102 protein-coding genes, 2 pseudogenes and 1 riboswitch (2 of these 105 only partly in view) are annotated in these 114,276 nt (G+C 63.8%); of the genes and pseudogenes, 63 read left to right on the top strand and 41 right to left on the bottom strand.

Features of this window, described 5'->3' with window-relative positions:
* From F6X62_RS11980 to F6X62_RS12000, 5 genes and pseudogenes are all read left to right on the top strand, one after another.
* Positions 1-1,088, top strand: partial view of an NTP/NDP exchange transporter gene (locus F6X62_RS11980; RefSeq protein ID WP_153773616.1) — the 3' portion only. The gene continues 190 nt to the left of window position 1, outside the view; 1,088 of the gene's 1,278 nt are visible here — the last part of the coding sequence; its start codon lies beyond the left edge, outside the window; the stop codon is at positions 1,086-1,088.
* A gap of 198 nt (positions 1,089-1,286) precedes the next feature.
* Positions 1,287-1,409 (top strand): annotated as a pseudogene (locus tag F6X62_RS11985) (general stress protein); the annotation flags it as partial.
* A 175-nt stretch (positions 1,410-1,584) separates the two neighbouring features.
* The gene (locus F6X62_RS11990) at positions 1,585-2,727 is read left to right on the top strand and encodes a MexC family multidrug efflux RND transporter periplasmic adaptor subunit (protein WP_153773618.1); all 1,143 of its coding nucleotides are present in this window, start codon (positions 1,585-1,587) and stop codon (positions 2,725-2,727) included.
* 15 nt (positions 2,728-2,742) lie between these two features.
* Positions 2,743-5,880, top strand: a complete 3,138-nt coding sequence (locus F6X62_RS11995; RefSeq protein WP_153773619.1) for an efflux RND transporter permease subunit — start codon at positions 2,743-2,745, stop codon at positions 5,878-5,880.
* Entirely contained in the window at positions 5,880-7,286 is a 1,407-nt protein-coding gene (locus F6X62_RS12000; protein ID WP_371926300.1) for an efflux transporter outer membrane subunit, read from the top strand. The genes F6X62_RS11995 and F6X62_RS12000 overlap by 1 nt, the downstream gene beginning before the upstream one ends.
* Before the next feature lie 74 nt (positions 7,287-7,360).
* On the opposite strand, the gene F6X62_RS12005 is transcribed toward F6X62_RS12000, so the two are convergent.
* The 5 genes from F6X62_RS12005 to F6X62_RS12025 all read right to left on the bottom strand — a co-directional run bounded on the left by F6X62_RS12005 (position 7,361) and on the right by F6X62_RS12025 (position 14,518).
* A complete protein-coding gene (locus F6X62_RS12005) occupies positions 7,361-7,918 on the bottom strand; it encodes a TetR/AcrR family transcriptional regulator (RefSeq protein WP_153773621.1) in 558 nt (185 codons plus the stop codon).
* A 129-nt stretch (positions 7,919-8,047) separates the two neighbouring features.
* Positions 8,048-10,048 (bottom strand): U32 family peptidase, encoded by a 2,001-nt coding sequence (locus F6X62_RS12010; protein WP_153773622.1) that lies wholly within the window; start codon positions 10,046-10,048, stop codon positions 8,048-8,050.
* 143 nt (positions 10,049-10,191) lie between these two features.
* Complete coding sequence (locus F6X62_RS12015; protein WP_153773623.1) at positions 10,192-11,622, bottom strand: hypothetical protein; 1,431 nt, start codon at positions 11,620-11,622, stop codon at positions 10,192-10,194.
* A complete protein-coding gene (locus F6X62_RS12020; protein WP_153773624.1) occupies positions 11,609-13,507 on the bottom strand; it encodes a Hint domain-containing protein in 1,899 nt (632 codons plus the stop codon). The genes F6X62_RS12015 and F6X62_RS12020 overlap by 14 nt, the downstream gene beginning before the upstream one ends.
* Before the next feature lie 123 nt (positions 13,508-13,630).
* Entirely contained in the window at positions 13,631-14,518 is an 888-nt protein-coding gene (locus F6X62_RS12025) for a LysR family transcriptional regulator (RefSeq protein ID WP_153773625.1), read from the bottom strand.
* 100 nt (positions 14,519-14,618) lie between these two features.
* Here F6X62_RS12025 and F6X62_RS12030 point away from each other — a divergent pair, with 100 nt between their 5' ends.
* The 3 genes from F6X62_RS12030 to F6X62_RS12040 are packed head-to-tail and all read left to right on the top strand — an operon-like array spanning position 14,619 to position 17,571.
* On the top strand, positions 14,619-15,911 hold the full coding sequence (locus F6X62_RS12030; protein ID WP_153773626.1) for a CitMHS family transporter: 1,293 nt from the start codon (positions 14,619-14,621) through the stop codon (positions 15,909-15,911).
* A gap of 2 nt (positions 15,912-15,913) precedes the next feature.
* Positions 15,914-17,260: an acyclic terpene utilization AtuA family protein gene (locus F6X62_RS12035; protein ID WP_153773627.1), complete on the top strand. Its 1,347-nt coding sequence runs from the start codon at positions 15,914-15,916 to the stop codon at positions 17,258-17,260.
* Positions 17,257-17,571 carry a hypothetical protein gene (locus F6X62_RS12040; RefSeq protein WP_054891400.1) on the top strand — a complete coding sequence of 105 codons (315 nt, stop codon included), beginning with the start codon at positions 17,257-17,259 and terminating at the stop codon, positions 17,569-17,571. Before F6X62_RS12035 ends, F6X62_RS12040 begins: the two co-directional genes overlap by 4 nt.
* Positions 17,572-17,579: 8 nt before the next feature.
* Here the strand turns inward: F6X62_RS12040 and F6X62_RS12045 are convergent, their stop codons facing one another.
* Positions 17,580-17,960, bottom strand: coding sequence for a RidA family protein (locus F6X62_RS12045; protein WP_153773628.1), 381 nt, complete (start codon positions 17,958-17,960; stop codon positions 17,580-17,582).
* 128 nt (positions 17,961-18,088) lie between these two features.
* Here F6X62_RS12045 and F6X62_RS12050 point away from each other — a divergent pair, with 128 nt between their 5' ends.
* Complete coding sequence (locus F6X62_RS12050; RefSeq protein WP_112898240.1) at positions 18,089-18,781, top strand: class I SAM-dependent methyltransferase; 693 nt, start codon at positions 18,089-18,091, stop codon at positions 18,779-18,781.
* Positions 18,782-18,784: 3 nt separating this feature from the next.
* Here F6X62_RS12050 and F6X62_RS12055 read toward each other — a convergent pair whose 3' ends face one another.
* Positions 18,785-19,048, bottom strand: a complete 264-nt coding sequence (locus F6X62_RS12055; protein ID WP_153773629.1) for a DUF2790 domain-containing protein — start codon at positions 19,046-19,048, stop codon at positions 18,785-18,787.
* A 116-nt stretch (positions 19,049-19,164) separates the two neighbouring features.
* Here F6X62_RS12055 and F6X62_RS12060 point away from each other — a divergent pair, with 116 nt between their 5' ends.
* Positions 19,165-20,097, top strand: coding sequence for a LysR family transcriptional regulator (locus tag F6X62_RS12060; protein WP_054891404.1), 933 nt, complete (start codon positions 19,165-19,167; stop codon positions 20,095-20,097).
* Positions 20,098-20,100: 3 nt separating this feature from the next.
* On the opposite strand, the gene F6X62_RS12065 is transcribed toward F6X62_RS12060, so the two are convergent.
* The 9 genes from F6X62_RS12065 to F6X62_RS12105 all read right to left on the bottom strand — a co-directional run bounded on the left by F6X62_RS12065 (position 20,101) and on the right by F6X62_RS12105 (position 29,064).
* Positions 20,101-20,400 (bottom strand): hypothetical protein, encoded by a 300-nt coding sequence (locus F6X62_RS12065; protein WP_054891405.1) that lies wholly within the window; start codon positions 20,398-20,400, stop codon positions 20,101-20,103.
* 115 nt (positions 20,401-20,515) lie between these two features.
* Positions 20,516-21,820, bottom strand: coding sequence for an MFS transporter (locus F6X62_RS12070; protein WP_153773630.1), 1,305 nt, complete (start codon positions 21,818-21,820; stop codon positions 20,516-20,518).
* Positions 21,821-22,142: 322 nt separating this feature from the next.
* Complete coding sequence (locus F6X62_RS12075; RefSeq protein ID WP_153773631.1) at positions 22,143-22,370, bottom strand: hypothetical protein; 228 nt, start codon at positions 22,368-22,370, stop codon at positions 22,143-22,145.
* A gap of 187 nt (positions 22,371-22,557) precedes the next feature.
* A complete protein-coding gene (locus tag F6X62_RS12080) occupies positions 22,558-23,889 on the bottom strand; it encodes an MFS transporter (protein ID WP_063544884.1) in 1,332 nt (443 codons plus the stop codon).
* Between the two features lie 87 nt (positions 23,890-23,976).
* A complete protein-coding gene (locus F6X62_RS12085; protein WP_063544885.1) occupies positions 23,977-24,915 on the bottom strand; it encodes a hydroxymethylglutaryl-CoA lyase in 939 nt (312 codons plus the stop codon).
* On the bottom strand, positions 24,912-26,105 hold the full coding sequence (locus F6X62_RS12090; RefSeq protein WP_153773632.1) for a CaiB/BaiF CoA-transferase family protein: 1,194 nt from the start codon (positions 26,103-26,105) through the stop codon (positions 24,912-24,914). Before F6X62_RS12090 ends, F6X62_RS12085 begins: the two co-directional genes overlap by 4 nt.
* A gap of 117 nt (positions 26,106-26,222) precedes the next feature.
* The gene (locus F6X62_RS12095; protein WP_153773633.1) at positions 26,223-27,140 is read right to left on the bottom strand and encodes a LysR family transcriptional regulator; all 918 of its coding nucleotides are present in this window, start codon (positions 27,138-27,140) and stop codon (positions 26,223-26,225) included.
* A 12-nt stretch (positions 27,141-27,152) separates the two neighbouring features.
* Positions 27,153-27,935 (bottom strand): hypothetical protein, encoded by a 783-nt coding sequence (locus F6X62_RS12100; protein ID WP_153773634.1) that lies wholly within the window; start codon positions 27,933-27,935, stop codon positions 27,153-27,155.
* Positions 27,936-28,032: 97 nt separating this feature from the next.
* Positions 28,033-29,064, bottom strand: coding sequence for an NAD(P)-dependent alcohol dehydrogenase (locus F6X62_RS12105; protein ID WP_153773635.1), 1,032 nt, complete (start codon positions 29,062-29,064; stop codon positions 28,033-28,035).
* Positions 29,065-29,376: 312 nt separating this feature from the next.
* Between F6X62_RS12105 and F6X62_RS12110 the strand changes: the two genes are divergently transcribed.
* The 5 genes from F6X62_RS12110 (at position 29,377) to F6X62_RS12130 (ending at position 34,657) form a co-directional block, all read left to right on the top strand.
* The gene (locus F6X62_RS12110) at positions 29,377-30,558 is read left to right on the top strand and encodes a M20 aminoacylase family protein (protein ID WP_153773636.1); all 1,182 of its coding nucleotides are present in this window, start codon (positions 29,377-29,379) and stop codon (positions 30,556-30,558) included.
* A 76-nt stretch (positions 30,559-30,634) separates the two neighbouring features.
* Positions 30,635-31,945, top strand: a complete 1,311-nt coding sequence (locus F6X62_RS12115) for a citrate-proton symporter (RefSeq protein ID WP_153773637.1) — start codon at positions 30,635-30,637, stop codon at positions 31,943-31,945.
* Positions 31,942-33,399, top strand: a complete 1,458-nt coding sequence (locus tag F6X62_RS12120) for an amidase (RefSeq protein WP_153773638.1) — start codon at positions 31,942-31,944, stop codon at positions 33,397-33,399. The genes F6X62_RS12115 and F6X62_RS12120 overlap by 4 nt, the downstream gene beginning before the upstream one ends.
* Positions 33,400-33,463: 64 nt before the next feature.
* Complete coding sequence (locus tag F6X62_RS12125) at positions 33,464-34,234, top strand: IclR family transcriptional regulator (RefSeq protein ID WP_063544892.1); 771 nt, start codon at positions 33,464-33,466, stop codon at positions 34,232-34,234.
* A gap of 105 nt (positions 34,235-34,339) precedes the next feature.
* A complete protein-coding gene (locus F6X62_RS12130) occupies positions 34,340-34,657 on the top strand; it encodes a putative quinol monooxygenase (protein ID WP_054891418.1) in 318 nt (105 codons plus the stop codon).
* Positions 34,658-34,826: 169 nt separating this feature from the next.
* On the opposite strand, the gene F6X62_RS12135 is transcribed toward F6X62_RS12130, so the two are convergent.
* From F6X62_RS12135 to F6X62_RS12150, 4 genes are read right to left on the bottom strand one after another with little or no spacing between them, the layout of a single operon-like run.
* A complete protein-coding gene (locus F6X62_RS12135; protein ID WP_054891419.1) occupies positions 34,827-35,675 on the bottom strand; it encodes a DUF1989 domain-containing protein in 849 nt (282 codons plus the stop codon).
* A gap of 16 nt (positions 35,676-35,691) precedes the next feature.
* Positions 35,692-36,369, bottom strand: a complete 678-nt coding sequence (locus F6X62_RS12140) for a GntR family transcriptional regulator (RefSeq protein WP_153773639.1) — start codon at positions 36,367-36,369, stop codon at positions 35,692-35,694.
* Entirely contained in the window at positions 36,366-37,871 is a 1,506-nt protein-coding gene (locus F6X62_RS25510; protein ID WP_153773640.1) for an amino acid ABC transporter permease/ATP-binding protein, read from the bottom strand. The genes F6X62_RS12140 and F6X62_RS25510 overlap by 4 nt, the downstream gene beginning before the upstream one ends.
* Positions 37,872-37,886: 15 nt before the next feature.
* Entirely contained in the window at positions 37,887-38,717 is an 831-nt protein-coding gene (locus F6X62_RS12150) for a transporter substrate-binding domain-containing protein (RefSeq protein ID WP_153773641.1), read from the bottom strand.
* Positions 38,718-39,075: 358 nt separating this feature from the next.
* Here F6X62_RS12150 and F6X62_RS12155 point away from each other — a divergent pair, with 358 nt between their 5' ends.
* From F6X62_RS12155 to F6X62_RS12170, 4 genes are all read left to right on the top strand, one after another.
* Positions 39,076-41,133: a carbon starvation CstA family protein gene (locus F6X62_RS12155; protein WP_065862908.1), complete on the top strand. Its 2,058-nt coding sequence runs from the start codon at positions 39,076-39,078 to the stop codon at positions 41,131-41,133.
* Positions 41,134-41,144: 11 nt separating this feature from the next.
* Positions 41,145-41,348, top strand: coding sequence for a YbdD/YjiX family protein (locus F6X62_RS12160; protein WP_153773642.1), 204 nt, complete (start codon positions 41,145-41,147; stop codon positions 41,346-41,348).
* A 106-nt stretch (positions 41,349-41,454) separates the two neighbouring features.
* Complete coding sequence (locus tag F6X62_RS12165) at positions 41,455-42,810, top strand: cache domain-containing protein (protein ID WP_063544900.1); 1,356 nt, start codon at positions 41,455-41,457, stop codon at positions 42,808-42,810.
* Positions 42,807-43,439, top strand: a complete 633-nt coding sequence (locus tag F6X62_RS12170; RefSeq protein WP_153773643.1) for a response regulator transcription factor — start codon at positions 42,807-42,809, stop codon at positions 43,437-43,439. Before F6X62_RS12165 ends, F6X62_RS12170 begins: the two co-directional genes overlap by 4 nt.
* A gap of 184 nt (positions 43,440-43,623) precedes the next feature.
* Here the strand turns inward: F6X62_RS12170 and cprA are convergent, their stop codons facing one another.
* The 5 genes from cprA to efeU all read right to left on the bottom strand — a co-directional run bounded on the left by cprA (position 43,624) and on the right by efeU (position 49,446).
* Positions 43,624-44,772: a cationic peptide resistance protein CprA gene (cprA, locus tag F6X62_RS12175; protein WP_153773644.1), complete on the bottom strand. Its 1,149-nt coding sequence runs from the start codon at positions 44,770-44,772 to the stop codon at positions 43,624-43,626.
* Positions 44,773-45,233: 461 nt separating this feature from the next.
* The gene (gene efeO / locus F6X62_RS12180) at positions 45,234-46,046 is read right to left on the bottom strand and encodes an iron uptake system protein EfeO (RefSeq protein ID WP_054893471.1); all 813 of its coding nucleotides are present in this window, start codon (positions 46,044-46,046) and stop codon (positions 45,234-45,236) included.
* A 30-nt stretch (positions 46,047-46,076) separates the two neighbouring features.
* A complete protein-coding gene (efeB, locus tag F6X62_RS12185; protein WP_153773645.1) occupies positions 46,077-47,375 on the bottom strand; it encodes an iron uptake transporter deferrochelatase/peroxidase subunit in 1,299 nt (432 codons plus the stop codon).
* Between the two features lie 17 nt (positions 47,376-47,392).
* Complete coding sequence (gene efeO / locus F6X62_RS12190; protein ID WP_153773646.1) at positions 47,393-48,601, bottom strand: iron uptake system protein EfeO; 1,209 nt, start codon at positions 48,599-48,601, stop codon at positions 47,393-47,395.
* Positions 48,602-48,603: 2 nt separating this feature from the next.
* Entirely contained in the window at positions 48,604-49,446 is an 843-nt protein-coding gene (gene efeU, locus F6X62_RS12195) for an iron uptake transporter permease EfeU (protein ID WP_063544906.1), read from the bottom strand.
* Between the two features lie 243 nt (positions 49,447-49,689).
* Here efeU and F6X62_RS12200 point away from each other — a divergent pair, with 243 nt between their 5' ends.
* The 3 genes from F6X62_RS12200 to F6X62_RS12210 all read left to right on the top strand — a co-directional run bounded on the left by F6X62_RS12200 (position 49,690) and on the right by F6X62_RS12210 (position 51,494).
* Positions 49,690-50,289: a TetR/AcrR family transcriptional regulator gene (locus F6X62_RS12200; RefSeq protein WP_153773647.1), complete on the top strand. Its 600-nt coding sequence runs from the start codon at positions 49,690-49,692 to the stop codon at positions 50,287-50,289.
* 3 nt (positions 50,290-50,292) lie between these two features.
* A complete protein-coding gene (locus F6X62_RS12205) occupies positions 50,293-50,883 on the top strand; it encodes an HD family hydrolase (protein WP_153773648.1) in 591 nt (196 codons plus the stop codon).
* 107 nt (positions 50,884-50,990) lie between these two features.
* Complete coding sequence (locus F6X62_RS12210) at positions 50,991-51,494, top strand: hypothetical protein (RefSeq protein WP_153773649.1); 504 nt, start codon at positions 50,991-50,993, stop codon at positions 51,492-51,494.
* Between the two features lie 48 nt (positions 51,495-51,542).
* On the opposite strand, the gene F6X62_RS12215 is transcribed toward F6X62_RS12210, so the two are convergent.
* The gene (locus tag F6X62_RS12215; RefSeq protein ID WP_153773650.1) at positions 51,543-52,913 is read right to left on the bottom strand and encodes a gluconate:H+ symporter; all 1,371 of its coding nucleotides are present in this window, start codon (positions 52,911-52,913) and stop codon (positions 51,543-51,545) included.
* A 206-nt stretch (positions 52,914-53,119) separates the two neighbouring features.
* Here F6X62_RS12215 and F6X62_RS12220 point away from each other — a divergent pair, with 206 nt between their 5' ends.
* Positions 53,120-53,626: a peroxiredoxin gene (locus tag F6X62_RS12220; protein WP_125929905.1), complete on the top strand. Its 507-nt coding sequence runs from the start codon at positions 53,120-53,122 to the stop codon at positions 53,624-53,626.
* A 13-nt stretch (positions 53,627-53,639) separates the two neighbouring features.
* Here F6X62_RS12220 and F6X62_RS12225 read toward each other — a convergent pair whose 3' ends face one another.
* Complete coding sequence (locus F6X62_RS12225; RefSeq protein WP_153773651.1) at positions 53,640-54,053, bottom strand: helix-turn-helix domain-containing protein; 414 nt, start codon at positions 54,051-54,053, stop codon at positions 53,640-53,642.
* Between the two features lie 67 nt (positions 54,054-54,120).
* Between F6X62_RS12225 and F6X62_RS12230 the strand changes: the two genes are divergently transcribed.
* The gene (locus tag F6X62_RS12230; protein ID WP_256674031.1) at positions 54,121-55,404 is read left to right on the top strand and encodes an MFS transporter; all 1,284 of its coding nucleotides are present in this window, start codon (positions 54,121-54,123) and stop codon (positions 55,402-55,404) included.
* Here the strand turns inward: F6X62_RS12230 and F6X62_RS12235 are convergent, their stop codons facing one another.
* Positions 55,405-56,304 (bottom strand): SDR family oxidoreductase, encoded by a 900-nt coding sequence (locus tag F6X62_RS12235; protein WP_153773652.1) that lies wholly within the window; start codon positions 56,302-56,304, stop codon positions 55,405-55,407.
* Between the two features lie 312 nt (positions 56,305-56,616).
* On the opposite strand from F6X62_RS12235, the gene F6X62_RS12240 reads away from it, so the two are divergent.
* On the top strand, positions 56,617-57,627 hold the full coding sequence (locus tag F6X62_RS12240; RefSeq protein ID WP_178117546.1) for an alginate lyase family protein: 1,011 nt from the start codon (positions 56,617-56,619) through the stop codon (positions 57,625-57,627).
* Positions 57,628-57,707: 80 nt separating this feature from the next.
* Here F6X62_RS12240 and F6X62_RS12245 read toward each other — a convergent pair whose 3' ends face one another.
* From F6X62_RS12245 to F6X62_RS12260, 4 genes are all read right to left on the bottom strand, one after another.
* Positions 57,708-59,906, bottom strand: coding sequence for a xanthine dehydrogenase family protein molybdopterin-binding subunit (locus tag F6X62_RS12245; protein WP_153773653.1), 2,199 nt, complete (start codon positions 59,904-59,906; stop codon positions 57,708-57,710).
* Positions 59,903-60,904 carry a xanthine dehydrogenase family protein subunit M gene (locus tag F6X62_RS12250; protein WP_153773654.1) on the bottom strand — a complete coding sequence of 334 codons (1,002 nt, stop codon included), beginning with the start codon at positions 60,902-60,904 and terminating at the stop codon, positions 59,903-59,905. The genes F6X62_RS12245 and F6X62_RS12250 overlap by 4 nt, the downstream gene beginning before the upstream one ends.
* The gene (locus F6X62_RS12255; RefSeq protein ID WP_153773655.1) at positions 60,901-61,428 is read right to left on the bottom strand and encodes a (2Fe-2S)-binding protein; all 528 of its coding nucleotides are present in this window, start codon (positions 61,426-61,428) and stop codon (positions 60,901-60,903) included. Before F6X62_RS12255 ends, F6X62_RS12250 begins: the two co-directional genes overlap by 4 nt.
* A 425-nt stretch (positions 61,429-61,853) precedes the next feature.
* Entirely contained in the window at positions 61,854-62,771 is a 918-nt protein-coding gene (locus F6X62_RS12260) for a LysR substrate-binding domain-containing protein (protein ID WP_112898264.1), read from the bottom strand.
* A gap of 173 nt (positions 62,772-62,944) precedes the next feature.
* Between F6X62_RS12260 and F6X62_RS12265 the strand changes: the two genes are divergently transcribed.
* From F6X62_RS12265 to F6X62_RS12285, 5 genes are all read left to right on the top strand, one after another.
* A complete protein-coding gene (locus tag F6X62_RS12265) occupies positions 62,945-63,694 on the top strand; it encodes an SDR family NAD(P)-dependent oxidoreductase (RefSeq protein ID WP_153773656.1) in 750 nt (249 codons plus the stop codon).
* A 99-nt stretch (positions 63,695-63,793) separates the two neighbouring features.
* On the top strand, positions 63,794-65,092 hold the full coding sequence (locus F6X62_RS12270) for an MFS transporter (RefSeq protein WP_153773657.1): 1,299 nt from the start codon (positions 63,794-63,796) through the stop codon (positions 65,090-65,092).
* A 17-nt stretch (positions 65,093-65,109) separates the two neighbouring features.
* A complete protein-coding gene (locus F6X62_RS12275) occupies positions 65,110-65,955 on the top strand; it encodes a transketolase (RefSeq protein WP_063544917.1) in 846 nt (281 codons plus the stop codon).
* Positions 65,955-66,974 carry a transketolase family protein gene (locus tag F6X62_RS12280; RefSeq protein ID WP_153773658.1) on the top strand — a complete coding sequence of 340 codons (1,020 nt, stop codon included), beginning with the start codon at positions 65,955-65,957 and terminating at the stop codon, positions 66,972-66,974. The genes F6X62_RS12275 and F6X62_RS12280 overlap by 1 nt, the downstream gene beginning before the upstream one ends.
* A gap of 370 nt (positions 66,975-67,344) precedes the next feature.
* Positions 67,345-67,959 carry a trans-aconitate 2-methyltransferase gene (locus F6X62_RS12285; RefSeq protein ID WP_153773659.1) on the top strand — a complete coding sequence of 205 codons (615 nt, stop codon included), beginning with the start codon at positions 67,345-67,347 and terminating at the stop codon, positions 67,957-67,959.
* A gap of 135 nt (positions 67,960-68,094) precedes the next feature.
* Here F6X62_RS12285 and F6X62_RS12290 read toward each other — a convergent pair whose 3' ends face one another.
* Complete coding sequence (locus F6X62_RS12290) at positions 68,095-69,006, bottom strand: LysR family transcriptional regulator (protein ID WP_153773660.1); 912 nt, start codon at positions 69,004-69,006, stop codon at positions 68,095-68,097.
* A gap of 119 nt (positions 69,007-69,125) precedes the next feature.
* Between F6X62_RS12290 and F6X62_RS12295 the strand changes: the two genes are divergently transcribed.
* Complete coding sequence (locus tag F6X62_RS12295; protein WP_153773661.1) at positions 69,126-69,980, top strand: NmrA family NAD(P)-binding protein; 855 nt, start codon at positions 69,126-69,128, stop codon at positions 69,978-69,980.
* A 113-nt stretch (positions 69,981-70,093) separates the two neighbouring features.
* Here the strand turns inward: F6X62_RS12295 and paaX are convergent, their stop codons facing one another.
* Entirely contained in the window at positions 70,094-71,017 is a 924-nt protein-coding gene (gene paaX, locus F6X62_RS12300; RefSeq protein WP_178117547.1) for a phenylacetic acid degradation operon negative regulatory protein PaaX, read from the bottom strand.
* Between the two features lie 77 nt (positions 71,018-71,094).
* A complete protein-coding gene (gene paaY, locus F6X62_RS12305; RefSeq protein WP_063544942.1) occupies positions 71,095-71,694 on the bottom strand; it encodes a phenylacetic acid degradation protein PaaY in 600 nt (199 codons plus the stop codon).
* Between the two features lie 304 nt (positions 71,695-71,998).
* On the opposite strand from paaY, the gene paaF reads away from it, so the two are divergent.
* The 18 genes and pseudogenes from paaF (at position 71,999) to F6X62_RS12395 (ending at position 90,777) form a co-directional block, all read left to right on the top strand.
* Entirely contained in the window at positions 71,999-72,772 is a 774-nt protein-coding gene (gene paaF / locus F6X62_RS12310) for a 2,3-dehydroadipyl-CoA hydratase PaaF (protein WP_153773663.1), read from the top strand.
* Between the two features lie 37 nt (positions 72,773-72,809).
* Positions 72,810-73,601 (top strand): 2-(1,2-epoxy-1,2-dihydrophenyl)acetyl-CoA isomerase PaaG, encoded by a 792-nt coding sequence (gene paaG / locus F6X62_RS12315; RefSeq protein ID WP_153773664.1) that lies wholly within the window; start codon positions 72,810-72,812, stop codon positions 73,599-73,601.
* A gap of 1 nt (position 73,602) precedes the next feature.
* A complete protein-coding gene (gene paaH, locus F6X62_RS12320) occupies positions 73,603-75,120 on the top strand; it encodes a 3-hydroxyacyl-CoA dehydrogenase PaaH (RefSeq protein WP_153773665.1) in 1,518 nt (505 codons plus the stop codon).
* Entirely contained in the window at positions 75,113-75,568 is a 456-nt protein-coding gene (gene paaI, locus F6X62_RS12325; RefSeq protein WP_063544946.1) for a hydroxyphenylacetyl-CoA thioesterase PaaI, read from the top strand. The genes paaH and paaI overlap by 8 nt, the downstream gene beginning before the upstream one ends.
* Positions 75,561-76,781 carry a 3-oxoadipyl-CoA thiolase gene (gene pcaF, locus F6X62_RS12330; RefSeq protein ID WP_153773666.1) on the top strand — a complete coding sequence of 407 codons (1,221 nt, stop codon included), beginning with the start codon at positions 75,561-75,563 and terminating at the stop codon, positions 76,779-76,781. The genes paaI and pcaF overlap by 8 nt, the downstream gene beginning before the upstream one ends.
* Before the next feature lie 111 nt (positions 76,782-76,892).
* The gene (gene paaK, locus F6X62_RS12335; protein ID WP_112898306.1) at positions 76,893-78,212 is read left to right on the top strand and encodes a phenylacetate--CoA ligase PaaK; all 1,320 of its coding nucleotides are present in this window, start codon (positions 76,893-76,895) and stop codon (positions 78,210-78,212) included.
* A gap of 224 nt (positions 78,213-78,436) precedes the next feature.
* Entirely contained in the window at positions 78,437-79,426 is a 990-nt protein-coding gene (paaA, locus tag F6X62_RS12340; protein WP_153773667.1) for a 1,2-phenylacetyl-CoA epoxidase subunit PaaA, read from the top strand.
* A 26-nt stretch (positions 79,427-79,452) separates the two neighbouring features.
* Entirely contained in the window at positions 79,453-79,734 is a 282-nt protein-coding gene (gene paaB, locus F6X62_RS12345) for a 1,2-phenylacetyl-CoA epoxidase subunit PaaB (RefSeq protein ID WP_153773668.1), read from the top strand.
* A gap of 8 nt (positions 79,735-79,742) precedes the next feature.
* A complete protein-coding gene (paaC, locus tag F6X62_RS12350; RefSeq protein WP_153773669.1) occupies positions 79,743-80,501 on the top strand; it encodes a 1,2-phenylacetyl-CoA epoxidase subunit PaaC in 759 nt (252 codons plus the stop codon).
* Positions 80,488-81,021, top strand: coding sequence for a 1,2-phenylacetyl-CoA epoxidase subunit PaaD (paaD, locus tag F6X62_RS12355; RefSeq protein WP_054893411.1), 534 nt, complete (start codon positions 80,488-80,490; stop codon positions 81,019-81,021). Before paaC ends, paaD begins: the two co-directional genes overlap by 14 nt.
* Positions 81,022-81,036: 15 nt before the next feature.
* The gene (gene paaE, locus F6X62_RS12360; protein WP_153773670.1) at positions 81,037-82,113 is read left to right on the top strand and encodes a 1,2-phenylacetyl-CoA epoxidase subunit PaaE; all 1,077 of its coding nucleotides are present in this window, start codon (positions 81,037-81,039) and stop codon (positions 82,111-82,113) included.
* A 289-nt stretch (positions 82,114-82,402) separates the two neighbouring features.
* Positions 82,403-82,711, top strand: a complete 309-nt coding sequence (locus tag F6X62_RS12365; protein WP_063544952.1) for a DUF485 domain-containing protein — start codon at positions 82,403-82,405, stop codon at positions 82,709-82,711.
* Positions 82,702-84,270: pseudogene (locus F6X62_RS12370) on the top strand (cation acetate symporter); the annotation flags it as partial. The gene F6X62_RS12365 and the pseudogene F6X62_RS12370, both read left to right, overlap by 10 nt.
* A gap of 33 nt (positions 84,271-84,303) precedes the next feature.
* Positions 84,304-85,536 (top strand): OprD family porin, encoded by a 1,233-nt coding sequence (locus tag F6X62_RS12375; RefSeq protein ID WP_153773672.1) that lies wholly within the window; start codon positions 84,304-84,306, stop codon positions 85,534-85,536.
* Positions 85,537-85,560: 24 nt separating this feature from the next.
* Positions 85,561-87,612, top strand: a complete 2,052-nt coding sequence (gene paaZ / locus F6X62_RS12380) for a phenylacetic acid degradation bifunctional protein PaaZ (RefSeq protein WP_153773673.1) — start codon at positions 85,561-85,563, stop codon at positions 87,610-87,612.
* An 83-nt stretch (positions 87,613-87,695) separates the two neighbouring features.
* Positions 87,696-87,902: riboswitch (cobalamin riboswitch) on the top strand.
* 111 nt (positions 87,903-88,013) lie between these two features.
* On the top strand, positions 88,014-88,790 hold the full coding sequence (locus tag F6X62_RS12385) for an ABC transporter ATP-binding protein (RefSeq protein WP_153773674.1): 777 nt from the start codon (positions 88,014-88,016) through the stop codon (positions 88,788-88,790).
* Positions 88,787-89,755 carry an ABC transporter substrate-binding protein gene (locus F6X62_RS12390; protein WP_153773675.1) on the top strand — a complete coding sequence of 323 codons (969 nt, stop codon included), beginning with the start codon at positions 88,787-88,789 and terminating at the stop codon, positions 89,753-89,755. The genes F6X62_RS12385 and F6X62_RS12390 overlap by 4 nt, the downstream gene beginning before the upstream one ends.
* A complete protein-coding gene (locus F6X62_RS12395) occupies positions 89,755-90,777 on the top strand; it encodes an iron ABC transporter permease (protein WP_153773676.1) in 1,023 nt (340 codons plus the stop codon). The genes F6X62_RS12390 and F6X62_RS12395 overlap by 1 nt, the downstream gene beginning before the upstream one ends.
* A gap of 133 nt (positions 90,778-90,910) precedes the next feature.
* Here the strand turns inward: F6X62_RS12395 and F6X62_RS12400 are convergent, their stop codons facing one another.
* Complete coding sequence (locus F6X62_RS12400) at positions 90,911-91,432, bottom strand: acyloxyacyl hydrolase (RefSeq protein ID WP_054890639.1); 522 nt, start codon at positions 91,430-91,432, stop codon at positions 90,911-90,913.
* A 230-nt stretch (positions 91,433-91,662) separates the two neighbouring features.
* The gene (locus F6X62_RS12405) at positions 91,663-92,526 is read right to left on the bottom strand and encodes a LysR family transcriptional regulator (RefSeq protein WP_153773677.1); all 864 of its coding nucleotides are present in this window, start codon (positions 92,524-92,526) and stop codon (positions 91,663-91,665) included.
* A 118-nt stretch (positions 92,527-92,644) separates the two neighbouring features.
* On the opposite strand from F6X62_RS12405, the gene F6X62_RS12410 reads away from it, so the two are divergent.
* The 11 genes from F6X62_RS12410 to F6X62_RS12460 all read left to right on the top strand — a co-directional run bounded on the left by F6X62_RS12410 (position 92,645) and on the right by F6X62_RS12460 (position 105,722).
* Positions 92,645-94,030 carry an aldehyde dehydrogenase family protein gene (locus tag F6X62_RS12410; RefSeq protein WP_153773678.1) on the top strand — a complete coding sequence of 462 codons (1,386 nt, stop codon included), beginning with the start codon at positions 92,645-92,647 and terminating at the stop codon, positions 94,028-94,030.
* Between the two features lie 233 nt (positions 94,031-94,263).
* Positions 94,264-95,334 carry an enoyl-CoA hydratase/isomerase family protein gene (locus tag F6X62_RS12415; RefSeq protein ID WP_153773679.1) on the top strand — a complete coding sequence of 357 codons (1,071 nt, stop codon included), beginning with the start codon at positions 94,264-94,266 and terminating at the stop codon, positions 95,332-95,334.
* 17 nt (positions 95,335-95,351) lie between these two features.
* Entirely contained in the window at positions 95,352-96,503 is a 1,152-nt protein-coding gene (locus F6X62_RS12420) for an acyl-CoA dehydrogenase family protein (protein WP_125929948.1), read from the top strand.
* A 564-nt stretch (positions 96,504-97,067) separates the two neighbouring features.
* Positions 97,068-98,129, top strand: a complete 1,062-nt coding sequence (locus F6X62_RS12425; RefSeq protein ID WP_153773680.1) for a 3-deoxy-7-phosphoheptulonate synthase — start codon at positions 97,068-97,070, stop codon at positions 98,127-98,129.
* Positions 98,130-98,208: 79 nt separating this feature from the next.
* Positions 98,209-98,490, top strand: coding sequence for a peptidylprolyl isomerase (locus F6X62_RS12430; RefSeq protein ID WP_054890645.1), 282 nt, complete (start codon positions 98,209-98,211; stop codon positions 98,488-98,490).
* A gap of 46 nt (positions 98,491-98,536) precedes the next feature.
* The gene (locus tag F6X62_RS12435) at positions 98,537-100,453 is read left to right on the top strand and encodes an extracellular solute-binding protein (protein WP_153773681.1); all 1,917 of its coding nucleotides are present in this window, start codon (positions 98,537-98,539) and stop codon (positions 100,451-100,453) included.
* A complete protein-coding gene (locus tag F6X62_RS12440) occupies positions 100,450-101,508 on the top strand; it encodes a microcin C ABC transporter permease YejB (protein ID WP_054890646.1) in 1,059 nt (352 codons plus the stop codon). Before F6X62_RS12435 ends, F6X62_RS12440 begins: the two co-directional genes overlap by 4 nt.
* The gene (locus F6X62_RS12445; protein WP_153773682.1) at positions 101,508-102,524 is read left to right on the top strand and encodes an ABC transporter permease; all 1,017 of its coding nucleotides are present in this window, start codon (positions 101,508-101,510) and stop codon (positions 102,522-102,524) included. The genes F6X62_RS12440 and F6X62_RS12445 overlap by 1 nt, the downstream gene beginning before the upstream one ends.
* A gap of 66 nt (positions 102,525-102,590) precedes the next feature.
* Complete coding sequence (hbdH, locus tag F6X62_RS12450; protein WP_153773683.1) at positions 102,591-103,361, top strand: 3-hydroxybutyrate dehydrogenase; 771 nt, start codon at positions 102,591-102,593, stop codon at positions 103,359-103,361.
* Positions 103,362-103,453: 92 nt separating this feature from the next.
* Entirely contained in the window at positions 103,454-105,412 is a 1,959-nt protein-coding gene (locus F6X62_RS12455) for an acetoacetate--CoA ligase (protein ID WP_153773684.1), read from the top strand.
* A 34-nt stretch (positions 105,413-105,446) separates the two neighbouring features.
* A complete protein-coding gene (locus F6X62_RS12460) occupies positions 105,447-105,722 on the top strand; it encodes a peptidylprolyl isomerase (RefSeq protein WP_054890650.1) in 276 nt (91 codons plus the stop codon).
* Between the two features lie 3 nt (positions 105,723-105,725).
* Here the strand turns inward: F6X62_RS12460 and hisN are convergent, their stop codons facing one another.
* Positions 105,726-106,517: a histidinol-phosphatase gene (gene hisN, locus F6X62_RS12465; RefSeq protein WP_153773685.1), complete on the bottom strand. Its 792-nt coding sequence runs from the start codon at positions 106,515-106,517 to the stop codon at positions 105,726-105,728.
* Positions 106,518-106,723: 206 nt separating this feature from the next.
* Between hisN and F6X62_RS12470 the strand changes: the two genes are divergently transcribed.
* The 3 genes from F6X62_RS12470 to F6X62_RS12480 all read left to right on the top strand — a co-directional run bounded on the left by F6X62_RS12470 (position 106,724) and on the right by F6X62_RS12480 (position 110,230).
* The gene (locus F6X62_RS12470) at positions 106,724-107,380 is read left to right on the top strand and encodes a LuxR family transcriptional regulator (RefSeq protein ID WP_153773686.1); all 657 of its coding nucleotides are present in this window, start codon (positions 106,724-106,726) and stop codon (positions 107,378-107,380) included.
* 131 nt (positions 107,381-107,511) lie between these two features.
* On the top strand, positions 107,512-108,843 hold the full coding sequence (locus F6X62_RS12475) for a hypothetical protein (protein WP_153773687.1): 1,332 nt from the start codon (positions 107,512-107,514) through the stop codon (positions 108,841-108,843).
* A gap of 88 nt (positions 108,844-108,931) precedes the next feature.
* Positions 108,932-110,230: a hypothetical protein gene (locus F6X62_RS12480; RefSeq protein WP_153773688.1), complete on the top strand. Its 1,299-nt coding sequence runs from the start codon at positions 108,932-108,934 to the stop codon at positions 110,228-110,230.
* 56 nt (positions 110,231-110,286) lie between these two features.
* On the opposite strand, the gene F6X62_RS12485 is transcribed toward F6X62_RS12480, so the two are convergent.
* The 3 genes from F6X62_RS12485 to F6X62_RS12495 form a co-directional block, all read right to left on the bottom strand.
* Positions 110,287-112,293: a MacB family efflux pump subunit gene (locus tag F6X62_RS12485; RefSeq protein WP_153773689.1), complete on the bottom strand. Its 2,007-nt coding sequence runs from the start codon at positions 112,291-112,293 to the stop codon at positions 110,287-110,289.
* Between the two features lie 2 nt (positions 112,294-112,295).
* Positions 112,296-113,453 (bottom strand): macrolide transporter subunit MacA, encoded by a 1,158-nt coding sequence (gene macA, locus F6X62_RS12490; RefSeq protein ID WP_063544969.1) that lies wholly within the window; start codon positions 113,451-113,453, stop codon positions 112,296-112,298.
* 148 nt (positions 113,454-113,601) lie between these two features.
* Positions 113,602-114,276, bottom strand: the final stretch of a protein-coding gene (locus tag F6X62_RS12495; RefSeq protein ID WP_153773690.1) for a non-ribosomal peptide synthetase. The gene runs 10,728 nt beyond the window's last position; only the last 675 of its 11,403 coding nucleotides appear in the window; its start codon lies off the right edge, out of view; it ends in the stop codon at positions 113,602-113,604.

Here is a 114,276-nt window from a genome sequence, read left to right on the forward strand (position 1 = left end):
TTGCCACCCTGGCCTGCCTGCCGCTATTCGGATGGCTTGCTTCACGGGTGAAGAGGCGACGCATCCTGCCGTGGACCTACGCCTTCTTCACCAGCAACCTGCTGTTGTTTGCTGTGCTCTTTGCCCGCGACCCAGACGACCTCTGGAATGCACGGGCTTTTTATATCTGGCTGTCGGTTTTCAACCTGCTGGCCATCTCCCTGGCCTGGAGCGTACTGGCAGACCTGTTTTCCAGCGAGCAGGGCAAGCGCCTGTTCGGCCTGCTCGCGGCGGGTGCAAGCCTTGGCGGCCTGAGCGGGCCGATTCTTGGCACGCTGCTGGTTTCTCCCCTCGGGCACGCTGGTTTGTTGGTGCTGGCGGGCGTCTGCCTGCTTGGCAGCACAGGCGCTGCGCTGTACCTGCAACACTGGCGTGAGCTGAATCCGCTGCCGACCAGCACCGCGCATCCGGCCTCGCGGCCGCTGGGCGGCAATCCGTTTTCCGGCGCCACCGCCGTGCTGCGGTCGCCTTACCTGTTGGGTATCGCGTTGTTCGTCGTACTGCTGGCCAGCGTCAGCACGTTCCTGTATTTCGAGCAGGCCCGTATCGTCAGCGAGACGTTCAGCGACCGGACACGCCAGACACAGGTCTTCGGCCTGATCGATACGGTCGTGCAAACCCTGGCGATACTCACCCAGGTCTTTCTCACCGGACGCCTGGCCCGGCGCCTGGGTGTCGGCGTGCTACTGGTCGGCGTGCCCCTGGTGATGGCGGTCGGTTTCCTATGGCTGGCGCTGGCGCCGGTATTTGCAGTGTTCGTCTTCGTGATGGTCATGCGTCGTGCGGGTGAGTACGCCCTGGTTCGCCCGGGGCGGGAGATGCTCTTTACCGTGTTGCCCGCCGAAGAGAAATACAAAGCCAAGAACTTCATCGACACCGTGGTCTACCGGGGTGGCGATGCCTTGAGCGGTTGGGTCAAGCGTGGCCTGGACCTGCTTGGCGAGCATCCGCAGCTGGCGATGTCGATCGGCGCCATCCTTGCGCTTGGCTGGGGGATTACAGGCGCCTGGTTGGGCCGTCGCCAGCGCAGCCTCGAAAACGCCCCCTGAGCGCAATGCACCTCGCGCCAAATACACCGCCCTGCACCTTTAGCGCCGCCGGTCTGGCGGCTCGGTAATAAACCGAATCCCCTGTTGCCGCTGAGCTCCGAACTTATGTACGGCAAACGCCCGTACATATCCCACAGCCACAAGAGGTGCAAGACCATGGCCAATAACCAGAACAAGACTGGCAGTCAGGGTGGTACCAAAAATCCTGGCAACTTCGCCAACGACCGGGAAAAAGCGTCTGAAGCCGGTCGCAAAGGTGGCCAGCAGTCCGGTGGCAACAAGCAGACCGACGACATGGGCCGCAAGGGCGGCCGTTCGTAAGTGATGCTGCGCGGTGCCGGGGTAACTCGGCACCGCAACAGAGGTAGACCAGGCGGCGGCCTGAAACCACCCAGCTTACAATCTTTAACACAAATATCAAATGAGACTAAATTGACTCATTAATGGTCGGTTAGTACCATTCGAGCCGTTTTTATCAAAGGCTCGGTGAGCAGAAATGAGCAATTTGCGTGCAACAGCATTGGCCAGCTGCCTGGCAGCCACCTTGGTACTGGCGGGCTGTGGGGGGGCTGAAGAACCTCAGGCCGGCGCCCAGAGCGCCTTACCCGTACAAACCCTGACCGTCGCCAGCGAGGCGCTGACCTTGAGTTCCACGTTGCCCGGCCGGGTGGAGCCGATGCGTGTCGCTGAAGTGCGCGCCCGGGTGGCCGGTATCGTCCTGCACAAGCGCTTCGAAGAAGGCGCCGACGTCAAAGCCGGCGATGTGCTTTTCCAGATCGACCCGGCGCCCTTCAAGGCTTCGCTGTCGCGTGCCGAGGGTGACCTGGCACGTGCCCAGGCGGTGCGTCAGGAAGCGCAGGCACGGGTCAAGCGCTACGCACCGCTGGTGAAGATCGAAGCGGTCAGCCAGCAGGACTTCGACACCGCCAGCGCCGACCTGCGTAGCGCGGAAGCGGCGATTCGTTCGGCCCAGGCCGATGTAGAAACGGCACGTCTCAACCTCGGCTACGCCACGGTCAAGGCGCCGATCTCCGGTCGTATCGGCCGCGCCCTGGTGACCGAAGGTGCGCTGGTCGGGCAGGGCGACGCGACACTGATGGCGCGTGTCCAGCAGCTCGATCCGATCTATGTCGACTTCACCCAGTCCGCCGCCGATGCCCTGCGTTTGCGCCAGGCCCTGAAGGACGGCGCACTGGCCAGCGGCAGCGATCAGCACCTCACGGCACGGGTCGAAGGCACCGATTACGAGCGCTCCGGGCAACTGGTCTTCACCGATGTCTCGGTCGATCGCGGCACCGGCCAGGTCACCCTGCGCGGACGCTTCGACAACGCTGACGGCATCCTGCTGCCAGGCATGTACGTGCGCGTACACACCCCACAAGGCACCGACAACCGCGCCATTCTCGTGCCGCAACGTGCGGTGCAGCGCGGCGCTGATGGCCAGGCACGGGTGATGTTGGTGGGTGCAGACGGCATGGCCGAGGCCCGGGGCGTGCAGACCGGCACCATGCATGGTTCGCGCTGGCTGATAACCGAGGGTTTGCAGCCGGGTGATCAGGTCATCGTCGGCAGCCCGGCGGGTCTGGCGCCAGGCATGCCGGTGGCAGTGTCGGCAACCCAGCAAGCCGCGGCGCGATAAGGCGAGGAAAGCACGATGTCCACGTTCTTCATCAATCGTCCGAACTTCGCCTGGGTCGTGGCGCTGTTCATCTCACTGGCCGGCCTGCTGGTGATTCCGTCATTGCCGGTTGCGCAATACCCCAGCGTCGCACCGCCGCAGATCACCATTACCGCCACCTATCCCGGGGCTTCGGCCAAGGTGCTGGTGGAGTCGGTCACCAGTGTCATCGAAGAGTCGCTCAACGGCGCCAAGAACCTGCTGTACTTCGAGTCGACCAACAACTCCAACGGCATCGCCGAGATCGTCGTCACCTTCGAGCCGGGCACCGAACCTGAGCTGGCCCAGGTCGACGTGCAGAACCGCCTGAAGAAAGCCGAGGCGCGGCTGCCGCAGGCGGTGACCACCCAAGGTGTCGAAGTCGAACAGACCAGCGCTGGCTTCCTGCTGATCTACGCCCTGAGCTACACCGACGCGGCCAGCCATGGCGACACCACCCAACTGGGCGATTATGCCGCGCGCAACATCAACAACGAGCTGCGACGCATCCCGGGGGTGGGCAAATTGCAGTTCTTCTCCTCGGAAGCGGCCATGCGCGTGTGGATCGATCCGCAGAAGCTGGTTGGCTACGGGCTGTCGATCGACGATGTCGGCAATGCCATCCGCGGTCAGAACGTGCAGGTGCCGGCCGGTGCCTTCGGCAGTGCGCCGGGTAGCAGCCAGCAAGAGCTGACCGCGACCCTGGCGGTGCATGGCACCCTGGACGATCCGCAGGCCTTCGGCCGTGTAGTGCTGCGCGCCAATCCCGATGGCTCGATGGTGCGCCTGGCCGATGTCGCACGGCTGGAGGTCGGCAGCGAAAGCTACAACTTCTCCTCGCGCCTCGATGGCAAGCCGGCGGTGGCCGGGGCGGTGCAATTGGCCCCCGGGGCCAACGCCCTGCAGACCGCGGCACGAGTCAAGGCGCGCCTGGCCGAGCTGTCCGAGTTCTTCCCCGAAGGTGTCGAATACTCTGTGCCCTACGACACCTCGCGTTTCGTCGACGTGGCCATCGAGAAAGTCATCCATACCCTGATCGAGGCGATGGTACTGGTGTTCCTGGTGATGTTCCTGTTCCTGCAGAACATCCGCTACACCTTGATCCCGTCGATCGTCGTGCCGGTTTGCCTGCTCGGCACCTTGCTCGTGATGAAGCTGCTCGGTTTCTCGGTGAACATGATGACCATGTTCGGCATGGTCCTGGCCATCGGCATCCTGGTCGACGATGCCATCGTCGTGGTGGAGAACGTCGAGCGGATCATGGCCGAGGAGGGCCTTGGGCCCAGGGAGGCGACGGTCAAGGCCATGGGTCAGGTGTCCGGCGCGATCATCGGTATCACGCTGGTACTGTCAGCGGTGTTTCTGCCGCTGGCGTTCATGTCCGGCTCGGTGGGGGTGATCTACCAGCAGTTCTCGCTGTCGCTGGCCGTGTCGATCCTGTTCTCGGGTTTCCTGGCGCTGACGTTCACCCCGGCGCTGTGCGCCACGCTGCTCAAGCCGGTGCCCCAGGGGCATCATGAGAAACGCGGTTTCTTTGGCGCATTCAACCGCGGCTTTGCCCGCCTGACCGCACGCTACTCTTCACTCAACAGCGCCTTCGTGGCGCGCGCCGGCCGCTTCATGCTGGTGTATGCGGGGATTCTTGTGGTGCTGGGGTACTTCTACCTGCGCCTGCCCGAATCGTTCGTGCCCGTGGAAGACCAGGGCTACGCCATTGTCGATGTGCAACTGCCGCCAGGCGCCAGCCGGGTGCGCACCGATGCCACGGGCCAGGCGCTGGAGCAGTTCCTGATGTCACGCGAGGCCATTGCTTCGGCGTTTCTGGTCAGCGGCTTCAGCTTCTCGGGCATGGGCGAGAACGCGGCGCTGGCATTCCCGACGTTCAAGGACTGGTCCGAGCGCAGCTCGCAACAGTCGGTGGATGCCGAAACCCAGGTCATCAACGCGCAGTTCGCGGCGCACGGTGACGGCAGCATCATGGCAGTGAACCCGCCACCGATCGATGGCCTGGGCAACTCTGGCGGGTTCGCCCTGCGGCTGCTCGACCGCGGCAACCTGGGGCGCGAAGCGTTGCTGGCCGCGCGTGACAAGATCTTGCAACAGGCCAACGGCAACCCGGCGATCCTCTACGCGATGATGGAAGGCCTGGCCGAGGCGCCGCAATTGCGGGTCGATATCGACCGTGAGAAGGCCCGCGCCCTGGGCGTGACCTTCGAGAGCATCAACAGCACCCTGTCGGCGGCGTTCGGTTCGCAGGTGATCAACGACTTTACCAACGCCGGACGTCAGCAGCGCGTGGTGGTCCAGGCCGAGCAAGGCGAGCGGATGACCCCGGAAGCGGTGCTGCGCCTGTATGCGCCGAACAACGAAGGGCAGCAGGTGCCGTTCAGCGCCTTCGTCACCACGCGCTGGGAAGAAGGCCCGGTGCAGATCGTGCGCTACAACGGCTACCCCTCGATCCGTATTGCAGGGGACGCGGCCCCAGGCTACAGCACCGGTCAAGCGATGGCCGAGATGGAGCATCTGGTCAGCGACCTGCCACCCGGCATCGGGTATGCCTGGACCGGGCTCTCGTATCAGGAAAAAGTCTCCAGCGGCCAGGCCAGCAGCCTGTTCGCGCTGGCCATCCTGGTGGTGTTCCTGCTGCTGGTGGCGTTGTACGAGAGCTGGTCGATCCCGCTGACCGTGATGCTGATCGTGCCGATCGGTGCCTTGGGCGCGGTATTGGCGGTGATGGTGGTCGGCCTGCCCAACGATGTCTACTTCAAGGTCGGCCTGATCACCATCATTGGCCTGGCAGCGAAGAACGCGATCCTGATCGTCGAGTTCGCCAAGGATCTGGTGGAGAAGGGCCACAGCCTGCGTGAAGCGGCCATCGAAGCTGCGCGCCTGCGTTTTCGACCGATCGTGATGACGTCGATGGCCTTCATCCTCGGCGTGGTACCGCTGGCTATCGCGTCCGGCGCCGGGGCTGCGAGTCAGCGGGCGATCGGCACCGGGGTGATCGGCGGCATGCTCAGCGCGACGTTGCTGGGGGTGGTGTTCGTGCCGATCTGTTTCGTCTGGGTGTTGTCGCTGCTCAAGCGCAGGGCCGGCAAGGCTGCTGCGCAACGTCCTGTCGAGGTGGTGGAGTGATGGTCATGGGTAAAGGAATCGCCCCCTTGGCGATGGCGTTGATGCTGGCAGGTTGTTCGATGGCGCCGCAGTACCAACGCCCCGAGGCGCCGATCCCGGCGCAATGGCACGACGGCGCGGCAGCTCAAGGGCAGAGCGTGGAGCAACTGGACTGGCAGGCGTTCGTGGTCGACCCGGGCCTGCGCCAGCTGATCAGCAGCGCTCTGGACAACAACCGCTCGCTGCGCCAGACCTTGCTCGATATCGAGCAGGCCCGTGCCCAGTACCGGATCCAGCGCGCCGATCGTGTACCGGGCTTGAATGCCGGCGCGTCGGGCAATCGCCAGCACCAACCAGCGAGCCTGGCGGCCGACGGACGCAGCGGTGTGGCCAGCACCTATCAGGTCGGCCTTGCCTTGCCCGAATACGAATTGGACCTGTTCGGTCGGGTCAAGAGCCTGAGCGATGCGGCACTGGAGCAGTACCTGGCCACGGAGGAGGCCGGTCGAGCCGCGCGCCTGGCGCTGATCGCCGAGGTCAGCCAGGCCTACCTCACCCTGGATGGCGCGCAGCGCCGCCTGGCCCTGACCCGCCAGACGCTGGCCAGCCGCGAGGACTCACTGGCTCTGGTCGGCCAACGTCGCGCTGCCGGTACTGCCACGGCACTGGACCATCAGGAAGCGCTGGGATTGGTCGAACAATCACGCGCGGAGCTTGAGAGCACCCAGCGCCAGCAGCGCCAGGCCTTCAATGCGCTGGTGCTGTTGGTCGGCAGTGCCGATGCGGCCAGGGACATACCGGTATCTGCCGGCCAAGCCCCTTGGGTGCTGCAGGACATCGCACCGGGTGCACCTTCGGCGCTGCTCGAACGGCGCCCTGACATTCTCGCTGCCGAGCACCGGCTGCGAGCCCGCAACGCCGATATCGGCGCGGCCCGCGCGGCGTTTTTCCCGAGGATCAGCCTCACCGGCAGCTTCGGTACCTCGAGCGCACAGATGTCGGGGCTGTTCGACGGTGGCTCGCGTAGCTGGAGCTTCATGCCACAACTGTCGTTGCCGCTGTTCGATGGCGGGCGCAACCGTGCCGGGCTGGATCTTGCGCAGGTACGCAAGGACTCGGCAGTGGCGGCCTACGAGGGCACAGTACAGACGGCATTTCGCGAAGTGGCCGATGCGCTTGCAGCCAGCGACACGCTGCGCCGAGAGGAAGCGGCGCGCAGCGCGCTGGTCGAGACCAGCCGGGCAACCCTGGAGCTGGCAAGGGCGCGTTATCAGGGCGGGATCGACAATCACCTGCGCTACCTGGATGCGCAGCGCAGCAGCTATGTGAACGAGTCGACGCTGATCGACGCCAGCACCCAGCGCCAGATTGCCCTGGTCGACCTGTTCCGTGCGCTGGGTGGGGGGTGGCCTGCGCCCAAGGGCTGAAGGGCTCCTTTGGTTGGACGATCCAACCGTTCGGCCCCTGGACCTTGTGTCCTGGGGCCTTTTTTTGCCAGTCCTCAGGCCTGGACCCTGGCCCCTTGCAGGAACAACTGCTCCAGTGCCTGCGCCGAATTGGCGCTGGCTGCACGGCCGCGCCGTTCGGCGTCGACCATGCCGAAGATCATGGTCAGGAACATCTCGGTGAATACCGCGGCGCTGATGTCGATGCGCAGCGTACCCATCTGCTGGGCGCGCAGGAAGAATGCATCCATGGCCTGGGTGTAGGTGTCCCAACGACGGTCATCGCCGTCGCCGAGCAAGGTGTCGGGGCGGTACTGGAACATCAGGAAGACCAGCATCTCGCGGTGCTTGAGATGCTCGGTGATCAGGTAGCGTATCGCCTGCAGCGGCTCGGCGTTGGCCAGGTCGGCTTCTTCGATGACCTGGTTCAGCACGCGCTCGCCGTGCTTCTCGAGCATGTCCACGAGATTGTCGCGGGTACCGCAGAAGCGGTGCAGGGTGGCCTTGCTGATGCCGGCGGTCTCGGCCAGCTCCTTGAGCGTGGCGCGCGGCTGGACGACGATGGCGTGGGCAAGTGCCTTGAGCAGGCGTTCGTCGTGGGGGGTGGGTTGCATCTGGGTTCCTCGCGTGGATCGCATGGAACCCATTGTGCAGAAAATACCGGGCTGTTCAATGTTTTCGAGATGAAAATGCCTCATGTGAGACTTTTCTGGCTCGAGCGATTGAAAAAGCCCGGGTCCAGGCTAGTGCGGCGCGCGCACGATGGTCTTGAGCAGGTCTTCCGGGCTGATGTGCCCAACCACCTGGCTCACCGCGCTGCCGGGGGTAGGCAGGTCGATGATGTGGCCTTTCATCCGACCGACCACGTGCATTTCGCACGGCTTGCAGTCGAATTTCAGGGTCAGCACTTCGTCGCCATGAATCAGCTGCATTGGCGCGACCTTGGTTCGTACACCGGTAACGCCCTTGGCCTGCTTGGGGCACAGGTTGAAGGAGAAGCGCAGGCAGTGCTTGGTGATCATCACCGGCACGTCGCCGTGTTCCTCATGAGCCTCGAACGCAGCATCGATCAACTTCACCCCATGGCGATGATAGAAGTCACGGGCTTTCTGGTTGTAGACGTTGGCCAGGAACGACAGGTGCGCTTCGGGATAGACCGGTGGCGGACTGGTCTCGGCCTTGCGGCTGCCGCGCGGGTGCGCCTTGACCCGCGCCTCGGTGAGCGCCTCGATAGCCTCACGGCGCAGGGCCTTGAGCTGAGAGTTGGGGATGAAATACGCCTGCGGGGCATCGAGCTCAATGGCCTCGGCGTGGTACTGGGTGGTACCCAGTTGGCCCAGCAGGTCGTGCAACTGATCCAGCGCCTGCTGCGGCTTGTTGGCTGCGCCGAACGGGCCGTCCAGGGCAACCTGCACGGTGATGCCTTCCTCGCTGGTGACGCTCAGCGCCAGGCGTTGCTCGGTCAGCACGGCCTGCCACTGAACCGCGACGCGACGCTCGGAGGAGGTGCGTTGCAGCGCCTGTTGCCAGTTATGGTCGAGGTTGCGTGACAGGGGGTGGTTCGGTCGCAGCTTGTGCAAGCCTTCGGGCATCTCGTTGGGCTCGACGCGATAACGGTAGCGTGTCTGGCCGTCTTCCTCGAACTCGCCACGCGGCTCGGCGATGTTGGCCCGGAAGCCCACCACTTCGCGCTTGACCAGCACGTTCAAACCGTCGCCGTTGGTCAGCGGCACCTCGGTCACCACCTCCAGGTCACGCTTGCCGACCTTTTCCACCACACCTACCGGCAAGCCGGTGAAGGTGGGCGAATCGAAGGCACCGATGTCGATCTTGCGGTCGCTGACGAAGTAGTCGGTGCTGCCGCGGTGGAAGGTCTTGTCTGGATCGGGTACGAAGAAGTGCTGGGTGCGACCGCTCGACGCGCGGGCCAGGTCCGGGCGATCTTCGAGAATCGCATCCAGCTCCTTGCGGTAGTGGGCGGTGATGTTCTTCACATAAGCCATGTCCTTGTAGCGCCCTTCGATCTTGAACGAGCGCACGCCAGCGTCGACCAGGTCGCGCAGGTTGGCGGTCTGGTTGTTGTCCTTCATCGACAGCAGGTGCTTTTCGAAAGCGACCACCCGGCCCTGGTCGTCCTTGAGGGTGTAGGGCAGGCGACAGGCCTGCGAGCAATCGCCGCGGTTGGCGCTGCGACCGGTCTGGGCGTGGGAGATGTTGCATTGGCCGGAGAAGGCCACGCACAAGGCGCCGTGGATGAAGAACTCGATGGCAGCATCGGTCTCGGCGGCGATGGCGCGGATCTGCTGCAGGTTCAGTTCACGCGCCAGCACCAGTTGGGAGAAACCGGCCTGGTCGAGAAACCGGGCCCGCTCGAGCGTACGGATGTCGGTCTGAGTGCTGGCATGCAGCTCGATCGGCGGGATGTCCAGCTCCATCACCCCCAGGTCCTGGACGATCAATGCATCGACACCGGCGTCGTACAGCTGGTGGATCAGCTTGCGTGCAGGCTCCAGCTCATTGTCATGGAGAATGGTATTGATCGTGGTGAAGACCCGCGCGTGATACCGCCGGGCGAACTCCACCAACTCGGCGATATCGCCGACCTCGTTGCACGCGTTGTGCCGCGCGCCGAAGCTTGGGCCGCCGATGTAGATGGCGTCGGCGCCATGCAGGATGGCCTCGCGGGCGATGGCCACATCGCGGGCAGGGCTGAGCAGTTCCAGGTGATTCTTTGGAAGGGACATGTCGTTATAGGTTCGGGCTGTCACGGTTTAGGGCGGCATTGTAGCGATGAATTGCCGCGCAGGCACCCGTGACGTTCCAGATGGGCGTACTTGCAGCGACGGGCCCGCTTCCCTCGAAGCAGGCCCGTCTGCGCCCACACCTTTCAGCGAGCCGGAGCAGTTTGCTCGGTTTGCCATTGCGTCCTGCTGGAGGCTTTCCCACAGATGGGCGTCAGCTGTACGCTCAGCAATTGATCCAGGTTCGCATCAAGCACTGGAATCATCATCCGGGCACTGCAGCCAGCGACCCGGTCCTGACTGATGACATTCCCTGCGCGAATAATCGATACCCATGTGCCTTCAGGCGACACCACCGACTCCGGAGGCGACCAAGTGACATCCACGACGCCCACTCTCGGCCGGAGCAGGGCAAGTCGTGGAGCCCCCGTGATCATCGGCACCCAATCGCCTTCTGTACCTATCCCAGACCCAGGATAAGCAATGACCTGACACACCCACTTCTTGTCGGTCCTGAGCGGCGCTTTCAACGACAAGCGCGCCTGGGTCCGAGGGGCATCGACGCTCGCAGAGGCGGCGACCGTGCCGGTCTCTGGCGAAAACACCTGCACGATGTAGTGAGTGAACTGCAGACTGTTCGACATGTTCCAGGCCACATCGACGCCCTCGTTGTCCAACACCACTGAAGTGATTTCGGGCCTGGCTGCCACAACGCGCAAAGGCGTGGTCCTGATGCCTGCACCTTTTGCGGTCAGGGCCGTGAGGGTGAAGGTGAGCTCATCGAATTCCGGCAGTGGCGACGACAGTGGAAAGTCGGCGAACTCGTATTCCATGGGCAGGCTCATTTCGTAATGCTTGCCGGTAAGCGTACTGTGCAGCTTCAGTTGGTATTGCACGATCTCTGTGGGATCCAGCGTAAACCATGCTACTGCTATGCGGTTTCCACCGCGATAAAGCGGGCTCTGCTCCAGATTCGGCGGGTTCATGGATGGCGGGAAATGAATCAGCTCCGATCGGGCGCGGGTACGCTCGCAAGCCACAGCCTCCACACCGACTGTCCAGCCTTGGTTATTGCCTAGCCCCCCGTCCAGTTGCGAATTGCTCACGACAGCACAGGCGCTGTCTGTTCCGCTGACTGGAATGACGAATGTCGTGCCGCTGACCGTTGATGACACGACGATCTCATAGCCCAGGAGAGCCTGGCTGGAGGGCTGCCAATCAATGTGCAGGGCCTCGCCATCGTATATCGCCGAGTGCAGGACCGGCTGGAGGGTTGCCAGGGGCAGTGGGGCACTGCTCCTTGATTCCCCCTGCTCCAGCAGCGCCATCAGGATGACGCGATATTCACGCATCGCGCTCAGGGGGCCGGCCAGCGGCAATATGCCGGCGGTGGCCGCGCCGTCTGGAATGAACTGATGTTTCAATGATGTCCAGCCACGTGCGTCCTGATGGCACAAGGTGATCACCCAACCCGCGGGCTTGACCCACTCGAGAGGGTTCCATGCCACGCTCAGGCAGTCTGCCTCGTAAACCGCCCGGACGATGGTGGGCCTGGGTGCATCGTTATCGCGCAGCATTGTCGACCTCCTGTGAAGCACCGCTTTTGTCAGAGGAACGCTGCGCCTTTTGTTTTTGCTGGTTATCGTAATCGGTCAAGAACGCAGGATGAACTTTTGCTCGCTGTTGCGCTGGGCTGAGAAGTGGCGCTCTGTTTTTGAGATCTGCCAGCATATTTTGCGTCGCGAGGTTACCCGACAAAATGCCGTTGGCATAATAACTGCCCTCGACGCCACCTTTGAACTGCAAGTTGTATACAGGAGTTGCGTGAGCCTCGACATAGTCGACGCGCGTCACCGTAACCGGAGAACCCTCAACGGCCAACTTGTCGCCTGGATGGATTTCCCGTGCCTGTACCTCTACATTTCTCACGGCACTCCCGACTTGAATCGCTCGCATGATGGGATGGGTGGGCGTGACATGGAGGGTCTGGCCGGTAGTGCGTATCTCAAGCATGAATTCATTTTCTGTACCCGTGGTTCTTTCACTGACGGTGCGCACGCCAGCAGGTGTCTTCACCTGGTCTCCCGAAACGATATCTTCAATCTTCTTGGTCTTGCCCGACGCCAGGGTGATCAATGTGCCCCCTGCGACACAACCTTCCATGATGCGGAGTTGAGGGATGATCTCCCTGCCGGGTTGTCCAGCGGATCTAGTATCGCTGGTAAATACAAACGTTACGTTTCGTGGCGAGGGGTCGTCTGGTGTTCCTGGGAGGATTACGTTGTTGGTCATCCAGAAGTTGACGATTGAGTCCTTGTTGTTGGTCAAGCAGGACGGATTACGTTTGAACGTTTCGGCAGCGTACTGGAAACTCATCTTTCCGTTACCGTCAGATGTCCAATCGTCCAAATTTTCCCCCGTTTTGGAGTACACCCGGCATCCCCCTCCGGCCAGACTTTGTAAATAGATCGTCGTAGCACCAGTGAGCGTGGATCCGGTCTTTTCCTCGGTGACGGCGTAGCCCGAGACGGGAATTACATAGTTGACAGGCTTGTTCTGGCTTGCCCAATAATCGCACTCTTCGCGGCTGAGGCGGTTCCAGCACATCAAGATGGGTTTATCTTTGTCAGCGAGTTTATTGCTGCAGGCTTCAGTCGATGCAGAAGCAGCGACACATTGACCATTGGCGCCTCTTTCGCAGGGCCTGGGCTCTGTCATACAAGCGTCAACGAGCCCCGTTGAACTGAGTGCCTTCATCATGAGAGGCTGTGGAAGTTCAGCGTCAGGGTCTTTGGGGACCACGTTGAAGATAGCGACAGCGCTAACGGGAACTGCCGACTCCACCGTGGCACTCATGCTAACGCGGAAGTCAGGAAGACTCGTCAGGTCAGTATCTGTCTGCGAGGCAACAAACTCCCCCGTGAAGTCGTTATACATAACGAGTGTGATAATGTTCGCGACGCTGCCGTTCACGAGTGAGGAAATAGCTTCAGACTGGTACGTGATCGCTGGACTATTGACCGTGGCGGTCGAGCGCGAAAGCTCCGAGATGAATTGAAGATCTTCCAAAGGGGCGTCGGCATTACTGGACGTCTCGGGGAAATCAACCGGTTTTACGACATTGGCCTTTGCGCCGGAAACCGCTAGCGCTTTCACCCGCTGCTCATGCGCAGCTTCCATGCGCCTGAACAGTTCGGGCGCATGTGCTTTTGTATTCCCTGCCTGGAGTTGTTGAGCCTTGTAGAACGCATAATGCTTGGGGTTGCCCCAGTCCAACTGATACAGGACGCCAGGGGTGAGATCCTTGGTCAATTCCTGCCCCAATGTTTCAACTGTCGCCAAGGCGTTCTCTTCGTTTACTTCATCAGGGGTAACCTCGGCTGCCCAGGCGGAGGAAAGTGCAGAAAACGATAAAAATAATGCGGCCAATAGACTACTTGAGGTCGGTGCTTTACTCGCCATGGTCGTTGCTCCCTCGGGTTAGATCCTTTAACAGCAACACACGACATCGCCGTTTCGGACAACATTGTTGAGATCTAACCTACTGAGGTTCCGCGCTCGTCGACAACTGGCAAAAATGATAGGTCACGCGTCTGTGCCAGACAGATCACCAAGGCAATCGATCAAGGCCGAAGCTGCTGGCGAAAGGCTGCATTCTGTGCGGGTGATGATGCCGATTTCACGCTCCAGACCTCGCGCTTCCAAGGGCCTGCGCAGCAACCTGTGTGTACCGTCGTCCGCCGACTCCGGCAGCAGCGTGACGCCCAACCCATTGCGCACCAGCGCCAATACCGTCGACATGTAGTTGGCTTCCATGGCCGCTTGCAACACCAGCCCGCGCGCGCGGAATACCTGTTCGATCTGCGCACGCACGCTGCTGTCGCGCCCGGTGAGGATCATCGGCAGGCCGTCCAGGGCTTGCAGACTGACGGGGCCGGTGGCCAGCGGGTGCCCGGCGGGCACAAACAGGCACAGGCGATCACTCAGTAACGGTGTGAAGTCCAACCCATGCCCGAACTGGCTGCGCACACCCACGCCGAAATCTACATCGCCTTCGCGCACGCGCTCGACGATGCGCTCGGCGACCAGGTCGCGCAGGCGCACTTCGACACCGGGATGCGACTGGCGGAACACTGCCAGCCGCTCGGCCAGCGCCCCGGCGCACAACGAGGGCAGGGCAGCCACGGTGACCACCCCGCGACGCACCGCCGCCAAGCCCTGGCTGGCGCTGACGATGTTGGAAAGATCGAGCAGCAGCTTCTCCATCGCCGGCAGCGCCTCGCGCCCTGCGCCCGTGAGGGTGACGTGCCGAGGGCTGCGTTCGAGCAGGGCGACGCCCAGCCAGGTCTCGAGTTGGCGGATCTGTACGGTCAGGGCCGAGGGCGACAGGTGCAGGTCGTCGGCGGCGCGGGCGAAGTTGCCGCGTTGGGCAACGGTGATGAAGGCACGAATATGCTGCAGGGCATTCTTCATTTTGTTTTTTCGAATGTGCGTGGCTTTAAATTGCAATTTACACGCTACCGGACCTCTCCTGATACTCGGCGCAACAACAAAAACAAGCCGGAGTAACCCCATGCTCGCCCTCTACGGCGTCATTACCATTCTGTCCCTGCTGATCGCGGTGATGAGCAAGCGCATCTCGCCCCTGGTCGCGCTGATCGCCTTTCCCGTCGTGGCTGCCTTGCTCGCGGGCTTCGGCCTGCAGACCAGCGGGTTCATTCTCACGGGTATCAAGAATGTCGCCCCGGTGGTCGGCATGTTCATCTTCGCCATCCTGTTCTTCGGGGTGATGACCGATGCCGGCATGCTCGACCCGATCATCGACCGCATCCTGCGCGCCGTCGGCACCCGCCCGACCCGTATCGTCTGCGGCACCGCGCTGCTGGCGTTGCTGGTGCACCTGGACGGCTCGGGTGCGGTGACGTTCCTCGTCACGGTGCCAGCGATGCTGCCGCTGTATACGCGCCTGGGCATCGACCGGCGGGTCCTGGCCTGCGTTGCGGCGATGGCGGCGGGGGTGAACTTCCTGCCCTGGACCGGCCCGGTGCTGCGCTCATCCGCCGCACTGCACGTGCCGGTGGCCGAGCTGTTCCAGCCGCTGATCCCGGTGCAAGTGGTGGGGCTGCTGTTCGTCTTCGGCTGTGCCTACTGGCTGGGCCGACGTGAAGAGAAGCGCCTGGGGCTCATGGCCGGCGCCGATGCCGGCGCGGCACCGCAGCGCATCTTGAGCGCCGATGAACAGGCCCTGCGCCGTACCCACATGTTCTGGCCGAACCTGCTGCTTACCGTGGTGGTGATGGCGGTGATGATCGCCGGCTGGGTCGACCCCGTGGTGATGTTCATGCTCGGCACTGTCGCGGCGCTTTGCCTGAACTACCCGCGTGTCGACCAGCAGCGCGAACGCATCGACGCGCACGCCAAGACTGCCCTGACCATGGCCAGCATCCTGCTTGCCGCGGGGGTGTTCACCGGGATCATGCAGGGCACAGGCATGCTCAAGGCCATGGCCGAGGTGGCGGTGCAACAGATTCCGCCGGGGCACGGGCGATTGATTCCTGCCCTGGTGGGCTTCGTGTCGATGCCGCTCAGCTTGCTGTTCGACCCGGACTCGTTCTACTTCGGGGTCATGCCGGTGATTGCCGAAGTCGGCCGCTCGCTGGGCGTGGACCCGGTGCAGGTGGCCCAGGCGTCGCTGCTCGGGGTCCATACCACCGGCTTCCCGGTCAGTCCGCTGACCCCGGCGACTTTCCTGCTGGTGGGGCTGTGCAAGCTTGACCTTGCCGATCACCAGCGTTTCACCCTGCCATTTCTGTTCGCCGCGTCGGTGCTGATGACCCTGACCGCGCTGGCACTTGGAGTCTTCTGAACATGAACACTTTGCGAATTGGCGCCGGTGCCGGTTATTCCGGCGATCGCCTGGAGCCTGCGGTGGAACTGGCCCGGGATGGGCAGCTGGACTACCTGGTCTTCGAGTGCCTGGCCGAACGCACCATTGCCCTGGCCCAGCAAGCCCGACTGGCTGACCCTCGTGCCGGCTTCGATCCGTTGCTGGCCGAGCGCATGCGGGCGGTGCTGCCCTACGTACGCCGCGGCGGGCAGCGACTGCGGATCATCACCAACATGGGCGCAGCCAACCCGCGTGGCGCCGCGCGACAAGTGTCGGTCATCGCGGCTGAACTCGGGGTGCAGGGGCTGAAGGTCGCGGCCGTGGAAGGTGACGATGTGCTCGACGTGCTGCGCCAGCACCCGGAATGGACGCTGGACAATGGCCTGACGGTGGCCGGGTTGGGTGAGCGGCTGGTCTCGGCCAACGCTTATCTGGGGATCGAAGGGATCGTCCAGGCGCTGGCTCTGGACGCTGATGTGGTGATTACCGGCCGTGTCGCCGATCCGTCGCTGTTCCTTGCCCCCCAAGTGCATCACTTTGGCTGGCCTGCCGACGATTGGCGCCGCCGTGGCCGAGGGACGCTGACCGGGCACCTGCTCGAATGCGCGGGGCAGGTCAGCGGCGGCTACTTTGCCGACCCCGGCATGAAGGATGTGGCCGACCTGGCACGGCTGGGGTTCCCCTTCGCCGATATCGACAGCGAAGGCCTGGCAACGCTCGGCAAGGTGGCCGGCAGTGGCGGTCGCATCGATGTCGCGACGTGCACCGAGCAACTGCTGTACGAGGTACACGATCCACGTCGGTATCTGACGCCGGATGTAACGGCCGACTTTTCGGGCGTGCACTTGCAGGCCTGCGGCAAGGATCAGGTGCGCGTCAGTGGTGGCGAAGGCACGGCTCGCCCGCAGCACCTCAAGGTTACCGTGGGCTATCGGGATGGCTGGATCGGCGAAGGGCAGATGTCCTACGGCGGCCCGAACGCCGTGGCGCGGGCGCGTTTGGCCGGGCGGATCGTCGAGGAACGCCTGGCATTGACGGGCGTCGCCGTCGAAGAACTGCGCTGCGAGCTGATGGGGGTTGATTCGCTGCACGCCAGCGACTTCGGCACGGGCGGCGAACCCTGGGAGGTACGCCTGCGGGTTGCGGCGCGTTGCCCGAGCCGGGAAGCGGCGCAGGCGGTCGCCAACGAGGTCGAGACCCTCTACACCAATGGCCCGGCTGGCGGTGGCGGGGCCACTCGCCAGGTCCGCGAAGTATTGGCCGTCGCCAGCCTCTACCTGCCGCGTGAACTCGCGCAACCTCAAGTCCACCTGGAGCAATGCCCATGACCCGCCGACTGCACGAACTTGCCCACACCCGTACCGGGGACAAGGGCGACACCTCGAACATCTCGCTGATCGCGTATCGGGACGAGGACTACCCGCTGCTTGAGCGGGAGCTGACAGCTGAACGGGTGGCAGCGTGGTTCGCCCATCTTCGCGATGAAAGCGCAGGGCCTGTACGTCGCTATGACTTGCCGCAACTCAAGGCCCTGAACTTCGTGCTGCCGGGGTTATTGCGCGGTGGCGTGACCCGCTCGTTGGCGCTGGATGCCCATGGCAAGTGCCTGGGGGCGGCGTTGTTGGCGATGGAGGTCTAGCTCTGCTATCAGCCCTTGGCCGCCATCGCCGTCACTTCGACCTTCATCCCTTCGAACGCCAGCGAGGCCACGCCCACCGCCGCCCGCACTGGCCATGGCTTGGCGAAGAAGCGCTGGTACACCTCGTTGAATGCCGCACGATCGGCCATGTCGGTCAGGTAGATGGTCAGGTGCAGCACGCGGTCCATCGAGCTGCCCGCACGCTCCAGCGCGTCCTTGAGTGCCTGCAGGGTGCATTCGCTCTGGGTGACGATATCGCCCAGCTCAAGCTCGCCATCGGCGCGCACCGGGACCTGGGTGGTGACCAGGATACCGTTGTATTCGGCGACATCGGAGGAGATGGACGCGGCGTCCGCATCGGGGATGAAGGTGATACCAGTCTGGGCCATGAACGACTCTGCCTTGCTTTGGAAGTGAAAGCGCAAGCCTACGCGAGCCGCGGCCCCGGTCGCAAATGCATTGAAATGACGCGCCCCGGCCTTCAGAATCGCGCCGATTCTCATGCAAGGGGTTGGCGTTGAACGAACAGACATTGTCGCAGCGGCTGGAACGCGTGGCGGCTCACATCCCGCCAGGGGCGCGCCTGGCCGATATCGGTTCCGACCACGGCTTTCTCCCGGTGGTCCTGGTATTGCGTGGCGCCATCGAGGCCGCAGTCGCGGGCGAGGCGGCGGCAGGGCCTTGCGAGTCAGCCCGGCGCAATGTGCGCCGCAACGGGCTGGACGCGCGCATCAGCGTGCGCCTGGCCAACGGTCTGGCCGCCATCGAAAGCGATGATCGCATCGACACCATCAGCCTCTCGGGCATGGGCGGGGAAACCATCGTCGAGATCCTCGAGGCAGGCAAGGCGAGGTTGCAGGATGGGCAGCGCCTGGTGCTGCAACCCAATGGCGGCGAACAACCGCTGCGCCAGTGGTTGATGGACAACGGCTATCGGATTGTCAGCGAAGAGGTGCTGCGAGAAAACCGCTTCGACTACGAGATCATCGTCGCCGAGCAGGCCGACTCGGTGCGCTACAGCCCGCAGGAGCTATTGTTCGGCCCCTTGCTCATGCGCGAGAAAAGCGCGGCGTTCGTCAACAAGTGGCAGCGCATGCGGCGCCAGCGTCAACAGGCATTGGCCAACTTCGAACGGGCCAGGGAAGTGCCTCAGGACAAGGCCCGGGCTTTTGCGATGCACATCGACTGGATCGACCAGTTGCTGGCTTGAGGCTCATTGCTGCGAGCAGTTGCCCATTTCGCGGTAGGCGATCTTGTGAGTCTGGCCCTGGTGGTCAACGTAGACCATGTGCGCCGTGCCGACCTGGCAATCGGCAGCGTTACTGGCCGGGGTGATCGACACCACCTTGGCGACATCCAGCGGCATACCGTATTCGTAAACCTGCCCCTCGGCAGACGGCGTGCGAGGCTGCTCGGCGAAGGCGGCAATGGGCAGGAGGGCGCTACACAGCGCAAGTACGGCGATCGAGCGTTTCATGATGAACTCCAGATGAGGTTTCCCTCATGATCCATTCATTGGTGTTTCACAATAAATGGGCTGGACCGTGATAGATTCCTGCCTTCAAGGTATGAATCACGCTGGAGCGTCACTTCATGGACATGCTGCACGCAATGCGCACTTTCGCCCGAGTCGTGGAGTGCGGCAGCTTCGCCGCAGCCGCCAATGCGCTGGACATTTCGGCGGCGCAGGTGTCGCGGATCGTCGCCGAACTGGAAAACCAGTTGCAGACTCGCCTGCTGCATCGCACCACCCGGCGGCTGCGCATGAGCGAGGCGGGGGAGCGCTTTCTCGAACGCTCGCGCCAGATCATGCTGTTGACCGAAGAGGCCTTCGACGAAGCACGCGGCGCCCACCTCACGCCCCGCGGACGCCTGCGCGTGCATTGCAGTCATGGTCTGGGTCTGCTGATGATGCCGTTGGTGGCACGCTACAACGCCTCGTGCCGTGAAGTGGTGATGGAGCTTACCCTGTCCCAGCGCAATCCCGACCTGCTCGCCGAAGGGCATGACGTGGTCATTGCCATCGGCCAGGGCCTGCCGGACTCGCAACTGATCGCCATCCCGCTGGGCAGCATCTACAGCGTGCTGTGTGCATCCCCCGACTACCTGGCCCGTCACGGCGTCCCCAAACGCCCCGAGGACCTGCACGAGCATGTCTGCCTGCGCACGGTCGATCCGCTGTTCGAGGAGGACTGGCCCTTCGGTGACGCGCCGGACAGCTGCGTGATTTCCCCCCAGGACACCTTTCTCACCAATGTGGCCGATGCGATGGTCAAGGCGACCGAGCTCGGCATGGGCATTGGCCTGTTGCCCTATTACTCGGCCAGCCAGGCACTGGAGGACGGGCGCCTTTGCCGACTGCTAGCCCCGCATCGGTTGCGGCAACGGGAGATCTATGCGATCTACCCGTCGCGGCACTATCTCGATGCCAAGGTGCGTACCTGGCTGGACTTTCTCAAGGAGCAGTTGCCGGTGCTGTTCCAGGCGCATGAGCGGCTGGTGGATGACCCACGCTGCTGGCGCTAGGGCTTACCGGCTGTCCTGATCCTCGGCACTGCCACCGGTTGCCCCTGCGCCGCTGCCGGTAGCCTCGCCAGTGCTGCTCGAGCCACCGGTGCTGCCGTCGGCCGCGTCGGCGTTGCTGCCGGTATCACTGCTGTCGTTACCCTTGCTGCCGCCAGGGCTGTTGACGCTGCTGCCGTCGCCGGCGGTCTCGCCCTGTGTGGCGGGGGCCTTGTGGTCGGAGTGATTGGTGTCGGTTGCGGCGAAGCTGGCACTGGAAGCCAGCCCCAGGGCGAGGAAGAAAAACAGCGGGCGCATGTGAGCCATGGTGAATCTCCTACGAGGATGATCGTCCTTCGTTCGGCTGCGCGCAGAGGGCAGGGTGCCCGTCGAGCGACGGGCGGTCGTGGGGATGCCCTGCAGCCCCACGTGCGCACTTGGATCAGGCAGGCTCGGAGCGCGCGAGCGCGGCGCTTTCACCCGTAACGGCATCGACGATCGGCGGATGATCCTGCGCGGCGTGGATCAGTTCCTCGGTCATGCGCAACTCGGCGCCGGTTGGCGAGAAGGTCGCGGTAGGCGCGAAGGGGGCCGGATGCTCGGGCGCCGGGCGCTTGCCACGCCGCCAGACGAAGAAGCTGACCATTGCCAGGTTGATCACGGCGAAGGCCCAGAACAGCCCGGCCTCGCCATAGGAGGTCATCACCGGCGAGATCGCCAGCGGGCTCATCGCCGAACCGAGCGAGTTGATCAGCAGCAGGCCCTGGATCATCGGCACCAGCGCATCCATCGGCGCGCGGTCGGCGGCATGGCTGACCGCCACCGGATACACCGCGAACACGCCACCGCCCAGCAGGAACAATACCGCTGGCAGCCACGCCGAGGTGGAGGGCAACAGCAGGATGACCAACGACAGCACGACGCACAGCGTACCCAGGGCGATCAACACATCCTGGCGATCCTTGCGGTCGGACCAGCGCCCGACCGGGTACTGCAGCAGCATCGCGCCCAGGATCACCCAGGCCATCATGCGCCCGACTTCACCGACATCCAGGCCAATACGCTGCAGGTACAGCGGCAGCAGCGCATATACCGCAGCAATCGCCACACCCGAACCAAAGCAGCCGACCAGGCCGCTCGGCGTCACGCCCAGCAATTGTCGCGGCTTGAGCGGCTCGACCTGCTCCAGCAACGGCGATACACGCGGCAGGATCACGATCGGCAGCACCGACAGTGCCGCCAGCATGCCCGCAACGGTGAACGGCGCACTGGCGCCCAGGCTCACCAGCTCGCCGAGCATCGCCTGGCCCAGCACGCCCGCGCCGTAGAGCGCGATCATGTACAGGGCCAGCAGGCGTCCACGAATCTTCGCGTCACCGGCCAGCAGCAGCCAGCTTTCGATCACCAGGAACACGCCGACCGTGGCCCAGCCGTTGAGCAGGCGCAGGGCGAACCAGCCCCAGGTGTCGACGAACAGACCCTGCAACAGAATGGTTGCAGCAATCAGCGAAGCGAAACTGCTGTAGGCACGGATGTGGCCAATGCGCAGGATCAGCCGGTCGTTGAAGATGGCGCCGAGGGTGAGCCCGATGAAGAAGCCCGACGAGACGATACCGATCATCGTTGCCGATTCGCCGGCTTCGCCGAGGCGCAGGGTGGTCAGGGAATACAACAGGCCATTGCCCAGGGCAATGATGAACAGCCCGAGCAGGGGTGCCAGCGCCATCGCCAGCAAACGCGGAGACATACGTACCTCAAGTGATCGATCAGCGAATGAACCTCTTCGACCACACGTGTCTGACCGGACCTCGAAGGAGTGGGGCTGCACGTAAGTGCCAGGGCGGGGATGCGACCAGGGCAAGACTCAACCGCAGACTCGGGGCACGAGATCGGGCGGGGTCGGTTGAGCCTGTTGCACATGCGCGATGTGGCTGAGGCACGGACGTTGTCATTGCTGCCGGTAGCCACCGTACGAGGCGACTGGGCGAAAAGGCGCGGCATTCTACGCCCGCGCCCCATCACTTGCCAAAGCCCTTGAGGTGCGACAGGAGGCCGCACCCTCTGCTGAATCAGGACGAAGGTTTGGCCGCTGTGTCCTGGCCGCTGTTGCTGTTGACCTGGGCGTCTTGTTGGGCGGCCTTGGCGGCTTCGCGCTTGGCCACCATGTCGTTGCTCTGCTGCTGTTGCAGGGCCCAGCGGGCATGGTGTTCCTGCAGGCGCTCGGCGCCGCCCTCGGCGAAGGCGGAGGTTACGGCGGTGGCGGCCAGCAGGGCCAGGGCATAGCGCAGGGATTTCATGGTTTGACTCTCCATCGTAGTTTGATTCTTCAAGGGCCTTGCAGGAGCGGCCGATGGAGAGAGGATGGAGGGCCAGGATTTTCTCAGGATTAACAACAATCAGATGTTCGACCGTTGGTCGCCTTGGTTTTGCGGTTTATTCGGTTGCCAGGCAAGCGATGGCCGCGGACCTGGTAACCGAATGGCCTCAGTGTTTCGGCAAGTCCCGCGTGCGCAGTTTTTCCGGCAAGGCGAACAACAACAGCACCGCTGTCACCAGGCTCGTGGCAGCGATCAGATACAGCGCAGGCGTGGTGCTGCCCGACAGATCGCGAATACGCCCCACCAGTACCGGGCTGACGATCCCGCCCAACTGCCCGAGTGTATTGATCAGCGCGATGCCACCGGCAGCCCCGGCGCCAGCGCCAGCCAGCAACTTCGGCGGCAGCGCCCAGAAGCTCGGAATGGCCGCCACCACACCGGCACCCAGCAGACCGAGGGAGACGATCAACAACGGCGTGTGGTCATCGAACAGTCCGGCGCACAGGAATCCCAGGGCACCGAGGCTGATCAACCCGGCGGTAAACCAGCGCCGCTCGCCGGTCGCATCCGACCACCGGCCACACACCACCATGGTGATTGCCCCGCAGACATAGGGCACAGCCGTCAGCAGGCCAATCATCGACGGGTTCTCCGTCCCTGCGCTGCGGATCAGCTGAGGTGCCCAGAAGTTCAGGCCGTAGGAGGCGATCTGAATCAGGAAGTAGATCAACCCGAGCATCAGGAAACCGGGGATGCGGATCGCCTGCAGCAACGAACCCTTTCCATGAGCGGCCTGCGCCGGCTCGATGCGTGAGCGCAGCAACTGTTTTTCCTTGTCGCTGAGCCAGCCGGCGTCCTCGATGCGGTCCTTGAGCTGGGTCAGCACCAGCAAGCCAAGCGCTACGCAGGGCAGGCCGCCCAGCAGAAACAGCCAGTGCCAGCCGCGCATCTGCATGACCCCGTCAAGATGACCGAGCACCAGGCCCGAGAACGGCGCGCCGAACAGCCCGGCGAAGGCCGAAGCGAGGAACAGCAGCGAGGTGATGCGGCCACGGAAATGCTGCGGGAACCACAGCGTCAGGTAGTACAGCACGCCGGGCGCGAAACCGGCTTCCATGGCGCCGATGATGAAGCGCAGGGCATAGAACTGCCATTCGCTGGTGACGAACACCATGGCGGCGGTGGCCAGGCCCCACGAAATCATGATCCGCGCGATCCAGCGGCGGGCACCGACCTTGTACAGCATCAGGTTGCTTGGCACCTCGAACAATACGTAGCCCACCACGAACAGGCTCGCCCCCAGGCCGTAGGCGGTGTCGCTGAAACCGAGGTCGGTCTGCAACTGGAACTTGGCGAAACTGATGTTGATGCGGTCGAAGAAGGCGAACAGATAACACACCATGATCAACGGCATGAGGCGCCAGGCGACCTTGCGGACCAGGGCTTTTTCGCTGTCGGCGCCATCGGTGGCACCCAGCGGCAGGGCGGAAAGGGTCATTGATGTTCTCCAGTCGGGCCGCCCTGTGGGCGGCCTTGTTGTTCTTGTTGTCTGGCGGGGCCACGGCCCCTTGGGTGTAGCGAAGAATCAGGCGGGCAAACCGGCCGGCAGTGGGTGCAGGTCGCAATTGCGTCCGGCTTTGACCAGTTGCCCCGGCACCTCGTGGCCGAGCAGCGCAGGCAGGCTGCGCGACATCTTCAGCAGGCCGTCGAGGTCGATGCTGGTAGGGATGCCCGTCTCGATGCACAGGTTGACCAGGTCCTCGCTGCAGATGTTGCCCGATGCTCCCGGCGCGAACGGGCAGCCGCCCAGCCCGCCGAGCGCGGCATCGAAGCGCCGCGCACCGGCTTCGTAGGCGGCCAGCACATTGCACAGGCCCAGCCCACGGGTGTTGTGAAAGTGCAACGTGAGCATCGATGCCGGCAGGCGCTCCAGGCTGCGCCGCACCAGGCGCGCGACCTGACGCGGATTGGCCATGCCAGTGGTATCGGCCAGGGTCACACCCTGCACACCCAGCTCCAGGTAGGCGTCGAGCAGGCGCAGCACCAGGTCTTCCTCGACGGCGCCTTCGAACGGGCAACCGAACGCAGTGGCGACACTGGCGTTGAGACTCACCGCCCGACCTTGCACGGCCTGGACGATATCGCCAAAGCCTGCCAGCGACTGTTCGCGGCGCATGCGCATGTTGGCCAGGTTGTGCGACTGGCTGGCCGACAGCACCAGGTTCAGCTCGTCGGCGCCGGCAGCCAGTGCGCGCTCGGCGCCTTTGAGGTTGGGGATCAGGGCGACGTAGATCACACCCGGCTGACGCTGGATGCCACGGAAGACTTCATCACCATCGCGCAGTGCCGGAATGGCCTTGGGCGAAACGAACGAGCCCGCTTCGATGCGGCTGAAACCCAGCTTCGACAAGCCATCGATCAGGCGGACCTTGTCTTCGGTCGGCACCCAGGTCGGTTCGATCTGCAGGCCGTCACGCGGGGCAACCTCCTGCACCACCAGCAGGTCTGCGTTGTTGTCGATCATTGCACCACCCCCTTGGCCCGCAGGCCGATGATCTCATCGGGGCCCAAGCCCAGCCCAGCCAACAGTGCATCGGTGTGTTCGCCCAGCGCCGGGCCCTGCCAATCGACGCGACCGGGCGTATCCGAAAGCTTCGGCACGATACCCGGCATGCGCAGCGGAGTGCCGTCGGGCAGTTGGCTGTCCAGCAGCATGTCGCGGGCCTGGTAGTGCGGGTCGTTGACGATGTCGGCAACCGAATAGATGCGCCCGGCCGGGACCTCGGCGGCTTCCAGCGTGGCCAGTACCTGGTCGATCGGGTGGCGGCGAGTCCAGGCCTCGATCGCGTCGTCGAGCTGTGCCGATTGCGCGGCGCGACCATCGTTATGGGCAAAGGCCTCGGCCTCGCCCAGGTCTGGTCGGCCGATGGCCTGCATCAGGCGGCGGAAGATCGGGTCGCTGTTGCCGGCGATCACCACGAACGCGCCGTCGGCGGTGCGGTAGGTGTTCGACGGCGCGATGCCGGGCAGGGCGCCACCGCTGCGTTCGCGGACATGCCCCAGCAGGTCGTACTCCGGCACCAGGCTTTCCATCAGGTTGAACACGCTTTCCACCAGCGATACATCGACCACCTGACCGACACCGCCGTTGGCACGCACATTGAACAGCGAGAGCAGGGCACCCATCACCGCGTGCAACGAGGCCAGCGAGTCACCCAGGCTGACGCCTGCCCGCGCCGGTGCCGAACCCTGTTCGCCGGTGGTGTAGCGAATACCGCCCATGGCCTCGCCGATCGCACCGAAGCCTGGCCGGTCGCGATACGGGCCGCTCTGACCATAGCCGGAGATCCGCACCAGGGTCAGGCGTGGATTGAGCGCATGCAGTACGTCCCAGCCCAGGCCGAGCTTTTCCAGCGCGCCGGGGCGCAGGTTCTCGATCAGCACGTCGGTGTCGGCCAGCAGGCGCTTGACGATGGCAAGGCCTTCAGCGGCCTTCAGGTCGAGGGCCAGCGACTTCTTGTTGCGTGACTGCAGGTACCACCACAGCGAGGTGCCGTCGTGCAGCTTTCGCCACTTGCGAAGCGGGTCGCCCTGGCCCAGGGCCTCGATCTTGATGACTTCGGCGCCGAACTCACCGAGCAGGCGAGCGGCGAAGGGGGCGGCGATCAGCGTGCCTATTTCCAGGACCCTGATGCCTTGTAGCGGGGCAGGCATGGTGCGTACCTCTTTGTTCTTGGACTTTGAGGTAGAGGCTACGACTGGCGCCGGGAACGCACCAATCCTGTGTCGGCAACAACCGTTCGCCAAATGCGAAGGGTAGGGGCACACGCCTCAGTTGCCAGGCTCAGCCGCGCGCAAATGCTCGAACAGCAAGCGGCTCACCGGCGACAGCGACTCAAGGTCCCGCGCCACCAGCAGCAACTCACGCTCGGCCCAGTCGTCGCTCAGCGCCACCGCACGCAACCCCAGCGCACCGCCAAACAGCTCGAAGGCCTTGCGTGGCAGGATCCCCACGCCCATGTCAGCCTGCACCATGCGGCACACTGCATCGAAACTGGGGACATGAATACGCAGGCGCAAAACCCGCCCGGCGCGCCGAGCGGCCTCGTGGGTACGCATGTTGATGGAGCTCGCCGAGTGCAGGCCGACAAAGTCGTTGTCCAGGGTTTCGGCGAAGTCCACCTGCGCCTGGTCTGCCAATGGATGCCCTTCACGCACCACCAGCACCAACTGGTCGCGTCTGTAGCGCACCTTGAGCAGGTCGCGGGTGTCGCTGTCGCTGGAGCAGATACCCAGGTCTGCAACGCCATCGAGCAACCCCTGGATCACGCCATTGCTGGGGCGTTCCTCAAGGTCCACCTTGATCCGTTCGTGTTCTGCGGCGAACAGCGCCAGGTCCTCGGGCAGAAACTGGATGATCGCCGACAGGTTGGCAAGCATGCGCACGTAGCCGCGCACCCCCTGCAAGTGCTCGCCCAGTTCCAGGCCGATCTTCTCGAGGTTGAACAGCATGCGCCGGGCGTGGTGCAGCAGGGTTTCCCCGGCCGGGGTCAGGCTCATGCCACGGGCCTGGCGGGCGAACAGCGGCGAGCCGAGCGCTGCCTCCAGCTCGTTGAGGCGCTTGCTTGCCGCCGACAATGCGATCGCCTCGCGCGCGGCGGCACGGGTCAGGCTACCTTCCTCGTGGATGGCGACGAACAACTGCAAGGTCACCAGGTCAAGACGACGGATGAGGTTGTTCAATTGCATGGTCAGGCGCCCTTACTTGCCCGCTGAAGCCGTGCGCGAGCGCAGCAGCGTCGCCAGCCCCGCGGTCAGCACCACCGCCAGCCCCACGGCGAGCAGGAAGGTCAGGGCGATACCCAGGTGCGGCAGCAGCGCGCCAAGGCTCAGGTAGAAGGCAATCACCCCGACGGCGCCGATGGCGTTGCCACGGATCATCCCGGCCATGGAGAAGCGCCCGCCCTGTACATGGGAGAACACCACCAGCGGCCAGGCGATCACCGGAATCGGCGCGAGCATGCCGCTGACGGCAGGCCCCAGCCAGCTCGCCGCGCCTGTGGTGAGCATCAGCAGGCCGGTGGCGGCGACCATGCGCATGGGGATTTCCCACCAGCGCGCCTTGATCTGCGCAAGCTGCGCCGGGCGCGGCTCGCGGGCCGTGGCCCAGACCAGCAGCACCACCAGGCACAAGGCGACAACGATCGATACCGGCAGATTGCCCCAATGGGTCAGTACATAGGCCGCCACGCCGTACAGCGCGAGCGACACCAATGCCGTGAGCGCCACGCCAAGCCTGCGGCTGGCGAACAGGTAGCAGGCATAGCTGGCCTGGACCGCCGCCAGCCCGCCGAGTGCGCCCGGTATGGCGTTCAGGGAGAAGGCGGAGCCTTGTTCCAGGCACAGGAAGATCATGACCAGCGCCGAGGTGATCGGCATGCCGGAGAGCAAGCCGCCGAGCAATCCTCCCCAGCGCCGCGAGGCGAGGGAGACGGCCCACATAAGAAGGGGAGTGACAACGAGCTTGAGGTAGAAGAGCGTCATGACGGCAGGCGGTCCGGTTGTTCTTGTCTGGCCGCAGGGCTGAGCCTGCGGCCGCGACATTGTCGATCATCCTCTGCGCCAATGACACTGCTTTGTTTCAGCGACTGGCGTCGAGCACTACCCGGTAGCGCGCCTTGCCGCTGCGCAGGTGGTCGATCGCCGCGTTGACCTGGCTCATCGCAAACTGCTCGACCTGGGGAACGATCTGGTGGCGGGCGCAGAACTCGAGCATTTTCGCCATCGCCGCCGGGGAACCGACCGGCGAGGCGGACAGGCTTTTCTGCTGGAGCATGAGGTTGAACACATGCACCGGGATCGCCCCGGGCACCACACCGACGAAGTTCACCCGACCGCGGGTACCGAGGGTGCCGATCATGGCGGTCCAGTCCAGGTCGGCATTGGCCGTCACCAGGAGAAAGTCGAGGGTGCCGGCGATACCCTTGAGCGCCCGGCTGTCGGTGGAGGCCACCACCTTGTGCGCGCCCAGGCGCCTCGCTTCATCCTGCTTGTTCAAGGATGAGGTGAACGCGGTCACTTCGCAGCCCCAGGCATTGAGAAACTTCAGCGCCAGGTGCCCCAGCCCGCCGATGCCGACCACCCCGACGCGATCGGTGGGTTTGACACCGAATGACAGCAGCGGGTTGAACACCGTCGAACCGGCACAGAACAAGGGGCCGACAAGGGCAGGGTCGAGGCCGTCCGGCAGTGGGATGGCCCAGGCCCAGTGCGCTCGCAGGCGGTCGGCGAAACCGCCGTTGCTGCCGATGATCGTCGGCCGGGCCGAACCACACAGGTTGTGCGAGCCTTCCATGCACGGCGCGCAGTGCATGCAACTGCCTTTGTACCAACCGATCCCGACCCGCTGTCCAACTTGCAGCCCCTTCACTCGATCACCAACCTGTTCGATGCGCCCGACTACCTCGTGGCCAGGAATGAACGGGTACTGGGTCAGCCCCCATTCGTTGTCGATCATCGATTGGTCGGAGTGGCAGACGCCGCAGTACTCGACCACGACCTGCACCTCGTCAGCGGCCAACGGGCCCGGGTCATAGCTGTGCCGCTGCAGCGGCGCTCCCGGCGCGGTGGCGGCCCAGCCGCTGAATGACGGGGTTTGGGTGGGATTGCTCATGGGACACCTCCAGGGGCTTGGCGAGTGTTTTCGAAGCCTGGAAAGTGTAGTGCAGGGGCAGAGAAGCTACAGCGGCCCACTTCAATCCTGAAATCACTATCGCCATTTACAAAAATATATAGCGAGTAGTGATGGAGGGACGACCCCGCTTCAAGCCCGGCCTGCACGCCGGGTTCCACACAGCGGAACCACATTCGATTGTCGCCGCCGCGCGGTCAGGTTTATCTGGCAGCACCTGCGGCCTGCCTCTCGTGCCGCAATCCCCGAGCGAATAACAAAAGCGGGACTGCAACCCGCGCGAGGAGATGCCCGATGACCACATCCAAACACCCGCACATCCTGGCCTGGCTCGCTGACGTTGCCGGCGAGCTTCAGGCACTGCGCCAGGATATCCATGCCCACCCTGAACTGGGCTTCGAGGAGAATCGCACTTCGTCGCTGGTCGCCCAGACCCTGCGCGATTGGGGCTACGAGGTCCACACCGGGATTGGCCGCACCGGCGTGGTCGGTGTGCTGCGCAACGGCAGCAGCACGCGCCGCCTGGGGCTGCGCGCCGACATGGATGCGTTGCCGATCGTCGAGGCCACGGGCGCGGCCTACAGCAGCCGACACCCGGGTTGCATGCATGCCTGCGGACACGACGGTCATACCGTGATGCTGCTCGGCGCTGCTCGCTACCTGGCGGCGACCCGGCGTTTCGACGGCACCCTGACACTGATCTTTCAGCCGGCCGAGGAGGGGCAGGGCGGGGCCGAGGCGATGCTCGCCGATGGCCTGCTCGAGCGCTTCCCCTGCGATGCGCTGTTCGGCATGCACAACATGCCGGGGCTGGCCGCCGGGCACCTGGGCTTTCGCGAAGGACCGATGATGGCTTCCCAGGATCTGCTGACCGTCACCCTGGAGGGCGTCGGTGGTCATGGTTCGATGCCTCACCTGACCGTCGACCCACTGGTTGCGGCCGCCAGTGTGGTGATGGCGCTGCAGACCGTGGTGGCGCGCAACATCGATGCCCAGGAAGCGGCAGTGGTTACCGTCGGTGCGCTGCAGGCTGGCGAGGCGGCCAACGTCATTCCGCAGCAGGCCTTGTTGCGCCTGAGCCTGCGTGCGCTCGATGGCGAGGTCAGGCGTCTGACCCTGGAGCGCGTGCAGGCGATCATCCACGCCCAGGCCGAGAGCTTTGGCTGCCGCGTGAACATCGAGCACCGGCCTGCCTACCCGGTGCTGATCAACCATGCCGCGGAAAACGCCTTCGCCCGCCAGGTCGGTATCGAGCTGCTCGGAGAAGCCGCCGTCGATGGCAATACCCGCAAGCTGATGGGCAGCGAAGATTTTGCCTGGATGCTGCAACGCTGCCCCGGTGCCTACCTGTTCATCGGCAACGGCGTGGATCGGCCGATGGTGCACAACCCCGCCTACGACTTCAACGACGACATCCTGCTGACCGGGGCCGCCTACTGGAGCGCGCTCACCGAGCGCTGGCTCGCCCCGGCCTGAGCGCTTCTTCATTGACTGCCGCTGGAGCCCGCATCCCTGCGGGCGTTCCTCACATCTGGTTTCTGGAGAACTTCCCATGCACGCTACGAACGCAGGCGCATCACGCACCCAGCAAGTGGTCGCGGCCGTCATCGGCAATGCGCTGGAATGGTATGACTTCATCGTGTACGGCTTTCTGGCCAGCATCGTCGCTCGTCAGTTCTTTCCCTCCGACGATGACTACGCCTCGCTGCTGATGGCCCTGGCGACCTTCGGCGTCGGTTTCTTCATGCGCCCGGTGGGTGGCGTGTTGCTGGGCATGTATGCCGACCGCAAAGGACGCAAGGCCGCCATGCAACTGATCATTCGCCTGATGACCCTGTCCATTGCGATGATCGCCTTCGCCCCCAACTACCTGGCCATCGGCATGGGCGCTCCTATGCTCATCGTGGTCGCGCGTATGCTGCAGGGCTTTGCCACGGGGGGCGAATACGCCAGCGCCACGGCATTTCTGGTGGAGAGCGCGCCGGCGCACCGCAAGGGGCTCTATGGCTCCTGGCAACTGGTCGGGCAATGCCTGGCGGTGTTCTCCGGGGCGTCGATGGTCGCGCTGGTCACCCACGTGTGTTCACCCGAGGCGCTGGACGCGTGGGGCTGGCGAATTCCCTTCGTGTTCGGGTTGCTGATCGGGCCGGTGGGGTTGTGGATTCGCAAGCACATGCAGGAGCCCGAGGAGTTTCTCGAGGCGCGCAAGCAAGCCAAGGACCAGGCCCCGAGCCTGTGGCAGGTGCTGCGCACGCATCGTCGGGCGCTGTTGGTGTCCATGGGCCTGGCCAGTGGCGCGACCGTTTCCTTCTATGTGGTGCTGGTGAACATGCCGACTTTCGCCCACAAGAGCCTGGGGTTGCCACTGGACCAGGTGCTGTTGGTGCAGATGCTCGCGGTGGGCCTGATGACGGTGGTGATTCCGTTCTCCGGCGCGCTGTCCGACCGTATTGGCCGCCGACCGGTGCTGATGGCCTTCACCCTGGGCTTTTTCCTGATGGTCTACCCGTTGCACCTGTGGGTCGCCGCGGCACCTTCGGTAGAGCGCCTGCTGGTGATGCAACTGGCCCTGTGCAGCATGATCGGCGGCTTCTACGGGCCGGCACCCACGGCGCTGGCCGAGCAATTCCCCGTCGCCGTCCGCTCAACGGGAGTGTCGGTGGCGTATAACGTGGCAGTAATGCTGTTCGGCGGTTTCGCGCCGCTGATCGTCACCTGGCTGACCAAAGTCTTGAACACGCCTGTGGCGCCGTCGTTCTACGTACTGTTCGCCTGCGTGCTGACACTGCTGGGCACCTATTGTCTGAAAGAAGCTGTGCGGCCACGCGCACCGGCCGTCATTGAACTTGGAGTAAAACCGTGAAACCGCTAGATCTCGACCCTGTCGTCGCGCTGGATGCCAGCGAGCTGTCCCGGGCGATCCATGCTCGCCAGGTTTCCTGCCGTGAGGTGATGCAGGCCTACCTTGCGCACATCGAGCGGTTCAATCCGCAGGTCAACGCCCTGGTTTCATTGCGGCCGGCACAGCAACTGCTCGAGGAGGCCGACGCGCGCGACCGCGAGCTCGACCGTGGCCAGTCCTGCGGCTGGATGCATGGCATGCCCCAGGCAATCAAGGACCTGGCCGCCACTGCTGGCCTGCGCACCACCTTGGGCTCGCCGCTGTTCGCCGAGCAGGTGCCGCAGCAGGACGCCATCAGCGTGGAGCGGGTTCGGCGCAGCGGCGCGATCATCCTCGGCAAGAGCAACGTGCCGGAGTTCGGCCTCGGTTCGCAGACCTACAACACGCTGTTCGGCACCACCACCAACGCCTACGACCCCAGCCGGGTGGCCGGCGGCAGCAGCGGCGGGGCGGCGGCCGCATTGGCCATGCGCTTGCTGCCAGTGGCTGACGGCAGCGACATGATGGGCTCGTTGCGCAACCCGGCGGCGTTCAACAATGTGTTCGGCTTGCGCCCGTCCCAGGGCCGCGTGCCCCATGGCCCGGCGCCTGAGGTGTTCGTCCAGCAACTTGCCACCGAAGGCCCGATGGGGCGCAGCGTTGCCGACCTCGCGCGATTGCTGGCGGTACAGGCGGGTTACGACGCGCGGGCACCGTTGTCGATCAACGAAGGTGCTCAGGACTTCGCCGCCGATTTGCAGCAGGACTTCAACGATGTGCGGATCGGCTGGCTGGGTGACTACAACGGTTACCTGCCCATGGACGATGGCGTGCTGAGCCTGTGCGAAAGCGCACTGAGCGAATTCGAGAGCCTGGGGTGCAAGGTCGAGACCTGTCAGCCGGACTATCCGCTGGAGCGCCTGTGGCAATGCTGGCTGACCCATCGCCACTTCCTGGTGCACGGTAACCTCGCAGCCGCCTACGCCGACCCACATCGGCGCGCATTACTCAAGCCCGAGGCGCAATGGGAAGTCGAGGGCGGCCTGCGTTTGAGCGCCGCTGCGCTCTATGAGGCATCGCTGGCGCGCAGCGACTGGTACCGGGCGATGGCAGGGTTGTTCGAGCGTTACGACTTCCTGCTGCTGCCCTCAGCCCAGGTGTTTCCTTTCGATGCACAACAACCCTGGCCGCAGGTCGTGGGCGGGCGGACGATGGACACCTATCACCGCTGGATGGAGGTGGTGATCGGCCCGACCCTGGCCGGCCTGCCGAGTATCAGCGTACCGGTCGGCTTCAATGCCCAGGGCCTGCCGATGGGGCTGCAGATCATCGGCCCGGCCCAGGCGGACCGCGAAGTGTTGCGCCTGGCCTATGCCCACGAGCAACTGACCCGCTGGGTCGAGCGCTGTCCGCCGCCGAGCCTGCTGGCGCGCTGAAGCCCTTGCAGGCGCGTATCTTGCTGGGCAATGTGACGACCTTGGTGCAGAAACGGAGGCGAACATGAGCGGCAATGGGGACGGCGGTGGCGTGCGATCGGTCGAGCGGGCGTTGACGATCATCGAATTGCTGGGTGAGCACCAGGCCCTGGGGCTGGAGGAGCTGCACTACCTGACGGCGTTACCCAAGGCCACGGTGTCGCGCATGCTCGCCACCCTGCAGGAACAGGGCTGGACCTACCGCGGCCTGAGCGATCGGCGCTACCGCCTGTGCGCCCGGCGCCTGTTCGGCGACGGCCAGTTGCGCTTCAAGCGGCAGATGGTCGAAAGCGCAGCGCCCCTGTTGCTGGAGCTCAGCGAGCGCACCGGGCTGGTCGCCGACTTGTCATGCTTCGACGGCCAGCGCCTGGAAGTGATGGAAAGCGCGATTCCCCAGGTGCTGCGCAAGCGCTATCCGAACAACTGCCAGATCGTCGGCCACCACGCCAGCCTGTTCCACTCGGCGATGGGCCGCGCCTGCCTGGGCGAACTGGCCCCCCATGAAGTGCAGCGCCTGGCCGAGCATGCGCATGTTGGTGATGACGCGATGTTGCGGGCCATCGAGGACGAAACCCAGCGCGGCTTTGCCCGGCGCACCGAGGGTCATTGGGAATATCCGGTGCGCCTGCCGTTTCTGATCCGCGCCATCGCCTTGCCGGTTCACACGCAAGGGCGACTGGTCGGAAGCATCGCCCTGCACTGGCCGTTGGACCAGGCACCGGTGGAGCGGGTGCTGGGGTTGCACCTGGGCAGCCTGACGACCACCGTTGGCCAGGTACAGCAAGCGCTGGCCTGAGCGATTTTCCGCATCGTGCTGAAAGTGTTATCGGGTTGCGCGGCTGTTTCTCGGCCATCGCTTCGGTAACACTGTGCGCAACTCAAACGTGTTGGAGATGTGACGATGGGTGCGCAGGTAACGAACAATCCGCTGGTCTCGATTGCTGTGCTCAAGGCCCGCGAGGGCAGGGCGCTGGCATTGAAGCAGGCGTTGCTGGAACTGATCGAGCCGACCCGCGCGGAGCCGGGCAACCTGGACTATGTGCTGTTCGAGGGCAAGGATGAGCCGGGGACGTTCTACATGCGCGAGGCGTTCGTCGATCAGGCCGCGCTCGATGCGCATTTCGCCGCGCCGTATTTCCAGCGGTTTGCGGCGCAGAGCGAAATGCTGCTGGGTGAGCCGCTGCGTTTGATCTTTCTGGAGCAGGTTTCTGATCGCTGATCGGTGGTAGGGCGGCGGTAAAAGACAGTTGGCTCCCACAGGTGTGTTGTTTTTTTGTCCTGTGGGAGCGGGCTTGCCCGCGAAACAGACACCGCGTTGCCTGGCACGGGCTGCGCCCGTGTTCGCGGGCAAGCCCGCTCCTACAGGGATTGGGCTGGCCTTTAGCCGATCATTCCCACTCGGCCTTGCCGATCGCCAGCCCGTGCATGCCGTTGTAGCTGGCGCGCTTGGGCTGCGTCCAGCCTTCCAGCAGGCTGTCGTCGAGCTTGTAGATTTCCACCCCCAGCGGCCGGCAGACCGACAGCGGGTCCTGTGCCTCAGGCCCCCACATCGGCAGTGACAGGTCGCCACCCGGGCAGGTCGACAGCGCGCACAGCACATCGATTTCGGCGAAGAACTCCAGGTAATCACCCTGCTTGGCCGGGCAAGCCTTCATGAAATACATATCGTCATGGTTCAAGCCGGTGCACTGGAAGATGTTCAGCACATCGTGCACGTCGAACTCGGTCAGCCCATGGGGCAGCACGGCGCGGGTGAGGTTGGAGTGGCAGTGGTGATGGAAGTCCTCGCCCGTGAGCATCTTGTTCACGTAGGGGTCGCAACGGGTGCCGAGCAGGTCATGCAGGCGCCCGCCGTGCTCGTCGATTCCATAGTCGGCCAGGCTGTCGTCGGTGATGGTCACCAGCGGGCGCAGGAACGGCAGATTTGACCACAGTCGGTCGTAGGTGGTGACGTGGGCACCCTGCAACTGGCGGGTGCGCGCCGCCCACAGGCGCTCACGCGGGTCGTTGGCGTTCCAGATGTTGAAGTCGCCGACCTGCGGGCCGACCGGGGTGGTGACGCGGAACACATGGCCGGCCGGCACCTTCCAGGCGCGGCCGGTGCGGATCGGCACTTCGAATGTCTCGATCAGGGTGCGGGCGTCCTTGCGCTCGCGCACGCGGTCATAGAAAGGCTTGTCGACCTGCAGGGCAGCGCCTTTGCTGACTTGGTAGGCGGCGGGGTAATCCTTGTACATGGGTAGGTCTCCGGTTTCAGGAACGGGGTGGATGGCTGAACAGATCGAGCAGGGCGTGCTCGGAGTCGTCCAGGTAACGGGTCATGGCTTCGGCGGCGTCGTGGCGCAAGCCGTCGGCGAGCAGGTCGTGGATCTCCCGGTCACGCTCCAGCCACGGGCTCTGGAAGTTCTTTTCATCGGGCGCAACGGCGAACACCAGACGCATCTGCGCAGCGATATTGGTGAAGAAGGCATCCAGCAGCGGGCTGCGCAGCAAGCCGACGATGTGCTGGTGAAAGCGCAGGCTGTGGGTGCCGAAGGCCTGCCAGTCTTCGCGATCACGGGCAAGTTCGGCGGCCTCGATGGCGTCGAGCATGCGGTCGGACTGGTATTCGCGCAGCGGCTTGCTGCCATGGATCGCCTGCACCTCGAGTGTGCGGCGCACCAGGAAGATATCGCGCACCTCGGCGACACCCAGCCTGCGCACCATCACGCCCTTGTTGCGCACATAGGTGGTCAGGCCTTCATGGCCCAACTGGTGCAGGGCCTCGCGTACGGTGTTGCGCGAAGCGCTGTAGCGGCCGGTGAGCTCGGCCTCGACCAGCGGCATGCCTGAGACCAGGCGGCCGCCGATGATGTCCTCGCGCAGTTCGAGGGCCACCTGGTCGGCCAGGGGCAGGCTTTCGCCGGCATTTTCCGGGGATTTGCTGCTCATGCCAGTTGCACGTCCTTGAGGAAGCGGCCCATGCGCTCGCTGCGGTTGTCGAGCAACTCGCGCGGCGCACCGGCCTGGATGATCTCCCCGCGTTCCATGAACACCACGCGGTCGGAGACCTGGAAGGCGAACTTCATTTCATGGGTGACGATGACCATGGTCATGCCCTCGCGCGCGAGGTCTTCGATTACCTTGAGCACATCACCGACCAGTTCCGGATCAAGCGCCGAGGTCGGCTCGTCGAACAGCATCACCTGCGGGCGCATCGCCAGTGCCCGGGCAATCGCCACCCTTTGCTGTTGCCCGCCGGAGAGTTGGTGCGGGTACTTGCCGGCGTGCTCGCGCAGGCCGACCTTGCTCAGCAGTGCCAAGCCCAAGGCGCGTAGTTCGGAGTCGCTGGCATGGCCATGGTGACGCGGGGCGAGCATCACGTTCTCCAGCACGGTCTTGTGCGGGAACAGGTTGAAGCCCTGGAAAACCATGCCCACCTGGACGATGCCCTCCATGTGCACGCGACTGCCAAGGCTGCCGCCGTCTTCGTCACGCCCGCGCAGGAAGGGGGCACCACACAGTTCGACCTGGCCACGATCCAGGCCCTCCAGGCCGTTGAGGGTACGGATCAGCGTAGTCTTGCCCGACCCCGAAGGCCCGATGATCGACACCACTTCGCCGAAGCGGATGTCCAGGTCGATACCCTTGAGCACTTCCAGCTGGCCATAGTGCTTGCGTGCGCCGAGCACCCGCAGGGCGAAGTCGCCTTGCCTGGGTGCGGCCTGGCGTTGGCCCGACACCGGTTGCGCCGGGCCATCGGCGATGGACTTGGGCTGACGCCGGGTGACGTCAAGGTGCTGCTCCAGCCGACGCAACAGGTAACTGAACACCGTGACGATCAGCACATAGTAAAAGGCGACCGCGAGCATGGTCTCCATCACCAGGAAGTTCTGCGTGTACAGCTGCTGGCCGACCAGCAGGATCTCCGACAGCGAGATCACCGACACCAGCGAGGTCAGTTTGACGATGGTGATGTACTCGTTGGCCAGGGTCGGCAATGCCACTCGCAACGCCTGTGGAATCACGATCAGGCGCTGCACACCGGTGTAGCGGATACCCAACGCCTTGCCGGCCTCGAGTTGCCCCTTGGCCACAGCGAGCAGGCCACCGCGATGAATCTCGGCGATATAGGCCGATTCGCTCAGCACCAGGGCGATCAGGCCGGCGGCATAGGGGTTGGACAGCAGCACGCTGGTACCCGGGAATACCTGTGGCAGGTTGTAGACGAAGATCAGCAGCACCAGCAGCGGCAGGCTGCGGAAGAACCAGATGTACAGTGCCGCGCCACGGTTCAGGGCGCGATTGCTCGACTGCCGTGCCAGCGCCAGGACAAAGCCGAAGACGATGCCCAGCAACCAGGTCTCGACGCTCAACTCCACCACGGTGCCGACCGCCTTCCAGAAGTCGCCGTTGACCAGCAGGCCGGCGGCATAATCCCAATCGAATTGCATGCTCGACGCTCCTGCTTACTGCGCTTTCGCTTGAGGATTCTGGCCCAGGGCCTGGGCCACTTCGGCAGGGCTGGGTTCGCCAAGGTTGTAGCGGCTCAACAGCGTCTGGTATTCGCCACTGTGCTTCATGGCCTCGAAGCCCTGGCGCAGTTCACCAAGCAGCGCATCGTTGCCCTTGCGCACCGCCAGGCCGATGACCACGGGGTAGATCAGGTCGTGGGAACTGATCACCACCCGACCCTTGAGCTTGTCGGCGGTGATGGCCGCCACCGCGGCGTCTTCGAATTGCACATCGACTGCCTTGGCCAGCAGGGCTTGGGCCGCCTCCGGGGAAGTGGGGAATTCACGCGAGTCGATCGGCGCCTGGCCGTTGGCCTCGCAGTGGCTTTTGGAGAGCGCCATCAGCTTGGGAATCCACGACCCACCCTTGATCGAGCCGATGCGCTTGCCGCACAGGTCCTGGGGCGCTTGCGGGCGGAAATTGTCATCGGCACGCACCATCAGCGAGGCCCCGCTTTTGAGGTAAGGCAGGAAATCGACCTGCGCTGCGCGCTCCGGGGTGACGTAAAGGGCTGAGGCGACCACATCGAAGCGTCGAGCGTTGACGCCCATCACCAGGTTGGCAAAGCGGGTGTCCTGAAACTGGGGAGCGAGCTTGAGGTGCTGGCCGAGCAGGGTCATGAACTCGGGATCGAAGCCGGCAGGCTTGCCTTGGTCGAGGTAGGTGTAGGGCGGGTAGGTGAGGTCCGAGCCGATGGACAGGCGATCGGACTGCAAGGTGCCGTCGGCGGCCTGTGCGGCGGCACTGAGGGTCAGGGCGAGGGTGAGGGCTGTTGCTCGGGACATGAGGGACGCTCCACTTATGATTGTTCAACAATCGTTGTGGAATCATTTATCAATATTCGTGCCAACACCTGCCAAGAATACCGTTGGGGATTGGGGTACTGCCCGCGCCTATCTGCAGCGCCTGCTTCGCGGGCAAGCCCGCTCCCACAGGTGAGCGGCGGTTCGCCGGCGACTTGCCCGTGAAAAGCGCACCGCAGCCCTCACTGACACCCATCTACGTAGTTCTACGTAGCACTTACGCGTAGTACTGCGAATGTTCTTGTGGACCCAGTACACCGAGAGTGTCGTCGTCCCTACCCGGGCACTCACAAAAACAAAAACCGTCGCCGGCACACCCGTCGCGACAGGAGAAATCCCGATGACCAAACTGGCTACCCGAATTGCCTGGTTCGCCATTGCCTTGCTGGGCGCATTCGCGCTGGGCACCGTGGCGTTGCGCAGGGGCGAAGCCATCAGCGCCCTGTGGATCGTCACCGCAGCAGTCGCCATCTACCTCGTTGCCTACCGCTACTACAGCCTGTTCATCGCCAACAAGGTGATGCAACTGGACTCCACTCGCGCCACCCCGGCCGTGCTGCACAACGACGGGCTGGACTACGTACCGACCAACAAGCACATCCTCTTCGGCCATCACTTCGCCGCCATCGCTGGCGCCGGCCCGCTGGTCGGCCCGGTGCTCGCCGCGCAGATGGGCTACCTGCCCGGCACGCTCTGGCTGATTGCCGGTGTGGTACTGGCAGGGGCCGTGCAGGACTTCATGGTCCTGTTCATCTCCACCCGCCGCAATGGCCGCTCCCTGGGCGACCTGGTACGCGAGGAAATGGGCTCGATCCCCGGAACCATCGCGCTGTTCGGCACTTTCCTGATCATGATCATCATCCTTGCGGTGCTGTCGCTGATCGTGGTCAAGGCCCTGGCCGAGAGCCCCTGGGGCATGTTCACGGTGATGGCGACCATCCCGATCGCCATGTTCATGGGGGTGTACCTGCGCTACCTGCGCCCAGGGCGCATCGGCGAGATCTCGGTGATCGGCGTGCTGCTGATGCTTGCATCGATCTGGGGCGGCGGTCTGGTTGCCGCAGATCCGGTGTGGGGCCCTGCGTTCACCTTCACCGGTGTGCAGATCACCTGGATGCTGATCGGCTATGGTTTCGTCGCCGCCGTGCTGCCGATCTGGCTGATCCTGGCACCACGCGACTACCTCTCGACCTTCCTCAAGATCGGCACCATCGTCGCGCTGGCCATCGGCATCCTGGTGATCGCGCCTGAGCTGAAGATGCCGGCCATCACCCAGTTCGTCGACGGCACAGGTCCGGTGTGGAAGGGGGCATTGTTCCCGTTCCTGTTCATCACCATCGCCTGTGGCGCAGTGTCGGGCTTCCATGCGCTGATCAGCTCCGGCACCACGCCCAAATTGCTGGCCAACGAAAGCCATGCGCGCTATATCGGCTATGGCGCCATGCTGATGGAATCGTTCGTGGCGATCATGGCCATGGTCGCCGCCTCGGTGATCGAGCCAGGTGTGTACTTCGCCATGAACAGCCCGGCCGCCGTGGTCGGTGGCGATGTGGTCACCGTAGCGCAGACGGTCAGCAACTGGGGTTTCACCATCACTCCGGAAATCCTCCAGCAGACCGCGACCGACATCGGCGAGCACTCGATCCTGGCCCGTGCCGGTGGTGCGCCGACGCTGGCGGTGGGGATCGCGCAGATCCTGCACCAGGCGCTGCCGGGTGAGAACACCATGGCCTTCTGGTACCACTTCGCGATCCTGTTCGAGGCGCTATTCATCCTGACCGCCGTGGATGCCGGTACGCGTGCCGGGCGCTTCATGCTGCAGGACCTGCTGGGCAACTTCGTGCCTGCCTTGAAAAAGACCGACTCCTGGACCGCCAACGTGGTGGCCACCGCTGGCTGCGTGGCGATGTGGGGCTGGTTGCTGTACCAGGGGGTGATCGATCCACTGGGCGGCATCAACACCCTGTGGCCGCTGTTCGGCATCTCCAACCAGATGCTGGCCGGCATCGCCCTGATGCTCGCCTCGGTGGTGCTGATCCGCATGAAGCGCCAGCAATATGTCTGGGTCACCTTGCTGCCGGCCGTATGGCTGTTGATCTGCACCACCACTGCGGGCCTGATCAAGCTGTTCGACCCCAACCCAGGCATGGGCTTCCTGGCGCTGGCGCGCAAGTACAGCGATGCCGCTGCAGCCGGGCAGGTGCTGGCACCGGCCAAGGACCTGGCGCAGATGCAGCATGTGATCTTCAACGCCTACACCAACGCCGTGCTGACCGGGTTGTTCCTGTTCGTGGTGCTGAGCATCCTGTGCTTTGCCGTGAAGGTCGGCCGGCGAGCCTGGGTCAAGCCTGAGCGCAGCGACAAGGAGTCGCCGTTCCAGCCGATCCCCGACGCCTGAGGAAAGCTGCGATGTTCAACAAACTGAGCAAGATGGGCCAATGCATGGGGCAGGCCGCGCGCATGCTGGTCGGCATGCCCGACTACGACACCTACCTCGAGCATATGCAGGCCCAGCACCCCGGCGAGCCGGTGATGAGCCGCAAGGCGTTCTTCCGCGAGCGCCAGGACGCACGCTACAACGGTGCCAGCGGACGTCCGACGCGTTGCTGCTGAGTTGATTGCCGTGTAAAAGGGGCGCCACGCTTGTCGTGGCGCCCTTGTCATTTGTCGGGGCCACTGGCGAAGCTTATGCCGCGCCGCCCCCGCAACCGGAGTGACCATGCAACTCAAGCACAAGATCGTCACGCTCAGTGTCTTGCCGCTGATCGTGTCGGTGCTGTTCATCTGCATCCTGGTGTTCGCCCAGAGCCGCAAGCTCGAGGAGGACCAGGCGCGCCTGGTCGAAAGCAGCATCATGGCGGCGAAGAAGGCCGAGCTGAAGAACTACCTGGGCCTGGCCATGAGCTTGATCGCGCCGTTGTACGACAGCGGCGCCGACGATGACGACACCCGCCAGCGTGCCTTGCAGATCCTGTCGCGGGCCAGTTTCGGCCTGGACGGCTACTTCTTCGTCTACGATCGCCACGGCAAGAGCCTGATGCACCCGCGCCAGGCCGAACTGGTGGGCAAGGACCTCATCGGCATGACCGACAACAAGGGCCTGCTGGTGATCCAGGCGCTGCTCAAGAGCGCCGAACGCGGTGACGGCTACCAGCTTTATGACTGGCAGAAGCCCTCCACCGGGCAGTCCACCGGCAAACTGGCCTATGTGGTGATGCTCGAGCGCTGGGGCTGGATGCTCGGCACCGGTATCTACATCGACGATGTCGAGGTGGCCACGCTCAAGTCGCGTCAGGAGGTGGCCTCCGGCGTGCTGACCACGGTGCTGGCGATCGCGTCCTTCTCGTTGCTGGCGGTACTGGTCATCTTTGCCGGCGGGTTGATGCTCAATGTCAGCGAGCACCGCCTGGCCGACCGCAAGCTGTCGGCGCTCAACCAGCGTATCGTCGATCTGCAGGAGGAGGAGCGTTCGCGGGTGGCGCGCGAACTGCACGACGGCATCAGCCAGGAACTGGTGTCGATCAAGTTCCAGTTCGAGCTCGCCGCGATGGAGCTGGACAACGGCCGCGCCGGCGGCCTGGACAACCTGCGCAACGGCACCACTCGCCTGGCTTCGGCGATCGGTGAAGTGCGGCGGATCTCCCACGACCTGCGTCCCTCGCTGCTCGACACCCTGGGCCTTTCGCCGGCCATCGACCAGCATGTGCGCGACTTCGAGCAGCGCACTGGCATTCGTACCCAGTACGAGTGCGGGCTGACGGACATCGAGGTGGATGCCGAGCTTTCGCTGACGCTGTTCCGTATCATCCAGGAGGCGCTGGCCAATGTTGACCGCCACGCCAAGGCCAGTGTCGCGATCATTTCCATCTCTGCCCACGACGGGGTGCTGGTACTGCGCGTGGAGGACAACGGCATGGGCTTCGACCCGAGTGCGGCGTACGAAAGCCACGGCATTGGCCTGCGCAACCTGCGCGAGCGGGTCGAACATCACCGGGGCAGTTTCAGCATTGCGTCGTCTGCCGGGCGCACCGAGCTGCAGGTCCAGATACCCATGAACAACCCGAGGCTTGCATGAGCGAGAGCACACCGATCCGCATTGCCCTGGTCGACGACCATGTGCTGGTACGCGACGGGGTCAAGGCGCTGCTGGGCGCGATTGCCCATTTCCAGGTGGTCGGCCAGGCCGAATCCGGCGCCCAGGCGCTCGAGCTGGTGGCGTCGCTGGAGCTGGACATCCTGTTGGTGGATGTTGGCCTGCAGGACATGAACGGCCTGGAGCTGACCCGCCGCCTGTGTGGTTTGTACCCCGGCATCCGGGTGCTGATGCTGAGCATGTACGACAACCAGGAGTACGTGCGCACCTCGATCACGGCAGGGGCGAGGGGCTATGTGCTGAAGAACGCACCCTCCACCGAGCTGATTGCAGCGATCGAGGCGATTGCCGCCGGCGGCAGCTTCTACAGCCCGGACATCGCCCGCAAGCTGGTCAGCAGCGGCCGCGACGAGAACGACCTGACCCCGCGCGAGCTGCAGGTGCTGGCGATGATTGCCAGGGGTAGCAACAACAAGGAGATGGCCCGGGAGCTGGGCATCAGCGTGCGCACGGTGGAGACCTTCAGGCTGAGCATCCGGCGCAAGCTGAATATCGATACTCCGGCGGCACTGGTGAAGTACGCGCTGGAGCATGGGTTGGTGACGCTCTGAGGCAGCGCTGCCCCAGGACTATGGCTCTGCGGCAAAGCCGATGCCATCCACCGCGGTGTGCTTTTCGCGGGCAAGCCCGCTCCTACAGAACTGCACCGCTCAGGTTTTGCGGGCAGCGACTGGCTTTCCCGCTCGATCGTGGGAGCGGGTTTGCCCGCGAAGGGCTCACCCGCGAAGCGCCGGCTTACTTGAAGTCCCACTGCATCTGGGTCGCGATGCTCACGCCGCTGGAAGAGCGTACGCACACATCCAGGTAGTCAGTGAAGCGCGGCGGCACGGCAATGCCCTCATCGAGCAGACGGCGGTTGTCGAACAGGTAGTTCAGGTCGGCAAAACCGCTGTACAGGCGCAGGGCCCGCAGAACCAGGCGCGGGTTGGCCGGGCCGATGCGCGACTCGAAGCTGGCGGCCAGCTCCTTGAGGTTGTCGACATCGATCTTGCGGTAGCGCTCGCCCACCGGCGCGGCACCATTGGCCAGGGCGAACGCCTTGTCGATCTCGGCGAAGGTACACGCCGAATCATGCCCGGCGGAGATGTGGTAGAGGTCGTGGCTCAGGCGCGGCTTGAGGGTCAGGCCGATCAGCGCCTCGGCGCAGTAGTCCACCGGAATCACGTCGATCTGTTCGTCGAGGCCACAGGTGAAGCTTTCCAGGGCGAAGCCCATGCGGAACACCCAGAAGATGCTGCCAGAGGCCTGGCAACCCAGGCTGCGGTGACCGACCACGATCGAGGGGCGTGCCACCACCAGCGGCAGGGCCGGCAGTTCCTCGCGCATGCGTCGTTCGATCTCGGCCTTGGAAGCGGTATAGTCCACCAGTTGCTGTTCGGCGTCCGGGAACTCCCAGGACTCGCTGATCGGCGATTCACGCTCAGGGCCGCAGCACATGGCTGTGCCCACATGGAGGAAACGCTTGAGGCGTTTGGAGCGGCTCATCACCTCGGCGAAGGCGAAGGTGCCCTCGACGTTGACTGGCCAGATGGTCGGGTTCTTCGAGAACGACGCCACGGCAGCGCAGTTGATGACCCGATCGACGTCCAGCAGGCGCGGCGTTTCGCGCGCCAGCCAGGAGGTGTCGAGGAAGTCGCCGCAAATGATCTGCTCTGCGTTCAGCGCCAGGCATTCGGCATGGCTGACGCCATGCTGTTGCAGGTTGCCGCGCAGGCGCTCCAGCCCTTGCCCGGCGTTTTCGGCGCGGACCAGGAACACCAGTTGCGGGCCTTGGCCGTTGGCGATCAGCTGGGCGACGACCGACCCGCCGAGGAAGCCCGTGGCGCCGGTAATCAGGATGCGTTCGGGGGTAGCGGTAAAGGTGATCGGTGCGTGCGTGTTCATACATTTCCTCAAGACGGGTAAGTCATCCGCAGTTCAATGTTAAGTGGCGACATCGAAACGTTGAAATGAACTTAAAGTCATCAGTAGGTTCGCGACATTCGTTGGGACTGACTTGTTCGCCTTGAGAACTTGCCCGGATAGACAATCTCTGTTTAGCGCAGCGCCTATCCGTTCAAAGCTGAAAGTGGCGCAGCCATGCAGCGCGGCGCCGGCCGCCACTCGTTGCGGCGCAGGTCCGGTAGCGGGCATGGCGAGCGGCGCGCCATTCTCCACGCTTTATGCCTGGGGGACGATGAATAGAAGGGGAGATTGGCCGGGTTTTCGATGAAACAAAGTTTAGAAAAGGGGTTGGCCGTGGGGAGTTTTAAATATATTTCATTCGCGCGGTAGTTAGGGTGGAGGTGAGGGTGTTGTTCTGTTCGCGGGCGTGCCTGCGAAAAGAACAACACTGTTATTGAAGATCAGTTCAAACCCAACTTCCCGCGCAAGGTCGACAAGTCTTCGGCCAGGGTATTGACCGGCCCGACCATGGCCTTGCGATCACGCTCGGCCACCTTGTCGTAGGACTGGAACCCGCCGTCCTGGGTCTTGTACTTGGCCAGCAGCTTGTTGACGGTGGCGAAGTTCTTGTCGACCTTGGCGACGAACGCCTTGTCCTGGGATTCCAGGTGGGTGCGGAACAGCTCGAAGATCTTCTGTGCTCCGTCGATGTTGCCCTGGAAGTCGTACAGGTCGGTGTGACTGTAGCGATCCTCCTCACCCGAAACCTTGGTCGCGGCCACTTCTTCGAGCAACGCTGCCGCACCGCCGACGACTTTTTCTGGCGGGAAGGTCAGGGTTGCAATACGGCCCTGCAGGTCTTTCACGTCAGCGATCAGCTTGTCGGCAATCGGGCCTTGGCCGTCGGTGGTGTTCTTGTCGAACAGCGCGTACTCCAGGCGATGGAAGCCGGTGAAGTCATCGGCCTCGACACCTTTTTCGTGATCGTCCACCCGCGAGTCGATGGCCGCGTCCAGGTCGCTGAACAGCTCGGCGATCGGCTCGACGGCCTCATAGTTGACCCGGGTCGTGGCATACAGCGCCTTGGCCTTGGCCAGGTCTCCCTTCTTCACTGCATTGGTGAACTGCTCGGTGTCGCTCACCAACTGGTCGACCTTCTCGGTGACATAGATCTTGTAGTCCGACACCGGCTGCACCAGGGTCAGCGGGTCAACCGCAGCATTGGCGAACAGCGGGGCAAGCGTGAGCAACAGGGCGAGGCGGGTCTTGTTCATGGCGATGTCCTGATCCGTTTCTGTGTCGTGTCATGCGGTTTTTATGGGGGTGGCAGCGTCGAGCAGCGAACGACCGATGAAGTCGTGATCGTTCTTCACGCCGGGGAGGGCGAAGAAGTACCCGCCCCCGACCGGCTTGATGTATTCCTCCAGCGGCTCGCCGTTGAGGCGGTTCTGGACGGTGATGAAGCCCTTTTCCAGGTCGGCCTGGTAGCAGATGAACAGCAGCCCCATATCCAGTTGCCCGTTCTTGTTCACGCCGCTGGAGTAGTTGAACGGCCGGCGCAGGATCAGGTTGGGCTGGCTGGCCGCAGTGCGCGGATTGGCCAGGCGGATATGGGCGTCCAGACGGGTCAGCTTGCCTTCCGGGTCCTTGGTGTAATCAGGTACGTCGGTTTCGCGCTGGCCGTCCATGGGCGCGCCGCTGGCTTTCTTGCGGCCGAAGATCGACTCCTGCTCCTGCAATGGCGTGCGGTCCCAGCGCTCGACCAGATTGCGGATGATCCGCACCACCTGGTAGGTGCCATCGACTGCCCAGGCAGGCTCGTCGCCATGCTGTACCCAGACCAGTTGGTTCATCAGCGCCACGTTGCTGGAGTCGGGGTTGGCCGAGCCGTCACGAAAACCGAGGAAGTTGCGCGCACTCTGCTCGGGCTCCGCCGCCTTGCGCGGTGCCTGCGGCGGCACCGAGCCTTCCTGTTTCCAGCGTACGTAGAGCAGGTCAGGCAGGTTCTTGATGATGTCGCGCAGGGCGTGGATGTTGGTGTCCGGCGCGTTGGAGCAGAACTGCAACCCCAGGTCGCCATGGCAGCGCTCGGCCTCCAGCGCGTCGTTGGGGAAGCCGAGCATGCGGCTCAGGCGCTTGGGCTTGGCGCCGGTGAGGCCGAATCGCTCGTCGAACAGCGATTCGCCGACCGACACCGTGATGGTCAGGTTGTCCGGCGTGACGACCGGGCCAAGGATGCCCGAGTCCGCTGGCGGAAGCTTCGGGTCGACCTGGGGGACCGGGCCGCCGGCCATCAGGAAGCGAATGCGCTGGTCCAGCGTGCGGAACAGGCGCTCGAGATCCTGCTTGTCCTGCGCCAGGACATCGAAGGAGACGAACATCCCGGCGGTAGGACGCGGCGTCACCACCCCCGGTTGATGTTCGCCGATCCAGGCGTTGCGCTCTTGCGTGCGGTCGCTGTGCGGGGCTTCGGTGACCTTGGCCGGTGAGGGAGCCGCCAGCGCGTTGCCGGTGGCCATGGCGACGCCTGCCACACCAAGGCCTGCCAGCAGGCGGCGGCGCTCTTGGGATTGCGGGGCGTTACGGGTATCGCGGTCTGTCATCTGAGGCTCGCTTGTCTTTACTGGTCGGCCAGGCCCAGGGCCTGATCAATGGCCGCGATCGCGCTGGCCAGTGCGTCGGCATCGGCTGCGATCTGCTGTTTCTGCGCCTGCGGTACCTGGTCGTAGGGCAGATAGCCCTCGGCGGCGCGCAGGGCTTGCAGGTGCTGCTCGAAGCGAGCCATGGCGCTATCGATTGTCGCCAACGGCTCAGAGCCGTTCCTGGCCAGCAAGGGGCGCAACAGATCGATCACTTTGCGCACACCTTCGAGGTTGGCGGCAAAACCCGGCAGGTCGAGGTGGCTGTAGCGTTCCTCTTCGCCACTGCTGCGGATCTGCGCAAGGTTGTGCAGGCTGCGCACCACCGCCTCGGTGAATTGCTGCGGCGCGATGGACTGGGCAAGCAGTTGCGTCTTGAGTTCGCCCAGGTCGAGCAGCAGCGTCTCTGCCACCGGCGCCAACCCTGCGGTGGTGCGCTGTTGGAACAGGCCGTACTCGATGCGATGCAAGCCCGTGAACGCCGGGTCCTGCTCACGCTGTTCGAAGTAATCGGCGCGAGCATTGATCCGATTGTCCAGCTCAGCCAGACGCTGGCTGGCCGGGGCGATGCGCTGGTAGATCATCCGCGCTGCGCCATAGGCAGCTTGCGCCTGCTGCAGGTCGCCGGCCTGGATCGCGTCCTTGAGCGCTTGGCCTGCCCGCACCAGGGCGCTGCCCTGACTGGCCAGGTAGACGCGGTATTCGGACAGCGGCCCGATAAAGGCAGTCAGTGCGGGGCGCGCCTTGGCGGCCGCTTCGGAGGCGGCGGTCGGGGTGACGGTCAAGCTGCCGCGCGGGTTGCTGAGCAAGCCGCAGGTGATCGCGTAGCGTCCCGGCTGCAGTGTGGCGTTGATCACCTGTGACAAGCCCGGCGCGATGTTCTCGCGCTCCTCGATCACCAGCACGCCATCGAGAATCTCCCACTCGACGGCGCGTTGCGACTGGTTGACGATGCGGAAACTGTTCGGCCCGGCCGGGACGCTCAGGTCGTTCGGCTCGCAGGCGTGATCGCGGATGGTGATCAGCGTTTCGTGCCCGGCGTTGGCCGCACGCCTGGCCTGGGCCTGGTGCGAGGCATAGAAGAACACCAGGCCCGCACCGACCATCAACAGGGCACTGCCGGCAACCGCCAGGCGCAGTACACGGGGGGAGGGGGGCTTGCCGGCGGCGCCGGTCTCGTGACTGGTCATGCTTACCCTTGTTTCTGTGCAGCGTGAGAAGAGGAGGGCTTGGCCGGTGCCGGCCAGAAGAACAGCACCAGCGCACCGACCAGATAGAGCAGGTAGGCCCCGAGGGTGCTCACGGTCGGGGTGTCCTGGTAACCGAACATCCCCGCCAGCACCGATCCGGTCGGGCCATCCATTGGCAGGCTGTGGCTGATATCGAAGACCACACCCTGCAGCGCATTCCAGACCCCGGCCTCGTGCAGCGCCTGCACCGAGTTGGCAAGGATCCCCGCCGCCACCACGAGGATGAACAGGCCTGTCCAGCGGAAGAACTGCGCCAGGTTCAGGCGCAGGCTGCCGGAGTACAGCGCCAACCCCACCAGGATCGCCACCACCAGCCCAAGCAGGGCGCCCAGCGGTGCTGCCGGACCCTCGCTCTGCTGGAACACCGCCAACAGGAAGAACACCGTCTCCAGGCCCTCGCGGGCGACAGCGAAGAACACCATGGCGATCAGCGCCCAGGCCTGGTGCTTCGAACCCGCGAGCGCGGCATCAAGTGAGACGTGCAACTCATGCTTGATCGAACGTGCCACTTTGCGCATCCACAGCACCATGGAGCTGAGGATCACCACCGCGACCAGCCCGACCAGCGCTTCGAAGAGTTCCTGCTGTTTCTGCGGGAACTCGCTGCTCATCAGCTCAAGGCCGGCGCCGACGAAGAGGGAAAGGGCTGCGGCGAGAAACACGCCGATCCACACGGCCGGCATCCACTGGCCACGGCCGGTCTGGCGCAGGTAGCTGGCGATGATGCCGACAATCAGCGCGGCTTCGATGCCCTCGCGGAGCATGATGAGGAAGGGAACTAGCATGATTCTCCCGGGATGGCTGAAGGCATCGACCCCAGGTCGAGGTCGCCGGGAAATCTACTTCAATGAGAATCATTAGCGCATGTGAATAATATTTTAACTTCTGCCATTTCCACCCTGGCCAGCCCCGGAAACATGGGCTTTGCAACGGTGGAGTACAAATGTGCTCTTCTGGGATTACCGGGCTGAATGAAAGAACGCTCACGGCGGTTGACCATGTCCCTACCAGGAGGTAGGGTGCCGTTCATGAGCACTCAATCCACGACCTACTCCGACATTCTCCAGTGCGCCCGCACCCTGATCATCACGGGCGGGTACAACAGCTTCAGCTACGCCGACATCGCCGAGAGCGTCGGTATACGCAAAGCCAGCATCCATCACCATTTCCCCACCAAGGCGGACCTGGTGCGCGTTCTGGTCGCGCAATACCGCGAAGAAGCCAAGGCCGGCATGGCTGCCCTGGAGCGTTACTTTCCCGCCCCCGTCGACCAGCTCAGGGCCTATATAGGCTATTGGCTGGAGTGCGTCGGCGAGGCCAGCAAGGGCTATTGCGTGTGTGCCTTGCTCGCCACTCAGATACCGGTATTGCCTGCCGAAGTCGCCACTGAGGTGAGGGCGCATTTCCGCAGCCTCTCGGCCTGGATTACCACAGTGCTCGAGCGCGGCGCGCAGGTGGGCAGTCTGACCCTCTCCGATACCCCTCAGGCTGAGGCTGAGCGCTTCATGGCTGCCGTGCATGGCGCGATGTTGTCTGCCCGCGCCTATGGCGAGCCTGGCGTATTCGGGCTCATCACGCAGCCGCTGATCGACAGGCTGATCACACCGATTCCGGCCCCCGGAGCCTGAGCCATGCTGCCAAGCCCTCTGGAACAGCAACTGGAATTCCTGCGCCAGATCGACCAGTTGAAAAGCGTGCGTCGCCAATCACCGCTGCTGGACCAGAGCCGCAAGGAAAACTCCGCCGAACACTCCTGGCACCTGGCCATGTATGCGTTGATCCTCAATGAGCATGCCAGCGGGGCAGTGAACAGCGACCGGGTCATCCGCATGCTGCTGTTGCACGATATCGTGGAGATCGACGTCGGTGACTACCCCATTCATGGAGGCTCGTCCAGCCAGTTGCAGGCCGAGCAGGAAGCCGAGGCCGCCCAGCGGCTGTTTGGCCTGCTGCCGCAACCACAGGGCACGCAGATGCTGGAACTGTGGCAGGAGTTCGAGCAGGCCGAGACCGCAGATGCGCGTTTCGCCAAGGCGCTCGACCGTTTTCAGCCACTGCTGATCAACATCTTCACCGGCGGTGGCACCTGGTCCGAAAGCGGTGTTTCGCGCCAGCAGGTCATCGAGCGCTACGGGCCGGTCATCCAGCGCGGCACACCCGAGCTCTGGGCGCTCTGCGAGCGCTGGATCGCGCGGCATTTTGCGGGTGATGGGCAACCCTGAGGTTTTCACGGTGAAAAGCCGCTGTGCAGGCGCAGCGGTTTTTTTTTGCAGCTCTGGGCCTACCTACTAATCGGTAGCAGTCCATTCATAAAGACGGAGTCACAGCCATGCCACACCCTGTATCCACCCTTGGCGCCATCCATACCGCCGTCAGCGTGGCGACCTTCGTCGCCGGGCTCTACAGCTATGCGCGCCATCATCAGATCGAGCCCCGGGAGCCAGTTGCACGCGGTTACCTGTTCGGGATACTGGTGTCGGTACTGACCGCGTTCGGCCTTTCCAGTACCGGCGGATTCAACGTCGGGCATGCGCTCGGCATCCTCGCGCTGCTGGTGGTCGGAGCGGCACTGGTCATCCCCAGGCTCAGCCTGCTGGGGCGTGCGCGGCCCTACCTGGCGCAGCTGGCATTCGCCTTCAGCTTCTTCCTGCTGCTGGTACCGGGGATCAACGAAACCCTGACGAGACTGCCAAGCGGCCAGCCATTGGCGGACGGCCCCGAGTCGCCGCTGGTGCGCGCCGCGTTGGCCGGATGGTTGGGGATTTTCGTGGTAGGCGCAGCGGTACAGGCCTGCTGGATCAGGTTGCAGCGCCGCAGGGCACCAGCGCTCTGATCGCCGAGGCGACAGCGCAGCCACTGTGGCTGCGCTGTCACTAGCCGCTTACTGAAACCATTGCCACAGCAGCAGGGTGCCGACCAGCCCAACCACCGAGACGATGGTCTGCAGCACCGACCACACCCAGATCGTCTGCTTGAGTTGCAACCCGAAGTACTCGCGGACCATCCAGAACCCGGCATCGTTGACATGGCAGAAGAACACCGAGCCGGCACCGATGGCCAGTGCCACCAGCGAACTCTGGGTGGTCGCCAGGCCCGCCATCAATGGCGCGAGAATACCGGCAGTGGTGGTGGTCGCAACGGTGGCCGAGCCTGTCGCCTGGCGCAGCGCCACCGCGATCAGCCAGGCCAACAGCACGTACGACAGGTGCGCGCCACTGGCCACCTTGCTGATCGTGTCGCTGATGCCGGCTTCGAGCAGGGTCTGTTTCAGGCCACCACCGGCTCCGATGGTCAACAACAGCACGGCGATCGGCGCCAGGCTCTTGCGCAGTACGCTGCCGACCTGGTCACGGGCCATACCGATCGACCAGCCCAGGCAGATCACCGCAGCGATCACCGCCAGCCCCAGGGCAATCAGCGGCTCACCGAGAAACTTGAGGGTCAGCGCCAGGGTGCTTTGCGGCGCCATGGCGACCTTGGCCAGCGTACTGCCCAGCATCAGCAGCACTGGCAGCAGGATGATCAGCAGCGATACGGCGAAGCTTGGCTTGCGCCGGGTCTCGACCTTGGCGGTGAACAGCGCACCCAGTTCCGCGGGTTCCTGCACATCCAGGCGTTTCGACAGCCAGATACCATAAAGCGGGCCGGCGAGGATCACTGCCGGCACGGCGATGCACAGGCCCAGCAACATGGTCATCCCCAGGTCTGCATGCAGGGCGCTGACTGCGATCAACGGCCCAGGGTGGGGAGGCATCAACGCGTGCAGGGTGGTCATCCCGGCGAGCGCCGGGATCGCCACCTTGAGCAGCGGCTGCCCAGACTGACGGGCGATGACGAAGATCACCGGCACCATCAGCACCAGGCCGACTTCGAAGAACAGCGGCAAGCCAATGACCATCGCCACCAGCGCCATCACCCAGGGCAGCGCCTTGCCCCGGGCATGGCGTAACAGCGTCGAGGCAATACGATCAGCGGCCCCGGACTCGGCCATCAGCGCGCCGAGCATCGCGCCCAGGGCAATGATGATCCCGGCCTCGCCCAGCAGACTGCCAGCGCCTTTGCCGAAAGCCTTGGCCACCTCCTCTGGCGGCAGGGTAGCGCCCAGGCCGGCCACGAAGGTACCGATCAGGATCGAAAGGAAGGGTGGCAACTTGGTGACGCTGATCAACACGATGATGGTGGTAATGGCCGCCAGGCAACAGAGCACCAGGCGGGTGTCGTGGGCAAGCCACGCGGCATGTGAAATATCCAACGGAAACCCCTTCTTGTAATGTCTTGTTACGTCTCTTGAAGGAATATACCGGATGGATTCATATAGACGACTAGCTGATCCCGTTTTTCAGGGTTGCAAGACATGAAAGTTTTTTCAGAAACCACGTAACCCTGCATCGTCCTCGCAAACCTGCTAAAACTGGCCGCCGCGCGCCACGCGCAGCCCACCCACCCTAGGAGAGAGTCATGATCAAGACCGGCGATTCACTGCCTGATATCACGCTGTACGCCTACAGCAACGGGGAGGGCGCCTGCGCGATCGGCCCGAACGCGTTTTCCATCCGCGAGCGCTGCCAGCAGCGCAAACTGGTTATTTTCGCCTTGCCCGGCGCCTTCACCCCTACCTGTTCCGAACGTCACGTCCCCGGCTATGTTGCGGCGGCCGACGCGTTCTTCGCGGCGGGTATCGACGAAATCCTCTGCGTTTCCGTCAACGATGCCTTCGTCATGAATGCCTGGGGCAGCAGCCTGCAAGTAGGCGATGCGGTGAAGATGATTGGCGACGGCAATGGCGAGTTCGCCAAAGCCCTGGGTTTGAGCCAGGATCTGTCGGCTCGCGGCATGGGCCATCGTTCCCAGCGTTACGCGATGCTGGTCGAAGATGGCGTGGTCAGGCACCTCGCGGTCGAGGCGCCCGGCAAGTTCGAGGTCAGCGATGCGCAGAGCATGTTGAAGTGGGTTCAACAGTTATAGGGCCAGGTAGCGTTCAGCCTTTTTCATATGGCAGGCCCTCAAGGCAGGCCATACGCAGCAACTTGCGAAACTTCGGGCAGACTAGGTGCGACGGCGCCGGGCATTCGGCGACGTGTCGCAGCAAGCTGCTGAGCGCTGTCATCCTGCGGACCTGGCGGTCGAGCTCATCGGCGCGCTGGTGCAGAGCCGGGCGGGGCAGGTCCGGCTTGCGGTCCTTGCCGAACATGCCCTTGATCTCCTCCAGCGAAAAGCCGGCGGCCTTGCCCAGCGAAATCAGGGCAAGTTGCAGCAGGGTGTCTTCGCTGTACTGGCGACGCAGCCCACTGCGGCCAACGGACTGGATCAGCCCGACTTCCTCGTAGTAGCGCAGGGCAGAGGTCGTCACACCGCTGCTTTTCGCCAGCTCACCGATATCGACGATTTTCATGCTTGACTTCAAGTTGACTTGAAGTTGCATCGTAGGCCATCGCCTTTCGATCAACAAGAAGTCAACCATGAACGATGAACCAGTTACAAAGATGAACAAGCCTGTACTGGCCGCGCTGGCAGGCTCGATCCTGCTGGCCTCGCTCGGGGTCAGCATCGCCACGGTAGCGCTCGCGAGCCTGGCGCGGGTGTTTTCGGTCAGCGTGCAGCAGGTGCAATGGGTCGTGCTGGCCTACTTGCTGGCTTTGACGGCAGCCATCGTCGTGGCGGGGCGGATGGGCGATCTGTATGGCAGTCGCCGCGTACTGCTCATCGGCCTGGGGGTGTTCACCGTGGCCTCCGGTGCCTGTGCCCTGGCCCCAGGGCTGGATTGGCTGATTGTTGCGCGGGCAGTCCAGGGGCTGGGCGCGGCGGTGCTGATGGCGCTGCCGCTGTCCATCGCCAAGGGCCTGGTGGCCAAGGAACGCCTGGGTACGGCAATGGGCCTGCTCGGAACGATGTCAGCCATCGGCACAGCGCTGGGGCCCTCCCTGGGCGGCGTGTTGATTGGCGCCTTCGGTTGGCGTGCTGCATTCGTTCTGTTGTTGCTGTGCGGCGCCAGCATGCTGGTGCTGACATTGACCGGCATACCCCGGACCAAGGTCCCCAGTGCACGCATTACGCGGTCCTCAACCCGTCCGCTGATACCGCTGGCCGTACTACGCAGGCCGGGGGTCGCCACGTCGCTGGCAATGAACATTCTGGCAGGCGCGGTGATGATGTCCACGCTTGTGGTGGGCCCGTTTTTCCTTTCGTTCGGCTTGGGGCTTAGCGATGCGCAGATGGGGGTGGTGATGGCTGCCGGGCCGATCGGCGCGGCAGTCTCAGGTGTTCCCGCCGGGCGCGTGGTTGACCGGTTCGGAACCCGTCGAACCCTGCTCGGCGGCCTGCTGATCGCCGGCGCAGGCCTGGTGTGTTTCGCCGTGCTGCCCAGGCTTATCGGCGTTGCAGGCTATGTACTGGCTTTGGTGTTGGTCACACCGGGATTCCAACTGTTCCTCGCAGCCAACAACACCGCCGTGATGGCCAATGCCACGGAGGAATACCGGGGCCTGCTGTCAGGGCTGCTCGGTCTGTCGCGCAACCTGGGCTTGATGACCGGCGCCGCCGCGCTGCCGCTGTTGTTTGCCTGCCTGCTCGGAACTCATGGCCTGGCCGACAGTTCGGCGCAGGTCATTGGCACAGCCTTCTCCATCACCTTCCTGTCGGCAGCGGGTCTGTGTGTGCTTGCCGTCGCGCTTGCGCTGCTGGATCAGCGCAAGCGCGGCCCCTATGCGTCTTCTGTCGCGCAAACGGGCAATCACAACGGATAACTAGCCAATCACTGCCGGCGACAGCAGATCCTGCAGATCGATGGCGTAGTACATCTCGCGGCGAACCCGATCAGCCACGGCGTTGACCACTTCTGCGCCATCCTGGGACGGATCGACGTGCACACGGAACGGGCGCTTGCCCAAAGGCAGGCCAACCACCCGCACGATCTCGCGCGCCACTTCGGCAGGGTCGGCGTCGTCAGGCTCCAGATGCTTCAACCCGTCTAGCGCCTTGCCCGGCACATCGGCATAGGGGCCGTTCTCATATTCCGCGGCAATGGCGGTGTCGGCCGGCTTGCCCGAACGGGCGAAGTGGTTGGTCCCTTTGGTGAACGCGCCTGGCACCATGATGGTGGTCTCGATGCCCCAACGCGTCAGCTCGGTCGAATAGGCCACGGCCAATGCATCCATCGCAGCTTTCGCCGCGAAGTAGGGCGCCAGGAACGGTGGTGTGCCGCCGCGCGTGGATGAGGACCCGACCCAGACCAGCAACCCCTTGCCCTGCTTGCGCAGGTGGGGCAGGGCAGCGCGGTTCACACGTTGCGTGCCCAGCACGTTGACGTCGTATTGCTGCATCAGTTGTTCCGGGGTGAACGCCTCCGCCGGGCCGAACACCATATGGCCGGCATTGTGCACGAGCACATCGAGGCGCCCGGCGTCCTTCATGATGTGTGCGATGGCCGCCATGGAGGACGCATCCGATTGCACGTCCAGCTCGACGGTGCGCAGGTCCGAAGCGTTATCCCTCGACCATTGGGCGAGTTCCAGCACTCGCGGTGCATTACGGCCCTGGGTTTCGCGCATCGAGGCGTAAACGGTATGACCGGCGTGGGCCAGGGCCTTGGCGGTCATCAGGCCGAAGCCAGATGACGCGCCGGTAACGAGGATGATCTGGGGCATGTCATGTCACTCCTGGGAGACAAGAAAGGGACGAGTTATCCGGATCTCATCGCGCTGTCGTGGGTATGCACCGCGCTACCGAGTGGGATATGACCCCTACAGTACGGGATGCATGGGCATGAATAATCACCGAGAATTCGTTATTAGAATTCCATCTACGTAAACAGTTATCGTCAGAAGAAGGTGGGCAAACCCCGCGCGCGTGGGGGCTGAAAGTTTAATGTGCAGCAGCATTGACGCCGCTGCCGAAGCAGCAGAGCCTTGTTCACCGATACGACTCGACATTCCCTTATCAATCTGGGTGCGCGCAGCATGATCAATCGCTTGGCTTTGATGTATCTGCTGTCTTCAGGCCTGCTGTCGGGGGCATCCTCGATGGCGTTGGCGCAGGAGTTCGCATGCAGCGCACCGCCACCCGCCGAGACTTCAATCGGCGGCATCGGCTATTACACCGATGCCGCGCATTCCAAGGTCGATCCGCGCCTCAAGGCCGAGAGCGAGGCAGAGCTCAAACCCTTTCACGACTTCTCCGACCGGTTGACGGTCATGACCGACGACTACCTGGGCAAGAACGATCAAGGGGCAGGGCGCTGCGCATTGGCCTGGCTGAATGCTTGGGCGAGCGCAGGCGCGATGCTTGGGGACATGGTACATACGAACAATGACCAGCCCGACTACACCCGGCAATGGACTCACGGCACCGCTGCGCTGGCTTACTTGAAGACAGAGGCGCTTGCGACGCCCGAGCAACGCAGGGTGATAACCAATTGGCTGCGAAGGTTAACGGCGCTCAATCTGGCCTATTGGGAAAACCCGAAGCACAAGCGCAACAATCATTACTACTGGACCGGCATCGGTGTAATGGCGACGGCCGTGGCAACCCATGACCCTGACCTGATGCAAAAAGCGAAGGGGATCTATCGCACCGGCATCAATGCCATTCAACCGGACGGCAGCCTGCCCATGGAAATGGCCCGCAAGCGCTTGGCATTGCATTATCACGACTATGCCATCGCGCCGTTGGTGCTCATGGCCGAGTTGGCACGGATGCAGGGCGAGGACTGGTACGCCTACAACGGCCGGGCCATTGAGCGGCTTGCCGACCGAGTGGCTGAGGGTTATGCGAACCCCAGCGGGTTCGAACGAGAGACTGGGGTCAAGCAAGCGCAAGCAAAACCCAGAGGGTCCAGTGGTTGGGTGGAGTTCTACCGTTTGCGCACGCGCCATCCCGAATTGTTCGACATGATGCATGCTGCCGGACCATTTCGTGAGCCGCGACTGGGTGGGGACCTTACGTTGATGGCCAGTCGCGGATTACGCTGAATTCAAGATCGAAGCGGTCAAGCAGGAGACCGAGCGCGCTGCCGACAGCGCAAGGCGGGTGGGGACTTGGCCCCACCCGATCAGAGCACTTTATCGAGCGTGATGGGAAACTCCCTCACACGCTTGCCCGTGGCATGGTAGACCGCGTTGGCCACCGCAGCGGCCACCCCGACCACTCCAATTTCGCCCACGCCCTTGGACCCGAGCTCATTGACAATCTCGTCGTGCTCTTCAACGAAGATCACGTCGATATCCTCGATGTCTGCGTTCACCGGGATGTGGTACTCCGCGAGGTTGTGATTGACGATGCGGCCCAACCGATGGTCGGTCAGCGCTGCTTCATGCAGAGCCATTCCCACCCCCCACACCACGCCTCCCAGGATCTGACTACGCGCGGTTTTCGGGTTGACCACGCGCCCAGCGGCCACAGCGCTGACCACACGTACCACCTTGATCGTGCCAAGGTCTTCGTCGACGTGGACTTCCACGAATACCGCCGAATGCGTGGCGGTGGAGAACGGTTGGCGCCGGGCGCCGGGCTCGGCGTCGATCTGCACTTCGAACTCACCGTCGGGGGCGCTCGCCACGATGTCCGCCAAGGCCCAACGCTGGCTACCAGCGTGCAAGTAGCCATTGGCAAAAACGATCTGCTCCCAGGGGGTGCTGGCCACTTGGGGGTACAGGTTGCGCGCATGCTCCAGCACCTTGGTGCGCAGAACCTGGCAGGCCTGGCGCACGGCCGAGCCCACTGACGACACCGTGAACGATCCGCCTTGAAGCGGTGCGGTGGGCAGTGAAGAGTCACCCAGCACGAAGGTGACATCCTCCACCCTGGTGCCGGCAGCGTCGGCTGCGATCTGTGTCATGACGGTATAGGTGCCGGTCCCGATATCGGTGGTGGCACTGCTGACGGTGAGATGGCCCTTGGCATTGATGCGCGCCTTGGCGCTGGCCTTCATCTGCATGGCTTCCCAGACGCCACCGGCCATCCCCCAGCCGATCAATTGGTTGCCATTGCGCATGCTGCGCGGTTGGGGGGGGCGCTCATGCCAGCCAAAACGTTCGGCACCTTGCTGGTAGCAGGCCAGCAATTCCTTGCTGGAGTAGGGCTTGCCCTCGTTGCCATTGTTGGCGGCGAAATTGCGTCGGCGCAGCTCTACCGGGTCGATCTTCGCTGCACAAGCGAGCTCATCCATAGCGCATTCCAGCGCAATCATCCCGGACCCGGCCCCAGGTGCCCGCATGTCCAGCGGGGTGTACACATCGAGCGAGGCCAAGCGATAGCTGAGCGTGACGTTGTCGCACTGGTAAAGCATGCCGCTCCATTCCACCAGGTGCTCGGTGAAGTCCTCGAATCGGGAGGTCTGGCCAAGCGCATCGTGAGCGATTGCCAGCAAGCGCCCGTTTGCGTCTGCCCCCAGGCGCAAGCGTTGCTCGGTGCGGGGCCGGTAGCCAAAGGTGAACATCTGTTGGCGGGTCAGGGTCACGCGCACCGAGCGCTTCAGGTGCAACGCCGCCATCACTGCCAGCGGCAACTGGTACTGCGGGCGCAAGCCCGAGCCGAAGGCTCCGCCGACGAACGCCGCGCGCACACGAATATTGGCCTTGGGCAGGCCGAACACCTTGTGCAGGTAGTCCTGGCAGTTCTGCGTGCCTTGGGTCTTGTCGTGGATTTCCAGCGTGCCGTCGGCCTTGTAGTGCACGGTCGACGCATGGGGCTCCATCGGGTTGTGGTGCTCGTTGGCCGTCAGGTAGGTCGCATCCACCTGCACCGGCGCACCGGCAAACTGCCCGGGGAAGTCGCCACGTGGCGCCGGCGTTTCGGCGGGGGCCGGATGCGACTGCTGGCATGCGCCCAGGTCTGTCTGGTGAGCCTCTTCGGCATAGTCGATCTTGAGCAGCGAGCCTGCATACCGGGCCAGTTCGAGGGTTTGAGCAACCACCAGCGCTACCGGTTGCCCGCTGTAGAGCACTCGATCATTGAACAAGGGCCGAAACGGCGAGCCCTCGGCAGAGTCGGCATCGCTATAGTCGTCGTCATAACTCGATATATGCGGACGATGGCCATGGTCGAGCACGGCGATTACCCCGGGTACGCGCAAGGCCTGCGTGCTGTCGATGTCGAGTACCCGACCGCGGGCGATGGTACTGGACACGACGCTGCCGTGTAGCAGGCCCGCCTCGGGGTATTCGCCCGCATAGCGGGCCTGCCCGGTGACCTTCGCCACACCGTCCACCCGGTCCATTGGCGTGCCGACTACTGGTGTGCTTTTGATCATGGTCGTGCTCCCCCGTTAGCGGCGCCGCGCGCCGCGTCATCCAAGGCACGCACGATTGCTCGCTGAGCGAGCGTTACTTTGAAACCGTTGTGGCTCAGGGGTTGTGCACCTTGCAGCAACGTTTGCGCGGCGCGGGTGAAGAGGGCTTCAGAAGGCACCTGGCCGACCAACATGCGCTCGACAGCCAGGTCCCGCCAGGGCTTGTGGGCAACGCCGCCCAACGCCAGGCGGGCCTGTTGGATCACTTCGCCATCGAAGCTCAAGGCTGCAGCGACTGATACCAGCGCGAACGCGTAGGAGGCGCGGTCGCGTATTTTCAGGTAACGGTAATGGTGTTCGAACATTGGGGGCGGCAGTTCGATGCCTGTCACCAGTTCATCGAACGCCAGTTGATTGTCGCGCTCGGGGGTGTCCTCGGGCAGGCGATGGAAATCCGCGAAGGGTATCTGCCGTTCACCGGACGGCCCCTGTACGTGCACCACGGCTTCGAGCGCTGCCAATGCCACGCACATGTCCGAGGGATGGGTCGCGACACAGGCATCGCTGGCGCCGAGAATGGCATGGATGCGGTTCATGCCCTTACGCGCAGGGCATCCGCTGCCCGGTTCGCGCTTGTTGCAGGGGGTGCCGGTGTCGTAGAAGTAGTAGCAGCGGGTACGTTGCAGCAAGTTGCCACCGGTACTCGCCATATTCCTCAACTGCGGCGATGCCCCAGCCAGGATCGCGTCTGACAGCAATGGATAATGCTGCTCGATCATCGGGTGCCAGGCCAGGTCGGCATTGCTCACCCGTGCACCGATCAGCACACCGCCGCCGGGAGTAGGGTGGATATCGTTCAGCCCGAGTCCGGAGATGTCGATCAGGCGCGTGGGGCGAACCACGTTTTCCTTCATCAGGTCGACGAGGTTGGTACCACCCGCGATGAAGTGCGAGCAGGCGTCAGCCAGGTTCACCGCTTCGCTGACCGAGTTGGGCTTGTAGTAGCTGAAGGGCGTCATAGATTCTGCCCTCGTTGTGGCTGGTTCCCATCCCTCATCAACGGCAGGGCTTCTTCCACCGCCGCGACGATGTTGCCATAGGCACCACAGCGGCAAAGATTGCCGCTCATCTGCTCGCGAATGGCCTCCCGGTTGTCGGCACGGCCCTCGTGAGCCAACCCGACTGCCGAGCAGATCTGCCCCGGGGTGCAGTAACCGCACTGGAACGCATCGTGGGTAATGAAGGCGCGCTGCATGGGGTGCAGGACGTCGCCGCTGGCCAGTCCTTCGATGGTCACCAGGTCGGCCCCGTCGCACATGATGGCCAAGGTCAGGCAGGCATTGACGCGCTTGCCATCGCGTAGCACCGTGCAGGCGCCGCACTGGCCATGGTCGCAACCTTTCTTGGTACCGACCAGGTCCAATTGCTCACGCAGCAGGTCGAGCAAGGTGACCCAAGGATGCACCTGCAGTGTTCGGGACTGACCATTGAGGGTCAGACAGATGGGGTGCGTTTCAGCCCCATTGGAAGAGATCGCGCTCATGGTGAGGTCCTCACGGTCAGGGTACGCGCAGTGTGCTGCGTCTCTGTCGTGCGACAGGCCCGGCTGACTAAACGTTCAGCCGGGTCGCCGAGGTGGCGGTCACTTCTTGCCAGGCAGCACCGGCTGGTGGGCCATGCGGGCATCGTAGAGGCTGGTGAGCAGGTACAGTGCGTCTGGGTCGGAGGTGCTCATGCAAACACCGAGCTCGCTTCATGAGCAAACGCAGTGGCAGCGCAGCCTCTAGACGAATGCCGATAGTCGCTTCACATCCGGCGGCGAGTTACCTTGCCAACGTGTTCCCGCGATATCACGGGGTCAGTCCGCAGCAGTATCAAGCGCAGCTGGCGGAGCAGGGGGAGGGGGCATCAGTGTGCGCTGTGCCCCATGGCCTGACGGCGTGTCGTTCAAACTTGGATATTTAAGCATCAGAAAACGAACTGGTGCCCCAGTTCCTTCTCTACCCAATGCAGAAAACACCGCACCCTAGGAAAGGCTGCGTGGGCCTTGGGAAACACCAGATGGTGCGCAGCGACCGGTGCACCCAGGGCCTCGGGCGCCACTTTCACCAAGGTCCCGGCTTCCAGGTATTTCTGGGCCAGCAAGCCACTTTCCAAAGCGAAGCCCAGGCCGTGGCTGGCGGCCTCCAGGCTCATATAGGAACGGTCGAAGCTCAGCGCATAGGGTTTTTCGGGCCGTGCCAGCCCGTGCTGGGCAAACCACGCCGGCCACCTCAACAAGGTCGCCTCGGACAGGATCAGGTCGCAATCGAGCAGGTCGCTGGCATCATGCACCGGGTGGCGGGAGAGGAGCTTGGGTGCCGCCAGCACCTCGAAGGTCTCGTTACTTACCGTGCGGACTTCGTAACTGGGCCAGTTCGGATCGCCATGGCGAATGTCCACGTCGATCTTGTCACGGCTGAAATGCAGCGCCTCGTAGGAGCATGACAAATTGATCTGAATGGACGGGAACTCCTCGCGAAACGCCTCGAGACGCGGCATCAGCCAGAGCAGGCCGAAACTCGGTGAAGAGTGCAGGCGCAGGCAGTCAAGGCTGACATCGCTGCTGGCACGTTCGGTGGCGATGGCAAGGCTGTGCAGGATACCCGAGACGTCTTTCAAGTACTGCTGGCCAACTGAGGTAAGGGCTACGCCACGTGCGCCACGCACGAACAGCTGTCTGCCGATCATGGCCTCGAGTTTGGCAAGCTGATGACTGACCGCCGAGGGGGTCAAGTCCAGCACCTCGGCAGCTCGGGCAACGTTGCCGAACCGGGCGGCCTGCTCGAAAGCCTGGATGGTTTTGAGCGGTGGCAGTGGCGATGCCGCGTCGTTTACCGAGCGCATACAGATTCTCCAAAGCGTTATTTTTATTCGGGGAAACCCGTAGGATAGCGCAGAAGGGCTGAATTTTTTTCAGCATCGGATGATTTTCACGTTATTGCTCACGTAGCTCGCGGGCCACAAGCTGAACCCACGATTCCTGAATCGGCCCATAACAACAAACAGAGGGTTCACACATGCTTCTCCAAGGTAAAGTCGCGATCATCACCGGCGCAGCGTCCGCACGAGGCATTGGCCGTGCCACGGCCGCAACGTTCGCTCAGCAAGGTGCCCGCGTGGTAATCCTCGATCTTGACGAATCTGCCGCCCGCGATGCTGCCGCCTCACTGGGCGAAAGCCATCTGGGCCTGGCGGCGAACGTCGCTGACGAGGCCCAGGTTCAGCGCGCTGTTGCCACGGTTGTCGAACATTTCGGCCGCATCGACGTGTTGATCAATAACGCCGGCATTACCCAGCCGCTGAAGACCTTGGATATCCGTGGCGCTGATTATGACAAGGTGCTGGATGTCAGCCTGCGGGGCACGCTGCTGATGTCGCAGGCGGTGATCCCGCAAATGCGTGAGCAAGGCAGCGGCAGCATCGTATGCATGTCCTCTGTTTCTGCACAGCGCGGCGGGGGCATTTTTGGCGGCCCGCACTACAGTGCCGCAAAGGCCGGCGTGCTGGGCCTTGCCAAGGCGATGGCGCGTGAACTGGGGCCGGACAACGTGCGGGTCAACTCCATCGCACCGGGTTTGATCCACACAGACATCACCGGTGGGCTGATGCAGGATGAGCGCCGCCACGCGATCATCGAAGGCATCCCCCTGGGCCGCCTTGGCCAGGCCCAGGATGTCGCCAACGCTGCACTGTTCCTCGCCAGCGACCTCTCTACCTACCTGACCGGCATTACCCTGGATGTCAACGGCGGGATGCTGATTCACTGAGTACACGTGGGCGGGCCGGCCCCCGGCCCGCGCGGTTCTGGATCAATGACAGCCAAGTTTCAGGCCTGGCTGCCAATAACAACAAGAGATCAGACCAGCATGACTACCTTATCGCTCGAAGCGGTTTCGACCGTGCGTATCTCCGCCTACCGCAAGACCGCCTGGCGCCTGATGCCGTTCCTGATGCTCTGCTACCTCTGCGCCTATCTGGATCGCGTCAATGTCGGTTTCGCCAAGCTGCAGATGATGAACGATCTCGCCTTGAGCGAGACAGTCTACGGCCTGGGTGCGGGCATGTTCTTCATTGGCTATTTTCTCTGCGAGGTTCCCAGCAACATCATCCTTCACAAAGTGGGCGCACGGGTATGGATCGCGCGCATCATGATCACCTGGGGGATCATTTCCGCGCTGTTCGCATTCGTCGAAACAGCGTGGCAATTCTACGTCCTTCGATTCCTCCTAGGTATCGCCGAGGCAGGTCTTGCGCCAGGGCTGCTGCTGTACCTTACCTACTGGTTCCCTTCCTATCGCCGGGCACGGATGACGGTGTTGTGGTTCATCGCCATTCCACTGTCGGGCATGGTTGGCGGGCCTCTCTCCGGTTGGATCATGAACCAGTTTGCCGGCGTGCACGGTTGGGCCGGTTGGCAGTGGATGTTTGTGCTCGAAGCGGTGCCGACGGTGCTGGTTGGCCTGCTGGTATTGGCTTACCTCAAGGACGGCGTGCACCAGGCCACGTGGCTGAACGACGAAGAAAAGGCCCTGGTTACCCGCGAACTGGCCGAGGACAACCAACAGAAAGTCAGCCATGGTTCGGTGGGGGAATTCATCCGCGACCGTCGGTTGTGGTTGCTGGCTGGCATCTACTTCTGTGTGGTCATGGGCCAGTACGCCATTACCTTCTGGCTACCGACCTTGGTGCGCAATGCCGGTGTATCTGACCCGCTCCACATCGGCATGCTGTCCAGCCTGCCTTACCTGTGCGCCATTGCCGCGATGCTGCTGGTCGGTCGAAGCGGCGACAAGCACCGCGAGCGCCGATGGCATCTGATCATACCGATGATTGTCGGCGCCATCGGGCTCAGCCTGGCCGCATTGATGGGCGGCAACGTGACACTGTCGATCCTCAGCTTGTGCCTGGCTGCGTCGGGAATCCTCTCGGCCACCTCGCTGTTCTGGATGCTGCCCACCACGCTTCTGGGCGGTGTGTCCGCTGCCGCAGGCATCGCCGCCGTCAACAGCTTTGCCAACCTGGCCGGCTTCTGCTCGCCCTACCTGATTGGGTGGATCACTACCCAGACCGGGTCCAGCGCCATCGGCATGTATCTGATTACAGCCGTCCTGCTTGCGGGGGCCTCGTTGGTCCTGCGCATCCCCGCTGCAGCGGTCAATCGTTGAGTTAACGGAGCTACGTAATGAATACGAACACTATGCTGAAGCCCGCCTTGAGCCTGGCCGAGCGCGCGCACAATATCCGTCGCCATGCGTTGCGCATGGGGCAGGTGCAAGGTCAAGGTTATGTGGGGCAGGCCCTGGGCGCTGCGGACCTGCTGGCAGTCTCTTACTTCCATGCACTGAGCTATCGGTCCGATGATCCTGACTGGGAACCGCGCGACCGCTTCTATCTGTCCATCGGTCATTATGCCATTGCGCTGTATGCCGCCTTGATCGAGGCCCGAATCGTCCCGCTCGATGAGTTGGAAACCTATGGTTCGGACGACAGCCGCCTGCCCATGTCCGGCATGGCCGCTTATACGCCGGGCATGGAAATCACCGGCGGTTCGTTGGGGCAGGGGTTGGGTATTGCGGTTGGTGCTTGCCTGGGCCTCAAACGCAAGCAATCGACTTCTTTCGTTTACAACCTCTTGTCAGATGGTGAGCTCAATGAAGGCTCCACTTGGGAGGCCGTCATGTCGGCCTCTCACTGGAAGCTCGACAACCTCATCGCCATCGTCGATGTGAACAACCAGCAGGCCGATGGTTATTCCAGCGAAATTCTTTCTTTTGAACCGATCGTCGATCGTTGGCAGGCGTTTGGGTGGTTCACCCAGCGAGTCGATGGCAATGACATCGAAGCCCTGGTCGCAGCGTTCGATGCGGCGCGCAATCACACAGGCGCGCAACCGCGCGTGATCATTTGCGATACGAAGATGGGCAAGGGGGTACCGTTCCTCGAAACGCGGGAAAAGACCCACTTCATACGCGTGGAAGAACATGAATGGGCGTTGGCGCTCAACAATCTCGAAGAAGGAAAACAGTGATGAGCAAGCCGAATAGTTCTACTTCGACTGCCGAGCCAACCAAGAAGCGCCTGACCACCTCGGCCATGATCGCCTCGATCGCCGCTGAGGGCCAAGCGACCCGCTCGGCGCCCTTTGGCCATGCCCTGGCTGCGCTGGCTGAGCAGCGCCCTGAAATTGTCGGGCTGTCCGCAGACTTGTCCAAATACACCGACCTGCATATTTTTGCCAAGGCGCACCCGGACCGCTTCTACCAGATGGGCATGGCCGAGCAACTGTTGATGAGCGCGGCTGCGGGCATGGCAAGGGAGGGGTTCGTACCCTTCGCCACCACCTACGCCGTGTTTGCCTCGCGGCGCGCCTACGATTTTATCTGTATGGCAATCGCCGAGGAGAATTTGAACGTGAAGATCGTCTGTGGGCTGCCCGGGCTCACTACCGGTTATGGCCCAAGCCACCAGGCGACTGACGATCTCGCCATCTTCCGAGCGATGCCAAACCTGATGATCGTCGATCCCTGCGACGCCGTGGAGATCGAACAGGCAGTGCCGGCAATCGCTGCTCACCAGGGGCCAGTCTACATGCGCCTGCTGCGCGGCAACGTACCGGTAGTGCTTGACGAATACGGGTACAAATTCGAAATCGGCAAGGCCAAGACCCTGCGCACCGGCAGGGACGTGCTCATCATCTCCACCGGGCTGATGACCATGCGCTCGCTCGAAGCGGCCAACAAGCTCCAGGCCGATGGTGTCGACGCTGCTGTATTGCACGTGCCGACCATCAAGCCTCTGGATGAACACACCATCCTGGCCGAAGCGAAGCAGTCCGGGCGGCTGGTGGTCACCGCCGAAAACAGCAGCATTATCGGCGGTTTGGGCGAGGCGGTTGCCGGGTTGTTGTTGCGCAGCGGTGTTACGCCGACGTTCCGCCAGATCGCGCTGCCCGATGCGTTTCTCGATGCCGGTGCCTTGCCGACATTGCATGATCGGTACGGCATATCGACCGACGCCGTATGTGCTCAGATCAAAGCCTGGCTTTGATATAGCTCGGCTAGGAGGGCATGGAGGCCCCAATGAGTTCCCAAAGTCTTTGCGGCGCCAGTCAACGAGCGACAGGCCATGAGCAAAGCTCCAATTGAGCATTTTCGCCAGACCCATAATGCAGCTGTGGTACTTATGAATGAAACCCAAGCTTTTGGAGTTCTGGGAAACGGGGGGTGTGGGGATTTGACCGGAGGTATGTGGGATTGGACACTGATCGAGGTCAACTCTCACAATACTAAATTTAACATAATATACATTATGCGTATTTCTGTATTTCCCATACGAGCCACACCCAAGGTACATTCGACTCTCAGCAAGCCCCTCATGAGCCTTCACCCTTCAAAGCCGATCAAGGATGCTCCAGTTCATGTCTCACCATCCATCCGCAGATCAGATCATCAGTCTCTACGACCGCCACGCCGCTACGTGGAGCGATCTGCGCGTCAACCATTTCATCGACCGCAAATGGATCGAACGCTTCCGTTCATTGCTACCGCCGTCTGCGACCGTTCTGGATCTGGGCTGCGGCTCCGGCCAACCCGTGGCACGTTATCTGATCGACGCCGGCGCGTCTGTCATCGGTGTAGATTCGTCTGAGCAGATGCTCGCACTGTGCAGCGCGCAATTTCCAACGCAGGAATGGATTCACGCGGACATGCGCACATTGGCGCTCGATCGCCAGTTCGCGGCCATCCTCGCCTGGAACAGCTTTTTTCATCTCAAGCCCGACGATCAGCGCAAAATGTTCCCGATATTTCAGCGTCATGCCGCACCTGGAGCGCTGCTGATGTTCACCAGTGGGCCTTCTCATGGCGAAGCCTTGGGCGTATTCGAGGGTGAAACGCTGTACCATGCGAGCCTCGACCCTCAGGAATACACTGCACTGCTTGCCAACCACGACTTTGAGCTGCTGGAGCACATCGCAGAGGACGCGGAATGCGGTGGCCAGACGGTTTGGCTTGGGCGTCGCCTGTCTGATTAATAGGCATCTAAATTATAGCTACGCTAAATAGTTATTTAGTTGAGTTATGCTTACCACGCATTATGTCCGCCCCCAGATCCCTCGCCGACAGCACGCAAGCCGACAAGCTCACGCGCACTTAGCTACGCCCTGCCCTCACACCTGAGGTGCATTGAGCAACTCCAGGACGAAGTCGAGAAATGCGCGCACCTTGGCCGGCGGGTGATGCCGCGAAGGGTACAGTGCATACAGCGGAAAACGCTCGTCCGGCCAGTCGTCGAACAGCTCGACCAGGCGGCCCTCGGCCAGTAGCTGCTCGCTACCCAAAGCCATCACCTGCGCAACTCCGTAGCCGGCAAGGCAGGTGCTGTGCAGACTGCCCACATCGTTGACCAGCAATTGCCCGCGCGTGTCCACGGTCAGGCGCTCGGCACCGCGGTGAAACTCCCAGGCAAAAGGCTGACCACTCTGCGGATCGCGGAACTGGATGCAGCGATGTTCGCTGAGGGCCTGCGGCTGTGCCGGGCGGCCAAAACGCTTGAGGTAGGCCGGTGCAGCCACGGTGAGGATGCGAGTGTCCAGCAGCCTGCGCGCCACCAGGCTGGACGTACGGGGCTCGCCGAAACGCACGGCCAGATCGAAACCTTCGGCGACCATGTCGCCCAGGCGATCGCGAGTGATCAGTTCCAGGTTCAGTTGTGGGTGCGCCTCGAGTAACCCGCCCAGGCGCGGCCCAAGTATCAGGCGAGCGAAAAACGGATCGACATTGACCCGCAGCCGCCCCCTGACCACCCCTGCCCCCTCGGTCACCGAGCTGGCCGCCTCGTCCAGCGCTGCCAGCAACGGCACCACCTGTTCGTACAGGCGGCGCCCCTCGTCGGTCAGAGTGACCGAGCGTGTGGTGCGGTCAAACAAGCGAATCCCCAGGCGTTTCTCCAGGCGCGCCAACGCCCGGCTGACACCTGGCTGGGACATGTCCATCACCTCGCCTGCAGCGGCAAAGCTGCCACTGTCGACGATGGCGACGAACACACTCATGCCACTGAGGCTGCGCTCATCGAAACTCATATTGATGCCAATCAGTCATTATTGAAATGAGCTTCATGTTATCGATTAATCAATCGACGCACCACAGACTGGCTCCCGAACGCGGCGCTGTGCCGCCTCCCACTCAGGAGTTACATACCATGTACGTTATCACTGGCATCACCGGCCAAGTCGCCAGCGCCCTGGCGCGCAACCTGCTGGCCGCAGGCAAGGAGGTGCGCGCTGTGGTGCGCGATGCCGCCAAGGGCGAAACCTGGCAGGCCCAGGGGTGCAGCGTCGCGGTAGCCGACATGCGGGACCGTGTCGCCCTGACTCGTGCGTTCCAAGGCGCCACCGCTGTGTTCGTGCTGCTGCCGCCGAACTTCGACCCTCGCCCTGATTTCCCCGAAACCCGCGCGATACTCGCCAACCTGCACGCAGCACTGCTGGCCAGCCAACCGGAACGCGTAGTGTGCCTCTCCACCGTTGGCGCGCAGGCCAGCCACCCTAACCTGCTATCGCAGCTGGGTGAAATGGAACATGTGCTGGGGCAGCTGCCCATGCCGATAACGTTTCTGCGCGCTGCCTGGTTCATGGAGAACAGCCTGTGGGACATTGCCCCTGCTCGGGAACATGGCGTCCTGTACAGCTTCCTGCAACCGCTGGACAAGCCGGTGCACATGGTCGCCACGGCCGATGTCGGGCGCGTTGCAGCGCAGTTGCTGCAGGAGCCTTGGGAGGGCGTGCGGGTGGTGGAGCTGACCGGCCCGCAAGCGATCTCCCCGCTGCAGCTCGCTGCCACGCTTGGCCAGGTGCTCGGGCGTGAAGTGAAGGCGCAAGCAGTTCCGCGCGATAGCTGGGAGGCACTATTCCTTGAGCAAGGGATGGAGAATCCGGTACCGCGCATGCAAATGCTCGATGGCTTCAATGCGGGCTGGATCGACTTTGAAGGAACGCCGCGCCAGGCGCGCACCGATCTGCAGACGGTATTGGCGGGGTTGGTCGAGCGGAGTTGAGCACGACTCTTTGGCTGGCGCGCCCTGCAGGGCGCTTCAGCTTTCAGGGGTGGCCATAGAAGTATGGTCGACCTCAGTCGCCATAACATACCGTGATACGTACCACGTATGCTTCAGCTCAAACCACCAAATCGACGGTAGAAACTCTCGCTGGCATCCGGCAGCGGTCCGTCCGCCGTCTCCAGCATGTCATTGAGCCAGGCTTCAGCCTTGGGCGACACCAGGCGATAGAGGTTGCGGCACAACTGGCGCGCTGCACGGCCCTCCCAGTCACCGGGCAGCAGTTCATCGGGCAACTGCGGATCGCGCAACAGCAAACGCCGGTATTCGTGGATCAGCAAGGTGCGCGCCAGGAAGCAATCCTGCGCCTCCAGCGTTTCCTGTTCGCGCAGTGCCTGCCACAGCGGACGGAACAGGCGAATGAACTCGCTGTAATGCTGGCCCAGCTCGTCGATCCCCCAGCTCTCCCTGACCTGCGCGCGCATGGCCTTGGAGGCGAGAATTTCCTGGGCATGGGTCTCGAAGACGATACTGTCTTCCTCGGCCTCCAGCTCGCGCAGGGTCGCCGCCAGATCCGCACGATCAGCACGCGGGCAACCCATCACGTTAGGGGCGATGGCTCCGAATCCTTGCCACTCCAGCTCTTCACGTACCGACTTGCGCTTGGCTACGTCCAACTGCGAGAGCAGCACCAGCGTCCAGGCGCCGTCCCAGGCTGGCAGGCTGGCACTGTAGACCCGTTTGAATGCCTTCTCGAAACGCCGTCGGCCGGTGCCGGTCAGGCTGTAGTAGCTACGGCGACCAACCTTTTCAGCGGTCAGCCAGCCTTCTTTTGTCAGGCGGAAGATCGACGTGCGAATCAGTCGCTCGTTAATGCCGAAGGGCTCCAGCAAACCGATCAGGCTACCCAGCCACACCGTGCCACCGTGGGGCTCGACGGCATCGCCATACAGCGTGATGATCAGCGAGCTGGCGCGGATTGGCGTCTGCTCCTGGAAGCGGGTGATCAGGTGATTCAGGGGTGCGAGGCTGCTCATGGGGGAACTGGGCGCGGAGAAAGCCCCGACTATACCTTTACCCCGCCCCGCCTGGCCATGGCGCGACACGGCAATGCTCATGCGCCATGCCCCGTCTTCGGCCGCAGGCCGGTATCGCCCATGCGCGGGCGTGCGGGCTCGACCGCACTCAGCGGTGAACACTCCACCATCGACGCCATGCAGCGTCTGGCGAGCGCCTGGTACTCCTGCGTGCCGCGCTGCTTCCAGGCGACCTCCTCATCGCTTAGCGTACGCTTGGCCTGGGCCGGCGAGCCCACCACCAGGCTCTGCGCCTCGCAGGTGAACCCCGCCTTGACGAATGCCGTGGCCGCCACGATGCAGCGTGGCGCGATATGCGCACCATCCATCACCACCGCATTCATGCCCACAAGCGCATCCGCCCCTACTCGGCACCCGTGCAGCACCGCGCCATGCCCAACATGACCGTTGCGCTCGATGACCGTGTCGCCGCCCGGAAAGCCATGCATCACGCAGGTGTCCTGCAGATTGGCGCCCTCCTCCAGGACGATGCGCCCAAAGTCGCCCCGCAACGCAGCGAGAGGCCCGACATAACAGCCGGGGCCGACGATCACATCGCCGATCAGGACGGCACTGGGGTGGACGTAGGCGGTGGGATGGACCACTGGGGTCAAGCCGTCGAGGCGATAGCAGGGCATGGGAGCGACTCAATGTGATTCATTAAGGCCAAGGATCATGTATCACTTCAAATAGATCAGTCAATTTCGAAATTGCTGTATCGCTTTCTTTAATCCTCCCTCTCATCAACTGGTTGCCCGGAACCTATGCGCACAAGGGGTTTCAGCGATCCCGGCGATCAGCACTCAAGATTTAGATACATCATGTTAATTTTGATGTTGATATTTCGTATCGCTTTGCGCCTATACTTGCGCCACCACTGCAACCGACTCCAAGAACTGGCCGGCCCTGACCGGCGCCAAACGTGCAGCCTGAGGTACCACCATGCCAAGCAACCTCGTTGTGCAGGCCCCGGCGGACGGTGTCCGCCTGATCACCCTGCACCGCCCGCAAGCCCTCAACGCCCTGAATACTGAGCTGCTGGCAGAGCTCGCCGACGAACTCGACGCTGCCGGCCATGACGAGCACACCCGTGCGGTGGTCATCACCGGCAATCGCAAGGCCTTTGCAGCAGGCGCGGACATCAACGAGATGGCCGAGCGCGAACTGGTTGGCATCCTCAACGATCCCCGTGTCGCCCACTGGCAGCGCATCGCCGCTTTTCCCAAGCCTCTGATCGCCGCCGTCAACGGTTTCGCCCTCGGCGGCGGCTGCGAGCTGGTGATGTGCGCTGATATCGTTATCGCCGGGTCCGAGGCACGCTTCGGCCAGCCAGAGATCAACCTCGGCATCATTCCCGGCGCCGGCGGCACCCAGCGCCTGCTTCGCGCAGTTGGCAAGCCACTGGCGATGCAGCTGGTGCTCACCGGTGAAACCCTTGATGCCCGCCGTGCCCTGCAAGCCGGGCTGATCAGCGAAATGACCCAGCCCGAATTGACCGTTGAACGCGCCCTGCAGGTCGCTTGCAGCATCGCGCAAAAGGCGCCCCTGGCCGTGCGCCTGGCCAAAGAAGCGCTACTCAAGGCCCAGGATACCGACCTCGCCAGCGGCCTGCGCTTCGAGCGACATGCCTTCACCCTGCTGGCCGGCACGGCCGACCGCGCCGAGGGCATCCGCGCTTTCCAGGAAAAACGCCCGGCCAGCTTCATCGGCCGCTGACCCACCCGATTCCACCGACTGACGGAGCGCGCTTGCCATGAGCTTCCAGCACATCCTGTTTTCCATCGAGGACGGCATCGCCCTCCTCTCGCTCAACCGCCCCGAGCAACTCAACAGCTTCAATACCGCCATGCACCAGGAGGTGCGCGAGGCTCTCAAGCAGGTACGCCAGAGCGAACAGGCGCGGGTCCTGCTGCTGACCGGGGAAGGCCGCGGTTTCTGCGCCGGCCAGGACCTCTCCGACCGCAACGTTGCGCCCGGTGCCGAGCGGCCCGACCTGGGCCTGTCGATCGAGCAGTTCTACAACCCGCTGATCCGTAGCCTGCGCGACTTGCCGATGCCGGTGATCTGTGCGGTCAACGGCGTGGCTGCCGGCGCCGGGACCAATATTCCCCTGGCTTGCGACCTGGTGCTGGCCGCCCGCTCGGCCAGCTTCATCCAGGCGTTCTGCCGCATCGGGCTGATCCCGGACTCTGGCGGCACCTGGCTGCTGCCGCGCCTGGTCGGCATGGCCCGCGCGAAGGCCCTGGCGATGCTGGGCGAGCGCCTGAGCGCCGAACAGGCCGAGCAATGGGGGCTGATTCACCGCGTGGTCGACGACACCGAGTTGCGCGACGAAGCACTGCGCCTGGCCCGGCACCTGGCCGCTCAGCCCACCTACGGCCTGGCGCTGATCAAGCGCAGCCTCAACGCAAGCTTCGACAACAGTTTCGACCAGCAACTGACGCTCGAGCGCGACCTGCAACGCCTGGCCGGGCGCAGCGACGACTACCGCGAAGGCGTCAGCGCCTTCATGGAAAAGCGTACGCCCGTGTTCAAGGGGTGCTGAGATGAGTGCCCTGCACATTGAAGCTCAGGTTGCGGTGATCGGCGCTGGCGCCATGGGGGCCGGCATTGCCCAGGTTGCAGCCCAGGCCGGGCATGCGGTCCGGCTTTATGACAATCGCCCGGGCGCCGCAGCGCAGGCCATCGACGGCATCGCCCGGCAATTGGCGCGCCTGGTGGACAAAGGCAAGCTGAACGCCTGCGAGCGCGAGTCGACCGTCGCCCGCCTGCAGCCTGCCGAGTCGCTCAAGGCCCTGGCCGATGCGACGCTGGTGATCGAGGCGATCGTGGAAGACCTCGATATCAAGCAGCAACTGCTGCGTCAGCTTGAAGCCCTCTGCGCTGAAACCTGCATCCTCGCCAGCAATACGTCGTCGTTGTCGATTACCCGCCTGGCAGCGGGGCTGGCCCGACCCGAGCGCGTGATCGGCATGCATTTCTTCAATCCTGCCCCCTTGATGGCGTTGGTCGAGGTCGTGTCGGGGCTTGCGACCGAACCGGCGGTGGCCGATACGCTGTACGACACCGCCAAGGCCTGGGGCAAGCAGCCCGTGCATGCACGCTCCACCCCCGGTTTCATCGTCAACCGCGTGGCCCGTCCGTTCTATGCCGAGAGCCTGCGCCTGCTGCAGGAAGGTGCCGCCGATTGCGCCAGCCTCGACGCGCTGTTGCGCGAGGCTGGCGGGTTCCGCATGGGCGCGTTCGAACTCACCGACCTGATCGGCCATGACGTCAACTACGCCGTCACCTGTTCGGTGTTCGACGCCTATTACGGGGATTTGCGCTTCCAGCCCTCGCAGGTACAAAAGGAACTGGTGGCCGCCGGGCGCCTGGGGCGCAAGAGCGGCCAAGGTTTCTATGACTACCGCGAAGGCGCCGAACGCCCGCAGCCTGCCGAATTGCGCAGCTCTGCCGAAGTTACACGCTGCGTGGTCAAGGGCGACCTCGGTGTCATGCAGCCGCTGCTGCAGCGCCTGAGCGCCAGCGGTGTCGAACTGACCCGACGCGCCGGCCAGGGCTTGTTGCGCATTGGCGATGCCACCCTGGCCCTGTCCGACGGTCGCCTGGCCAGCCAGCGCGCCCGCGACGAAGGCCTGCAGAACCTGGTCCTGATCGACCTTGCCCTGGATTACAGCAGCGCAACACGCATCGCGATTACCTGGGCCAGGAACACCACGATCGAAGCCCGCGATCAGGCTGTCGCGCTGCTCCAGCGTGCCGGTTTCAACGTCAGCGCCCTGGCCGACCTGCCGGGCCTGGCCGTGCTGCGCACGGTGGCCATGCTCGCCAACGAAGCCGCCGATGCCGTGCTGCAAGGTGTCGCGTCGGCGGCCGACATCGATCTGGCCATGTGCGCCGGGGTCAATTATCCGTTGGGGCCGCTGGCCTGGGCCGAACGCATCGGCCTTGCCCACACGTTGCACACCCTCGAACACCTGCAGCAGGCCTACGGCGAAGAACGCTATCGCCCTTCCCTGCTGCTGCGCCGCACCCATGCCGAAGGAGGCCGCCTGCATGACTGACACACCTCGCACGCCCGAAGCGCTGGCCCGCGCCTGTGCCGACGCCATGTACGCCCGTGACCGCGCGACTCAAGGCATGGGTATCGAACTGCTCGAGGCCGGCCCCGGCAGCGCTGCCGTGCGCATGACCGTACGCGCCGACATGATCCAGGGCCACGGCACCTGCCACGGCGGCTTTCTCTTCGCCCTGGCCGATTCGGCGTTCGCCTTTGCCTGCAACAGCCACGACGAGGCCACTGTGGCCCTGGGCTGCAGCATCGATTATGTGGCCCCGGCGCTGCTCGGCGACCAGTTGACCGCCACCGCCCACGAGCTGGTGCGCAAGAGCCGCACCGGCCTCTACGACGTGCGCCTGGAAAACCAGCGTGGCGAGCTGGTGGCGCTGTTCCATGGCAAGTCCTACAAGTTGCGCGGCAGCGTGCTGACGCAGGAGACGCAAGATGACTGAACCGACCCTCAACGACGCCCTGATCATCGACGCCGTGCGCACGCCCATCGGCCGCTACGGCGGCGCCCTGAGCAGCGTGCGTGCCGACGACCTGGCGGCGATCCCGATCAAAGCCTTGATCGCCCGCCACCCGACACTGGACTGGCACGCCATCGACGATGTGATCCTCGGCTGCGCCAACCAGGCCGGCGAAGACAATCGCAACGTTGCGCATATGGCCACGCTGCTGGCCGGGCTGCCTGTCGAGGTGCCGGGCACCACCCTCAACCGCCTGTGCGGCTCCGGCCTGGACGCCATCGGCAACGCCGCCCGCGCCCTGCGCTGTGGCGAGGCCGGGCTGATGCTGGCCGGCGGCGTCGAATCCATGTCCCGCGCGCCCTTCGTCATGGGCAAGGCCGAACAGGCCTTCGGCCGCAGTGCGGAACTGTTCGACACCACCATCGGCTGGCGCTTCGTCAATCCCCTGATGAAAGCCCAATACGGCATCGACTCGATGCCCGAGACCGCCGAGAACGTCGCCGAGCAGTTCGGCATCTCGCGCGCCGACCAGGATGCCTTTGCCTTGTGCAGCCAGCACAAGGCCGCCGCCGCCCAGACCAATGGCCGCCTGGCGCGGGAAATCGTCCCGGTCGAGATCGCCCAGCGCAAGGGCCCGCCCAAGCTGGTCGAGCAAGACGAACACCCGCGCGGCGACACCACCCTGGAGCAGCTGGCGCGCCTTGGCACGCCGTTTCGCGAAGGTGGCAGCGTCACTGCCGGCAACGCGTCGGGGGTCAACGACGGTGCGTGCGCACTGTTGCTGGCCAGCAGCAGCGCAGCCCGCCGCCACGGCCTGAAGGCCCGCGGGCGAATCGTCGGCATGGCCGCAGCAGGTGTCGCGCCGCGCATCATGGGCATCGGCCCGGTGCCTGCGACGCGCAAAGTGCTGGAGCTGACCGGTCTTGCCCTGGCCGACATGGACGTGATCGAGCTTAACGAAGCCTTCGCCGCCCAAGGGCTGGCAGTGCTGCGCGAGCTGGGTGTTGCCGACGACGATCCACGGGTCAACCCCAACGGTGGCGCCATCGCCCTGGGGCATCCGCTGGGCATGAGCGGCGCGCGGCTGGTCACCACCGCGCTGCACGAGCTGGAGCTGACCGGCGGCCGCTACGCGCTGTGCACCATGTGCATCGGCGTCGGCCAGGGCATCGCCATGGTGATCGAGCGCCTTTGAGGCACTTCGACCAACGGACCGCGACCCACGCTGCAACGGGCAGTATGCTGCCCACCATGACACTCACGGCCCCTCGACGGGCCGGCGTACAAGAACAACTCGAGTGAAGCCATGAACATGTACCACGATGCCGAACGCGCCCTGCTTGACCCCATGGAAACTGCCAGTGTCGATGCGCTGCGCCAGCACCAGCTCGAACGTCTGCGCTGGAGCCTGCGCCACGCCTACGACAAGGTGGCGCTGTACCGTCAGCGCTTCGACGCCTGCGGCGCCCACCCGGACGACCTGAAGTCGCTCGAGGACCTGTCGCGCTTCCCCTTCACCGGCAAGAGCGACCTGCGCGACAACTACCCCTACGGCATGTTTGCCGTCCCCCAGGAAGAAGTGGTGCGCCTGCACGCCTCCAGCGGCACCACGGGCAAACCTACGGTGGTCGGGTACACCCAGAACGACATCGACACCTGGGCCAACGTGGTCGCCCGCTCGATCCGCGCCGCAGGTGGACGCAAGGGCGACAAGGTGCATGTTTCCTATGGCTACGGCCTGTTCACCGGTGGCCTGGGCGCTCACTATGGCGCCGAGCGCCTGGGCTGCACGGTGATCCCCATGTCCGGCGGTCAGACCGAGAAGCAGGTGCAACTGATCCGCGACTTCCAGCCCGACATCATCATGGTCACGCCCTCGTACATGCTCAACCTGGCCGACGAGATCGAACGCCAGGGCATCGACCCCAACGACCTCAAGTTGCGCCTGGGCATCTTCGGTGCCGAGCCCTGGACCGACGAGCTGCGCCGCTCCATCGAGCAACGCCTGGGTATCAACGCGCTGGATATCTATGGCCTGTCGGAAATCATGGGGCCAGGCGTGGCCATGGAGTGCATCGAGACCAAGGACGGCCCGACCATCTGGGAAGACCATTTCTACCCCGAGATCATCGACCCGGTGTCAGGCGAGGTCCTGCCGGACGGGCAGTTGGGCGAGCTGGTGTTCACCTCGCTGAGCAAGGAGGCGCTGCCGATGGTGCGCTACCGCACCCGCGACCTGACCCGTCTGCTGCCCGGCACGGCACGGCCGATGCGGCGCATTGGCAAGATCACCGGCCGTAGCGACGACATGCTGATCATCCGCGGGGTCAACGTGTTCCCTACGCAGATCGAAGAGCAGGTGCTGAAAATAAAACAGCTTTCCGAGCTTTACGAGATCCATCTGTATCGCAATGGCAATCTCGACAGCGTGGAAGTGCACGTGGAGTTGCGCGCCGACAGCCAGTACCTGGACGACGCTACGCGCAAGGCGCTTGTGGGTGAGCTGAGCAAGCAGATCAAGACCTACATCGGCATCAGCACGCAGATTCGCCTGCAGCCCTGCGGAACGCTGAAGCGCTCAGAGGGCAAGGCTTGCCACGTCTACGACAAACGGTTGGCCAGCTGACTTTCGATTCGGCTGCCTTTTTCGGCCCCGGCCTGGTCCGGGGCTTTTTTTTTGCGCCGGATTTGCCGGCCCTATCGCGGGACGAGCCCGCTCCCACAGCCCCACGATGAGGCGTAATGTGATACACAATTTTATCTGATACATGATTTTGTGTTTGATGTTAGATCACGTATCGCTTATAAAAGACTCCATGCCCCAACCACCCCTGCGGCGGGAGTCCGAACATGTACGCACAGCTAGTCGAAACCGGCGTCAAACGTGTCAAGTCACTGGAAGAGATGTCGCCCGAAGAGCGCCACTTCCAGGAGAAGATCGACGCCGAGATCAAGATCGAACCGAAAAACTGGATGCCCGAGGCCTATCGCCAGACCCTGATCCGGCAGATCTCCCAGCACGCCCATTCGGAAATCGTCGGCATGCTTCCCGAGAGCAACTGGGTCACCCGCGCGCCGAGCCTCAAGCGCAAGCTGCAGTTGATGGCCAAGATCCAGGACGAAGCCGGCCATGGCCTGTACCTGTACAGCGCCATGGAAACCCTCGGCGCCGACCGCGACGAAGAGATCGCCAAGCTGCACAGCGGCAAGGCCAAGTACTCGAGCATCTTCAACTACCCGACCCTGAGCTGGGCCGACATGGGCGCGGTGGGCTGGCTGGTCGACGGCGCGGCGATCGTCAACCAGGTGGTACTGCAACGCACCTCCTACGGCCCCTACTCGCGCGCGATGATCCGTATCTGTAAGGAAGAGAGTTTTCATCAGCGCCAGGGCTACGAGCTGCTGCTGACCATGATGCGCCACGGCACCCAGGCGCAGAAGGACATGGTCCAGGACGCAATCAATCGCCTGTGGTGGCCGTCGCTGATGATGTTCGGCCCCAGCGACGAACACTCCCCCAACAGCGCCCAATCGATGGCCTGGAAGATCAAGCGCCAGACCAACGACGAACTGCGCCAGCGCTTCATCGACCAGACCGTGCCGCAGCTCGAGTTGCTCGGTTGCACCGCCCCGGACCCGGAACTGAAGTGGAACGCCGAGCGCGGTCACTACGACTTCGGTGAAATCCAGTGGGACGAATTCTACGAAGTGATCAAGGGCAACGGCCCCTGCAACCAGGAGCGGGTCGCCACCCGTCGCCAGGCCATCGAAGACGGGGCCTGGGTACGCGAGGCCGCCGTGGCCTATGCGCGCAAGCAACAGAACAAGAACGCCGCCTGAAGCGGCGACCGATGCGGAGATCGAACATGTCTGTCTGGACCCTCTACGAAGTATTCGTGCGCAGCAAGCACGGCCTGAACCACAAGCACGTGGGCAGCGTGCATGCCGCCGACGCGGCCATGGCCATCGAGAACGCCCGTGAGCTGTACACCCGGCGCAGTGAAGGCGTGAGCCTGTGGGTGGTGTCCTCGGCGCTGATCACCGCCTCCTCGCCTGATGAAAAAGACCCGCTGTTCGCCCCTTCGGACGACAAGGTCTACCGCCATGCCAGCTTCTATGAGCTGCCTGACGAAGTCGGACACATGTGAGGCCCGCCATGCACAATGACGATCTGATCCCCTACCTCTTGCTGCTCGGCGACAGCGCCCTGATCCAGGGCCAGCGCCTGTGCCAATGGTGTGGCCACGCCCCGGCACTGGAAGAAGAGCTGGCCCTGATGAATGTCGGCCTCGACCTGATCGGCCAGGCGCGCAACTGGCTGGAGTACGCCGCCGAACTGCTCGACGACGGTCGCGATGCCGACGCCCTGGCGTTTCGCCGCGACGAACGCGCCTTCCACAACCTGCTGCTGGTCGAGCAACCCAACGGCGACTTTGCCGTGACCATGACCAAGCAGTTCCTCTACGACGCCTGGCACCTGGCGATGCTCCAAGGCCTGTGCGCCTCCAGCGATCCGCGCATCGCCGGCATCGCGGCCAAAGCGCTCAAGGAGGTCACCTATCACCTGCGCCGCTCCGGTGAGTGGGTGCAGCGCCTGGGCGGCGGCACCGACGAAAGCCGTCGCCGCATGCTCGCGGCAATCCCGGCACTGTGGCGTTTCACCGTGGAGCTGAGCCAGGGCAGTGAAAGCGAGACGCGCCTGGCCGCCGCGGGTATTGCCGCCGACCCGGGACAAGTTGGGCAAGCCTGGCTCGCCCAGGTCAGCGCCATCTTCGCCTCGGTCGAGCTCCCGCAACCCACGCCCGCCAGTCATTTCTACCTGAGTGGTCGCAAGGGCTTGCACACCGAACACCTGGGCCTGCTGCTGGCCGAGATGCAGTTCCTGCCACGGGCCTACCCCGATGCGATCTGGTGAGCTGATCGCTGGCGACCGGGGCGCCCGCAGCCTGCGCGAGGGCGACCTGGCTCGGGCCTGGGCGGTGCTGGAGCAGGTCATGGACCCGGAAGTGCCGGTGGTCAGCGTGGTAGACCTGGGAATCGTGCGCGACCTGGATTGGCGCGCCGGCCATCTGCACCTGGTGGTGACCCCTACCTACTCCGGCTGCCCGGCCACCGAGGTGATCGAGGGGGATATCCGCCAGGCCCTGGAACAGGCCGGTTTTGCCCAGCCAGCGCTGGAACGCCGCTTGACCCCGGCCTGGAGCACCGACTGGATCAGCGATCAAGGCCGCGAACGCTTGCGTGTCTATGGCATCGCCCCGCCACAGGGCAGTGCCAGCAAGCGCAGCCTGCTCGGCGAAGCCCCCCAGGTGTGCTGTCCGCAATGCGGCAGCGCCCACACCGAACTGCTCAGCCAGTTCGGTTCCACGGCCTGCAAGGCGCTTTATCGCTGCCGCGAGTGCCTGGAGCCGTTCGACTATTTCAAATGCATTTGAGCCGTGGAGACGACCATGAGCCAGTTTCACAGCCTGACCATCAAGCAAGTGCGTCACGAGACACGCGACGCCGTGTCGATCGCCTTCGACGTGCCCGCCCATCTGCAGGACGCGTTCCGCTTCACCCAGGGCCAGTACCTGGTGATGCGCACCTTTCTCGACGATGAGGAAGTGCGCCGCTCCTACTCGATTTGCAGTGCCGTGCAGGACGGCGAGCTGCGCGTAGCGGTCAAGCGCGTGCCGGGCGGGCGTTTCTCGGCATTCGCCAACGATGTGCTCGCGGTCGGCCAGCAACTGGACGTGATGCCGCCCAGCGGCAGCTTCTTCGTTCCACTGCAGGCCGAACGCCATGGCCATTACCTGGGGGTCGCCGCCGGCAGCGGTATCACCCCGATCCTGTCGATCATCGCCACCACCCTGGCCTGCGAGCCCAACAGCCGCTTCACCCTGTTGTACGGCAACCGCGCCAGCAACAGCGCACTGTTTCGCGATCGCCTGGAAGACCTGAAGAACCGTTACCTGGACCGCCTGAACCTGATTTTCGTGTTCAGCCGCGAACAGCAGGATGTCGACCTGTACAACGGCCGAATCGATGCTGACAAGTGCGGCCAGTTGTTCTCTCGCTGGCTCGACGTGCAAGCCCTCGATGCCGCCTTTATCTGCGGGCCGCAGGCGATGACCGAAACCGTGCGGGCCAGCCTCGAAGACAACGGCGTGCCGCGCGAACGCATCCATTTCGAACTGTTTGCCGCCGCTGGCAACGAGGCTAGGCGCGAAGCCCGCGAGGCGGCGCACCAACTGGACTCGGCGCTGAGCCATATCACCGTGATCAGCGATGGCCGTGCCCTGGCCTTCGACCTGCCGCGCAACAGTCAGAACATTCTCGATGCCGGCAACGCCATTGGCGCCGAGCTGCCCTATTCGTGCAAGGCCGGCGTGTGCTCGACCTGCAAGTGCCGGGTGATCGAGGGCGAGGTGGAAATGGACAGCAACCATGCGCTGGAGGATTACGAGGTGGCGGCGGGGTATGTGCTGTCGTGCCAGACGTATCCGCTGAGCGACCGCGTGGTGCTGGATTTCGATCAACTTTGAGACCGCGGCGCCCTCATCGCGGGACAAGCCCGCTCCCACAGGGATTGGGCTGGACTTTAAAGGGACAAGCCTGCCCCCAACAGGGACTGGGCTGGACTTTAAAGGGACAAGCCTGCTCCCGCAGGAACTGGGCTGGACTTCAAATTTTGAGCAAGACCGTTGCTCCCACAAGACCGATGATCACCGCTGTACCTGTGGGAGCGGGCTCGTCCCGCGATGAGGCCGCCAGCAACCCTGCAACACCCTGCGTGACCTGAAAAAACAATTACAAGACAGAGGACCGCTTCCCATGACACCCGAGCACATCGACTCCATCAGCAAGCACCCCGACTTCCAGCAACTGATCCGCCGCAAGCGCCGCCTCAACGGCAGCCTCACCCTGACCATGCTTGCCGCCTACTACGGCTTCGTGCTGCTGGTGGCCTTCGCCCCCGGCCTGCTCGGCCAGTCGCTCAATGGCGGCGTCACCAGCGTCGGCATGCTGGTGGGTGTGCTGATGGTGCTGCTGTCGTTCGCCCTGACCGGCATCTACATGCACCGCGCCAACCGCGTCATCGATCCACTCAACGACAAGGTTCGCCAGGAGTGCGCGCAATGAACTGGACTGCCATCTCGATGTTCATGGTATTCGTCTGCTTCACCCTGCTGGTGACCCGCTGGGCCGCGGCCCGCACCCGCTCGACCAGTGACTTCTACACCGCAGGCGGTGGCCTCACGGGGATGCAGAATGGCCTGGCGATCGCCGGGGACATGATCAGCGCCGCGTCCTTCCTCGGCATCTCGGCGATGATGTTCATGAACGGCTACGACGGCCTGCTCTATGCCCTGGGCGTACTCGCTGGCTGGCCGATCATCCTGTTCCTGATCGCCGAGCGCCTGCGCAACCTGGGCAAGTACACCTTCGCCGACGTGGTTTCCTACCGCCTGGCCCAGGCCCCGGTACGCCTGAGCGCCGCGTTCGGCACGCTGACCGTCGCGCTGTTGTACCTGGTGGCGCAGATGGTCGGCGCCGGCAAGCTGATCGAGTTGCTGTTCGGCATCAGCTACCTCTACGCCGTCACCCTGGTGGGCGTACTGATGGTGCTGTACGTGACCTTCGGCGGCATGCTCGCCACCACCTGGGTGCAGATCATCAAGGCGGTGATGCTGTTGTCGGGCACCACCTTCATGGCGTTCATGGTGCTCAAGCATTTCGGCTTCAGCACCGAGGCGATGTTCGCCAGCGCCGTGGCAGTGCATGCCAGGGGCCAGGCGATCATGGCCCCCGGCGCACTGCTGTCCAATCCCATCGACGCCATTTCGCTGGGGCTGGGCATGATGTTCGGCACCGCCGGGCTGCCGCACATTCTCATGCGGTTCTTCACCGTCAGTGACGCCAAGGAAGCCCGCAAGAGCGTGTTCTACGCCACGGGTTTTATCGGATACTTCTATCTGCTGCTGATCGTCATCGGTTTCGGCGCCATCGTCATGGTGGGGACCGAGCCGGCCTACCGCGACGCCAGCGGCGCGATCATCGGCGGCGGCAACATGGTCGCCGTGCACCTGGCCCAGGCCGTGGGGGGCAACCTGTTCCTGGGCTTCATCTCGGCAGTGGCCTTCGCCACGATTCTTGCCGTGGTCGCAGGCCTGGCGCTGTCCGGTGCCTCGGCGATCTCCCACGACCTCTATGCCTGCGTCGTGCGCAAGGGCCAGGCCAGCGAGCAGGAAGAAATGCGCATGTCGCGCATCGCCACCCTGCTGATCGGCCTGCTCGCGGTGCTGTTGGGGTTGCTGTTCGAATCGCAGAACATCGCCTTCCTCTCGGGTCTGGTGCTGGCGATTGCCGCCTCGGTCAACTTCCCGGTGCTGCTGCTCTCGATGTTCTGGAAAGGCCTGACCACCCGCGGCGCGGTAGCCGGCAGCATGGCCGGGCTGGTCTCGGCCATCGTGCTGGTGGTGCTGGGCCCGGCGGTGTGGGTCAACGTGCTGCACAACGAGCGCGCGCTGTTCCCCTACAGCAACCCGGCACTCTTCTCCATGAGCCTGGCCTTCCTCGGTGCCTGGGCCTTCTCGGTCACCGACAGCTCGCAACGGGCCAGCGAAGAGCGTGGTCGCTACCTGGGCCAGTTCATCCGCTCCATGACCGGGATCGGCGCTGCCGGCGCCAGCAAGCACTGAACCCTTGAACCTCGAATGTCGGATATAACAACAATGAACCACACTCGTCTCAAGTCGGCCGCCTGGCTGGCCACCCTCGCCCTGCCCTTGCCGGCCATGGCGGATTTCATCGCTGACAGCCACGCCCGCGTCGAGCTGCGCAACCACTACATCAATCGCGACTTCCGCCAGTCCAATGCGCCGCAAGCCAAGGCCGAGGAATGGGCCCAGGGTTTCACCGCGCGCTTCGAATCGGGCTTCAGCGAAGGCCCCATAGGCCTGGGCGTGGACGCCATGGGGCAACTGGGGATCAAGCTCGACTCCAGCCGCGACCGGCGCAACACCGGCCTGCTGCCTTTCGGCCCGCACAGCCTGGAACCGGTGGACGACTACAGCGAGCTGGGGCTGACCGGCAAGCTGCGCGTATCGAAGAGCACCCTGCGCCTGGGCACCCTACAGCCGATTCTGCCGGTGGTGGTGTACAACGACACCCGCCTGCTGTCATCGACCTTCCAGGGTGGCCTGCTGACCAGCCAGGAGCTTGAGGGCCTGACCGTCAACGCCGGACGGCTGACCAAGGCCAACCTGCGCGACTCATCCGGACGCGACGACATCGGCTACGGCGCGGCCAGCAGCGACCACTTCGACTTCGGCGGCGGCAGTTACGCGATCACCCCGCAGACCAGCGTCAGCTACTACTACGCCAAGCTCGACGAGATCTATCGCCAGCAATACCTGGGTCTGTTGCACACCCAGCCGCTGGGCGAAGGGATGAGCCTGCGCAGCGACTTGCGCTACTTCGACAGCCGCGGCGACGGCGCCGAACGCGCAGGCAGCATCGACAACCGCAACTTCAACGCCATGTTCACCCTGGGCGTGAAGGCCCACAAGTTCACCGCCACCTGGCAGCAGATGTCCGGCGACAGCGCGTTTCCGTTTCTCAACGGTGGCGACCCCTACACGGTCAACCTGGTCACCTACAACACCTTCACCCGCGCAGGTCTCGACTCCTGGCAAGTGCGCTACGACTACGACTTCGTCGCGATGGGCATTCCGGGCCTGAGCTTCATGACTCGCTACACCGACGGTCGCCACGCCGAAACCGCGACCCTCAGCAATGGCCGCGAACGCGAGCGCGACACCGACATCACCTACGTCATCCAGAGCGGCCCGTTCAAGGACGTCAGCCTGCGCTGGCGCAACGTCACCTTCCGTTCCGGCAATGGCCTGACCAACGCCGTGGACGAGAACCGCCTGATCATCGGCTACACCCTGGCGCTGTGGTAACCGCGCCCCTCACAGGAGAACAGCATGTCTGAAGCCCACACCCTGCAGAGCTTCATCGCCGGTCGCTGGATTGGCCAGCACGGCGCCCAGGCCCTGCGCAGCGCCCTCGATGGGCAGGTCCTGGCCTATAGCCATGAGGAACGCCCGGACTTCGCCGAAGCGCTGGACTTCGGCCGCCGCCAGGGCCTTGGCGGGCTCATGGCCCTGGACTTCCAACAGCGCGCCGCCCGCCTGAAGGCCCTGGCGCTGTACCTGGCCGAGCGCAAGGAACAGCTCTACGCCCTCTCCCACCACAGCGGCGCGACCCGTGCCGACAGCTGGATCGACATCGAAGGCGGCAATGCCACGCTGTTTTCCTACTCCGGCATCGGCACCCGCGAGTTGCCCTCGGGCAACCTGCTGCACGAAGGCCCGGCGATCCCGCTGGGCAAGCAAGGGCGCTTCGCCGGCAGCCATATCCTGGTGCCGCGGGCAGGCGTGGCGGTGCACATCAACGCCTTCAACTTCCCGATCTGGGGCATGCTGGAGAAGTTCGCACCGACTTTCCTCGCCGGCATGCCGTGCATCGTCAAGCCCGCGACCTCTACCAGCTACCTGACCGAAGCGGTGGTGCGCCTGATCGACGAATCAGGCCTGCTGCCGCCCGGCAGCCTGCAACTGGTGATCGGCAGCACCGGCGATCTGCTCGAGCGCCTGCAGGGCCAGGATCTGGTGACCTTCACCGGCTCCGCCGACACCGCTGCCAAGCTGCGCATGACACCGAACCTGGTGCGCAACTCGGTGCCCTTCACCGCTGAGGCCGACTCGCTGAACTGCGCCATCCTCGGGCCGGACGTAACCCCCGACGACGAGGAGTTCGACCTGTACGTCAAGGAAGTGGTACGCGAGATGACCACCAAGGCGGGCCAGAAATGCACCGCCATTCGCCGCGCCATCGTGCCGGCCAGGCACCTGGATGCCGTCGCCACCCGCCTGCGCGAGCGCCTGGCCAAGGTCGTGGTGGGCGATCCGTCGGTCGAAGGCGTGCGCATGGGCGCGCTGGCCTCCCATGACCAGCAGCGTGACGTCGGTGAGCGCGTGCGCAGCCTGCTGCAAAGCTGCGACCAGCTGTTCGGCGCCGACGACGGCTTCTCGCCGGTGGGCGAAGGTGTAACCGAAGGTGCGTTCTTTGCCCCGACCCTGCTGCACGCACGCGACCCACACGCCGAAGGCGGCGCACACGATATCGAGGCGTTCGGCCCGGTCAGCACTTTGATGGCCTACGAGGACCTGGACGAAGCCCTGGTCCTGGCCGCGCGTGGCAAGGGCAGCCTGGTGGCGACCCTGGTGACCCGCGACCGCGCCATCGCCGCCAAGGCCATTCCCGCGGCCGCCGCCTGGCACGGCCGCCTGCTGGTGCTCGATCGCGAGGCCGCGCCGGAGTCCACCGGGCACGGCTCGCCGCTGCCACAGCTCAAGCACGGCGGCCCCGGGCGTGCGGGGGGCGGCGAAGAGCTCGGCGGCCTGCGGGCGGTCAAGCACTACCTGCAGCGTGCCGCGATCCAGGGCTCGCCAAGCATGCTGGCGGCGGTGACCGGCGAGCACGTGCGCGGCGCCGAAGTGATTGAGACCGAGGTGCACCCGTTCCGTCGCTACTTCGATGAACTGCGCATCGGCGAATCGCTGCTGACTCACCGACGTACCGTCACCGAGGCGGACCTGGTGAACTTCGGCTGCCTGTCGGGCGACCACTTCTACATGCATTTCGACGAGATCGCCGCCAAGCAGTCGCAGTTCGGCAAGCGCATCGCCCATGGCTACTTCGTGCTGTCAGCGGCGGCCGGGCTGTTCGTATCGCCAGGCGAAGGGCCGGTACTGGCCAACTACGGGCTGGACACCCTGCGCTTCATCAACCCGGTGGGGATCGGTGACACGATCCAGGCGCGCCTGACCTGCAAGCGCAAGATCGACCAGGGCAAGACCAGCCCGTTGGGGCAGCCGCAAGGGGTGGTGGCCTGGGATGTGGAGGTGACCAACCAGCTCGGTGAACTGGTGGCCAGCTATGACATCCTGACGCTGGTGCTCAAGCGCAGCTGATCATTGCCGGCCTGAACGTGTCGGCCCTGGCGCGGGCGTGCCCCGCGACAGGGCCGGTTGACTCCCCACCCCATAAATGCTCAGATGCGCCCCTTGTTTCAGGTGTCCCCTGCCGCCGAGCCGGGGATTAAACGGGAAGCCGGTGCCTCGCCCATGCGAGCAGTCCGGCGCTGCCCCCGCAACGGTAAGCGAGCGAAGCATTCGATACACCACTGTGCCAACGGCATGGGAAGGTGAATGCCTCATGCCCCTCGCAAGCCCGGAGACCGGCCTGTCACAGCAGTTGGCAACTCCCGCGGTGGGCGGGCGCAGGCCGGTTCTCGCGGCAGCCGCACGCCCGCGACAGCTGCGCGCACCTCCACCGTACGGGTATCACTCACCCTGCGACGGTTGGTTCATCCATGTCATGCCCTACCCTGCATATCCAAGGCCTGCACTGGTCACCGCACAGCGGTGGGCAGCCGCTACTGGAAGGCATCGACCTGCAGATCGGCGCCGGTGAATTCGTCGGCCTGATCGGCCCCAACGGCAGTGGCAAGACCAGCCTGCTGCGCTGCGCCTACCGTTTCAATCGCCCCATCGCCGGGCAGGTGCACCTCGATGGCGAGGATATCTGGCAGCGCAGCCCACGCTGGGTCGCCCAGCGCATCGCGGTGATGCTGCAGGAGTTCCCCGAAGACTTCGGCTTGAGCGTGCGTGACGTCGTTGCCATGGGCCGTACCCCGCACCTGGGCTGGTTCGACGGTGATGGCGACGCGAGTCTGATCGACGACACCCTGGCCAGGCTCGACCTGCTGCCGCGCGCCCTCGATGCCTTCATCTGCCTGTCGGGCGGAGAAAAACAGCGCGTGCTGCTGGCCCGGGCACTGGTCCAGCAACCTCGGCTGCTGATCCTCGACGAACCGACCAATCACCTCGACCCACGCTTCCAGCTGGCGCTACTTCAGCAATTGCGCAACACCGGCCTGAGCCTGCTGGCCAGCTTCCACGATCTGAACCTGGCCGCCGCCTTCTGCGATCGGCTGTACGTGATCGATTCCGGGCGCATCGTCGCCTACGGCACGCCAGGGCAGGTGCTCACCGAGCAGTGCCTGGCGGAGGTGTTCGGCGTGCAGGCCCTGGTCGACCGTCACCCGCTGGCCTCCCATCCACGCATTACCTGGATCAGCCCCGCATGAAATCGCTGCTCACCAGCCTGGCCCTGCTGGCCGCCCTGCCGCTGGCCGCCGAGGCCGACAACTATCCACTGACCGTGCGCAGTTGCGAACGCGACGTCACCTTCACCCATGCGCCGCAGCATGCCGTCAGCCACGATATCAATCTCACCGGCATGCTCCTCGCGCTCGGCCTGCGCGACCACATGGCCGGCTACAGCGGTATCAGCGGCTGGAAAACCCTCGACCCAAGCCTGCGCGAAGCACTCGAAGGGCTGCCAGAGCTGGCGCCGCGCTACGTGTCGGTAGAAAACCTGCTCGATGCCAACGCCGACTTCTTCCTCGCCGGCTGGAGCTACGGCATGCGAATCGGCGGGCCGGTCACCCCACAGACCCTCGCGCCCTTCGATATCCCGGTGTACGAACTGAGCGAGTCGTGTTCCTGGATCATGCCGCAACGCCAGGCCAGCCTCGACGACCTCTACCGCGACCTGGACAACCTTGGCCGCATCTTCGATGTGCGCGAGCGCGCTACCGCGCTGGTCAACCAGTTGCGCCAACGCGTCGAGCGCGTCGCAGCGCAGATGGCCGAGGTCAGGCAACGGCCGCGCGTGTTCCTCTACGACAGTGGCGAAGACCGCCCCACCACCTCGGGGCGCCTGGGGATGCCACAGGCGCTGATCAGCGCTGCGGGGGGCGATAACGTCATGAGCGATGTCGCCGCCAGCTGGACCCAGGTGAACTGGGAAAGCGTGGTGGAACGCGATCCGCAGGTGATCGTCATCGTCGACTACGGGCCTACCAGCTGGCAGCAGAAACGCGACTTCCTTCTACAGCACCCGGCACTGGGCAGTGTCGAGGCGATCCGCAAGCAGCGCTTCGTGGTGCTGTCGTACCTGGAGGTGACACCGTCGGTGGCGAACGCCCAGGCCATCGAGACCCTGGCCGCGGCCTTGCATCCGCAGCAGTTCGCCGAGGCCCGCCGCTGATGCCGATTCGCAGCCCTGCGGGCTATCGCTTGCTGATCGTTTCGCTGCTGCTGGCCTTGCTACTGTCGTGCCTGCTGTCACTGGGGTTCGGCTCGGCACAGGTTGAACTGGGCAAGGTCGTCGGCATTGTTTTGCAGCAGGTGGGGCTGGGGCAAAGTGGCGACTGGAGCCGCGGCCAGGCGCAGATCATCTGGCAGATCCGCGCGCCGCGCGTGCTGCTGGGGGCGCTGGTCGGTGCAGGGTTGGCGCTGGTCGGCGGCGCCTTGCAGGCGGTGACCCGTAACCCCCTGGCCGACCCGCACCTGCTGGGGGTCAGTTCCGGGGCGGTATTCGGTGCAGTGCTGGTGGTGCTGTTCCTCGGCCCGTTCGCCGGAGCCTTCAGCCTGCCCCTGGCCGCGTTCATCGGCGCGTTGGGCAGCATGCTGCTGGTACTCGGCGTGGCCAGTCGTGGTGGGCGCCTGGAGAGCGATCGCCTGCTGCTGGCCGGAGTGGCGGTATCGTTTGTGGTGATGGCCGCCGCCAACCTGCTGCTCTACACCGGTGACCCGCATGCCGCCGCCTCGGTGATGTTCTGGATGCTCGGTGGCCTGGGCCTGGCGCAGTGGTCGCTGTTGTGGCTGCCGGCGGTTTGCGTGCTGGCCGGCTTCGTGCTGTTGATGAGCCTGGCGCGGGCGCTGAACGCGCTGATGAGCGGCGAGCAGACCGCTGTCAGCCTGGGCTTCGACAACCGGCGCGTGCGGGCCAAGGTGTTCGTCGGCACGGCGTTGCTGACCGGTGTGCTGGTGTCGCTGTCGGGCGCCATCGGTTTCGTCGGCCTGATGCTGCCCCACGTCGCTCGCCGCCTGGTGGGTGCCGAACATCGCCGGCTGCTGCCGGCTTGTGCCTTGCTCGGGGCGCTGTTCATGATTTGGGTCGATGTCGGCGCACGCACGTTGATCGCCCCGCAGGATCTGCCGATCGGCATCGCCACGGCAGCCATCGGCGGGCTGTTCTTCATCCTCTTGCTGCGACGCAAGGCCTGAGATGAACGAGACCTGCGTACTGCTCGCCGGCCCTGAGCTGGTAAAGGGCTCGTCAAGCCACGCCTTTAGCCAGGGCTAGCATGGCGCGGCGTGATGCACCGTCGGACCGATACCGACGGTGCACAGGCAGCGCTTAGAAGCCGGCGCTGTAGAACAGCGCGTACGACTCGATGCCGTCGTTCGGCTGCTTGATGCCGGCGTTGGAGTAATGCGTGGCGCGAATACCGATCTTCTGCTGACCCGGCAGCTTCAGGCCGAAGCCGATGCGGTCTTCGAAGTTGACCGACGAGCCCAGCTTCTGATCACCGACGTCGGTCTTGGAGAAGGCGGCCAGGCCGATACCGGCCTCGATGAACGGGACATAGCCCGAATCGCCGAACTCATAGACGAATACCGGGCTGAACGACAGGGAGTGGGCGCCGCTGTAGTCGCCACCCTCCCAGTAGGTGTAGGCGCCATCCCAGTAACCGGTCAGGTGACCGGTGCTGCTCTGCAGCCACTTCTTGTCCCAGTCGAACGACAGGCCGATGCGATAGGTCATGTCGCCCTGGCTAGTGGCGCCCACGGCACCGGAGATTTGCGCGGCCTGGGCCAGGTTGGCACCGGCCAGAGCCAGTACTGCGGCGGCCAGCGAGGTGGCAAGACGGGTTTTCATCAATGACTACTCCAGAAGGTCTTCACGGGCAGGTGCCCTGGTGGGTCGTGCCTGCAGCAAGTGGAGGCTTGGCCTCTCGTTCTTCGCTTGCGCCCCAGGCCATCCCACCTGGGGTCACAAGTAGTAATACTTTTCTGATTATCGTCAGCCGCGATGAAAGATGAAAGTCATTTGCCACTATCGAATAGGAAAAAAGTTAGCAAGGTATCGGTTTTTTCGCCTTGACCCCCTCAGCCGGCCTGCTCCTCCAGCAGGCGGATGAACATGCTCAGGCTGCGTGACACCGTACCGCGACGCCACACCAGCCAGGTCTTGAGGTAACGAAAGTCCTCGGACAACGGCCAGGCGCTGACCGTACTGGCGCCGGGCATGCTGTCGAGCATGCTGCGGGGCATCAGTGCCAGGCCTGCACCAGCGCTGACACAGGCGAGCATGCCGTGGTACGACTCCATCTCGTGGATCTTGCCCGGGACGGCCTTGTCCTTGACGAACCAGCTCTCGAAATGATGCCGGTACGAGCAGTTGGCACGGAAGGCGTAGATGCTTTCGCCGTTGACATCCTGGGCGCGACTGACCGGGGCGTGGTTCAGGGGTGCGATGACCATCATCTCCTCCTCGAACACCGGCATGCCCTCAAGTGTCGGATGCAGCACCGGGCCATCGACGAAGGCTGCCACCAGCCGCCCGGACAGCACCCCTTCGAGCATGGTCCCCGACGGGCCAGTGGAGAGGTCCAGGTCGACCTTCGGATAACGCTGGTTATAGGCCGCCAGCACCGCAGGAATGCGCACCGCCGCGGTGCTCTCCAGCGAGCCGAGGGCAAAGGTGCCCTGCGGGTCTTCGCCGGCCACGGTCGAGCGCGCCTCCTGCACCAGCTCCAGGATGCGCCGGGTGTACTCCAGAAAGTTCCAGCCCGCCGGAGACAGGCGCAGGCGGCTCTTTTCGCGGATGAACAGCTCCACCCCCAGGTCTTCTTCGAGCTGCTTGATACGGGTGGTCAGGTTCGATGGCACCCGATGGATGTGTTGGGCGGCAGCGCTGATGCTGCCGTGTTCGGCCACGGCCTTGAACATCTCCAGTTGCACCAGGTCCACAGTCTTTCTCCATTCGTGAATGTTTCGCTCATTATTATTCAGTTTTCATTAAAGGCGCACGCCACTAGTCTGGCCTTCAGTCGAATACGACACCGCCAAGACAACAAGAGGACCCGCCATGAGCGAGATCAGCAGCCTGACCCATGCCATTTCCGTCGACCCGTACAGCGGCGAACAGATTGGCGCCTACCCCTACGACACCGATGCCGCACTGGACGCAGCCCTGCAACGCGCCAAGGCCGGCTACGCCCAGTGGCGCCAGGTGTCGCTGGGTCAGCGCAGCGAATACCTGATCGCTCTGGCCAACGCTCTGCAGGCCAACCATGAGGCCTTCGCGGTGATGATTACCCGCGAAATCGGCAAGCCGATCGCCCAGGCCCGTGGCGAAGTGACCAAGTGCATCGGCCTGTGCCAGTGGTACGCCGAACACGGCCCGGCCATGCTCGCCCCCGAGGCCACCCAGATCGAAAAAGCGCGTATCGAATACCGCCCGCTCGGCCCTATCCTCGCGGTGATGCCGTGGAACTTCCCGATTTGGCAAGTGCTGCGTGGCGCCGTCCCCGCCCTGCTGGCCGGCAACACCTATGTGCTCAAGCACGCGCCGAACGTGATGGGCAGCGCCTACCTGCTGGCCGAGCTGTTCAAGCAGGCTGGCTTGCCGCAAGGCGTGTTCGAGGTGGTCAACGTCACTCCGGATGGCGTCACCCGCGCGATCAATGACCCGCGCATCGCCGCCATTACCCTCACCGGCAGCGTGCGTGCCGGCATGGCCATCGGTGCCCAAGCGGGCGCTGCGCTGAAGAAGTGCGTGCTCGAACTGGGCGGTTCCGATCCGTTCATCGTGCTGGCCGATGCCGACCTCGATGCCGCCGTCAAGGCTGCAGTGATCGGCCGCTACCAGAACACCGGCCAGGTCTGCGCTGCGGCCAAACGCTTCATCGTGGAAGACAGCATCGTCGAGGCCTTCACGCAGAAGTTCGTGGAAGCGACCCGCGCCCTGAAAATCGGCAACCCACTGCAGGACGACACTTACATCGGCCCGATGGCCCGCTTCGACCTGCGCGACGAGCTCGATGGCCAGGTCCAGGCGACCCTCGCCGAAGGCGCCACGTTGCTGCTGGGCGGCAAGAAAGTCGAAGGCAGCGCCAACTTCTACGAGCCGACCGTGTTCGCCAACGTGACCCGCGACATGACTGCCTTCAAGCAGGAGCTGTTCGGCCCGGTGGCGGCGATCATCAGCGCCCGTGACGCCGAACACGCGGTGGAACTGGCCAACGACAGCGAGTTCGGCCTGGCGGCGACGATCTATACCGCCGACCTGGCAAAGGCAGAGCATATGACCTCGGCGCTGGACACCGGCGGTGTGTTCATCAACGGCTACTGTGCCTCCGACCCCCGCGTAGCGTTCGGCGGCGTCAAGAAGAGCGGTTTCGGGCGTGAGCTGTCGCACTTTGGGGTGCGTGAGTTCTGCAACGTGCAGACGGTGTGGCTGGATCGTAACTGAGGCGAGTGCGCGTCGCTCTTTTCGCGGGCAAGCCCGCTCCTTGTAGGAGCGGGCTTGCCCGCGAAAAGGGCAGCACCCACACAGCAGATGCCTGATCATCTGCCACAAAAATGCACCCCTCCCCTGCAGATTTACCAATTGTGTCAGGCAAATACGCATGGCAGGATCCGTTGATCCTCCAGCGTACTTCCAGACTTACCTTGGAAAATCAATAACAAAGCAGGGAGACCGCGATGACCGCGCACGCTCAACCAACGGCCACGGATCATGTTCTGGCCGACACCCGCAATCACATCGGCCACCTGACACTCAACCGTCCCTCCGGCCTCAACGCCCTGACCCTCGACATGGTGCGCAGCCTGCAGCATCACCTCGACGCCTGGGCGCAGGATCCGGAAGTCAAGGCCGTTGTGCTGCGCGGCGAAGGCCCCAAGGGCTTCTGCGCAGGGGGCGACATCCGCTCGCTGCACGACAGCTTCAAGTCCGGCAGCGACCTGCATGAACGCTTCTTCGTCGAGGAATATGCCCTCGACCTGTGCATCCATCATTACCGCAAACCCATCCTGGTACTGATGGACGGCTTCACCCTCGGTGGCGGCATGGGCCTGGCCCAGGGCGCGGACCTGCGCATCGTCACCGAACGCAGTCGTCTAGGGATGCCCGAAGTCGGTATCGGCTACTTCCCCGATGTCGGCGGCAGCTACTTCCTGTCGCGCATCCCCGGCGAGCTGGGCATCTACCTGGGTGTCAGCGGCGCGCAGATCCAGGCCGCCGATGCCCTGTACTGCGGGCTGGCGGACTGGTACGTGGACAGCGCAAAGCTGGCCGCGCTGGACGAAGGCCTGAACCATCTGAACTTCGGCGACCAGCCACTCAAGGATCTGCAAGGTCTGCTTGCCAAACTTGGCTCCCAGAGGCTGGACGACGCGCCACTGGCCAAACTGCGCCCGGCCATCGATCATTTCTTCGCCCTGCCCGACCTGACCAGCATCATCGAGCAACTGCGCGCCGTGAGCATCGGCGACAGCCACCCCTGGGCACTGGCCACCGCCGATCAGCTGGAAACCCGCTCACCGCTGGCGATGGCGGTTACCCTGGAGATGTTGCGTCGCGGTCGCCGCCTGAGCCTGGAAGAATGCTTCGCCATGGAACTGCACCTGGACCGCCAGTGGTTCGCCCATGGCGATATCATCGAGGGCGTGCGTGCGCTGATCGTCGACAAGGACAAGCAGCCCCGCTGGAACCCGCCCACACTCGCCGCGCTGTCGCGCCAGCGGGTCGATCAATTCTTCGAAGGCCTGTGAGCCCGGGAGTACACAGCATGCAAGACCTGGAACTGAGCGAAGAACAGATCATGATCCGCGACATGGCCCGGGACTTTGCCCGTGGCGAGATCGCGCCCCATGCCCAGGCCTGGGAGAAGGCTGGCTGGATCGACGATGACGTGGTCCGCGCCATGGGCGAGCTGGGCCTGCTGGGCATGGTCGTGCCCGACACCTTCGGCGGCAGCTACACCGACTACGTCGCCTATGCCCTGGCAGTAGAAGAAATCTCGGCTGGCGACGGCGCGACCGGTGCGATGATGAGCATCCACAACTCGGTCGGCTGCGGCCCTCTGCTGGCTTATGGCAGCGCTGAGCAACAGCAGCAATGGCTGCCGCGCCTGGCCAGTGGCGAAGTGATTGGCTGCTTCTGCCTGACCGAGCCGCAGGCCGGCTCCGAAGCCCATAACCTGCGCACACGCGCCGAGCTGGTGGACGGCCACTGGGTCATCAGCGGCGCCAAGCAGTTCGTCAGCAACGCCCGCCGTGCGGGGCTGGCCATCGTCTTTGCCGTCACCGATCCGGAGCTGGGCAAGAAGGGCCTGTCGGCGTTCCTGGTAGAGACCGACAACCCAGGCTTCAAGGTCGATCGCAGCGAACACAAGATGGGCATCCGCGCCTCTGACACCTGCGCAGTCACCCTCGACAACTGCCGCATCCCGGCCGCCAATCTGCTGGGTGAGCGCGGCAAGGGCCTGGCCATTGCCCTGTCCAACCTCGAAGGCGGACGCATCGGCATCGCCGCCCAGGCCCTGGGCATTGCCCGTGCCGCGTTCGAGGCCGCGCTGACCTATTCGCGCGAGCGTATCCAGTTCGGCAAACCGATCAACGAGCACCAGAGCATCGCCAACCTGCTGGCCGACATGCAGGTGCAGGTCAACGCCGCACGCCTGCTGATCCTCCACGCCGCGCGCCTGCGCACGGCCGGCAAGCCATGCCTGTCGGAAGCCTCGCAGGCCAAGCTGTTCGCCTCGGAAATGGCCGAACGGGTGTGCTCCATGGCCATCCAGGTGCATGGCGGCTATGGGTATCTTGAGGACTATCCGGTGGAGAAGTACTACCGCGATGCGCGCATCACGCAGATCTACGAGGGCTCGAGCGAGATTCAGCGGATGCTGATCGCGCGAGAACTCAAGCACTACCCGCTGTGATCGCACCCCGCCGGGGCCGCGTCGCTGCCCCGGATTATCATCGCGATAGCATTTATCCATTGAACACAGCGTTACAGGTGCAGTAAGCTCGACCCCATTCACTGGAGAGCAACATGTCGAAACATACCTGCAATCACGCCAACACCACCGGTCGCACCTCGCGCCCTGTGCTGGCCGTTGCCGGTCGTACCGTCGCCTGCTCCTATTTTGGGTATTGGTTTAGCCACTAGGCGCCGATACCCACACGGCGCCCACCTTCGAGGGGCCGCCGAACATGAGAATACTCAAACCCCCGGTCGGCTCCCCGACCGGGGGTTTTGCGTTTCCAGGCCCTGAAAAACATTCATTCGTTCCGAGGACAGATTCATGAACTACACCAGCTACCCCTACGCAGACACCTACGCCTGGCGATTTAGCCAATCCCGTTCGGGCCAGCCTGCCGCCTCCGTACGGTCCATCACTGGTGGCGACGCTGCACACAGTAATCATCCGAATACCTGTCGAACACCTCGATAGGGCCGACCGCGCGGGAAGCACCCGCCGTCCGCCCAGGGAAACAACGCCATGCAAGCTTCGAATCTCGCTCTGCCCCTGACCCAACCTGCCGCTGCCAACGCCTCCGTCAGCCAGCGCCTGCCCAGCCCCCACCTGCTCAAGCAGCAGATGCCGCTTTCCAGCGAACTCGCCCAGCAAGTCCACGTCCATCGCCAGGCCGTGCGCGCCATTCTCGAAGGCCGCGACACACGGCTGCTGGTGATCGTCGGCCCCTGCTCGATCCACGACCCACGCTCGGCCCTGGAGTACGCCGACCGCCTGGCGGCGCTGAGCCGCGAAGTCGATGACAAGCTGCTGCTGGTGATGCGGGCCTACGTGGAAAAACCGCGCACCACCGTCGGCTGGAAAGGCCTGGCCTACGACCCGCACCTGGACGGTAGCGACGACATGCATGCCGGTATCGCCCTGTCCCGAGGCCTGATGCTGGGCATGCTCGAACGCGGCTTGCCGATCGCCACCGAACTGCTCCAACCGATGGCAGCGGGCTATTTCGATGACCTGCTGAGCTGGGCGGCCATCGGTGCGCGTACGACTGAATCACAGATTCACCGCGAGATGGTCAGCGGCCTGGAACTGCCGGTCGGCTTCAAGAACGGCACCGACGGTGGGGTTGCCATCGCTACCGACGCCATGCGCAGCGCCGCGGCGCCGCACCGCCACTTCGGCATGGATGCGCAAGGCTACCCGGCGATCATCGAGACCTTCGGCAACCCGGATACCCACCTGGTGCTGCGCGGCGGCCACAAGGGCCCGAACTACGATGCCGACAGCATCGCCCTGGCCCGCCAGGGGCTGGCCAGGGCCGGGCTTGCGGCGCGGATCATGGTCGATTGCAGCCACGCCAACAGCGGCAAGGATCCGGCGCGTCAGCCCGCGGTATTCGAGGATGTGCTGGGCCAGCGCCTGGCCGGTGACACCTCGATCGTCGGCGTGATGCTCGAGGGGCACCTGTTCGACGGCTGTCAGGCGCTGGGCAAGGGCGCGTTGAAATACGGCGTGTCGATCACCGATGGTTGCCTGGGCTGGGATTCGACCGACGCCTTGCTGCGCCGGGCGGCAGATCAGTTGTAGGAGGCTAACGGCAAGCCTTGCGAGACATTTCGCCGCCAATTGCGCTAGGCTTGCCGTTTCACATCAAGGAGCAGTTCCCATGGCACGTGCCACCGCCCGCCACATCCTCGTCAGCAGCGAAGAGAAGTGCAACGAACTCAAGGCTCAGATCGAAGCCGGTGCCGACTTCGGCGAAATCGCCAAGGCCAACTCCACCTGCCCGTCCAGCCGCCAGGGCGGTGACCTGGGCTCCTTCGGCCCAGGCCAGATGGTCAAGGAATTCGACACCGTGGTGTTCAGCGCGCCAGTCAACACCGTGCAGGGCCCGGTCAAGACCCAGTTCGGCTACCACCTGCTGGAAGTGACCAGCCGCCAGGACTGATTCGGTCTTGTCCGCCCGCCCCTGCAGCGCCCTTGTAGGAGCGGGCTTGTCCCGCGACAGGGCCAGTACCGTCACCTCCTGCGTCTCGCAGCTCCCGATCGCGGGGCAAGCCCGCTGCTGCCGGGGGCTGAGCCTTCTGTTGGTCGGATGCTTGCTGTCATGCCTGGCATTGACCACCCAGGCCGCGCCCTCCCACGCCCTCACCGTCTACGGTGAAGCGCCGCGCTACCCCGCGAACTTCTCGCACTTCGACTACGTCGACCCGCACGCCCCCAAGGGCGGCAGCTTGCGGCGCTCGGCCATCGAGATTGGCCAGTTCGACCATATCCTGCCGTATATCGACAAGGGCACCGGCGTCAGCGAGGTCGATGGCTGGCTGTATGCACCGCTGGCAGTCCGCTCGTTCGATGAGCCGTACACGGTCTATGGCTTGATCGCCCAACGGATGGAACGCGGTCCGGAGGACGCCTGGTTGCGTTTCGAAATCGACCCGCGTGCCACCTTTGCCGACGGCACACCAGTGCGCGCCGAGGATGTGCGTTTCACCTTCGAGCTGCTGATGAACAAGGGCAGCCTCAAATACCGCACGCAGTTCGCCGAGGTTGCCGGGGTCACCGTGGAAGGCCCGCGCAGCGTTCGCTTCGACTTCAAGCAACCCCATGGCCGCACCCTACCGCTGGACCTGGCAAGCCTGCCGGTACTGCCGGAACACGACTGGCAGGCACGCGACTTTGCCAATGGCGCCGGGTTCGAGAAACCGGTAGGCAGTGGCCCCTACCGCATCAGCCGGATCGACAACGGCCGCAGCATCACCTTCGAGCGCGACTCCGACTGGTGGGCCAAGGACCTGCCAGTCAACCGCGGGCGCTTCAACTTCCAGCGCTTGCGCGTCGAGTACTTCGGCGACACCGAGGTGGCCCGCCAGGTACTCAAGGGCGGCGGCTACGATTACAACCGCGAGTTCTCCGCCACCGCCTACACCCTGGGCTACAACGGCGCCCAGCTCGACGACGGCCGCCTGCAGCGCGCCCACCTGGGCCCTGCCAAGCCCCAGAACGCCCAGGGTTTCGTGTTCAACCTCGACAAGCCGGTGTTTCGCGACCGCCGTGTACGCCAGGCGCTGGCCATGCTCTGGGACTTCGAGTGGAGCAACCGGCAGATGATGCGCAACCTCTACATCCGCCAGCAAAGCCTGTACTCCAACACCCCGCTCGCAGCACGCGAGCTGCCCGACGCCGAGGAACTCAAACTGCTCGAACCGCTACGCGGCCAGATCCCCGACGAGGTCTTCAGCCAAGTGTTCACGGCACCGGTGACCGATGGCACGGGCATCGTCCGCAAACAGCAGTTGCAGGCACTGGAACTGCTCCAGGCTGCTGGCTGGCGCCCTGAAGGCGATCGGCTGGTAAACGCCGATGGCACCGCGCTGAGCTTCACCTTCCTCAACGGGCAATCGGGCCTCGAGCGCCTGCTCTTGCCCTGGAAGCGCAACCTGGCGCAAATCGGCATCGAGCTGAATATCCGCAACGTCGACTCGGCGCAATACATCAACCGGCTGATGGCGCGCGACTACGACATGGTCGTGACCGGCTACCCGGTGACGCTGTCACCCGGCTCGGAGCAATACAACTACTTTGGCTCCGCCGCCGCCAACGACCCTGGTTCAAACAACCTCATGGTGCTCAAGGACCCGGCGGTGGACCACCTGCTCGATGGCCTGGTACGTGCCTCGACCCAGGCCGACATGTTGCGCCATGCCCACGCCCTGGACCGGGTGCTGCAGTGGAACTACTACTGGATTCCAAACTATTACCCGCCCGGCAGCTCGACCGTCTGGTGGAACCGCTTCGGCCTGCCCAAGGTGCAGGCCGCCTACGACGAAGGCCTGGATACCTGGTGGGAGCTCAGCCCCACGGCGCTGACCAATCAGCAGATGGCTGAACGTACGAAGGTTGCCCCATGACCGCCTATATCCTGCGGCGCCTGCTGCTGATCATTCCGACCTTGCTGGCGATCCTGCTGGTCAACTTCGCCATCGTCCAGGCGGCCCCCGGCGGCCCTGTGGAGCAGGCCGTGGCGCGCCTGCAAGGCATTGGCGGCGGCGCCCCCGGCGCGCGGGTCGAGGTGATGCAGGGCGAGTCTCGCGCCAGTCGCGGGCTCGACCCCAAGCTGATCGAAGAGATCAAGCGCCAGTACGGCTTCGACAAGAGCGCCCCGGAGCGCCTGTGGCTGATGCTCGGCCAGTATGCCCGGCTCGATTTTGGCCAGAGTTTCTTCCGTGGCGCCAAGGTCACCGACCTGATTCTCGACAAGTTGCCCGTCACCCTGTCACTGGGCTTCTGGGCGACGCTGATCACCTACCTGGTCTCGATCCCGTTGGGCATCCGCAAGGCTGTGCGCCACGGCAGCCGCTTCGATGCCTGGAGCAGCGCGCTGATCGTAGTCGGCTACGCGCTGCCCTCGTTCCTCTTCGCCCTGCTGCTGATCGTGCTGTTCGCCGGCGGCACGTCGTTGAACTGGTTCCCGGTGCGCGGGCTGGTTTCGGAAGACTTCGACCAACTGAGCCTGCTGGGCAAGGTCGCCGACTATTTCTGGCACCTGGTGCTGCCGGTCGGGGCCTTGGTGATCGGTGGGTTCGCCACCCTCACCCTGCTGACCAAGAACGCCTTCCTCGATGAAATCTCGCGCCAGTATGTGGTCACCGCCCGGGCCAAGGGCTTGAGCCAACGCCGGGTGCTGTACGGCCATGTGCTGCGCAATGCCATGCTGCTGGTGGTGGCCGGGGTGCCGCAGGCGTTGATCACGGTGTTCTTCGCTGGTTCGTTGCTGATCGAAGTGATCTTCTCGCTCGACGGCCTCGGGCGCATGAGCTACGAGGCGGCCGTCTCACGGGACTACCCGGTGGTGTTCGGCACCCTGTTCATCTTCACCCTGGCAGGCTTGCTGATTCGTCTGGTTGGCGACCTGTCGTACACCTTGCTCGACCCGCGCATCGACTTCGACACGAGGGCGCACTGATGCTCTCGCCTGTCGCCCGGCGCCGCCTGCAGCGTTTTCGCCATAACCGCCTGGGCTGGGTTTCGCTGTGGCTGTTCGCCGCCCTCCTGCTGCTGAGCCTGGGTGCAGAGCTGGTGGCCAACGACAAGCCGCTGCTGCTTTCGTACAAGGGCGAGCTGTACACCCCCGCACTCAAGCGCTACACCGAGCAGCAGTTTGGCGGTGAGCTGCCTTTCCAGCCCGACTACCGCAGCGCCTATGTGCGCCAATTGATCGAAGGCCAGGGCGGCTGGATGCTATTTGCCCCCATCCCCTTCAGTGCCGACACGCCCAACTACGACCTGCAGGTGCCCACCCCCAGCCCGCCCAGCGCGAGCAATTGGCTGGGCACCGACGATCAGGGCCGCGACGTGCTCGCGCGGGTGCTGTATGGCACACGCATTTCCTTGCTGTTCGCCTTCGCCCTGACCCTGGTCAGCGTGCTGATCGGCGTCGCCGCCGGCGCGCTGCAGGGCTACCACGGCGGCTGGGTCGACCTGCTCGGCCAGCGCCTGCTGGAGGTTTGGTCGGGGTTGCCGGTGCTGTATCTGCTGATCATCCTGTCCGGCTTCGTCGAACCGAATTTCTGGTGGTTGCTGGGGATCATGGCGCTGTTCTCCTGGCTGACCCTGGTCGACGTGGTACGCGCCGAGTTCCTGCGCGGGCGCAACCTGGAGTACGTCAAGGCCGCCCGTGCACTGGGCCTGCCTGACACCCAGGTGATGCTGCGGCATATCCTGCCCAATGCCATGAACGCCACACTGACCTACATTCCGTTCATGATGACCGGTGCCATCACCACCCTGACAGCACTGGACTTCCTCGGCTTCGGCATGCCGGCCGGCACCGCGTCGCTGGGTGAGTTGGTGACCCAGGGCAAGCAGCACCTGCAAGCCCCCTGGCTGGGCTTCACCGCATTCTTCGCGCTGGCGGTGATCCTGTCGCTGCTGGTATTCATCGGCGATGCGCTGCGGGAGGCGTTCGACCCGCGGCGCTGATTCGGCCCTCGACTGAAAGACACACTGATCGTTTCAACGCTATCGGCATCGTGTAAGGAGCGGCATATGACTCTAGACGGCAAGACGGCACTCATCACCGGATCCACCAGCGGTATCGGCCTGGGCATCGCCCAGGTACTGGCCCGGGCGGGTGCCAACATCCTGCTCAACGGCTTTGGCGATCCACAACCGGCGCTCGCCGAGATCGCCCGCCACAGCGTGAAGGTCGCCCACCATCCGGCCGACCTGTCCGAGGTGACGCAGATCGAGGCCCTGTTCGACCTGGCCGAGCGCGAGTTCGGCGGCGTCGACATCCTCGTCAACAACGCCGGCATCCAGCACGTCGCGCCGGTGGAAGCCTTCCCGGTGCAGAGCTGGGACAAGATCATCGCCTTGAACCTCTCGGCCGTGTTCCACGGTACCCGCCTGGCCCTGCCGGGCATGCGCGAACGCGGCTGGGGGCGCATCATCAACATTGCCTCGGTGCACGGCCTGGTGGGCTCCACCGGCAAAGCCGCCTACGTGGCGGCAAAACACGGGGTGATCGGCTTGACCAAGGTGGTGGCGCTGGAAACCGCGACCAGCAACGTGACCTGCAATGCCATCTGCCCCGGCTGGGTGCTGACCCCGCTGGTGCAGAAGCAGATCGACGACCGCGCAGCGGCAGGCGGCGACCCTCGGCAGGCCCAGCATGACCTGCTGGCCGAAAAACAGCCCTCGCTGGCCTTCGTCACCCCCGAGCATCTGGGCGAGCTGGCGCTGTTCCTGTGCAGCGAGGCCGGCAGCCAGGTGCGTGGCGCCGCCTGGAACGTGGATGGCGGCTGGTTGGCGCAGTAAGGTCTAGAGTTCAATCAGGGACCGTCTTGAATGTATCTTCAAGACGGCGCCTGGCAGGCCGTGTCGATGCCCCACCGACCGAGGAGGTTTGCATGAGCGACGTACTGTGGCGCCCCAGCCCTGCGCAGGTCCAGGCCAGCCGAATGGACCACTTCCGCCGCCAGGTGAACCAGGACCTTGGGCTGCAGCTCGCCAACTACGCAGACCTGCACCACTGGAGCATCGAGCAGCGCGAAGCGTTCTGGCAGAGCCTCTGCGCGTTCTTCGAAGTGCGCTGGCACAGTCTGCCCTCGCAGGTGCTCAGCGAAGGCGCGCAGATGCCGGACGCGCGCTGGTTCGCAGGTGGCACGCTCAACTATGCCGAACACCTGTTGCGCCGGCGCGACACGCATCCGGCGCTGATCGCCGTGCGTGAGGACGGCACACGCGAGGTGCTCAGCCACCGCCAACTGGCCGCCGAGGTCGCCGGCCTGCAACGCGCCTTCAAGGCCCTCGGCATCCAGCCAGGCGATCGTATCGCCGCGGTCATGCCCAACACCTGGCAAACGCTGGTGGCCATGCTTGCCAGCGCCAGCCTGGGGGCGGTCTGGTCCAACGCATCCCCCGAGTTCGGGCTGCATGGCATCATCGATCGTTTTGGCCAGATCGCGCCCAAGCTGCTGATCGCCTGTGCCGGTTATCACTATGCCGGCAAGGTGATCGACCAGGTCGAGAAGATCAACCAGGTCTGCGCCCAGTTGCCGGCGCTGGAGCATCTGCTGGTCGTGCCCTACACCCGCGAGCAGACGCGCACCGATGAGTTCGTCTGCCCCAAGGTCAGCCTCTGGCAGAACTTCTATCACGCCAGCGGCGAGCCTGAGTTCACCGCCCTGCCTTTCGACCACCCGCTGTACATCCTCTACTCCAGCGGCACCACCGGCGTACCCAAGTGCATCGTTCACAGTGCAGGAGGCGTACTGCTGCAGCATCTGAAGGAACACGGCCTGCACAACGACCTGAAGGCCGACGACGTGATGTTCTACTACACCACCTGTGGCTGGATGATGTGGAACTGGCTGGCCAGCGGCCTGGCGGTCGGTGCCACTTTGGTACTGTACGACGGCTCGCCGCTGCACCCGGGCCCCGAACGCCTGCTCGACCTGATCGACGCCGAAGGCATCCAGGTATTCGGCACCAGCGCCAAGTACCTGGCCACGCTGGAACAGCAAGGCCTGGTGCCGATGCGCAGCCACCGCCTCGACAGCCTGCGCCTGTTGTTGTCGACCGGTTCGCCGCTGTCGCCGCACAGCTACGACTACGTCTACCACCAGATCAAGCGCGATGTGCGCCTGGTGTCGATGTCCGGCGGTACCGACATCGTCTCATGCTTCGTGCTGGGTAACCCGACCCTGCCAATACGGCGCGGGGAAATGCAATGCCGGGGCCTGGGCATGGCCGTGCAGGTGTGGAACGAACGACGCGAGGCGGTGGTGGGTGAGAAAGGTGAGCTGGTCTGCACCCGTCATTTCCCGTCGATGCCGTTGGGGTTCTGGGGCGACAACGACGGCAGCCGCTATCACGAGGCTTACTTCAGCCTGTTTCCTGGCGTATGGGCGCAGGGTGACTACGCCGAAGAGACCGCCAGCGGCGGCCTGGTGATCCACGGGCGCTCCGACGCAGTGCTCAACCCCGGCGGCGTGCGCATCGGTACGGCAGAGATCTATCGTCAGGTGGAGAAGGTCGAGGAGGTGGTCGAGAGCATCGCCATCGGCCAGGACTGGCAAGGCGACGTGCGTGTGGTGCTGTTCGTGCGTCTGCGCGAGGGGCTGCAACTGGACGACGACCTGTGCCAGCGTATCCGCCAGGTGATACGCCAATACACCACGCCGCGCCATGTGCCAGCGGTGATTGCCCAGGTGCCAGACATCCCACGCACCGTCAGCGGCAAACTGGTGGAGCTGGCGGTGCGCAACGTGGTGCACGGGCTGGCGGTAAAGAACACCGATGCCCTGGCCAACCCCGAGGCGCTGGCGCATTTCCGTGACCGCGCCGAGCTGCGGGATCAGGCATAATGGCGCCCTTTTTTGCCCGAAGCACAGGTGTCACATGAAAGCACAAGCGCGCCATATCCTGGTCAAGACCGCCGATGAGGCCGAACAACTCAAGCAACGCCTGGCCAAGGGCGAGGCGTTCGACGTGCTGGCGAAGAAGTTCTCGACCTGCCCGTCAGGCAAGCGCGGTGGTGATCTGGGGGAGGTGCGTCCTGGCCAGTTGGTCGGTGCCATCGACCAGGTGATCTTCAAGAAGGCCCTGCGCGTGGTGCATGGGCCGATCAAGACCAAGTTCGGTTATCACCTGGTGCAGGTGTTCTACCGCGACTGAGCGTTACATCGCTGCGCGCAACATCTCCACCACCTGGGCATGAAGCGCTGGGTCGCCGCAGGCCACGATGCAGCCACCGTTCTGCGCCGAGCTGCCATCCCACGCGGTGATCACACCGCCCGCTCCTTCGATGATCGGCATCAGTGCCTGCACGTCGTAGGGCTGCAGGCTCGCCTCGACGATCACATCGACAAACCCCGACGCCAGCATGCAATAGGCGTAGCAGTCGCCGCCATAACGCATCAGCCGCGCCCGCCCGGCCACGTGCTCGAAGGCCGCCTTGCGCGCCGGGGTGTCGAACATGTCCGGTGTGGTACACATCAGCGTGGCCGCCTCGAGCGACCCACAGGTGCGGGTCTTCAGCGGCGCACCGCTACGCCAGGCGCCCTCGGGCGTACCGACGAAACGCTCGCCGGTAAAGGGTTGGTTCATCACCCCCACCACTGGCTGCTGGCCATCATTCAGGGCAATCAGCGTGCCCCACAGCGGCAGGCCGGTAATGAAGGCCCGGGTGCCATCGATCGGGTCCAGCACCCAGGTCAACGGGCTGCTGCCTTTCGCCACGCCCTGCTCCTCGCCCAGGATGCCATGCGTCGGATATCGCGCCTGGATCAACGCACGCATGGCGTCTTCTGCGGCTTTGTCCGCCACGGTCACCGGATCGTAGAGGCGCCCGCCCTTGTCCTCGACCTCCAGGCTCGCGCGAAAATACGGCTGGATCGCCAGCGCAGCGGCGTCGGCCAATTGCTCGGCAAAAGCACGAAACTCTGCGATCTGCTCAGCGTTCAGGGACATGGGACCGGCCTCGTAGGGAAAAGGCGGCCATGATACCCCAGCACGGCGTCGCAGGCGCACAGGCACCTCACTTTCGGGCATGGGGTTATGACCATTTCATCAAGCGGTAGCTGAATCGTTGTACTAGGATAGCAAGCAGTCGCGCCCAAATACTGGCTAAAAGCCATATCGCGACTTTCGGATGACCGCTACTCATGGACGATACGATGAATTCGCACCTGCTCTTTCCGCAGATCGGCAAAGTCATTGCCAGCACCGGCAGCCGCCAATTCCCGCGCCTGCTGCATGACCTGATCCAGACCCACCTGAGCATCGATGCCACGCATATCCGCCAGGTGCGCCTGGCCTCACCCGGTTTGCACGGCAGCACCACCCTGCTCAGTGAAACCGTGTTCAGCGCCAGAGAACCCGCCTGCGACGAGCTTCTGGACCCGGCCCGTCTGCATCTGGTGCGCCGCACTGCCGATTATCACTACGAACTGCACGTCCTGCGCGCTGATCGCGCAAGTTTCTCGCCGCGCGAGCGCGACTGCCTGCAGGACATCTCGCCGCTGTTGCTGCCCATGCTGCAAAAGCACCTGGATGCCTTGCAGGCCAGCATCAGCGAGCGACCGAGCGACAGCCTGCAGGAGCGTTTCCGCGAGCGCCTGAGCCAGACCGGCCTTGCCCTTTCAGAACGGGAAATGCAGGTCTGCCTGGGCCTGCTGGCTGGTCACACCGCACCGCAGCAGGCCGAATTGCTGCAATTGAAGGTCAATACGGTGGAAAGCTACCTGCGTCGCGCGGCGATCAAGCTGGGGATCAGCGGGCGGCATTCGTTGATGCGCTGGATGTATGGCGCCCATTCCTCGATACACCCCTGAGCGCCCCGCTACCGGGGCATTCAACCCCCGCAGTCGATGTGGCGCAGTGCCGCCTATCATTTTTGCCAGTTGGAGCAGCACATCGACTGCGCTAGTTTCGACGCCATCCTGACACGATGGAGCTCACCACCATGTCCGTGCAATCTTCCGGCACGCCTGACCATGCCTACGGCACGCAAGGAGTGGCCAATATTCCGGCCGAACCTCCCTATAACCCGGACGTGGCCTCTCTCCAAGTCGGGCCATCAACCCTCGACGCCAAAGGGCGGCTGGTGGTATTCGGCCGTAACCCCGCAGACTCCAGCCCAGGATTGCTCACCCGGCTCAACGCCGATGGCCAGTGGGACGAAAGCACCGGCCATGTGGTCGTAGACGCTGCGAATCTGCCCGATGAGGCACTGGACTTCAAAGGGCTTGTCGGCGCCACGATCGATGGCCAGCAGACCTACTTCGCCGTTGGCGTGCCCACCTATTTCGATGCCGACTTCGAACGGTATCTGAACTTCGTCGGTATCAGCCGTTTTGATGAAAGCTTCCAACCGGTAACGTCCTTTGGCGAAAACGGTCATGCTTTACCAGACCCGGGCGAAGGTTGGCAGAAGGGTGACGTAGGCGACACCAAGAAGCATCAAGTGAAGCACTCGACGAAAGCGCTTCTGTCGTCCGAGGAGCGCCCACTGGTATTAGCGAACGGCTTGTTGCGAGCCATCTTCCCCTACACCCTCGGCGACGGGAACGACGAGCACACTCAAAGCTGGTTGGCGGTCTTCAACCCCTTGACTGGCAAGCTGGCACCTGAGCTCGGCGAGGCGCGTGATCTCGGCATGTTGCCACTGACCGACAAGGCTGGTTTTTCGTTGCGGGTCTTGCGTGCGCACTTCTTCGCCGACGGTAGTTTCCTGGTGCTGGCAGAAAACGCCAGCCAGCGAGTCATCGTGAGGCGTTACGACCGGCACGCCATCGCCGATGAACGCTTCAATGATGACCAGGGCCAGCGGGACCTGTTCGCCGTTCAAGCAAGCATGCGCCTCGGCATGTTCGCAAGGAATGGTCAGATCGCTGTTTCCCGGGGCGTGGAATTCCAGCTCCAACAGGCCACGACAGTGTTCGTGCTGACCGAGTCCGGGACGAACGACACGAACTTCAATAGCGGCCAGCCCCTGATGCTCGGCAGCGATGGCCATGGCCTGGCCCTGGGCGAGCTTCACATTGATGATCAGGATCGCATTGTGCTCGGTGGCGCCCTGCTGACCGCCATCAACGTCGGTCGTTTGCATGTGTATCGCCTGACACGGTCCGGAGAGCTCGACAGCGCCTTCGGCAACCAGGGCCTCTTTGACGGCGGCCCTGACTTCAGGACGGCGAACAAGGTGTTTGCCAGTGAGCACGGCATACACATCCTGACGCTGTTCCCTACCAGCGGCGCGTACTTCCTGGAAAGGGTACTCAAGCTGCACGGCTGACCGGCTTCTGCAGCAACCTGCGTACCGCAGATTCTTACCAGTACGGTAAATAGTTCCTACCGCTTACCACCCCAGGAGAGTAAGTCTCATGAAAAAGACAGAAGATATTGGTAACGCAGGGCGACTGGACCCGGATTTCGGAGATGGGGGCGTCCTAGATCTGAAGATATTCAGTGATCGGCGTGAATTCGAAATCTTCGACTCCGCAGACCTGCAAGATGGCCGGAGCGTGCATGTTGTCCGGGCTTACGACGATGAAGAGTACTACCTGGTCAGCTTCGACAAACACGGCGCACTGATCCATCGGGAACAGGTCATCCTGCCCTATGAAACTTTGCCGGACCGAGCCCTTTCTTTCCGCATCAAATACAGCCAGCTCGATCGTGTAGCCTGTTACTTGCCGAATGTATTCTGGCCGTCCGAAGATGAAGCCGACCCCATCATATACACTTCGGCCGTTGGTTGTTTCCTACCGAATCTGAAACCGCAGCCAGAGTTCGGTGAAAATGGCATTGCGACAATTACACCCGCAGACTTGGGCGAGAAAAGCGCCAATCTCAACACGACGCCCAAGTTTGAAGCGTTCGACGCCGACCATGCCGAGGCGCCAGTAAAACGACTCTACCAAGTGACCAGTGGAGAGGCCCAGCTCATTAACGGCGCTATGTGGTCAGTATCCAGCAGCTATCACGAATTTAGAGAACCGCCGTTCGAAAGTTGGATTTCAAAATTTGATGAAGTCACCGGAAAGTTGCTCTCGGCTCACCGACTAGAGCCCCTTGGAAGCACGACATGGGAGCCGGCAGATGTCCATTTCCTCAAGGACGGTGGGTTTATTATGTTGGCCTACAGAGAACAACAAGGCTACCTGACGAAGTTCACTGACACGGGGATGCTTGACACGGCATTTAACAAATCGGGCTACGTTGAAATACCGGGTCTTAATTATCAAAACAGCTGCATGCACGTGCATCGAGGTCGAATCCTGATTGCCTCTACGGAGCTGGTAGAGAACGCTGAGTCACTGTTGACGTTGGAGGCGTATCTCTTGACAGGACAACGTGACAGTACATTCCAGCGTAAAAGCGAGGTGGTAAAAGACTCGGTGATTATTTCCTCGCCACATATCGCCGTCGATGCGAAGAGCCGTATCCTCGTCGGCTTCACCAGTAGCATGATTTTCGGTAGGTCCCCTGCGCCCTTTGCAGCCATGATCTATCGATTCGATGGGGCTGGCAACGCGGACCTGTCGTTTGGCGACGCCGGCAGGTTCGTGCATCATAATGCGGTGCAATTCAGACATATGTTTTTGAACGGCAGTGAAATCCGTGGGGTAGCCAGATGGTTTGATAGCCAGAAGCCTTTTATGTTCAAAGTTCTCGGTTAGGTCCTGCATTCATCGTGTCGCTGACGCCCCCCTCGCGTCAGCGACTGCCGTTCAGTTCAATCACGCGCCAAGGCTTCGATCGGGTCCAGTCGCGCGGCGTTTCGTGCGGGCACGAAGCCGAACACGATGCCGATCAACGTCGAACAGGCGAACGCGGTGGCAATCGAGGCCGGCGAGAACACCATCTCCCACTGTTTGACGAACAGTGTGAACAGATAGCCGATCCCGTACGACAACGCGATCCCCACCAGCCCGCCGAACAGGCAGACCATCACCGCCTCCACCAGGAACTGCTGGCGAATGTCCGACTGCCGGGCACCGACGGCCATGCGGATGCCGATCTCACGGGTACGTTCGGTGACCGACACCAGCATGATGTTCATCACCCCGATACCCCCCACCACCAATGAAATCACCGCGATCAACGACAGCAGCAGGGTCAGCGAACGACTGGTCTTCTGCACCGTCTGCATGATGCTGTCGAGGTTGTTGGTGAAGAAGTCCTTGGTGCCATGGCGCTGCAGCATCAAGGTGTTGACCTCCTCCTCCACCCGCTTGCTTGGCATGCCGTCCTTGATCCGCACGCTGATGCTGTCCAGGTGGCGCTGCCCCAGCAGGCGCCCGGCAGCGGTTTCGTAGGGCACCCAGACGTTCAGCGCGTTGCTGGCAGCGAACAGGTTCTTGTTCTCGGTGGTCACGCCGATCACCGTGCACGGCAGATTGCCGATCAGGATCACCTGCCCGAGCGGGTCTACCCCCTCGCCGAACAGCCGCAAGCGCGTGTTGTGGTCGATCACCACCACTTGCGCCTGGCGCCGGGCATCGCTTTCGCTGAAGGCGATGCCGGCGGCCAGGTTGATGTTGCGTACCTGGAAGTAGCGTTCGCTGACGCCATTGAGCTGTACGTCCAGGTCCAGGTTGCGGTAGCGCACCAGCATGCTGCGGCCGATCACCGGCGTTGCACTGTCGACGTAATACAGTTGGTTGAGCGCAGTGACGTCGGCCAGCACCAGGGTTTCGATGGCCTTTGCCCGGCTGTCACCGAAGTTGCTGCCCGAATAGATGTCGATGGTGTTGCTGCCGATCGCCTGAATATCCTTGAGCACATAGCCTTTGGCGCCCTCGCCGATCGCCGAGATCGACACCACCGAGGTGATGCCGATGACGATGCCGAGCATGGTCAGCAATGTGCGCATGCGGTGCGAGATCAACGCGATCCAGGCCATGTTGAACGCTTCACGGAACAACCCCAGGCTGGCCACCAGGCGCCGTGGCGGCCGGGCCTTGCGTTGCGGCTCGGGGATCGCTGCGTCGGGCGCGGCCTGCGGCATGTTGCGCTGATCGCTGACGATCTGCCCGTCGCTGACCTCGATGATGCGCTCGGCATGGGCTGCGACCTTGGGATCGTGGGTCACCAGGATCACGGTGTGCCCGGCGGCGTGCAGCTCCAGCAGGATGGCCATCACTTCCTTGCCGCTGGCCGTGTCGAGGGCGCCGGTAGGCTCGTCCGCGAGGATCACCTCGCCGCCGTTCATCAAGGCCCGGCAGATACTCACCCGCTGCTGCTGGCCGCCCGACAGTTGGCTGGGGCGATGCGTCAGGTGCCCGGCCAGGCCGAGGCGCTTGAGCAGTTCCTGGGCCCGCTCGTGGCGCTGGGCCTGGGGCGTGCCCGCATACACCGCCGGGATCTCGACATTGCGCAGGGCGTCCAGGTGCGGCAGCAGGTGATAGCGCTGGAAGATGAAGCCGAAATGGTCGCGGCGCAGCGCTGCCAGCGCCTCATCGTCCATGTCGCGGGTTTCCTGGCCGCCCACCTGATAGGAACCGGCGCTGGCGTGGTCCAGGCAGCCAAGGATGTTCATCAGCGTCGATTTGCCCGAGCCCGACGCGCCAATGATCGCCACCAACTCGCCCGCGTCGATTTCCAGATCGATATGGCGCAGGGCGAGAAACTCGCGGTCTCCCGCCATGAAACTGCGGCTCACGCCCTCCAGGCGCAGCAGCGGCTGGCCGGCTTCGACGGCGGTGGTGCGCTGCGAGGCCAGTTCGACGTTCATGTTCATGCTCATGCCCCCGCCGCATCGCCGATGGGCTCACCGATCACTACCCGGTCGCCCTCGTCCAGCCCCTGCCTGATCTCGACCCTGACATTGTTGTTGATCCCGGCCTGCACCTGGCGCACCTGGGCAAAGCCCTTGGCGTCGACTACCCGCACCGGGAAGCTGCCGTCGCCACTGCGCGGCCCGAGCGCCGCCACCGGCACACTGAGCACCGCCTCGGCGGTGGCCAGCACGATGCGTACCTGAGCGGTCATGGAAATGCGCAGGCGGTGGTCTGGGTTGGGCACCTCGAACAAGGCGTTGTAGAACACCGCGGTGTTCTGCTTTGGCGCAGCAGCGCCGCTCTTGTCGGTGCTCTCCAGGTAGTTCTGCGGCGCAGGCTCCGTGCCGCGCAAGGTCGCGTAGTAGCGTTTGTCTTCGCCCAGGATGGTGAAGTACACCTGCTGGCCGGGGCTGATATGGATCACGTCGGCTTCGGAGACCTGCGCCTTGACCGTCATGGTATCCAGGTCGGCGAGCTTGAGGATCACCGGCGCCAGTTGCTGGGCAATCACGGTTTGCCCTTCCTGGGTGACGATACCCACCACATCGCCGTCGATGGGTGCACTGATGCGCGTGTAGTCGAGGTTGACCTTGGCCGTGTCGATCTGCACCTGGGCGCTCTTGATCTGCGCGTCCAGCGAGTGCAGGGTCGCCTGCTGCACTTGGTACTCGGACTCGGCGTTCTCGAAGTCCTGGCGCGAGATCGACTCGTCGTCCTGCAACGCACTGTAGCGCTCGTAGACCCGGCGGGTCTGATTGACCCGGGCCAGGGTCGAGCGCCGCTCGGCCTGCAGCTTTTCTTCATCGACCTGGGCCTGGCGCAGCGTGTTGCGCAGCACCAGTGGATCGATCTCGGCGAGCCACTGGCCCTTGGTCACCTTGTCGCCCAGCTTGACTTTCAGCGAGCGCAACTGGCCGGAAACCTGGGCACCGACATCGACCTGGCGGATACCCTCGAGCACGCCGGTGGCCAGCACCGCGTTCTCGATGTCACCACGCTCGACCGTGGCAGTGATGTAGCGTGGCGGCGTAGCCGGGGCCTGTACCGCGTACAACGTGATCCCTGCTACCAGCGCCAGGGCACAGCCCAGGCTTATCTTGCGAAATCTGCTCTTGTCCATAAATGCTCGTTCATCCGTTCCAAAGGCCTGCGTGCCACACCGCCCCTTGTGGGGGCGGGCTGGCCTCGCAATCACCGGGCAAGCCGGTGCCAGATACTGCGGTGCTGCACTCGCGGGCCCAGCCCGCACCCACAAGGTTCGCGCCAAATCAATGAGTGACCCGCTGCAGCGCCTGCCCGTCGTGCCACCAGGCCGCAAGGCTGAACACATCCGGGGCCTTGAGGATGCTGAAGTGGTTGCCAGGCCCATGCCACACCGCCAGTTGCGGCAGCAGGCGCTGCCAACCGGCAAGCATGGCCGCCTGTTCGCGCTGGTTGCCGGCCGCATCCAGAGTCGCGTCGGCCACCAGTACCAGGCTGGCCGGGCCGCTGTAGCCGGCCTGCGCCGGGTACGGCGTACGCAGCGCGCTGGAGAAGGTACGGGCGATCCCATGCAACGCCCTGGCGGAAGAACGCGCCGGCATGAGCCCGCCGCGAACCATGGCCTGGTGCAAGCGCTCGAGTTGCTGCTCATCGTCCAGTGCGGCAAAGGCCTGGCGGTCGATTTCCAGCGAGCGCCCACTGGCCAGCTGCAACGATTCGATCAGCCGGTCCAGCGCTGCTCCTGCGGTGTAGGGCCGACCGCAGACGCTGTTGCCACCGGGTGACTCGCTGTCGATCAAGGTCAGTGAGCGCACCTCCCGCCCCTGTGCCTGCAAACGCACCGCCATGGCATGCGCCACCCAGCCGCCAAAGGAATGCCCGACCAGGTTCAACGGCCCCTGCGGGTACAGCGCTTCGATGGCCTGGACATGGCAGGCCGCCGCGGCGTCGATGCTGCTGTG

This window comes from Pseudomonas sp. MNR3A (assembly GCF_009650575.1).
GTDB lineage: Bacteria > Pseudomonadota > Gammaproteobacteria > Pseudomonadales > Pseudomonadaceae > Aquipseudomonas > Aquipseudomonas machongensis.

Excerpts from the sequence above, each read along its gene's own strand:
- F6X62_RS12400 (WP_054890639.1), bottom strand. The coding sequence starts at position 91,432 with ATGAAAACCCGTCTTGCCACCTCGCTGGCCGCCGCAGTACTGGCTCTG.
- paaD (WP_054893411.1), top strand. The coding sequence starts at position 80,488 with ATGCGATCTGGTGAGCTGATCGCTGGCGACCGGGGCGCCCGCAGCCTG.
- F6X62_RS11990 (WP_153773618.1), top strand. The coding sequence starts at position 1,585 with ATGAGCAATTTGCGTGCAACAGCATTGGCCAGCTGCCTGGCAGCCACC.
- F6X62_RS12415 (WP_153773679.1), top strand. The coding sequence starts at position 94,264 with ATGACCGCGCACGCTCAACCAACGGCCACGGATCATGTTCTGGCCGAC.
- F6X62_RS12070 (WP_153773630.1), bottom strand. The coding sequence starts at position 21,820 with ATGTCTCCGCGTTTGCTGGCGATGGCGCTGGCACCCCTGCTCGGGCTG.
- F6X62_RS12135 (WP_054891419.1), bottom strand. The coding sequence starts at position 35,675 with ATGTACAAGGATTACCCCGCCGCCTACCAAGTCAGCAAAGGCGCTGCC.
- F6X62_RS12390 (WP_153773675.1), top strand. The coding sequence starts at position 88,787 with ATGAAATCGCTGCTCACCAGCCTGGCCCTGCTGGCCGCCCTGCCGCTG.
- F6X62_RS12295 (WP_153773661.1), top strand. The coding sequence starts at position 69,126 with ATGTACGTTATCACTGGCATCACCGGCCAAGTCGCCAGCGCCCTGGCG.
- F6X62_RS12385 (WP_153773674.1), top strand. The coding sequence starts at position 88,014 with ATGTCATGCCCTACCCTGCATATCCAAGGCCTGCACTGGTCACCGCAC.
- F6X62_RS12285 (WP_153773659.1), top strand. The coding sequence starts at position 67,345 with ATGTCTCACCATCCATCCGCAGATCAGATCATCAGTCTCTACGACCGC.
- efeO (WP_054893471.1), bottom strand. The coding sequence starts at position 46,046 with ATGAACAAGACCCGCCTCGCCCTGTTGCTCACGCTTGCCCCGCTGTTC.
- F6X62_RS25510 (WP_153773640.1), bottom strand. The coding sequence starts at position 37,871 with ATGCAATTCGATTGGGATTATGCCGCCGGCCTGCTGGTCAACGGCGAC.
- F6X62_RS12365 (WP_063544952.1), top strand. The coding sequence starts at position 82,403 with ATGACACCCGAGCACATCGACTCCATCAGCAAGCACCCCGACTTCCAG.
- hbdH (WP_153773683.1), top strand. The coding sequence starts at position 102,591 with ATGACTCTAGACGGCAAGACGGCACTCATCACCGGATCCACCAGCGGT.
- paaB (WP_153773668.1), top strand. The coding sequence starts at position 79,453 with ATGTCTGTCTGGACCCTCTACGAAGTATTCGTGCGCAGCAAGCACGGC.
- F6X62_RS12075 (WP_153773631.1), bottom strand. The coding sequence starts at position 22,370 with ATGAAATCCCTGCGCTATGCCCTGGCCCTGCTGGCCGCCACCGCCGTA.
- F6X62_RS12470 (WP_153773686.1), top strand. The coding sequence starts at position 106,724 with ATGAATTCGCACCTGCTCTTTCCGCAGATCGGCAAAGTCATTGCCAGC.
- F6X62_RS12205 (WP_153773648.1), top strand. The coding sequence starts at position 50,293 with ATGCTGCCAAGCCCTCTGGAACAGCAACTGGAATTCCTGCGCCAGATC.
- F6X62_RS12480 (WP_153773688.1), top strand. The coding sequence starts at position 108,932 with ATGAAAAAGACAGAAGATATTGGTAACGCAGGGCGACTGGACCCGGAT.
- F6X62_RS12105 (WP_153773635.1), bottom strand. The coding sequence starts at position 29,064 with ATGAGCAATCCCACCCAAACCCCGTCATTCAGCGGCTGGGCCGCCACC.
- paaY (WP_063544942.1), bottom strand. The coding sequence starts at position 71,694 with ATGCCCTGCTATCGCCTCGACGGCTTGACCCCAGTGGTCCATCCCACC.
- F6X62_RS12275 (WP_063544917.1), top strand. The coding sequence starts at position 65,110 with ATGAATACGAACACTATGCTGAAGCCCGCCTTGAGCCTGGCCGAGCGC.
- F6X62_RS12225 (WP_153773651.1), bottom strand. The coding sequence starts at position 54,053 with ATGAAAATCGTCGATATCGGTGAGCTGGCGAAAAGCAGCGGTGTGACG.
- efeU (WP_063544906.1), bottom strand. The coding sequence starts at position 49,446 with ATGCTAGTTCCCTTCCTCATCATGCTCCGCGAGGGCATCGAAGCCGCG.
- F6X62_RS12270 (WP_153773657.1), top strand. The coding sequence starts at position 63,794 with ATGACTACCTTATCGCTCGAAGCGGTTTCGACCGTGCGTATCTCCGCC.
- paaA (WP_153773667.1), top strand. The coding sequence starts at position 78,437 with ATGTACGCACAGCTAGTCGAAACCGGCGTCAAACGTGTCAAGTCACTG.
- F6X62_RS12230 (WP_256674031.1), top strand. The coding sequence starts at position 54,121 with ATGAACGATGAACCAGTTACAAAGATGAACAAGCCTGTACTGGCCGCG.
- F6X62_RS12260 (WP_112898264.1), bottom strand. The coding sequence starts at position 62,771 with ATGCGCTCGGTAAACGACGCGGCATCGCCACTGCCACCGCTCAAAACC.
- hisN (WP_153773685.1), bottom strand. The coding sequence starts at position 106,517 with ATGTCCCTGAACGCTGAGCAGATCGCAGAGTTTCGTGCTTTTGCCGAG.
- F6X62_RS12155 (WP_065862908.1), top strand. The coding sequence starts at position 39,076 with ATGACCAAACTGGCTACCCGAATTGCCTGGTTCGCCATTGCCTTGCTG.
- F6X62_RS12250 (WP_153773654.1), bottom strand. The coding sequence starts at position 60,904 with ATGACGCCCTTCAGCTACTACAAGCCCAACTCGGTCAGCGAAGCGGTG.
- F6X62_RS12280 (WP_153773658.1), top strand. The coding sequence starts at position 65,955 with ATGAGCAAGCCGAATAGTTCTACTTCGACTGCCGAGCCAACCAAGAAG.
- F6X62_RS12290 (WP_153773660.1), bottom strand. The coding sequence starts at position 69,006 with ATGAGTTTCGATGAGCGCAGCCTCAGTGGCATGAGTGTGTTCGTCGCC.
- F6X62_RS12485 (WP_153773689.1), bottom strand. The coding sequence starts at position 112,293 with ATGAACATGAACGTCGAACTGGCCTCGCAGCGCACCACCGCCGTCGAA.
- paaE (WP_153773670.1), top strand. The coding sequence starts at position 81,037 with ATGAGCCAGTTTCACAGCCTGACCATCAAGCAAGTGCGTCACGAGACA.
- F6X62_RS12095 (WP_153773633.1), bottom strand. The coding sequence starts at position 27,140 with ATGCAATTGAACAACCTCATCCGTCGTCTTGACCTGGTGACCTTGCAG.
- F6X62_RS12240 (WP_178117546.1), top strand. The coding sequence starts at position 56,617 with ATGATCAATCGCTTGGCTTTGATGTATCTGCTGTCTTCAGGCCTGCTG.
- F6X62_RS12255 (WP_153773655.1), bottom strand. The coding sequence starts at position 61,428 with ATGAGCGCGATCTCTTCCAATGGGGCTGAAACGCACCCCATCTGTCTG.
- F6X62_RS12125 (WP_063544892.1), top strand. The coding sequence starts at position 33,464 with ATGAGCGGCAATGGGGACGGCGGTGGCGTGCGATCGGTCGAGCGGGCG.
- F6X62_RS12025 (WP_153773625.1), bottom strand. The coding sequence starts at position 14,518 with ATGAAGAATGCCCTGCAGCATATTCGTGCCTTCATCACCGTTGCCCAA.
- paaK (WP_112898306.1), top strand. The coding sequence starts at position 76,893 with ATGAACATGTACCACGATGCCGAACGCGCCCTGCTTGACCCCATGGAA.
- F6X62_RS12055 (WP_153773629.1), bottom strand. The coding sequence starts at position 19,048 with ATGAAACGCTCGATCGCCGTACTTGCGCTGTGTAGCGCCCTCCTGCCC.
- F6X62_RS12015 (WP_153773623.1), bottom strand. The coding sequence starts at position 11,622 with ATGCTGCGCGATAACGATGCACCCAGGCCCACCATCGTCCGGGCGGTT.
- F6X62_RS12170 (WP_153773643.1), top strand. The coding sequence starts at position 42,807 with ATGAGCGAGAGCACACCGATCCGCATTGCCCTGGTCGACGACCATGTG.
- cprA (WP_153773644.1), bottom strand. The coding sequence starts at position 44,772 with ATGAACACGCACGCACCGATCACCTTTACCGCTACCCCCGAACGCATC.
- F6X62_RS12440 (WP_054890646.1), top strand. The coding sequence starts at position 100,450 with ATGACCGCCTATATCCTGCGGCGCCTGCTGCTGATCATTCCGACCTTG.
- F6X62_RS12220 (WP_125929905.1), top strand. The coding sequence starts at position 53,120 with ATGATCAAGACCGGCGATTCACTGCCTGATATCACGCTGTACGCCTAC.
- F6X62_RS12010 (WP_153773622.1), bottom strand. The coding sequence starts at position 10,048 with ATGTCCCTTCCAAAGAATCACCTGGAACTGCTCAGCCCTGCCCGCGAT.
- F6X62_RS12110 (WP_153773636.1), top strand. The coding sequence starts at position 29,377 with ATGACCACATCCAAACACCCGCACATCCTGGCCTGGCTCGCTGACGTT.
- F6X62_RS12035 (WP_153773627.1), top strand. The coding sequence starts at position 15,914 with ATGAACACTTTGCGAATTGGCGCCGGTGCCGGTTATTCCGGCGATCGC.
- paaC (WP_153773669.1), top strand. The coding sequence starts at position 79,743 with ATGCACAATGACGATCTGATCCCCTACCTCTTGCTGCTCGGCGACAGC.
- F6X62_RS12375 (WP_153773672.1), top strand. The coding sequence starts at position 84,304 with ATGAACCACACTCGTCTCAAGTCGGCCGCCTGGCTGGCCACCCTCGCC.
- F6X62_RS12430 (WP_054890645.1), top strand. The coding sequence starts at position 98,209 with ATGGCACGTGCCACCGCCCGCCACATCCTCGTCAGCAGCGAAGAGAAG.
- F6X62_RS12420 (WP_125929948.1), top strand. The coding sequence starts at position 95,352 with ATGCAAGACCTGGAACTGAGCGAAGAACAGATCATGATCCGCGACATG.
- F6X62_RS12210 (WP_153773649.1), top strand. The coding sequence starts at position 50,991 with ATGCCACACCCTGTATCCACCCTTGGCGCCATCCATACCGCCGTCAGC.
- F6X62_RS12265 (WP_153773656.1), top strand. The coding sequence starts at position 62,945 with ATGCTTCTCCAAGGTAAAGTCGCGATCATCACCGGCGCAGCGTCCGCA.
- F6X62_RS12030 (WP_153773626.1), top strand. The coding sequence starts at position 14,619 with ATGCTCGCCCTCTACGGCGTCATTACCATTCTGTCCCTGCTGATCGCG.
- macA (WP_063544969.1), bottom strand. The coding sequence starts at position 113,453 with ATGGACAAGAGCAGATTTCGCAAGATAAGCCTGGGCTGTGCCCTGGCG.
- F6X62_RS11995 (WP_153773619.1), top strand. The coding sequence starts at position 2,743 with ATGTCCACGTTCTTCATCAATCGTCCGAACTTCGCCTGGGTCGTGGCG.
- F6X62_RS12060 (WP_054891404.1), top strand. The coding sequence starts at position 19,165 with ATGGACATGCTGCACGCAATGCGCACTTTCGCCCGAGTCGTGGAGTGC.
- F6X62_RS12245 (WP_153773653.1), bottom strand. The coding sequence starts at position 59,906 with ATGATCAAAAGCACACCAGTAGTCGGCACGCCAATGGACCGGGTGGAC.
- F6X62_RS12425 (WP_153773680.1), top strand. The coding sequence starts at position 97,068 with ATGCAAGCTTCGAATCTCGCTCTGCCCCTGACCCAACCTGCCGCTGCC.
- F6X62_RS12475 (WP_153773687.1), top strand. The coding sequence starts at position 107,512 with ATGTCCGTGCAATCTTCCGGCACGCCTGACCATGCCTACGGCACGCAA.
- F6X62_RS12065 (WP_054891405.1), bottom strand. The coding sequence starts at position 20,400 with ATGGCTCACATGCGCCCGCTGTTTTTCTTCCTCGCCCTGGGGCTGGCT.
- F6X62_RS12235 (WP_153773652.1), bottom strand. The coding sequence starts at position 56,304 with ATGCCCCAGATCATCCTCGTTACCGGCGCGTCATCTGGCTTCGGCCTG.
- F6X62_RS12100 (WP_153773634.1), bottom strand. The coding sequence starts at position 27,935 with ATGACGCTCTTCTACCTCAAGCTCGTTGTCACTCCCCTTCTTATGTGG.
- F6X62_RS12020 (WP_153773624.1), bottom strand. The coding sequence starts at position 13,507 with ATGGCGAGTAAAGCACCGACCTCAAGTAGTCTATTGGCCGCATTATTT.
- F6X62_RS12460 (WP_054890650.1), top strand. The coding sequence starts at position 105,447 with ATGAAAGCACAAGCGCGCCATATCCTGGTCAAGACCGCCGATGAGGCC.
- F6X62_RS12165 (WP_063544900.1), top strand. The coding sequence starts at position 41,455 with ATGCAACTCAAGCACAAGATCGTCACGCTCAGTGTCTTGCCGCTGATC.
- F6X62_RS12000 (WP_371926300.1), top strand. The coding sequence starts at position 5,880 with ATGGTCATGGGTAAAGGAATCGCCCCCTTGGCGATGGCGTTGATGCTG.
- efeB (WP_153773645.1), bottom strand. The coding sequence starts at position 47,375 with ATGACAGACCGCGATACCCGTAACGCCCCGCAATCCCAAGAGCGCCGC.
- F6X62_RS12395 (WP_153773676.1), top strand. The coding sequence starts at position 89,755 with ATGCCGATTCGCAGCCCTGCGGGCTATCGCTTGCTGATCGTTTCGCTG.
- F6X62_RS12200 (WP_153773647.1), top strand. The coding sequence starts at position 49,690 with ATGAGCACTCAATCCACGACCTACTCCGACATTCTCCAGTGCGCCCGC.
- F6X62_RS12150 (WP_153773641.1), bottom strand. The coding sequence starts at position 38,717 with ATGTCCCGAGCAACAGCCCTCACCCTCGCCCTGACCCTCAGTGCCGCC.
- F6X62_RS12085 (WP_063544885.1), bottom strand. The coding sequence starts at position 24,915 with ATGATCGACAACAACGCAGACCTGCTGGTGGTGCAGGAGGTTGCCCCG.
- paaI (WP_063544946.1), top strand. The coding sequence starts at position 75,113 with ATGACTGACACACCTCGCACGCCCGAAGCGCTGGCCCGCGCCTGTGCC.
- paaG (WP_153773664.1), top strand. The coding sequence starts at position 72,810 with ATGAGCTTCCAGCACATCCTGTTTTCCATCGAGGACGGCATCGCCCTC.
- efeO (WP_153773646.1), bottom strand. The coding sequence starts at position 48,601 with ATGACCAGTCACGAGACCGGCGCCGCCGGCAAGCCCCCCTCCCCCCGT.
- F6X62_RS12045 (WP_153773628.1), bottom strand. The coding sequence starts at position 17,960 with ATGGCCCAGACTGGTATCACCTTCATCCCCGATGCGGACGCCGCGTCC.
- F6X62_RS12115 (WP_153773637.1), top strand. The coding sequence starts at position 30,635 with ATGCACGCTACGAACGCAGGCGCATCACGCACCCAGCAAGTGGTCGCG.
- paaH (WP_153773665.1), top strand. The coding sequence starts at position 73,603 with ATGAGTGCCCTGCACATTGAAGCTCAGGTTGCGGTGATCGGCGCTGGC.
- F6X62_RS12040 (WP_054891400.1), top strand. The coding sequence starts at position 17,257 with ATGACCCGCCGACTGCACGAACTTGCCCACACCCGTACCGGGGACAAG.
- F6X62_RS12410 (WP_153773678.1), top strand. The coding sequence starts at position 92,645 with ATGAGCGAGATCAGCAGCCTGACCCATGCCATTTCCGTCGACCCGTAC.
- paaF (WP_153773663.1), top strand. The coding sequence starts at position 71,999 with ATGCCAAGCAACCTCGTTGTGCAGGCCCCGGCGGACGGTGTCCGCCTG.
- pcaF (WP_153773666.1), top strand. The coding sequence starts at position 75,561 with ATGACTGAACCGACCCTCAACGACGCCCTGATCATCGACGCCGTGCGC.
- F6X62_RS12130 (WP_054891418.1), top strand. The coding sequence starts at position 34,340 with ATGGGTGCGCAGGTAACGAACAATCCGCTGGTCTCGATTGCTGTGCTC.
- paaZ (WP_153773673.1), top strand. The coding sequence starts at position 85,561 with ATGTCTGAAGCCCACACCCTGCAGAGCTTCATCGCCGGTCGCTGGATT.
- F6X62_RS12455 (WP_153773684.1), top strand. The coding sequence starts at position 103,454 with ATGAGCGACGTACTGTGGCGCCCCAGCCCTGCGCAGGTCCAGGCCAGC.
- F6X62_RS12005 (WP_153773621.1), bottom strand. The coding sequence starts at position 7,918 with ATGCAACCCACCCCCCACGACGAACGCCTGCTCAAGGCACTTGCCCAC.
- F6X62_RS12140 (WP_153773639.1), bottom strand. The coding sequence starts at position 36,369 with ATGAGCAGCAAATCCCCGGAAAATGCCGGCGAAAGCCTGCCCCTGGCC.
- F6X62_RS12080 (WP_063544884.1), bottom strand. The coding sequence starts at position 23,889 with ATGACCCTTTCCGCCCTGCCGCTGGGTGCCACCGATGGCGCCGACAGC.
- F6X62_RS12445 (WP_153773682.1), top strand. The coding sequence starts at position 101,508 with ATGCTCTCGCCTGTCGCCCGGCGCCGCCTGCAGCGTTTTCGCCATAAC.
- paaX (WP_178117547.1), bottom strand. The coding sequence starts at position 71,017 with ATGAGCAGCCTCGCACCCCTGAATCACCTGATCACCCGCTTCCAGGAG.
- F6X62_RS12160 (WP_153773642.1), top strand. The coding sequence starts at position 41,145 with ATGTTCAACAAACTGAGCAAGATGGGCCAATGCATGGGGCAGGCCGCG.
- F6X62_RS12090 (WP_153773632.1), bottom strand. The coding sequence starts at position 26,105 with ATGCCTGCCCCGCTACAAGGCATCAGGGTCCTGGAAATAGGCACGCTG.